Source organism: Blautia liquoris (assembly GCF_015159595.1).
Classification (GTDB): domain Bacteria; phylum Bacillota; class Clostridia; order Lachnospirales; family Lachnospiraceae; genus Novisyntrophococcus; species Novisyntrophococcus liquoris.
Map to the genome: position 1 here is coordinate 2,075,956 of NZ_CP063304.1, position 115,343 is coordinate 2,191,298.

General features: G+C 43.7%; 97 protein-coding genes, 3 tRNA genes and 1 other annotated feature (2 of these 101 only partly in view). Of the genes, 13 read left to right on the forward strand and 87 right to left on the reverse strand.

Annotation, left to right across the window (positions count from 1 at the left end; genetic code table 11):
- From yqeB to INP51_RS09595, 6 genes are all read right to left on the reverse strand, one after another.
- Nucleotides 1-845, reverse strand: partial view of a selenium-dependent molybdenum cofactor biosynthesis protein YqeB gene (gene yqeB / locus INP51_RS09570; RefSeq protein ID WP_230406760.1) — the 5' portion only. Its footprint begins 28 nt before the window's first position; 845 of the gene's 873 nt are visible here — the first part of the coding sequence; the start codon lies at nucleotides 843-845; its stop codon lies beyond the left edge, outside the window.
- A gap of 12 nt (nucleotides 846-857) precedes the next feature.
- Nucleotides 858-1,496 (reverse strand): sulfurtransferase-like selenium metabolism protein YedF, encoded by a 639-nt coding sequence (yedF, locus tag INP51_RS09575; RefSeq protein ID WP_193737325.1) that lies wholly within the window; start codon nucleotides 1,494-1,496, stop codon nucleotides 858-860.
- 49 nt (nucleotides 1,497-1,545) lie between these two features.
- Nucleotides 1,546-2,574 carry a selenide, water dikinase SelD gene (gene selD / locus INP51_RS09580; protein WP_193734637.1) on the reverse strand — a complete coding sequence of 343 codons (1,029 nt, stop codon included), beginning with the start codon at nucleotides 2,572-2,574 and terminating at the stop codon, nucleotides 1,546-1,548.
- Nucleotides 2,575-2,603: 29 nt separating this feature from the next.
- Entirely contained in the window at nucleotides 2,604-3,017 is a 414-nt protein-coding gene (locus INP51_RS09585; protein ID WP_193734638.1) for a winged helix-turn-helix domain-containing protein, read from the reverse strand.
- A gap of 232 nt (nucleotides 3,018-3,249) precedes the next feature.
- Complete coding sequence (gene xdh, locus INP51_RS09590; protein WP_193734639.1) at nucleotides 3,250-5,817, reverse strand: selenium-dependent xanthine dehydrogenase; 2,568 nt, start codon at nucleotides 5,815-5,817, stop codon at nucleotides 3,250-3,252.
- Nucleotides 5,801-6,040: a DUF3343 domain-containing protein gene (locus INP51_RS09595; RefSeq protein ID WP_193734640.1), complete on the reverse strand. Its 240-nt coding sequence runs from the start codon at nucleotides 6,038-6,040 to the stop codon at nucleotides 5,801-5,803. Before INP51_RS09595 ends, xdh begins: the two co-directional genes overlap by 17 nt.
- Nucleotides 6,041-6,323: 283 nt before the next feature.
- Between INP51_RS09595 and INP51_RS09600 the strand changes: the two genes are divergently transcribed.
- Together INP51_RS09600 and INP51_RS09605 are read left to right on the forward strand one after the other, a co-directional pair.
- On the forward strand, nucleotides 6,324-7,205 hold the full coding sequence (locus tag INP51_RS09600) for a metallophosphoesterase (protein WP_193734641.1): 882 nt from the start codon (nucleotides 6,324-6,326) through the stop codon (nucleotides 7,203-7,205).
- Nucleotides 7,206-7,246: 41 nt separating this feature from the next.
- A complete protein-coding gene (locus tag INP51_RS09605) occupies nucleotides 7,247-7,402 on the forward strand; it encodes a hypothetical protein (protein ID WP_193734642.1) in 156 nt (51 codons plus the stop codon).
- Between the two features lie 29 nt (nucleotides 7,403-7,431).
- Here the strand turns inward: INP51_RS09605 and INP51_RS09610 are convergent.
- From INP51_RS09610 to mutY, 12 genes are all read right to left on the reverse strand, one after another.
- Nucleotides 7,432-7,503 (reverse strand) — tRNA-Thr (locus INP51_RS09610).
- Between the two features lie 70 nt (nucleotides 7,504-7,573).
- Complete coding sequence (locus INP51_RS09615; protein WP_193734643.1) at nucleotides 7,574-7,843, reverse strand: acylphosphatase; 270 nt, start codon at nucleotides 7,841-7,843, stop codon at nucleotides 7,574-7,576.
- Between the two features lie 49 nt (nucleotides 7,844-7,892).
- Nucleotides 7,893-8,468 (reverse strand): xanthine phosphoribosyltransferase, encoded by a 576-nt coding sequence (locus tag INP51_RS09620; RefSeq protein WP_193734644.1) that lies wholly within the window; start codon nucleotides 8,466-8,468, stop codon nucleotides 7,893-7,895.
- A gap of 79 nt (nucleotides 8,469-8,547) precedes the next feature.
- A complete protein-coding gene (locus INP51_RS09625; protein ID WP_193734645.1) occupies nucleotides 8,548-9,135 on the reverse strand; it encodes a sigma-70 family RNA polymerase sigma factor in 588 nt (195 codons plus the stop codon).
- 5 nt (nucleotides 9,136-9,140) lie between these two features.
- A complete protein-coding gene (gene rlmB, locus INP51_RS09630) occupies nucleotides 9,141-9,896 on the reverse strand; it encodes a 23S rRNA (guanosine(2251)-2'-O)-methyltransferase RlmB (protein WP_193737326.1) in 756 nt (251 codons plus the stop codon).
- Between the two features lie 35 nt (nucleotides 9,897-9,931).
- Nucleotides 9,932-10,390, reverse strand: a complete 459-nt coding sequence (locus tag INP51_RS09635) for a Mini-ribonuclease 3 (protein WP_193734646.1) — start codon at nucleotides 10,388-10,390, stop codon at nucleotides 9,932-9,934.
- The gene (gene cysS, locus INP51_RS09640) at nucleotides 10,390-11,796 is read right to left on the reverse strand and encodes a cysteine--tRNA ligase (RefSeq protein WP_193734647.1); all 1,407 of its coding nucleotides are present in this window, start codon (nucleotides 11,794-11,796) and stop codon (nucleotides 10,390-10,392) included. Before cysS ends, INP51_RS09635 begins: the two co-directional genes overlap by 1 nt.
- A 72-nt stretch (nucleotides 11,797-11,868) precedes the next feature.
- The gene (gene epsC / locus INP51_RS09645) at nucleotides 11,869-12,576 is read right to left on the reverse strand and encodes a serine O-acetyltransferase EpsC (RefSeq protein WP_193734648.1); all 708 of its coding nucleotides are present in this window, start codon (nucleotides 12,574-12,576) and stop codon (nucleotides 11,869-11,871) included.
- 42 nt (nucleotides 12,577-12,618) lie between these two features.
- Nucleotides 12,619-12,879 (reverse strand) — a binding site (T-box leader).
- Between the two features lie 283 nt (nucleotides 12,880-13,162).
- A complete protein-coding gene (locus INP51_RS09650; protein ID WP_193734649.1) occupies nucleotides 13,163-15,817 on the reverse strand; it encodes a calcium-translocating P-type ATPase, PMCA-type in 2,655 nt (884 codons plus the stop codon).
- 236 nt (nucleotides 15,818-16,053) lie between these two features.
- Entirely contained in the window at nucleotides 16,054-16,602 is a 549-nt protein-coding gene (gene ispF, locus INP51_RS09655; RefSeq protein ID WP_193734650.1) for a 2-C-methyl-D-erythritol 2,4-cyclodiphosphate synthase, read from the reverse strand.
- 17 nt (nucleotides 16,603-16,619) lie between these two features.
- A complete protein-coding gene (locus INP51_RS09660) occupies nucleotides 16,620-17,639 on the reverse strand; it encodes a glycosyltransferase family 2 protein (RefSeq protein WP_193734651.1) in 1,020 nt (339 codons plus the stop codon).
- Nucleotides 17,640-17,666: 27 nt separating this feature from the next.
- Nucleotides 17,667-18,734, reverse strand: a complete 1,068-nt coding sequence (gene mutY / locus INP51_RS09665) for an A/G-specific adenine glycosylase (protein WP_193734652.1) — start codon at nucleotides 18,732-18,734, stop codon at nucleotides 17,667-17,669.
- A 164-nt stretch (nucleotides 18,735-18,898) separates the two neighbouring features.
- On the opposite strand from mutY, the gene INP51_RS09670 reads away from it, so the two are divergent.
- Entirely contained in the window at nucleotides 18,899-19,531 is a 633-nt protein-coding gene (locus INP51_RS09670; protein ID WP_193734653.1) for an HAD family hydrolase, read from the forward strand.
- A gap of 46 nt (nucleotides 19,532-19,577) precedes the next feature.
- Here INP51_RS09670 and INP51_RS09675 read toward each other — a convergent pair whose 3' ends face one another.
- The 24 genes from INP51_RS09675 to INP51_RS09790 all read right to left on the reverse strand — a co-directional run bounded on the left by INP51_RS09675 (nucleotide 19,578) and on the right by INP51_RS09790 (nucleotide 43,725).
- Nucleotides 19,578-20,462, reverse strand: a complete 885-nt coding sequence (locus INP51_RS09675) for a tocopherol cyclase family protein (protein WP_193734654.1) — start codon at nucleotides 20,460-20,462, stop codon at nucleotides 19,578-19,580.
- A gap of 97 nt (nucleotides 20,463-20,559) precedes the next feature.
- On the reverse strand, nucleotides 20,560-21,000 hold the full coding sequence (gene dtd, locus INP51_RS09680; protein WP_193734655.1) for a D-aminoacyl-tRNA deacylase: 441 nt from the start codon (nucleotides 20,998-21,000) through the stop codon (nucleotides 20,560-20,562).
- A complete protein-coding gene (locus tag INP51_RS09685) occupies nucleotides 21,000-21,368 on the reverse strand; it encodes an arsenate reductase family protein (protein WP_193734656.1) in 369 nt (122 codons plus the stop codon). The genes dtd and INP51_RS09685 overlap by 1 nt, the downstream gene beginning before the upstream one ends.
- Before the next feature lie 103 nt (nucleotides 21,369-21,471).
- A complete protein-coding gene (locus INP51_RS09690) occupies nucleotides 21,472-22,362 on the reverse strand; it encodes an AEC family transporter (RefSeq protein WP_193734657.1) in 891 nt (296 codons plus the stop codon).
- Nucleotides 22,363-22,400: 38 nt separating this feature from the next.
- Nucleotides 22,401-23,651, reverse strand: coding sequence for an ABC transporter permease (locus INP51_RS09695; protein ID WP_193734658.1), 1,251 nt, complete (start codon nucleotides 23,649-23,651; stop codon nucleotides 22,401-22,403).
- A gap of 11 nt (nucleotides 23,652-23,662) precedes the next feature.
- Nucleotides 23,663-25,483, reverse strand: a complete 1,821-nt coding sequence (locus INP51_RS09700; protein ID WP_193734659.1) for a biotin/lipoyl-binding protein — start codon at nucleotides 25,481-25,483, stop codon at nucleotides 23,663-23,665.
- Entirely contained in the window at nucleotides 25,480-26,163 is a 684-nt protein-coding gene (locus INP51_RS09705) for an ABC transporter ATP-binding protein (protein WP_329602296.1), read from the reverse strand. The genes INP51_RS09700 and INP51_RS09705 overlap by 4 nt, the downstream gene beginning before the upstream one ends.
- Nucleotides 26,160-27,503, reverse strand: coding sequence for an efflux RND transporter periplasmic adaptor subunit (locus tag INP51_RS09710; RefSeq protein ID WP_193734660.1), 1,344 nt, complete (start codon nucleotides 27,501-27,503; stop codon nucleotides 26,160-26,162). The genes INP51_RS09705 and INP51_RS09710 overlap by 4 nt, the downstream gene beginning before the upstream one ends.
- A 514-nt stretch (nucleotides 27,504-28,017) precedes the next feature.
- Nucleotides 28,018-28,944, reverse strand: a complete 927-nt coding sequence (locus INP51_RS09715; RefSeq protein ID WP_193734661.1) for a bifunctional riboflavin kinase/FAD synthetase — start codon at nucleotides 28,942-28,944, stop codon at nucleotides 28,018-28,020.
- A 7-nt stretch (nucleotides 28,945-28,951) separates the two neighbouring features.
- On the reverse strand, nucleotides 28,952-29,854 hold the full coding sequence (gene truB, locus INP51_RS09720) for a tRNA pseudouridine(55) synthase TruB (RefSeq protein WP_193734662.1): 903 nt from the start codon (nucleotides 29,852-29,854) through the stop codon (nucleotides 28,952-28,954).
- Between the two features lie 3 nt (nucleotides 29,855-29,857).
- Complete coding sequence (locus INP51_RS09725; RefSeq protein WP_193734663.1) at nucleotides 29,858-30,814, reverse strand: DHH family phosphoesterase; 957 nt, start codon at nucleotides 30,812-30,814, stop codon at nucleotides 29,858-29,860.
- Nucleotides 30,807-31,190, reverse strand: a complete 384-nt coding sequence (gene rbfA, locus INP51_RS09730) for a 30S ribosome-binding factor RbfA (RefSeq protein ID WP_193734664.1) — start codon at nucleotides 31,188-31,190, stop codon at nucleotides 30,807-30,809. Before rbfA ends, INP51_RS09725 begins: the two co-directional genes overlap by 8 nt.
- A 37-nt stretch (nucleotides 31,191-31,227) precedes the next feature.
- A complete protein-coding gene (gene infB, locus INP51_RS09735; RefSeq protein WP_193734665.1) occupies nucleotides 31,228-34,038 on the reverse strand; it encodes a translation initiation factor IF-2 in 2,811 nt (936 codons plus the stop codon).
- A gap of 59 nt (nucleotides 34,039-34,097) precedes the next feature.
- Nucleotides 34,098-34,403: a L7Ae/L30e/S12e/Gadd45 family ribosomal protein gene (locus INP51_RS09740; RefSeq protein ID WP_230406761.1), complete on the reverse strand. Its 306-nt coding sequence runs from the start codon at nucleotides 34,401-34,403 to the stop codon at nucleotides 34,098-34,100.
- On the reverse strand, nucleotides 34,396-34,644 hold the full coding sequence (gene rnpM, locus INP51_RS09745; RefSeq protein WP_193737328.1) for an RNase P modulator RnpM: 249 nt from the start codon (nucleotides 34,642-34,644) through the stop codon (nucleotides 34,396-34,398). The genes INP51_RS09740 and rnpM overlap by 8 nt, the downstream gene beginning before the upstream one ends.
- Before the next feature lie 59 nt (nucleotides 34,645-34,703).
- A complete protein-coding gene (gene nusA, locus INP51_RS09750; RefSeq protein ID WP_193734667.1) occupies nucleotides 34,704-35,864 on the reverse strand; it encodes a transcription termination factor NusA in 1,161 nt (386 codons plus the stop codon).
- A 33-nt stretch (nucleotides 35,865-35,897) separates the two neighbouring features.
- Nucleotides 35,898-36,365 carry a ribosome maturation factor RimP gene (locus tag INP51_RS09755; protein ID WP_193734668.1) on the reverse strand — a complete coding sequence of 156 codons (468 nt, stop codon included), beginning with the start codon at nucleotides 36,363-36,365 and terminating at the stop codon, nucleotides 35,898-35,900.
- Between the two features lie 152 nt (nucleotides 36,366-36,517).
- A complete protein-coding gene (locus INP51_RS09760; RefSeq protein ID WP_193734669.1) occupies nucleotides 36,518-37,345 on the reverse strand; it encodes a mechanosensitive ion channel family protein in 828 nt (275 codons plus the stop codon).
- A 32-nt stretch (nucleotides 37,346-37,377) separates the two neighbouring features.
- The gene (locus INP51_RS09765; RefSeq protein ID WP_193734670.1) at nucleotides 37,378-38,640 is read right to left on the reverse strand and encodes a DUF1015 domain-containing protein; all 1,263 of its coding nucleotides are present in this window, start codon (nucleotides 38,638-38,640) and stop codon (nucleotides 37,378-37,380) included.
- On the reverse strand, nucleotides 38,637-39,800 hold the full coding sequence (locus tag INP51_RS09770) for a phosphoglycerate dehydrogenase (RefSeq protein WP_193734671.1): 1,164 nt from the start codon (nucleotides 39,798-39,800) through the stop codon (nucleotides 38,637-38,639). Before INP51_RS09770 ends, INP51_RS09765 begins: the two co-directional genes overlap by 4 nt.
- A complete protein-coding gene (gene serC / locus INP51_RS09775; RefSeq protein WP_193734672.1) occupies nucleotides 39,793-40,878 on the reverse strand; it encodes a 3-phosphoserine/phosphohydroxythreonine transaminase in 1,086 nt (361 codons plus the stop codon). Before serC ends, INP51_RS09770 begins: the two co-directional genes overlap by 8 nt.
- 164 nt (nucleotides 40,879-41,042) lie before the next feature.
- The gene (yajC, locus tag INP51_RS09780; RefSeq protein WP_230406939.1) at nucleotides 41,043-41,384 is read right to left on the reverse strand and encodes a preprotein translocase subunit YajC; all 342 of its coding nucleotides are present in this window, start codon (nucleotides 41,382-41,384) and stop codon (nucleotides 41,043-41,045) included.
- Nucleotides 41,385-41,518: 134 nt separating this feature from the next.
- Entirely contained in the window at nucleotides 41,519-42,649 is a 1,131-nt protein-coding gene (gene tgt / locus INP51_RS09785) for a tRNA guanosine(34) transglycosylase Tgt (protein ID WP_193734674.1), read from the reverse strand.
- A 104-nt stretch (nucleotides 42,650-42,753) separates the two neighbouring features.
- Complete coding sequence (locus INP51_RS09790; RefSeq protein ID WP_193734675.1) at nucleotides 42,754-43,725, reverse strand: Na/Pi cotransporter family protein; 972 nt, start codon at nucleotides 43,723-43,725, stop codon at nucleotides 42,754-42,756.
- A 249-nt stretch (nucleotides 43,726-43,974) separates the two neighbouring features.
- Between INP51_RS09790 and INP51_RS09795 the strand changes: the two genes are divergently transcribed.
- Nucleotides 43,975-48,219: a 2-hydroxyacyl-CoA dehydratase gene (locus INP51_RS09795; protein WP_193734676.1), complete on the forward strand. Its 4,245-nt coding sequence runs from the start codon at nucleotides 43,975-43,977 to the stop codon at nucleotides 48,217-48,219.
- Nucleotides 48,220-48,323: 104 nt separating this feature from the next.
- Here INP51_RS09795 and INP51_RS09800 read toward each other — a convergent pair whose 3' ends face one another.
- The 4 genes from INP51_RS09800 to INP51_RS09815 all read right to left on the reverse strand — a co-directional run bounded on the left by INP51_RS09800 (nucleotide 48,324) and on the right by INP51_RS09815 (nucleotide 54,821).
- Entirely contained in the window at nucleotides 48,324-49,403 is a 1,080-nt protein-coding gene (locus INP51_RS09800; RefSeq protein ID WP_193734677.1) for a glycosyltransferase, read from the reverse strand.
- A 131-nt stretch (nucleotides 49,404-49,534) separates the two neighbouring features.
- Entirely contained in the window at nucleotides 49,535-50,713 is a 1,179-nt protein-coding gene (locus INP51_RS09805) for an iron-containing alcohol dehydrogenase (RefSeq protein ID WP_193734678.1), read from the reverse strand.
- Nucleotides 50,714-50,730: 17 nt separating this feature from the next.
- Entirely contained in the window at nucleotides 50,731-51,561 is an 831-nt protein-coding gene (locus INP51_RS09810) for a hypothetical protein (protein WP_193734679.1), read from the reverse strand.
- A 185-nt stretch (nucleotides 51,562-51,746) separates the two neighbouring features.
- Nucleotides 51,747-54,821, reverse strand: a complete 3,075-nt coding sequence (locus tag INP51_RS09815; RefSeq protein WP_193734680.1) for a glycoside hydrolase family 2 TIM barrel-domain containing protein — start codon at nucleotides 54,819-54,821, stop codon at nucleotides 51,747-51,749.
- Between the two features lie 276 nt (nucleotides 54,822-55,097).
- On the opposite strand from INP51_RS09815, the gene INP51_RS09820 reads away from it, so the two are divergent.
- The 5 genes from INP51_RS09820 to pflA all read left to right on the forward strand — a co-directional run bounded on the left by INP51_RS09820 (nucleotide 55,098) and on the right by pflA (nucleotide 59,476).
- Nucleotides 55,098-55,940, forward strand: coding sequence for an AraC family transcriptional regulator (locus tag INP51_RS09820; protein ID WP_193734681.1), 843 nt, complete (start codon nucleotides 55,098-55,100; stop codon nucleotides 55,938-55,940).
- Nucleotides 55,941-56,046: 106 nt separating this feature from the next.
- Nucleotides 56,047-56,117: transfer RNA gene (locus INP51_RS09825), tRNA-Gly, on the forward strand.
- A 5-nt stretch (nucleotides 56,118-56,122) separates the two neighbouring features.
- Nucleotides 56,123-56,194, forward strand: a tRNA-Gly gene (locus INP51_RS09830).
- A 192-nt stretch (nucleotides 56,195-56,386) separates the two neighbouring features.
- Complete coding sequence (gene pflB / locus INP51_RS09835; protein ID WP_193734682.1) at nucleotides 56,387-58,639, forward strand: formate C-acetyltransferase; 2,253 nt, start codon at nucleotides 56,387-56,389, stop codon at nucleotides 58,637-58,639.
- 60 nt (nucleotides 58,640-58,699) lie between these two features.
- On the forward strand, nucleotides 58,700-59,476 hold the full coding sequence (gene pflA, locus INP51_RS09840) for a pyruvate formate-lyase-activating protein (RefSeq protein WP_193734683.1): 777 nt from the start codon (nucleotides 58,700-58,702) through the stop codon (nucleotides 59,474-59,476).
- Between the two features lie 433 nt (nucleotides 59,477-59,909).
- Here pflA and INP51_RS09845 read toward each other — a convergent pair whose 3' ends face one another.
- From INP51_RS09845 to rhaB, 19 genes are all read right to left on the reverse strand, one after another.
- Nucleotides 59,910-60,344, reverse strand: a complete 435-nt coding sequence (locus INP51_RS09845) for an RrF2 family transcriptional regulator (RefSeq protein ID WP_193734684.1) — start codon at nucleotides 60,342-60,344, stop codon at nucleotides 59,910-59,912.
- 91 nt (nucleotides 60,345-60,435) lie between these two features.
- A complete protein-coding gene (locus INP51_RS09850) occupies nucleotides 60,436-61,746 on the reverse strand; it encodes an O-acetylhomoserine aminocarboxypropyltransferase/cysteine synthase family protein (RefSeq protein ID WP_193734685.1) in 1,311 nt (436 codons plus the stop codon).
- 84 nt (nucleotides 61,747-61,830) lie between these two features.
- Nucleotides 61,831-62,766 (reverse strand): cysteine synthase A, encoded by a 936-nt coding sequence (gene cysK, locus INP51_RS09855; RefSeq protein ID WP_193734686.1) that lies wholly within the window; start codon nucleotides 62,764-62,766, stop codon nucleotides 61,831-61,833.
- Between the two features lie 147 nt (nucleotides 62,767-62,913).
- The gene (gene dnaK, locus INP51_RS09860; protein WP_193734687.1) at nucleotides 62,914-64,653 is read right to left on the reverse strand and encodes a molecular chaperone DnaK; all 1,740 of its coding nucleotides are present in this window, start codon (nucleotides 64,651-64,653) and stop codon (nucleotides 62,914-62,916) included.
- A gap of 2 nt (nucleotides 64,654-64,655) precedes the next feature.
- Nucleotides 64,656-65,630, reverse strand: coding sequence for a carbohydrate kinase family protein (locus tag INP51_RS09865; RefSeq protein ID WP_193734688.1), 975 nt, complete (start codon nucleotides 65,628-65,630; stop codon nucleotides 64,656-64,658).
- Between the two features lie 40 nt (nucleotides 65,631-65,670).
- Nucleotides 65,671-67,119, reverse strand: a complete 1,449-nt coding sequence (locus tag INP51_RS09870; protein WP_193734689.1) for a response regulator transcription factor — start codon at nucleotides 67,117-67,119, stop codon at nucleotides 65,671-65,673.
- 38 nt (nucleotides 67,120-67,157) lie between these two features.
- Complete coding sequence (locus INP51_RS09875) at nucleotides 67,158-68,969, reverse strand: sensor histidine kinase (protein WP_193734690.1); 1,812 nt, start codon at nucleotides 68,967-68,969, stop codon at nucleotides 67,158-67,160.
- Nucleotides 68,970-68,972: 3 nt separating this feature from the next.
- Nucleotides 68,973-70,559 carry an extracellular solute-binding protein gene (locus INP51_RS09880; RefSeq protein ID WP_193734691.1) on the reverse strand — a complete coding sequence of 529 codons (1,587 nt, stop codon included), beginning with the start codon at nucleotides 70,557-70,559 and terminating at the stop codon, nucleotides 68,973-68,975.
- A gap of 118 nt (nucleotides 70,560-70,677) precedes the next feature.
- Nucleotides 70,678-71,505, reverse strand: a complete 828-nt coding sequence (locus INP51_RS09885) for a carbohydrate ABC transporter permease (protein ID WP_193734692.1) — start codon at nucleotides 71,503-71,505, stop codon at nucleotides 70,678-70,680.
- Nucleotide 71,506: 1 nt separating this feature from the next.
- On the reverse strand, nucleotides 71,507-72,436 hold the full coding sequence (locus INP51_RS09890) for a carbohydrate ABC transporter permease (protein WP_193734693.1): 930 nt from the start codon (nucleotides 72,434-72,436) through the stop codon (nucleotides 71,507-71,509).
- 72 nt (nucleotides 72,437-72,508) lie between these two features.
- A complete protein-coding gene (locus tag INP51_RS09895) occupies nucleotides 72,509-73,924 on the reverse strand; it encodes an ABC transporter substrate-binding protein (RefSeq protein WP_193734694.1) in 1,416 nt (471 codons plus the stop codon).
- A gap of 77 nt (nucleotides 73,925-74,001) precedes the next feature.
- Nucleotides 74,002-77,127 carry a hypothetical protein gene (locus INP51_RS09900; RefSeq protein ID WP_193734695.1) on the reverse strand — a complete coding sequence of 1,042 codons (3,126 nt, stop codon included), beginning with the start codon at nucleotides 77,125-77,127 and terminating at the stop codon, nucleotides 74,002-74,004.
- A 27-nt stretch (nucleotides 77,128-77,154) separates the two neighbouring features.
- A complete protein-coding gene (locus INP51_RS09905) occupies nucleotides 77,155-79,839 on the reverse strand; it encodes a GH36-type glycosyl hydrolase domain-containing protein (protein ID WP_230406763.1) in 2,685 nt (894 codons plus the stop codon).
- Nucleotides 79,840-79,918: 79 nt separating this feature from the next.
- On the reverse strand, nucleotides 79,919-80,047 hold the full coding sequence (locus tag INP51_RS16305; RefSeq protein ID WP_268885786.1) for a hypothetical protein: 129 nt from the start codon (nucleotides 80,045-80,047) through the stop codon (nucleotides 79,919-79,921).
- Nucleotides 80,048-80,066: 19 nt separating this feature from the next.
- The gene (locus INP51_RS09910; RefSeq protein WP_193734697.1) at nucleotides 80,067-81,851 is read right to left on the reverse strand and encodes an ABC transporter ATP-binding protein; all 1,785 of its coding nucleotides are present in this window, start codon (nucleotides 81,849-81,851) and stop codon (nucleotides 80,067-80,069) included.
- Nucleotides 81,842-83,635, reverse strand: coding sequence for an ABC transporter ATP-binding protein (locus INP51_RS09915; protein WP_329602297.1), 1,794 nt, complete (start codon nucleotides 83,633-83,635; stop codon nucleotides 81,842-81,844). The genes INP51_RS09910 and INP51_RS09915 overlap by 10 nt, the downstream gene beginning before the upstream one ends.
- A gap of 323 nt (nucleotides 83,636-83,958) precedes the next feature.
- On the reverse strand, nucleotides 83,959-84,846 hold the full coding sequence (gene rhaD / locus INP51_RS09920) for a rhamnulose-1-phosphate aldolase (protein ID WP_193734698.1): 888 nt from the start codon (nucleotides 84,844-84,846) through the stop codon (nucleotides 83,959-83,961).
- A gap of 45 nt (nucleotides 84,847-84,891) precedes the next feature.
- The gene (locus tag INP51_RS09925) at nucleotides 84,892-86,142 is read right to left on the reverse strand and encodes an L-rhamnose isomerase (protein WP_193734699.1); all 1,251 of its coding nucleotides are present in this window, start codon (nucleotides 86,140-86,142) and stop codon (nucleotides 84,892-84,894) included.
- A gap of 26 nt (nucleotides 86,143-86,168) precedes the next feature.
- Nucleotides 86,169-87,569, reverse strand: a complete 1,401-nt coding sequence (gene rhaB / locus INP51_RS09930; protein ID WP_193734700.1) for a rhamnulokinase — start codon at nucleotides 87,567-87,569, stop codon at nucleotides 86,169-86,171.
- Nucleotides 87,570-87,775: 206 nt separating this feature from the next.
- Between rhaB and INP51_RS09935 the strand changes: the two genes are divergently transcribed.
- Complete coding sequence (locus INP51_RS09935) at nucleotides 87,776-88,732, forward strand: AraC family transcriptional regulator (protein WP_193734701.1); 957 nt, start codon at nucleotides 87,776-87,778, stop codon at nucleotides 88,730-88,732.
- 37 nt (nucleotides 88,733-88,769) lie between these two features.
- Here INP51_RS09935 and INP51_RS09940 read toward each other — a convergent pair whose 3' ends face one another.
- Nucleotides 88,770-89,459 (reverse strand): class II aldolase/adducin family protein, encoded by a 690-nt coding sequence (locus tag INP51_RS09940; RefSeq protein ID WP_193734702.1) that lies wholly within the window; start codon nucleotides 89,457-89,459, stop codon nucleotides 88,770-88,772.
- Nucleotides 89,460-89,743: 284 nt separating this feature from the next.
- On the reverse strand, nucleotides 89,744-91,537 hold the full coding sequence (locus INP51_RS09945; RefSeq protein ID WP_193734703.1) for an L-fucose isomerase: 1,794 nt from the start codon (nucleotides 91,535-91,537) through the stop codon (nucleotides 89,744-89,746).
- Nucleotides 91,538-91,652: 115 nt separating this feature from the next.
- Here INP51_RS09945 and INP51_RS09950 point away from each other — a divergent pair, with 115 nt between their 5' ends.
- A complete protein-coding gene (locus tag INP51_RS09950; protein WP_193734704.1) occupies nucleotides 91,653-92,537 on the forward strand; it encodes a helix-turn-helix transcriptional regulator in 885 nt (294 codons plus the stop codon).
- Here the strand turns inward: INP51_RS09950 and INP51_RS09955 are convergent.
- The 3 genes from INP51_RS09955 to kduI all read right to left on the reverse strand — a co-directional run bounded on the left by INP51_RS09955 (nucleotide 92,500) and on the right by kduI (nucleotide 95,205).
- Complete coding sequence (locus INP51_RS09955; RefSeq protein WP_331463440.1) at nucleotides 92,500-93,228, reverse strand: DUF554 domain-containing protein; 729 nt, start codon at nucleotides 93,226-93,228, stop codon at nucleotides 92,500-92,502. The genes INP51_RS09950 and INP51_RS09955 overlap by 38 nt on opposite strands.
- Complete coding sequence (locus INP51_RS09960; RefSeq protein WP_193737331.1) at nucleotides 93,188-93,985, reverse strand: gluconate 5-dehydrogenase; 798 nt, start codon at nucleotides 93,983-93,985, stop codon at nucleotides 93,188-93,190. The genes INP51_RS09955 and INP51_RS09960 overlap by 41 nt, the downstream gene beginning before the upstream one ends.
- A 356-nt stretch (nucleotides 93,986-94,341) precedes the next feature.
- Nucleotides 94,342-95,205, reverse strand: coding sequence for a 5-dehydro-4-deoxy-D-glucuronate isomerase (gene kduI, locus INP51_RS09965; RefSeq protein ID WP_193734705.1), 864 nt, complete (start codon nucleotides 95,203-95,205; stop codon nucleotides 94,342-94,344).
- Nucleotides 95,206-95,458: 253 nt separating this feature from the next.
- Here kduI and INP51_RS09970 point away from each other — a divergent pair, with 253 nt between their 5' ends.
- Nucleotides 95,459-96,343 carry an AraC family transcriptional regulator gene (locus INP51_RS09970; protein WP_193734706.1) on the forward strand — a complete coding sequence of 295 codons (885 nt, stop codon included), beginning with the start codon at nucleotides 95,459-95,461 and terminating at the stop codon, nucleotides 96,341-96,343.
- Here INP51_RS09970 and INP51_RS09975 read toward each other — a convergent pair.
- The 10 genes from INP51_RS09975 to argC all read right to left on the reverse strand — a co-directional run bounded on the left by INP51_RS09975 (nucleotide 96,334) and on the right by argC (nucleotide 107,485).
- Complete coding sequence (locus tag INP51_RS09975) at nucleotides 96,334-98,697, reverse strand: DNA internalization-related competence protein ComEC/Rec2 (protein WP_329602298.1); 2,364 nt, start codon at nucleotides 98,695-98,697, stop codon at nucleotides 96,334-96,336. The genes INP51_RS09970 and INP51_RS09975 overlap by 10 nt on opposite strands.
- Nucleotides 98,645-99,574: a GerMN domain-containing protein gene (locus tag INP51_RS09980; protein ID WP_193734708.1), complete on the reverse strand. Its 930-nt coding sequence runs from the start codon at nucleotides 99,572-99,574 to the stop codon at nucleotides 98,645-98,647. The genes INP51_RS09975 and INP51_RS09980 overlap by 53 nt, the downstream gene beginning before the upstream one ends.
- Nucleotides 99,575-99,584: 10 nt before the next feature.
- Nucleotides 99,585-101,051: a sensor histidine kinase gene (locus INP51_RS09985; RefSeq protein WP_193734709.1), complete on the reverse strand. Its 1,467-nt coding sequence runs from the start codon at nucleotides 101,049-101,051 to the stop codon at nucleotides 99,585-99,587.
- Nucleotides 101,008-101,697: a response regulator transcription factor gene (locus tag INP51_RS09990; RefSeq protein ID WP_193734710.1), complete on the reverse strand. Its 690-nt coding sequence runs from the start codon at nucleotides 101,695-101,697 to the stop codon at nucleotides 101,008-101,010. Before INP51_RS09990 ends, INP51_RS09985 begins: the two co-directional genes overlap by 44 nt.
- Nucleotides 101,698-101,721: 24 nt before the next feature.
- On the reverse strand, nucleotides 101,722-102,408 hold the full coding sequence (locus tag INP51_RS09995) for a helix-hairpin-helix domain-containing protein (protein WP_193734711.1): 687 nt from the start codon (nucleotides 102,406-102,408) through the stop codon (nucleotides 101,722-101,724).
- Nucleotides 102,409-102,519: 111 nt separating this feature from the next.
- On the reverse strand, nucleotides 102,520-102,951 hold the full coding sequence (locus INP51_RS10000; RefSeq protein WP_193734712.1) for a DMT family transporter: 432 nt from the start codon (nucleotides 102,949-102,951) through the stop codon (nucleotides 102,520-102,522).
- A 68-nt stretch (nucleotides 102,952-103,019) separates the two neighbouring features.
- Nucleotides 103,020-104,246 (reverse strand): aspartate aminotransferase family protein, encoded by a 1,227-nt coding sequence (locus INP51_RS10005; protein WP_193734713.1) that lies wholly within the window; start codon nucleotides 104,244-104,246, stop codon nucleotides 103,020-103,022.
- The gene (argB, locus tag INP51_RS10010; RefSeq protein WP_331463442.1) at nucleotides 104,233-105,168 is read right to left on the reverse strand and encodes an acetylglutamate kinase; all 936 of its coding nucleotides are present in this window, start codon (nucleotides 105,166-105,168) and stop codon (nucleotides 104,233-104,235) included. The genes INP51_RS10005 and argB overlap by 14 nt, the downstream gene beginning before the upstream one ends.
- The gene (gene argJ / locus INP51_RS10015) at nucleotides 105,137-106,360 is read right to left on the reverse strand and encodes a bifunctional glutamate N-acetyltransferase/amino-acid acetyltransferase ArgJ (RefSeq protein WP_193734714.1); all 1,224 of its coding nucleotides are present in this window, start codon (nucleotides 106,358-106,360) and stop codon (nucleotides 105,137-105,139) included. Before argJ ends, argB begins: the two co-directional genes overlap by 32 nt.
- A gap of 51 nt (nucleotides 106,361-106,411) precedes the next feature.
- Entirely contained in the window at nucleotides 106,412-107,485 is a 1,074-nt protein-coding gene (gene argC / locus INP51_RS10020) for an N-acetyl-gamma-glutamyl-phosphate reductase (protein ID WP_331463443.1), read from the reverse strand.
- A 142-nt stretch (nucleotides 107,486-107,627) separates the two neighbouring features.
- Here argC and INP51_RS10025 point away from each other — a divergent pair, with 142 nt between their 5' ends.
- Nucleotides 107,628-108,869 carry an argininosuccinate synthase gene (locus INP51_RS10025; protein WP_193734715.1) on the forward strand — a complete coding sequence of 414 codons (1,242 nt, stop codon included), beginning with the start codon at nucleotides 107,628-107,630 and terminating at the stop codon, nucleotides 108,867-108,869.
- Nucleotides 108,870-108,967: 98 nt separating this feature from the next.
- On the opposite strand, the gene INP51_RS10030 is transcribed toward INP51_RS10025, so the two are convergent.
- From INP51_RS10030 to INP51_RS10060, 7 genes are all read right to left on the reverse strand, one after another.
- Nucleotides 108,968-110,185: an MFS transporter gene (locus INP51_RS10030; protein WP_193734716.1), complete on the reverse strand. Its 1,218-nt coding sequence runs from the start codon at nucleotides 110,183-110,185 to the stop codon at nucleotides 108,968-108,970.
- A 13-nt stretch (nucleotides 110,186-110,198) separates the two neighbouring features.
- The gene (locus tag INP51_RS10035) at nucleotides 110,199-111,035 is read right to left on the reverse strand and encodes an acetyl-CoA hydrolase (RefSeq protein WP_193734717.1); all 837 of its coding nucleotides are present in this window, start codon (nucleotides 111,033-111,035) and stop codon (nucleotides 110,199-110,201) included.
- Between the two features lie 4 nt (nucleotides 111,036-111,039).
- Entirely contained in the window at nucleotides 111,040-111,549 is a 510-nt protein-coding gene (locus tag INP51_RS10040; RefSeq protein ID WP_193734718.1) for a DUF1097 domain-containing protein, read from the reverse strand.
- 3 nt (nucleotides 111,550-111,552) lie between these two features.
- The gene (locus INP51_RS10045) at nucleotides 111,553-112,491 is read right to left on the reverse strand and encodes a flavodoxin family protein (protein ID WP_193734719.1); all 939 of its coding nucleotides are present in this window, start codon (nucleotides 112,489-112,491) and stop codon (nucleotides 111,553-111,555) included.
- Nucleotides 112,492-112,604: 113 nt separating this feature from the next.
- On the reverse strand, nucleotides 112,605-113,999 hold the full coding sequence (locus INP51_RS10050; protein ID WP_193734720.1) for an LVIVD repeat-containing protein: 1,395 nt from the start codon (nucleotides 113,997-113,999) through the stop codon (nucleotides 112,605-112,607).
- A gap of 23 nt (nucleotides 114,000-114,022) precedes the next feature.
- On the reverse strand, nucleotides 114,023-115,093 hold the full coding sequence (gene buk / locus INP51_RS10055; protein WP_193734721.1) for a butyrate kinase: 1,071 nt from the start codon (nucleotides 115,091-115,093) through the stop codon (nucleotides 114,023-114,025).
- 22 nt (nucleotides 115,094-115,115) lie between these two features.
- Nucleotides 115,116-115,343 carry the 3' end of a phosphate acyltransferase gene (locus tag INP51_RS10060; protein WP_193734722.1) on the reverse strand. The gene runs 678 nt beyond the window's last position, so only the last 228 of its 906 coding nucleotides appear in the window; its start codon lies beyond the right edge, outside the window; it ends in the stop codon at nucleotides 115,116-115,118.

Genomic DNA, 115,343 nt, shown 5'->3' on the forward strand with positions numbered 1-115,343 from the left:
ATCACCGCACCGTTTAAACGTCTGCCAAGGTATAAGATGCCTTCCAGAACACCTCCGGCCACGCAGCGGGCTTTATCGGATATTCGAAAACAGTTTTCATACTCACTCTTTCTGGGATCGATATCACAAATCTTAAATCCCTTCGTAACAGGATAATTGTCTCGGATCATCCCGCGTAAAAGACCGCTTAAAGTAGCTTTCACCGGCACGCATTCTCCGTCTGGTGCTGCAATCACAGCAATTTCTTCATCTTTTTTGACGATATCTCCAATTTTATGTGAAGCCAATAATACTCCGGCTGCCGGTGAATGAATCACCCTTTCTTTCCCATATCCTGCAATCACACCAGGTGTATTGGTGTTTGCGAGTGGAGAACCGTGTTCTATCACTCTTCCAAGATCATTCCCTCTCATCGTTTCCACGCAGAGATCGACATCCATACCGGCGGTAAAACCGGGACCGAGCCCAATCGTGATGTCGGACATGTCCCTTGTTGTGCCTAGATTCTTCTTTGCAAGAATCGCATCAACCAGAGCGTAAGGGCGGACTTCATTCAATATCTTGCAATCAGGATCCACCATGACTGGGACATCCCCTTCTTGAATTACCTCCCATGCCTGATCCAGAGATCTTACCCGTCTGGCAGTCAGATCCTCAACTTTGGCCGCACCGTCATAGACAGCCTCTGACAAAGAGACAAATCTGCGAATGGACGACGGAGTCAAAGTCTCGAGAACAAGGACAGAAAATCCACATTTCCACAGCTTATAAATCGTTCCGGTTGCGATATCCCCACCGCCTCTTACTATAATCAGTTTATCGCAGGATTTAATTTTACTTTTCAATTCATCTGCTCCTCAGGGTCGAATAATAATTGATGCCGCTGTTTCCTTTTCCGCGATCTCGTATAGGTTCGTCACGGTTCCCACTTCCAGTTTCTCACTAAGATCATAGTAGTTTAAGCAAGTTCCACAGGTCAGGATCTTTACACCTTTTTCTTCAAGAGTCTTCAGATCCTGTACAGAATCCGAGCCCTGACAAGATAAAAATGCACCCCCGTTATACAGCAGTACTGTCTCAGGCATGATGTCCTGCTGTGTAAGTGCATAAATAAAACCCTTCATCAGAGTTTTTCCAAGTTTTTCATCGCCCGTGCCCATCGTCCCCGAAGAAATGACAGCAATCATTCCCTTTCTTATTCCATCCTCTGTCATAGATACTTTACAGTCCGCATAGCTGACCGCATCCTCAGAATCCACCTGTACTGTCTGTGTTCCCTCACCGGAGACTGAAATCCTTACAATCATCTCCTGAGCACTTTTTCTTTGAACCCCAAAGCTATAGCCCTTATGCTCTGCCATCTTCTTGAGATTCTGAACCGCAATTTCATTGTCAACAATGACCTCACAGATTTCTCCAACCGGAGCATTTTCCAAGGCTTTCTTTGCCTCAATTATTGGTATGGGACACTCTTTTCCTCTTTCATCTAAACGAATCATATATCATATCTCCTTTCTTTCGCTGAATGATCTCAATTCTTTTCTCTCAGCGCACAATAACCTTTTTTTCCTGTCCTTTTTCCACAGTTCCCACTATATTGCAGGACAGGCCCAGAGTTTTCAGTTCCTCGAAAGCCTTCCCTGCATCCTCCGCATCCATACTGACCAAAAGTCCTCCCGACGTCTGGGGATCAAAAAGAATCTCTTCCATGGCAAACGAAGTATCTACAAACTGAACTTTACCCCCGACATGATTCCTGTTTCGCTGGGCAGCCGCTGTGAGATAAAACTCTTCGGCATAGTCCTTACATTCCTGTATATACGGAATCTTGTCTTTGTCAATCACTGCGGTAAAACGCTCATCCATCATCTCACACAGATGAACCAGAAATCCGAATCCCGTCACATCGGTGCAAGCATGTGTACGATACTTTCTCACAATTTCGGATGCATACTTGTTTATCATACTCATCGATTGGATCGCAGAATCTACGGCTTGTGCGGAAGCTCCTCCTACATGCTGTGCGGTACATACAATTCCCACTCCAAGGGGCTTTGTCAACAAAAGAGCATCTCCCACATGACAGGTATTATTCGCCAGAATATGATCTGGGTGTATCGTGCCAAAAACTGATAACCCGTACTTAATACTTTCATCATTGATTGAATGGCCGCCTGCCAGTGTACCGCCTGCTTCCTGTACCTTCTCATTTCCTCCCTGCAGGATAGCCCCGAGAATGTTCATATCCATACTCTCGGGGAAACAGACGATATTCAGTGCTGTCTTCACATCGCCTCCCATCGCATAGATATCGCTCAACGCATTCGCAGCCGCAATTTGTCCAAAGGTATAAGGATCTTCTACCATCGGCGGAAAAAAATCAAGTGTCTGTACTACAGCCAGATCCCTGGTCAGCCGATAAACAGCTGCATCATCAGAACTGTCATAACCGATCAGCAGATTTGGATCTCTTTTTTTTTGCAGCTTGTCCAGAACTCTGGCAAGAACTGAAGGCCCCAGCTTTGCTGTACACCCTCCTCCCTTGCAAAACACAACAGGTTCTTGTTTTATCATGTGAACGCTTCCTTTCATTCTTATTTGTCTTAGAGATTGCGGTCAGAAGATTCTGGTTTCTCATCTGATTTTTCTTCCATCTGCCTTAACTGTTCCAGCCAGTCTTTGGAAAAATAATAATCAAACAGTTCATCGACATTACTTCTTGCAGCTTTCATGAATTCATCGTATTGCCCAAGAAGTATCTTGCCTCTGGCTGTAAGAGAGGATCCTCCGCCATGTCGTCCCCCCGTTTCACGGGTAGTGAGTGCAAACCCCCACTGTTTTTCCATGGCTGCGATCATCTTCCATGCTTTGCTGTAAGCCATATCCATAGACAGAGCCGCCTTCTGAAGAGACCCCAGTTCATCAACTTTATGAAGCAGAACTGCGATACCTGGCCCAAATGCTTTGTTTTCTTCAAATAATCTGATACTCATCTTATAAGATAACCTTTTATCCATGTAGTATTCCCCTTTTTCTAATCTGCAATAACCGCTGTCTTTTGTCTCCGACAATTGCCTGACACTTTGAAGCTCATTGGTATCATTGTATCACAGATTGTGGGGTATCACCAGTATCTCAAGGTGCGAATTCGATATTCTTACCAAAGATATCGGTGTCAAAATAAAAAGAAATAAACAGCAGATCTCTGCCGATCTCATGAACATGGGATCGGCAGAGGGATCTTATTATCTATTTCTTCTTTTTTGCATAAGGAGTATCCGTAAGCGGCAGTTTAGTCTGGAAATTACCTGTCAGTTTATAATAAGCCCCCTGTATAGCAGGCGCAGTCGGTATTGAAGTTATTTCACCGATTCCAATCGCTCCGCGGCTCGTCTTGATTCCGCTTTTTTCAATCAGTATACTCTTGATCGGCGGGGTTTTATCTGCGCGGAACAACCCGAGCGTTCCAAATTTTGCAGTAGGTCTGCAGTGATCCAGCGGATAGTTTTCCGTCAAAGCATAACCCAGACTCATCACCATACCGCCCTCGATCTGTCCTTCCGCTCCTTTGGGATTGACAATTTTTCCGACTTCGTGGGATCCAACCAGTTCTTTTATTGTACCATCCTCATTCAAAATGCACAGCTGTGTTGCATATCCATAAGCGACGTGAGAAACAGGATTGGGAACAGGCGTACCCATGGCATCTGTCTTCGCCAGATATTCCCCGTAAAACTCCTGACCATCCAGCTCCTCGAGTGTCTGATCTTTCATAGCTTCCTTTAACTTATCTGAGGCACGTAAAACAGCCTCTCCGGTAATAGTCGTCTGACGGGAACCGGAGGATGTACCGGAATCGGGAGCTGTTGATGTATTCGGTGCGACCCAGCGAATCTTCGTGACAGGCAGATTCAGATTATCCGCGGCCATCTGAACCATCACCGTGTCCGAACCCTGGCCCATATCTGTCGCGGCAGAATGAATTTCGATAATTCCATCGTTTACCACGAGACGGGCCCTGCCATAGTCAGGTATCCCGACACCGACACCGGCATTTTTAAGTGAACAGCCAATTCCAACATATTTGTTGGAATAGTAAATATCCCGAACAGCATCAAGTGTCTCGATCAGCCCGGTGCTGTCATCGGCAATCTGACCATTTGGAAGAACATCTCCCGGCTTGATGGCATTCCTGTATCTCATCTCGAAGGGATCAATTCCCACCATCTCAGCGAGAAGATTCAGGTTGCATTCTGTTGCGAAGCACGTCTGTGTCACACCGAAACCGCGGTATGCTCCTGCCGGGGGATTGTCCGTATATACGGCGATTCCGTCGATGTCGATAATCTGATAGTTGTACGGTCCGGCAGCGTGGGTACAGGCTCTTTGCAGCACCGGCCCTCCAAGGGAAGCATACGCTCCCGTATCTGACACTACTTTCGCCTTCATCGCAGTCAGATGACCGTCGTCATCACACGCCGTCGTCAGATCAATAGAGAAAGAATGGCGTTTCGGATGAATCAGTATACTCTCCGGTCTGGTAAGCTTTACCTTGACAACACGGCCCGTGAGATAAGCAATCAAAGCTGCGTGGTGCTGGACAGAGACATCTTCTTTGCCGCCAAATCCGCCGCCTACAAATTTATTTTCGACGATTACTTTTTCTGGAGGAAGCCCCAACATAATACAGCACTCGCGCTGAATATCATAGGCACTTTGATCCGTGGAATAGATGAAAACACCATCATCGAAAGGCATAGCAATCGAACACTCAGGTTCCAGAAACGCATGTTCTGTCCACGGTGTGTCGTAATGACGGGTAACCTTGTATTTTGAATCTGCAATCACCTGATCGGCGTCACCCCTTGTCAGATGTTCGTGAGCAAGAATATTCCCACCCTCATGAAGCTGCGGCGCGCCGGGTTTGAGTGCATCCTCAGGACATGTAAGCGGCTCCAGTTCTTCGTATTCAATTTCTACCAGCTTTTTTGCCTCTTCAAGGATCTCTGGTGTTTCTGCCGCCACCAGTGCAACGGCATCTCCCAGATAGCGGGTACAGTCACCAACAGCAATCATCGTATCCCAGTCATGCTTTAGATGACCCACTTTGTTCTCTCCGGGAATATCAGCGGCAGTCAGTACACAGACCACCCCGTCAAGAGCTTTTGCTTTCTCGGTATTGATTGACAACACTCTGGCTCTGGGGTATTTTGATCTTATGGCACTTCCGCAAATCATACCGTCGATTTCAATATCGTCAACGTATTGTGCTGTTCCGAGTACCTTTTCCTCTACTTCAATCTTGGCAAATTCCGATCCGACTTTGATCATCTTTTCCTGCTCTTCGATTGGAATCTCTTCCCGAAGCATTTTACCGGCAAGTTCAATTCCGTCGATAATCTTCTGATATCCGGTACAGCGACAGATGTTGTTGCGGATTGCAGCTGCAATCTCGACTCTTTTGGGATTCGGATTTTTATCAAGCAATGACTTTCCGCACAAAACCATCCCTGGAATACAAAATCCGCACTGAACGGCGCCGCATTTTCCAAAGGCATAGACAAACACATCCTTTTCCCTCTGACTCAAGCCTTCTACCGTCAGTATATGTTTTCCCTCGAACCTCTTTATCTTTGCAACGCAGGCTTTTAACGGGCGTCCGTCTGCCAGCACGGTACAGGCACCGCAGGCTCCTTCACTGCAGCCATCTTTGACTGATTTCAGATGGCAGTCATTCCTCAGGACGTCCATAAGTGTCCGGTCTGCCTCAAATTCTTTTTCTTCACCATTTATCCATAATTTACAATAAGAGTTCATAAACTCCCTCCAATTCTAGGTTTTCCTGATCTATTATGTTCTCTATATTTTTCCGTTCTTCTATATCCGCCATCCATGCCATGCCGCATCCGGCCGAAATTTGCCTTGGAACAGGTATGATTCTCCCTGCTGTCTCTGTCTTCTTACAGACTTCTTCCATCTTCATTGCCTGGGTCGTGCTGTGAAAAGTGAAAACAACTTTCATCTTTTTCTCTCTCGCCATATATCTCCCTGCATTGTTGTAATAATATTTTATTGTGAATCTGATAAATATTTATCATTATGATATCATTACTTTTTTCTATTGTAAAGGAGTTTTCGACAAAAACAGCGACAAAAAGGAAGGTGTCTAATTGTCTATTTCGCATATCTTTCCAAAGTATAGCGCTTTGTATTTTATAGAAACACAGGATATAAAGAAGTATGACCCCTATGGCAGGTATTTATGTCCTTCATCTTTGCTTCAGCATAGAATACTAATAACAAACTTAGAAGTAAGTGAAAGAATGAATTATAAGCATCTGGATCATGCATTTGCAGACGCACCGGTCCTTGAGTTATCTATGAGTTCTAAAATCGTTCTGATCAGTGACTGTCACAGAGGTACGGGAACCTCAAATGACAACTTTCTGAAGAATCAGAATCTTTACTTTGCCGCCCTCAAGTATTACTACCGGGAAGAATTCACTTACATTGAATTAGGAGATGGTGACGAATTATGGGAAAACCGGTCCCTGCGACAGATTGTGGACATTCACAGTGACGTATTCTGGCTTCTATCAAGATTTTACGAAAAGAGCCGATTATATCTGCTTTACGGAAACCATGACATGATAAAACGTTCTTCGAGTTTTGTAAGAAAGAATCTCTCCTCTTACTATTACAGCAGCGGTGCACAGGACACACCTCTCTTCCCTGCAATACAGATCTATGAGGGGATGATCTTAAAAGACCATGCCAGAGATATTTACCTCACGCATGGACATCAGGTTGACCGTCTCAACAGTACTTGGTGGAGAGTGGCGCGATTTCTGGTACGTTATATCTGGAAGCCGGCAGAACAGTTTGGTGTTCTGGATCCGACCAGTGCCGCCAAAAATTATACGCATAAAAGGAAAACAGAGGAAAGTCTGACAAGATGGGCGTGTGATCACAAACATATTCTGGTCACCGGCCATACTCACCGACCTATGATCGGCGATCCTTCCTCTCCCTTCTTTAACACAGGAAGCTGTGTTCATCCCAGGTGCATCACATGCATTGAAATTGAGAAAAGATGTCTGACTCTGGTGAAATGGACTACAGCAACGAGAGATGACATGACTTTATATGTAGCCCGTGAAGTACTGGCCGGTCCTGTATGCATTGATGATTATAATAATGAATAATATCTTCAAAAAATGCACATGATATCTCCGAGGTGATGATTATGGCATCCTATATAGGTCCGGGAGTACGGGACAAATTTGAAACGCTGTCTGTTAATTTAAAAAATGTAATTCTGGAACGAGACGTTCACATCGAGACAATATACGATTTAATGCATGTTCTGGAAGATATTGTAAGAGAAGGGGAATCGGAATAGTCCGTTTCCCTTTTTGGATAAAAAAATAAAGCTGATGACGAGAATTGAACTCGTGACCCCTTCCTTACCAAGGAAGTGCTCTACCTCTGAGCCACATCAGCATAGCAGCAATTTTTGCTCGCTACAAGAAGAAATTCTACCAAACATCAGATGGATTGTCAAGTGCTTTTTTTATCTGATGTGAAAGCCGCTGTCATTTTCCAGAGGAACCTGTTTCGAGATGACATCCTCGATTTGAATATAGCTTGAAGTCTGTATGGCCGAAATCATACTTTGAATATCCTCTTTTAGCCCTTGAACCTCCATCTCGACAGAACCATCCCACAGGTTTTGTACCCATCCTCGCAGGCTAAGTGCATCAGCAGCATACTTCGACCGACAGCGGAATCCGACGGACTGGACTCTCCCGGTAAATATGATATGCCACCGTTCTTCATTCATAAACAGGCTCCCTTTCTGACAATGTTTTCACTTAAAACTGCAGCACCGGTTATCTGAATATAATCTCTCCAGTCTGATCATCCATACTGTCAATAATCGCAAGTGATTCCACGCGAATTCCCTGATTGCGCAGTAGCTTTCCTCCCGGCTGCTGTCCCTTCTCTACAGCAATCCCCACACCTTCTACTGTTGCACCGGCGCTTTGTATTAGTTCAATGAGCCCATTCACTGCACAGCCATTGGCAAGGAAATCATCGATGATCAGGATATGGTCGTCTTTATTGATATATTTTTTCGATACAATCACGTCATAGGTGCGTTTATGTGTATATGATTCAATTTTACATGTATAGACGTCTCCATCAATATTGATACTCTGTGTCTTCTTCGCAAATACTACAGGAACATTAAAATGCTGAGCGACAATACAGGCGATCCCTATTCCTGATGCCTCTATTGTAAGAATCTTGTTCACAGGACAGTCTGCAAATAATCTTTTAAATTCTTTGCCCATCTCGTTAAACAGTCCCACATCCATCTGATGATTCAAAAAGCCATCTACTTTTAAAACATTACCAGGTTTTACAACGCCCTCTTTACGTATGCGATCTTCCAATAATTTCATCTACATTAACCAGCCTTCTTGTGTTTTATAAATTAGTATCTATTATAGAAGATAACCGAAAAAAAGTCCACCCATATTATTATCTTCCCATCGTATCCCGCACTTTTCTTCGTATTCTCTGAAGTGCATTGTCGATGGATTTTGATGGCTTGTCCAGCTTTTCTCCTATTTCAATATAATCATCCCCATCCAGATACATCTTCAAAACATGCTTTTCAAACGGGCTTAAAGAGGCATCGATCTTACTGGCGATATGCGCGCTGCGCTCCTGATCGAAAAAGATCTTCTCCGGACTTTCCTCTGTAATCAGATTCCACGTTGTACCATCTTCCAACTCATTGAGAGAAAGAGAATCATTGAGCGGCTGGTGTTTCTGCCGAAGTGATGAAGTGACAGCCTTATACATCTGATTGGAAACGCAGGTACTCGCAAAAGTGTAGAAGGAAGCTCCCTTATCCGGCCGATACTCTTTGACAGCCTTATATAGCCCCAGCATTCCCTCCTGAAGTAAATCTTCCTGGTCAGCTCCGGCAAGATACAGAGCACGGGCTTTCTTGCGGACAAGATTCTCGTACTTATCCACCAGATAATCCGCAATCTCCCTTTCTCCTTCACGAAGTCTCTCAATCAGCTGTTCATCTGTATATTCATCACTATATCTTTTCATGATTATTATCCTCGCTGCCTTACAATTTCAAAAGCAAGTATCCCGGCTGCAACGGATGCATTGAGAGAATCGATGTCTCCCTTCATCGGAATTGATGCAATAAAATCACATTTTTCCCTGACCAGGCGGCTGACTCCAGTTCCCTCATTGCCAATTACCAGACCAATCGGTCCCTTCATATCCAGATTATACATCTTTGTTCCGCTCATGTCAGCACATACGAACCACAATCCTTCCTTTTTTAATTTATCAATTGCAGCTCCCAGATTTGTAACTTTAGCAACCGGTGTATAATTAATGGCACCGGCCGATGTTTTCGCCACTGCTGGTGTGAGTCTGCACGCTCTGTGTTTCGGAATAATTATGCCATGTGCTCCTGCCAGGTTTGCTGTTCGAAGAATTGCACCCAGATTGTGGGGATCCTCAATTCCATCCAACAAGATGATGAACGGAGACTCTCTTTTCTTTCTTGCACATTCGAGAATATCATCTACTGAGCTGTATTCATAGGGAACGGCCACAGCGGCAACACCCTGATTGTTCTCTGTCCCAGAAAGCTTGGTAAGTCTTTCCTTTGACACATAACTGATAACTGTATCTTGTTTTTTTGCTTCTTGGACAATCTTCTGGACAGGACCGTCATGACTGCCAACCTGAATATACACTTTATCTACATTTCTTCCAGCGCGGAGTGCTTCCAATACTGCGTTTCTGCCTTCTATGATATTCTCCGCAAACTTATCTTTTTCGCCGTTATCCATCTCTTTTCTCTTCCTTTGCATAGATTTTATACCACTCATGATCTCAGCCCAAGTTTTATCAGATCTATCATTCTGTGATACTCACCCCCAAGATAAAGGTATCCCATCACCGCCTCAAAACCTGTTGCCCTCCGATAATCCGTAATGCTGGCATTCTTTGCACTGGTAAATGATTTTGCATTACGTCCTCTCTTGTAGATCTGCATTTCATCTTCTGTAAAATGTGGCTTTAATATTTCAATCATCTGTGATTGTTTTTCGGCCTTTACCAGTCCCGTTGCCTTTCTGTGCAGTTTATTCACCTGCATGTTACCTTCATCAACCAGAAGCGTACGAATGATCAGCTCATAGATTGCATCGCCAATATAAGCCAGCGTAAGAGGTGAATACGTCCGTAGGTCTACATTCTCCTGATGAAACTGATTTTTCAGGTAGCTTACTAAACTTTGTTCCTTTTCGATTTGTTCACTATTCAATTCTTTTTTGTCTTCCATCAAATTCTCTTCCACTTCACCCCTTCTCGAGTATCTTCCAGCACAATTCCCATTCTGGTCAGCTGATCACGGATTCCATCGGCTTTTGCGAAGTCTTTTGACTTTCTTGCCTGCTGGCGCTTTGCTATCAACTCCTCGATATCATCATCCAGAGTCTCTTTTTTTCGGTCCACAATCAGGCCAAGAATCTCACACAATGAAACAATCTCTGCTTTTACTGTCTTGGCAAATTCACTTGAGCTTTCTTCTTTTACCTCAGTGTTTGCAAACTTCACCAATTCGAAAATCGCTGAAATTGCATCAGCGGTATTGATATCGTCATCCATATATGATTCAAACTTCACACGATAGTTTCCCATTTCACGGATACTTTGTTGTTCTTCTGCTGTCAGTTTCTCAGCCTTTGCAGCGCAAATAATATCTTTGCAGTGATCTACCGCGGTTACGATCCGTCCATAGGCATTCTTAGATGCATCCATGATCTGATCGCTGAAATTCAGAGGACTCCTGTAGTGAGCGGAAAGCATAAAAAATCTTAAAATCTGAAGATCATACTTTTCTTTGATATCACGTACTGTGAAAAAGTTGCCAAGAGACTTGCTCATCTTTTTATTATCAATATTTAAAAATGCATTATGCAGCCAATATCTTGCAAATGGCTTTTCATTGCAGCATTCACTCTGGGCGATTTCATTTTCATGATGTGGAAAGATCAGATCCTCTCCGCCCGCGTGAATATCAATCTCATCACCAAGATATCTCTTGGACATCTCCGAACACTCAATGTGCCAGCCCGGACGTCCGTCACTCCATGGAGACTTCCATGCCGGTTCCCCTTCTTTCTTAGGTTTCCAGAGCACAAAGTCAAGCGGATCCTCTTTCTGTTCCTCACCAGTCACCTGCAAAGAACGGTTTCCGGAACGAAGATCATCCAGATTTTTGTGTGACAATTTTCCATATTCATCAAATTTTCTCGTTCTGAAGTAAACCGTTCCATTCACATCGTAGGCATAACCTCTGTCAATCAGCGTCTGAATCATATTGATCATTCCAGGGATCTCCTGTGTTGCAAGCGGATGAACCGTGGCAGGCCTCACATTCATTGCTGCCATATCTTTCTTGCACTCAGCAATATATCTTCGGGAAATCTCCTCGGCCGTTACACCTTCTTCCATCGCCTTCGCAATAATCTTATCATCTACATCAGTGAAATTCGAGACATAATTTACCTTATATCCTTTATATTCCATATAGCGTCTGGCTGTATCAAATACGATCATCGGACGTGCATTTCCAATATGGATCAGATTATACACGGTGGGTCCGCAAACATACATGCTGATCTCACCTTTTTTCAGGGGAATGAATTCCTCTTTCTTTCTGGTCAAAGTATTATACAATTTCATACTGTTTTCCTCTCTGTTTTGATGGCGGCTGATATTTTCATCAGATTTTCGCAAATCAATTTCCGGCTGATTTTATTCAACGATCCTGTCTATTTTCTTACCATCACTTTTCTCTCTATCATTTATAACATATTTCAGCTCTTTTTCCAACTCTAAAACACGATTTGTCAGTTCTGTATTCTCCTGCTGCAATACTTTAATGTCGTCCAGAACCGGATCCGGCAAATGTACCTGATCCATCGTATCTCTTGGAACCTTGACATTTTTAATCTTTGCTATTCTTCCCGGCACACCTACAACCGTACAGTTTGGCGGCACCTCACTGAGAACAACGCTTCCGGCTCCAATTTTTGAATTCTCACCAACGGTAAATGATCCCAGCAGCTTTGCACCGGCACTGACCATGACATTATCCTTCAGTGTAGGATGTCGTTTTCCTGATTCTTTTCCGGTTCCACCTAGTGTTACACCCTGATAGAGAGTGACATTATCCCCTATAATCGTCGTCTCACCTATTACAACCCCCGTACCATGGTCAATAAACAGACCCTTTCCTATCGTCGCACCCGGATGAATCTCAATTCCGGTCTTCCTCACTGCTCGCTGCGAGATCAAACGTGCTCTGAAATAATGTCCCTTTAGATATTGTTTATGGGCTCTTCTATACTTCAGCATAACACGAAAACTCGGATACAAAAGCACCTCCCACGGTGATTTGATTGCCGGATCCCGCTCCTTAATAACCGAAAATTCTTCTTTTACATAGGCAATGAATCCCATATGCATGTTCCTCCCTGTTCAAAATCAAAAAGAATTTCGTCTGATAAAGACGAAATTCTTCGTGGTCCCACTTTATTTTCAGAATTCTGGCACTGTCATGGATTTTCATCCGGAAGTGACTAGAATTCCGCTTCATCGGCCTGTAACGTCAGCCATACGAATCAGACTATAAAGAGATCCCTGTTCATCTGATCAACTCCCGGAGGCACTTCACAGGTCACGTAATCAGACCGCTTACAGCTGATAACGGTCATTCTCTGCAGATTCGGATGTCCTGATACTTTCTCCGTTCAACGCCTTTGATAATATATGATACCAGTGTCAAAAGGTCATGCTTTTCATGCTTGCATGAAAAAGCATGACTTTGGGACCCGCACAAACATGAGAAAGCAACCCGATTAGGGTGTATTTCGAATGTTTGTAGGATTACGTGAGCACAAAGTGCGGAGTAATCCGTGTATATAGGGGTCAAATTACTTTTGACCCCTACATCAATATATAGTACTAGTGTATTCATTCGAATAGATTTTGTCAACCCCGATTATGCAAAAAGCAGTGCCCTTATAGTCAAGAGCACCGCAGATTTTTATGAGACCGTCTTTTTGAATTTTCTCTGGATTAGCTTTACAACTTCCACAATTGGGATGATCGATATAGCAAGACCCATAGCAATCAGGTACTCATTCCATTCGATTGTCTGAAACGAGAAGGCTTTGGCAAATACTGGAATCTCAATCACTCCTGTCGACAACACGAAAGAGAGTATCATAGCACCCCACAGCCATTTGTTCTGACCAGGCATCTTAAAGATGGATCCTCTTCTTGATCTCATATTAAAGGAATGGAAGATCTCAATCATTGCAAGTGTAAGGAACGCCATCGTCATACCATCCGCACTTTCTGTGATTTCCCATACTCCTGCTTCCAGACGATGCCCGATAAAATAAGATAGTAAAGTGAGTACGGTTACAATCGCACCTTGAAGTACAATATCGAATCCCATGCCTCCGGCGAATATTCCATCTCTGGAATTTCTTGGTTCACGCTGCATGATATCGTTCTCGGCCTTTTCCATCCCCAGAGCAAGAGCCGGGAAACAGTCTGTAATCAGGTTAATCCACAATAAGTGAGCAGGTCTTAAGATTGTAAATCCCATCAGCGTTGCAATAAACACAGCAAGAACTTCCGCGATATTGGAAGCCAGAAGGAACTGGATTGCCTTTCTGATATTGTCATAGATTCTCCGGCCTTCCTCTACAGCCGATACGATCGTTGCAAAGTTATCATCTGCCAGTACCATATCTGCGACATTCTTTGTAACATCGGTTCCTGTGATTCCCATACCGACACCAATATCGGCAGTCTTAATGGAAGGAGCATCATTAACACCGTCGCCAGTCATGGCTACGATCATTCCCTTGCTCTTCCATCCCTTAACAATTCGAACCTTATGTTCCGGCTGAACACGTGCATAAACCGAGTACTGTTCAATCTTTTCCGGAAGATCTGAATCGCTGATGTCATCAAGCTGTGCACCGGTAATCGCTTCATCGGCACTTTTGATAATTCCAAGCTGTTTTGCTATTGCAACAGCAGTATCTATATGATCTCCTGTAATCATAATAGGGCGGATACCAGCTTCACGGCACTCACTTACTGCATCTTTTACCTCCGGACGAATCGGATCGATCATACCTGAAAGTCCGACATAGCACAGATCTTGTTCAAGATTTTCAGGACTTTGATCTTCAGGAACCTGATCCCAGCTGCGCTGTGCTCCGCAAAGTACGCGGAGTGCCTGATCGGCCATCTCTTTGTTCTGGTGTGCAATTTCTTTTCTTGTGTCATCGTCAAGGGCAACTTCTTTGCCATTTCTCAGAATTTTTGTGCATTTCTTTAAAACAACATCCGGGGCACCTTTTGTAAACTGAATGACGTTACCGTCATCTGTCTTATGAATCGTAGACATCATCTTACGTCCGGAATCAAAGGGAGCCTCGCCGATACGAGGGTATTTTTTTTCAAGTTCATATTTTGGCATTCCCAGTTTCCCGGCATCATTTACAAGAGCACACTCTGTGGGTTCACCGATGGCATCGCAGTCACCTTCCACTTTTGCGTCCGAGCAAAGTGCCATAGCCATGGCCAGTCTATCCTCATCATCTCCTGCATGATCAACTACTGTCATCTTATTCTGTGTCAGTGTTCCGGTCTTATCAGAACAGATAATCTGGGTACATCCCAGTGTCTCCACTGCAGTAAGTCTGCGGATCACTGCATTCTTCGCTGACATTTTGGTAACACCCATTGACAAGACAATAGTCACAACAGCCGCCAGTCCCTCCGGAATAGCTGCCACAGCGAGAGATACTGCTACCATAAATACATTTAAGATAACTTCCGCATTGATTCCGGTTCCGTAAGCGGCAGCTCTGATAAGACTGACAGCAAAGATTACGACGCAGATTACGAGTACCAAAATACTAAGAGTTTTACTGAGCTGATTCAATTTACGCTGAAGTGGTGTCTCATCATCTTTAGCCTTAGAAAGGGCATCTGCAATCTTACCCATCTCCGTGTTCATACCGGTACCAGTCACGACAGCCTCTCCACGACCATAGACAATAGTACTGCCCATATAACACATATTCTTTCTGTCACCCAGCGGAACATCCTTCTGACCGTCCAGATTCAGCAGCTTACAGACTTTATTGACTGGAACAGATTCCCCTGTCAGTGCAGCCTCCTCAATCTTCATGCTTGCGCTTTCCATAATTCTGGCATCCGCAGGTACTGCATCTCCGGCTTCCAAGACAATGATATCCCCAGGAACCAGATCCTCACTTTTAATAGTGATTTGTTTTCCATCTCTAATCACATTCGATGTGGCAGCGGCAATCCGCTGAAGCGCTTCAATTGCTTTCTCTGCTTTACTCTCCTGTACCACACCTAGTACTGCATTGATGATCACCACGATCATAATGATGATCACATCTGCAAAAGAGTCTCCATGTACCACAGCCATAACTCCGGAAATGACAGCGGCTGCAATCAAAATAATGATCATCGGATCCGCAAGTTCTGCCAGAAAACGCTTGATGAGAGAGTCTTTCTTACCCTCCTTCAGCTTATTCTTCCCGAATTGCTCAAGTCTTTTTTCGGCTTCTTGTGAACTCAATCCGTCTTTTGTGGATTTTTGATCCTGCAGTACTTGTTCCACATCAGCTAAATACTCTTTCATAGCTATCTCCTTTAAGTATTATTAGTCTTTCATCTTCCGATTATCTTTCCACAGGTATCCTGTATCCGTGATGATTAAAAAAAGAGACTTATCTGAAAACACAGATAAGTCTCGTCATTTCATCAAAAGCCAGGAATCTAATTCCGAGTGTTGACTTTTTCACGGCTAACCGTCGACTACTCCCTTACCCGCTGATTATAACATAGCTTTGTCTGATAAGTCAAACTATTTCAATATCATTTCGCATCAAGTCTCGGGCATCCGCCACAACCGGCACAGGATGAAGAGACACGATCATCTTGCATGTAGTCAAGTGCCGGAACGATTGAGCACACAGCATGTGCCGATATTCCCTCGAGATGACCGGTAAATCCCAGCCCTTCTTCCGTGGTGGCCTTAACATTCACCTGTTTATCTTCAACTTTTAACGCCTCTGCTATGTTTCTTGTCATCTGATCAATATAGGGCCGCAATTTTGGTTTCTGTGCGACAATCACTGCATCAATATTCTCAATCAGATACATGTGTTCCTCAAGCATCTCTCTTACTTTGCCCAGAAGCTTGATACTGGATACATCCTTATAAACAGGATCTGTATCCGGAAAATGATATCCAACATCCTTAAGAGCGGCGGCTCCCAAGAGGGCATCCATCACTGCATGTATCAGAACATCCGCATCAGAATGACCGTAAAGACCCATCTCACAGGGGATTTCAACTCCACCAAGAATCAGCTTTCTGTCTCTGGTAAGCCTGTGTACATCATATCCTATTCCAGTTCTCATATTGTGAACTCCTATCTCTAATTGAATCCGTATAGCTTCTGTACAATCTTATATCCGGTTATGGATACCTTTCTTCCACCTTTCCCAGGCAGATTCATGGCTCCGCCTGTCAGACCCCAGCGAATGCTAAAGTATGCAAGCGGATCGTGTTTCTTTAGATAATCCCAGAGTTGTCTCTTCTTCTCAAGGCTTTCCGGCGTGTCAGCACGGATCAGCATAATGGAGGACACGGTCATGATAATTCCCAGTGAATGAAGCATAAATTTTCTCTGAGGTCTGCTAAGAGATTTCTGTCTCCCCATATATTCAATCATCTCATAATTGACATTGAGCTGTTGATCAACCCTGCCAATCATAACATCTTCATTGACTGACTGGTCTGCTCTTCCGATAAAATACCGATAAAAATTCACATCCAGATAATATAGGGTCTTCACATATGGAAATGGGATAAAAGCAAATAGATTATCCACATAGAATGTATGCTCCGGCAGTTTGAGTCCGCATTCCCTTAAAAGAGAAGTCCGAAAAATCAGAGAATGCATCAGCACATAATGCGTCATACGCAGGTTTTTGATATCACTCCACTCAAACATCTCCCCTTCCGGGAATTCATGTGGATAACGCATCACTCTTTTTTTCTTTGCACCTTCCTTTTCGTATACATAGTTAGATATGAGTACATCCAGCGTTCTCGGGCCTCTGGTTACTTCATCCAAAAGCTCCAGTATCTTCTTATATGCATCAATATTTACCCAGTCATCACTGTCAACAACCTTAAAATATAGTCCGTCTGCCTTTGAAATTCCGGTATTTACCGCTCCCCCGTGGCCCTTGTTTTCCTGATGAATCGTACGGACAATATCTGGATATTTTGCCGCATACTCGTCTGCTATTTTGGCAGTATCATCTTTTGTCGATCCATCATCAATGATCAAGATCTCAACCTCATCGCCTCCGACAAGCAGGGAATCAATACACTTTCGCATATATGCCGACGAATTGTAACACGGCACTGCTATACTTAATAGTTTCATCTTTCCTTTATCCTCAATCTGTTATACTTATATTTTATCTCGTCCAAGATTTAGATTAACATATCTGGCGTAAGCAGAATAGGCTCTTGGGACAGGATAATTCTTTTCTGTCTGCTCTGTTTCAACAAATAACATCTTTTCATCTTTTGGATGATCAAGCTCTGAAACCTGAACTGCATATCCCATCATATCCCATTCCACATGGGAAAAAATATGCTTTGCTTTCGGAAGAGACTGAATCCTGAGCGGAGATAGTCCGTAGTCTTTCACCTGTTCCAAAACCTCATCCCTGCTCTTATAACCATCCAGGTTCGGGAATTCATAAAGTCCCGCCAGGAGTCCCCGGGAGGGTCTCTTATGAAGTGCGATACGGCTGCCGTCCTGTATGAGAAGAATCGTGTGTTTCTCCAGCCTTCGGGCTTTCGCTTTGCCTTTTACCGGGTATTTATCAATTCTTCCGCCTTTTCTCGCCTTGCAGCTCTCTGCGATCGGACATACCATACAGTGTGGACTTCCATTCGGAATGCAGACGACAGCACCAAGTTCCATCAGTGCCTGATTGAATGCTCCCGGATCGCTTTTTGGCATCACTTTCATGAGATCAGCCTGCACTCGGTTTTTCATCGATTGTTTCATAATATCGTCATCATTCTCAGAAATTCTGGCAATTACGCGAAGAACATTCCCGTCCACAGCCGGAACCGGGATTTTATAAGCAATCGAAGCAATCGCCCCGGCAGTGTAATTTCCTATGCCTGGAAGGGTTTTCAGGAGTTCGTAGTCAGCGGGAAGTTTCCCGTTATATTTCTCCACAACCTGTATGGCAGCTTTTTGCATATTGCGCACGCGGTTATAGTACCCAAGGCCTTCCCACAATTTCAAAAGTCTGTCTTCAGGACACGATGCCAGATCTTCCATCTTTGGCAGCGCTGTTTTGAATCTGAGAAAATAAGGTTTTACTGCCTCTACTCGTGTCTGCTGCAGCATAATTTCCGATATCCAGATATCATATGCATCAAAAGTCTCCCGCCAGGGAAGAATTCTTTTGTTTTTATCATACCACATCAATAGTGGTTCTACAATTTTTTCTAACATTTCCTTTCACAAATCCTCTTCTTTTCGCATACTACTATCTTGCCACAAAACAGTAAAAAATGCAAAATAAATGTTGAAATTTGTACAGATTCTTATTACAATGGAGGAGATTGGCCACAGGTCAACGTAACTGTCAACTGCAGATATATTTTAAGGAGTTTATATTGACTGATAGCATAATATTTGATTTGGACGGAACACTCTGGGATTCAACTGATTCAGTGGCCGGTGCATGGAACTGCGTCATAGCGGAAGAAACCGACTTGAATAAGCGCGTAACTGCAGACGGCTTAAAAAAGCTTTTCGGTAAAATGATGGACGATATCGCTGCCGATGTCTTCACTGGAGAGACTAAGAGCAGACAAAATGAACTTATGAATCTCTGCTGTCAGGAAGAGAAACGGGTTCTGCTTCGTCATCCGGGAACACTCTATAATGGTCTTGAAGATACACTGAAGATTCTTTCAAAAAATTACCGGCTCTTTATTGTAAGCAACTGTCCGGCCGGTTACATAGAAACTTTTCTTAAAGTAACTGACTTTTCAGACTACTTTGCCGGTCATCTCTGTCCGGGCGATACCGGAAAGGCTAAAGCAGCCAATATCCGTGCAGTCATGGATTCCTACGGTCTGTCATCCCCTGTCTATGTGGGTGATACAGATGGCGATGAGAATGCGTCCAGAGAAGCAGGCATTCCCTTTATCTATGCATCCTATGGTTTTGGATCCGCAAAAGATCCGGACGGAATAATCAATTCTCCCAAAGACCTGTTTGACGTTCTGGAACAGAAAAACTAATGTTGTATCTTGCTTGACACTCTGTGTTATGATGAGCTGAGATGAATCAGCCCCTCTCCCACCCGGCTCTCTCTCCCAGAATTCGCAGGACACTCTTTTTACCCCTAAAAAGCTCATACCGCACAGGACATGAAGCACTTTCCTGTATGGCGCGGCCCAACTTCCCGTCCGAGGGTGCAAGGAGAATCTTGGGGTTTTCCTGCAAGGCAGTCATGCGAAGAGTCCAGATACCCTGACGAATCACCACAATACTTTTTTGATTGAGTACAACCCTTGCACCTAGGTAAGTTGCAAATCTGTATTGTTTCCCGCGATATAGGATAATGCAAATGCAGCCGGAAAAACTACCGAATAAAAAGGGAACATCTGCCACTGCTGCCATAATACACCCCCCGCCCTGATCTTCAAATCCACACTGCGTCCACATATACTCTTTCGGAAAGGATCTTCCTCTGTCCTTTTCCAGATACCCTCTTCCGCCATCCAGACTGATTTTATTCCCATTTAAGTATAGATCTCCCTTTAACTCATGATAAAGGCTTTCCACCTCATGAGTGCACTGCATACCAGGAAAGTAAAAGAACAGCCCCATAATCTCTTTTTTCATTGGTGTAAAGTTTCCAAATCTCACACTCCCTTCCAGATTAATGCCTTCCTCATGTATGCTTAAACGGATTCCCTTTTCTGTGAATATATTTTCGCCGATTTTGACTCCCAGTCTGTCCGAACTTGCCCGAAACATACTTACAGGAAAATATAAATACCAGGAAGATTGTCCCGTGATAACCTGCATACTGACACTTTTCTCTCCATTTTCATCCACATGAAAAGCCGGAATTACAGCCAGTGTTTCCGTATTATTTTCCTGTTTAAAATACCATCCTTCAAAATAAGAACTTTGTTTATTTTGTCCGTGAAAATGTTTTTTCAAGTTTAAAGCCTCCTGCAATGGAATATTTCTTATCCATAGCATGTACAGCTGATATGAAAAATACACACAAAAAAGACAGGATTATATGATCACCTGCTTACAAGTCTTCCAGTATCACCGTAAATGGACCATCATTTACCAGAGACACTTTCATATCGGCGCCAAATTCTCCGGTCTGAACAACAGGTACTTGCTTCTTTGCCTCCTGTATCATATATTCATACAATTCGTCAGCCATATGGGGTCCTCCGGCCTCGATAAAGCTGGGGCGATTTCCTTTGCGACAGTTCGCATAAAGCGTAAACTGCGAGATCAGAAGCAATTCCCCCTTCACATCAGCCAAAGACAGGTTCGTCTTTCCCTGTTCATCTTCAAAGATTCGAAGTGCCAGCATTTTCTTCAAATATTTGTCTGCTGTCTCCATCGTATCATCCTGCCCAATTCCGACCAAAACCATCAATCCCTGATTGATGTGTCCAATCATGTTTCCATCTGCCCTGACAGAAGCTTCTGTCACCCTTTGAATTACAAGTTTCATTATGATTGTGCCTTTCTGTAAATTTTTCCCCATTCCGCTTCTTTAAATCCTGTTAGAACATAATCATCTCCGACAACAAGCGGACGTTTTACCAGCATACCGTCCGCAGCAAGCAGCTGAAGCTGCTCTTCTTCGGTCATGCCGGGAAGTTTATCCTTTAATTTCATCTCTTTATAAAGATTTCCGCTGGTATTGAAAAAACGTTTTAAAGGAAGACCGCTTTTTTCATACCATTTCTTTAATTCATCCACAGTCGGATGCTCCTCCCGGATCGGGCGGGTATCATATACAACATTTTGATCATCCAACCACTTCAAAGCCTTCTTACAGGTACTGCATCTGTCATAACACAAAATTAATGGCTTCATTATTCCTCCCGTTTTTTGTTTGTTTTTTTGTTTCATATTGAAAATTTTATCATAAAAAGACCACCCGGACAAGCACATGAGCCTTCCCAGGGTAAATGGTATTTCACAGCAGCAATGAGATGATAGGAACTGTCAGAAGAGAGAACACAGTTGTAAATGCAATAAGATGGTTACCTTCTGTCCCTCTGCCCCCATATTCCTGTGCAAGCATACCTGCTATACTCGCACAGGGCATGGATACACATAACAGAAAGATTCCCAATATCTCATCAGCAACCGGAAGTTGTTTTACTATCAATACACAGATAGACGGAATCAGCAGCATCTTTACAAACATAAACTCATAAAGTTGTCTCTGTAAGAAAAGTTCCCTGAGACTCATCCTTGCCACCGATGCCCCTATGATGAGCATAGACAGAGGGATGGATGCATCCCCGAGATACTTACAGGCGTCTTTTATCGGTGCGGCCACTGGTATCCGAAAGATAAAGATTAAAAGGCTGAGCAGACAGGCAAGAAATCCCATATTGATAATATTTTTCCACGAATAATCCGCCTCCTTATCTGACGATTTGGATGCCAGATAAATTCCCAATGTATACGCAAGGAGATTGAAAACCAGGATATAAAACACCAGATAAATGATATACTTTTCACCATAAAGCCCTCTCACAAGAGGAATCCCTATGAATCCTACATTGTTAAAAATCATCATAAGCTGATAAAATCTGGCCTGTTTTATCTCAAAACGTCGCAGCTTAACATACAAGTAACTTAAGGTAATCAGAAGTGCATACATCATTACAACGAGAAGTAGGTTATCCATGATATGGATATCTTTTTCAATATTTGTATCAAGTACTCCTGAAATGATGATCATCGGATTTAATACATTTACAATCAGTGTTGTAATCTTAGCACATGATATGTCATCCAGGACCCCTTTCCTGTAACTGATAACACCGACCAAGATCATAAGAAACAAAACTGTCATACGCTGCAGTAAAATAATGCTGTTCACTTATCCTCCCCCTATTCACGTCTCAGTGCCTCAATCGGATTCAGATTCGAAGCCTTAATGGAGGGAAGCAGCCCGAACAGGATTCCGATCACAACGGAGAATCCCACAGATCCGAAAATCGCCGGTACAGAAATTGCCACCGGAGTCTGCGAGACTTTTGATATCACTTTGGCCAGAATGATTCCAGCCACAACTCCCAACACCCCTCCGATACTGGTGAGTACAGCTGCCTCTGTGAGAAACTGCGCAAGTATCCGTCGCTTTCTGGCACCGATGGCCTTTTTCAGACCAATTTCACTGGTCCGCTCAGTGACAGATACCAGCATGATGTTCATAACTCCGATACCACCAACCAACAGAGAGATACCCGCCACACATAGTAACAGGTTATTCGTGCTGGCACTTAACTCCTGCAGTTCCCTGGCTTTTTTTAGAAGGTCTTCTGCTTTGTATTTAACATCTCCTTCTTTATCTAATACTGCCTCGTTCATAATCTTAGCAGCTTCTTTTCCGACAGTGCTCATAGACTCCGTGCTTTCTGCCCGCAGAACCACATTTTGAGGCTCATCAAACTGAAAGACTATCGGCCAGCAGACATCCGGCATCAGTACGGTTCCCGATGCATCCTGGTAATATGTATAATAGTCCTCCATAGAATGAATCACGGGTTGAAAAGATTCCGCCTTCTTGATCAGACCTACAACTGTAAAAGGTTCTCCTCTGATCTCAATCGTATTGCCCAGAGCAGATCCTGCATCAAAAAGAGTGACAGCTGCCGTTTCATCGAGAAGTACCACTTTGTGGATATCTGAGTAATCACTTTTGACAAATCCTCTTCCATCACTGATTACATATCCGGAAGTATTCAGATAGTCCGTGTCAATTCCGCAGGCCTTTCCAGAGTCAAGGCGGATGGAACCGCGTTTGATGCCATCTACATAAGGCCTATTGTAATAAAAGGATGCATTCACTACATGATCCAGATGATGCAGGCGTTCTTTCATATCATCCTTAAGAACTGTGACTTGCTGTGGCAGCCCTTGATCCATATAGTAGTCATCCTCGCCTTGCCTTAATGTGACGGACACATTATTATTCCCGGCGCCAATCAGATTCTGTTTGATCTGTTCGTTCGTTCCCTTAATCGTTGAAACGATAGCTATAATTGATGCTATTCCTATGATAACTCCCAACATTGTGAGGAAGGAGCGCATCTTATGTGACCAGATTCCCTGAAAGGATAGTCTTATATTTTCCAACATTTTTCTTCCCCCTATCGATACAGCTGTTCGCTGCTTCCTTCCTTTGTCTTAGCGCCTTCCCTTACATTCTTCGCATAGGGGAATGCAATCCAATCCTCCTCGCCGACACCGTCTTTTATCTCGTAGCAATCACCCCAGATCAGGCGGCCAGTGTTGATCTTTTTGCGTTTCAGTCTCTTATCTTTTCCGCGTACGTAGACATATTTTGCACCATTCTCTTCCTTGATAAATGCTCTGCTTAAGGAGAGTCCGCCGCCCATATTGCCATCTGACTGCGAATCCAGAGAAATTCCCACACCCTCATTGTTCCTGAACTGTTCTCCACCCTCTTTGATCAGCAATGTAAGCGGATACCCGGATGCATTCGAATCGGAATAGTTGTTATATTGTTCCGAAGGATACGGGGAGACCTCTTTGACTGTCGCCTCGCATGTAGTACCGCTTTCGTAAGATGTCACACTTACCACATTGCCCTCTTTGATTTTATCAAGCATCAGTTCACTGACCAATCCGCGCACATACAGTCCCTCTGTCCCGGATACCACCAGAAACGGAGAGCCATCTCTGGGTGGATTTTTCGGGTCACCGACATTTTTCACAACACCGCCAAACTTTGCAGTGACCTGTCCTTCATCTAAAGTCTTCTGTGCCGTATTTAATTTCATATTCTGCTCTTGCAGATCCAGCCTCAGTGCAGATAACTCCTTTTCCTTGTCCTTAATTGCAGATGCCAGTTCATCCTTCGTGTACACGGTATCCGAAGAAACCACTGAAGGCGTCATAGACGGTTTCGGACTTTCTTTCCTCTTTTGAGAATTCGGGCTGGCACTCGCACCTCTTGTATCCGTAAATATAAATTTTTTTTTGCCTCTCATCGCAAGATTAAGGGGCTTTATCTTCATATTTCCCGCCGATGTCTCAATGAAGGAGTCCGAATTACTCTTTAATTCCAGTTCTCCTCTCCAGTCTTCATCGAAAGGTTTTTCAATACTCGCACCATTCTGTTTCCATCCTTTGATCAGGTTTCCTTCTTTTTTATCTCCCTCTCTGACTTCCAAAACGAAAAAGAAAGTTTTTCCAGCTTTCTCTCCCCGCACACCATTTTCATCATAGACATATCCCATCATTGCATTCATAAAAGAAGCTTCGATTACCGTCCCGTTCTCACAAAGGAAACGATAAGGTTTATCCTTATCCCCTTCACCGTCATAGTACTGCTGCCTATTACTATAGCTCAGCGGGTTGTCCTTACTGAACACTGTAGGCGCAGACGGAGTCGGCGTCTCAGTCGGTATCTCAGTCGGTGTCTCAGTCGGACTAGGCGTTTGTTCCGTTTCCGGATCTGAGTCATTATCTCCCTCATCGTCGCCGCCGACATCTATGCTGTCACTGCCGACAGGTACAGACGCAGCAGGATTGTTTGAGGCTGACTTTATCTTTTTTAATTTTTTCAGATCATTTTCAGCGATTTTTACATGAATCTCTGCCTGATCTCTCGAGAGTTTCTGCATTTCAAGATTAAGGCTTGACAATTCCATGTCATATGTGAGAAGGACATCTCCTTCTTTCACGATATCGCCTTCCTTTACCTTTACCTCTTCAACGGTCTGGGTATCCGTCAGATAGACGTTTTGAGTCGTGTCCGATGTCACCATCCCATCCATATTCTGGGCGGCATCATCCCAGTATCCGCCATTGTTCACTTCGCTTACAGGTACAACCAGTACTTCCGATTTTTGCGTACTCTTTACCGCATATACAACACCAGATCCGGCAGCACATATGCCCGCTGCAGATAGTAAAATTGTCACAATTCTTTTTCTCTTTGTCATAAAACCGTCCCCTCCTTTCGGCTTAAGACTCCATCTTTAATCTCAATCTTTCGGTCTGCATAAGAGGCAATCTGTTGATCATGTGTAATCATCAAAATGCTGATCCCCTCTTCATTTAGTTTCTGAAATAATTCCATGATCTGACTCCCGGAAGTAGAATCTAAGGCTCCTGTAGGTTCATCTGCAAGCAAAATCTTAGGATGATTGACCATGGCTCTTGCGATTGCAACTCGTTGTTTCTGCCCGCCGGAAAGTTGTGTCGGTTTAAAATTCACACGATCAGATAGTCCTACTCGTTCCAGTGCCGAAGACGCCAGATCTTTTCGATCGTTTTTTGGCATCCCCTTATATATCAGAGGCAGGGATACATTGTCGATAGCAGACTGCCGCGGCAGCAGCTCAAAATTTTGAAAGATAAATCCAATTTTGGAAAGACGGATATCTGACATTCGATTCTCTGTGCAGCTTCCCATATCTTCCCCATCGAACAGATAAGTCCCGCTTGTGGCCTGATCGAGACAACCGATAATATTCATAAGTGTCGTTTTTCCGGAACCGGAAGGTCCCATAACTGCCACATACTCCCCCTCTTCCATCTCGAAGCTGATATTTTTCAGGACCGGAATTACAAGTTTATCCTGTCTGTAGTCTTTACAGATATCTTTTAATTCAAGAATCACCTGACTACCTCCACTTCTGTTCCCATTTCTTCCTTGGATTCGGATCCCTCACCTGTTTCGGTTTCCCCACTTGTTTCCGGTTCCCCACTTAATTCTGGATCCCCACCTGTTTCTGGTTCCTGACCGGAAAGATTGCTCTGTCCGATCATACCGTCTTCACCTTCAGCGGTTTTCATCCCTTCTTTTAAGTCTGGCTCCGGGAATGTAACAGAGTCGCTCTTCGTAAGCCCATCTGCAATTTCGTACTGCATCATGTTTTCATCATGCTGGCCAAGTGTGACAATTCGTTTTTCAAGTTTACCCTTACCGTTATCGGCCCATACGTATGGTTTTTTCTCTGGATCGACAATAAATGCTTCGTCCAGCCAGACACCGGCTGTATGATCTTTTCCCTGACCCATATCCGGTTCTATATAGACATGCTGGCCGAGCATCAGGTCTTCATTTTTTTCGAGCGTCACATAAAATGGATAAGAGCTGCTCTGGTTCATCCCATCCGTAGAATTCATATAACTGCCGCCATTTTCGTCTTCTGACCCGGCATTTTCACGGTCGATTTTCGTGATGGTACCCTTCCATGCAATATCCGAGTCCATACGGGAATGCACAAGAACGGGCATGTCCTCGCTCACCGATCCCATATTCATCTCGTTGGCACTACCCCTGATTCGAAAGTCGCCGGTGGAAAGTATTGTCATAAAAGAATTGTCCTGATCACCATACGGATCCATCATCCCATTATCCGTTCCTTTTCTGATTGATTTCACCACACCTGCAATCTTACTGGTGACAGTCGCATTGCCAATGTTTTCTTTTAATTTGTCAATCTCGAGCTGCTTACTTTTCCCCTCGTATTCTTTTTGCTTTAGTTCCAGCTGAGCCTCCTGAATCTGAAGCTGTAAAGTCGCCTGTTCCTCTTTTGGCGCCGCCTTCTTATCCTTTGTAAGCTGACTGATATTCACCTGCATGCCGGAGAGCTCATTATTCAGACGATCAAGATCAAGAGTTGCCTGATCAAGATCTTGCTGATACTTTTCCGTATCATATGTAAATAACATGGTCCCGGCCTGGACCTCCTGTCCTTCTTCCACCAGAATATCCTTCACCGTCTTTTCGGGATCGACCTGCACTTTCCAGGTCTCCTGCGATTCCACAACTCCTGAAAATCGGTTCACCATACCATTTCCACTGCCCAGATTCATCAGTTTTTCTATCTTATTGACATAGACAACATTTTCATCTTTTTTTCCTGCCTTTTGCGAGATAAAAACCCCAACACAGCCGATCACAAGAACCACTGCAGCACATATACTGATTATGATAGTTTTCTTTTTCCTCATATCTTCCTCCCATGGACTATTCAATGTTTCGGACTGCAAAAGCTTATAACAATCCGCAGATATCATCATAGTATCACAAAAAACAAAGAAAGTCTTTAAAAAAATCTTAATATGATGATACCAGGGTCAAAAGGTTCTGCGTTTCATGCTTGCATGAAAAAGCATGACCTTGGGACCCGAACAAACATAAGAATGCAACCCGATTAGGGTGGAATTCGAATGTTTGTAGAGGATTACGGGAGCACAAAGTGCGGAGTAATCCGTGTATCATCAGGGTCAAAAGGTTCTGCGTTTCATGCTTGCATGAAAAAGCATGAACTTGGGACCCGAACAAACATGAGAATGCAACCCGATTAGGGTGGAATTCGAATGTTTGTAGCGGATTACGGGAGCACAAAGTGCGGAGTAATCCGTGTATCATCAGGGTCAAAAGGTTCTGCGTTTCATGCTTGCATGAAAAAGCCTGTGCAATCCTGATAAATCAGGCTGCACAGGCTTTTTACAATCGTAAACTTTATTGTGACATACCAAAATACTTTTTTCCAATTTCTTTGTCTTTATTCATCTGAATTCTCAGTTCTTCTATAGAATCAAATTTTACTTCCGGGCGCTGGTAATGAAGAAGACAAACGCAGGCTTCCTTCCCATACAGATCCAGATCACAGTCAAATAGATAGGTTTCTACTCCGACAAACTTCTCCTGTACGGTGGGCTTTATGCCTATGTTGCTGACCCCATAGAATTCTTGTCCATCGATCCTGGCAACAGAGGCATAGACACCTCTGGGTGGAAGAAGTTTCTCAGGCTTTGGAACTTGATTAATCGTCGGCATACCGATCTGACGTCCTAGTTTGTGCCCATGGATGATATCTCCAATAATCATATAAGGATATCCCAAAAGCATATGAACTTTTTCCATATGGCCTTCCAGTAATTCCTCACGGATATAGGTACTACTCACTTCACGACCGCCGTCTTTTACTTTATTCAGCACCTCAACTGCAAATCCGTACTTTTTCCCCATCTGACTTAGCATAAATGGATTACCACGTCGATTCTTTCCAAAATGGAAATCGGAGCCTACGACAACAGCTTTCACCTGCAGTTTCTTCACCAGGATCTGAGTGATGAATTCTTCCGGTTCCATGTTTCGAATCTGTGGAACAAATGGACACTCAATTAACGTATCAACCCCAAAACTTTCAATTCTCTGTCTTCTCTCTTCATTGCTCAGAAGTGTCTGAGGCTTTCGGTAGCCTAAGGTAACCTGAGGTGAGGCATCAAAAGTAAAGATGACTGTCAAAAGGCCATCTCTCTTTCCGATTTCAAGTATGCGGTTTATCAGCTTTCTGTGTCCTAAGTGAACCCCATCAAATTTGCCCAGGGTGATCACGGAAGGGCTTCTTGTCTCAAAATTCAGTGTATTTTTGATATATTCCATTGTTCCCTCAACTTATAAACATTTTTTCCGGTTTAAATATGCTGCATCTGTTATCATACTTATAGATCCCCATGAATTGACCTGTACTGTCATACAGGCGGATTCTATCTGGAAATCTCACATCAATTCCAGACAAAATGATCCGTTCGGGCAAAAGTGCATTTCCATTGTGCACAAGGATATCAAATTCCGGCTTTACATGTGCTTTTTCAAGGTGTTCAAACATCGCATCCACAGGCAATATATATTCACCGATTCTCTGCTCGTCTTGTAATTTTTTCACACTAGTCAGTGTCAGGGCCTCATCTTTTGTAAATCTTCCGACTCTCCGCCGGATCAGATGTTCCATCGCACCGCCACATCCCAATTGTTCACCGATATCATGGCAAAGAGTGCGGATATAGGTCCCCTTCGAACAGGTGACTTCGAACGTCACTTTCGGCTTATTGATCTCAAGAATTTTAATTTCATAGAAAGTGACAGGACGTGGCTTTCTTTCAACGGTTTTCCCTTCTCTGGCGAGTTCATAGAGCCTTTTCCCATTTACTTTCAAAGCGGAATACATGGGAGGTGTCTGAAGTCGGTCACCGCAAAAACTTTTCACACAAGTGACAATCTCTTCTTCTGTACAGTCTACCGGATGACGATCTTGCACCTCTCCGCTTAAATCCTGGGTATCTGTGCTAATCCCAAGCTGCATAACTGCCTCATAAGTCTTCGTCCCATCAGTGAGCATATCACAAAGTTTTGTGGCGTTTCCCAGACAGACTGGCAGTACTCCTACTGCATCGGGGTCGAGTGTTCCCGTATGCCCGATCTTTTTCTGCTTTAGGATCCCGCGAAGCTTTGCAACTACATCATGGGAGGTAAATCCTGCTTCTTTATAGATATTTAAGACGCCGTTATACATGTGTTACACTTCTTTCAATTGTATTTCGATCTGACTGGAAAGATTGCAGATAACATCGTAGGGCGTACCATGCATAATGCATCCTGCAGCTTTTGCATGACCACCGCCGCCAAACAGAGACGCAATCTTACTCACATCCACATAACTTTTTGATCTCAGGCTTACTTTGAACTGGCAAGAATCCTTCTCATAGAGAAAGATGGCAACTTCCACTCCTATAGTATTGCGCAGCTGACTGACAATGCCGTCCATATCCCTGGAAGTGAGTCCATAAAATTCCATCTCTTTTTGCCGGACAACACCGGCAATACAGCTGCCGTCAAGCAGGAGAATGCTCTCCATCAAAGTTCGCCCTAACAGTTGATTCTGCGCATACGATTTCTGGTAGAAACTTCTGTCGACAATATCAGAAAAGGGGATCCCCTTCTCCATCAGATTTGCAGCGGCACGCATCGTTGCCGGGGAGGTATTCGTATACTGAAAGACTCCGGTATCGTGTACAATTCCAGTGTATAGGGCCTCGGCACAGGCTTTGGATATCTTTTTGTCATCCAAAATTTCATATAAAACCTCGCAGGTAGAACTGGCTTTCGGAAGAATGCGGTTCATCCGTCCAAGTCCCTTGTTTGTAACATGATGATCGAGACACACAGTGTTATCCATGCACTCATACAAAGAGGCTGCAACCCCGATTCGATCACTGCTGCTGACATCGAGAAGGAACATCAAATCGTAGTCACTCCCGGAATCATATTCTGTCTCGACACAATCAATGTCCCTGATAAATAAAAACTCATCCCCCGGTTTCTCCAGATAGACATCCACATGGACTGCCGGAAAATTATCTTTCATATACAGATACAAGCCCATACAGGATCCGATGCAGTCGCCATCGGGGTTCACGTGTCCCGCAATTGCTGCCGACTTTACCCCGTCTAAAACCTCATCGAGACTATTCATCTTTCTCAGTCTTCCTTTCGGTCTGATCTTTGTTTATATCATCAATTAATTTCGACATATTGACACCATACTCGATGGACTCATCCAGAACAAATATGATCTCCGGCGTATTTCTAAGATTTACATTTTTGGCCAGGAGTCTGCGGATATAGCCTTCTGCATTTCGAAGCCCCAAAATTGTATCAGATTTTGCCTGATCATCTCCAAGTACACTGATATAGGCCTTACAAGTCTTAAGATCCGGTGCAACCTCAACTTTCGTGACTGATGTCATCATAGCAATTCTGGGATCTTTGATCTCCTTTCGGATAATCTGACTTAATTCCTTTTGCACTTCCTGATTAATCCTGATATTTTTTATACTGTTTTTTCTCAATTTAATCCCTCTTAATTCCTGAAGTACCAATGAGATCTCACCTTGGTACTTCTACCATGGTATAAGCTTCTACAATGTCTAGTTCCTGAATATCATTAAAGTTATCGAACACAAGTCCACACTCATATCCGGCTTTCACTTCTTTTACATCATCCTTGAATCGTTTCAGTGATGCAAGTGGTCCCTCGAAGATTTGTTTTCCTTCACGCGTAATTCTAACGCTGCATCCTCTTTTGAATATACCGTCTAATACATAACTTCCTGCAATTGTCCCGATCCCAGATGCCTTAAACAGCTGACGGATCTCGGCATGACCGATCACCTTTTCTTCATAGACAGGATCCAGCATTCCCTTCATGGCCGCTTCGACATCTTCGATAGCCTGGTAGATGACGCGATACAGGCGCATGTCTACGCCTTCCTGATCCGACAGGTTCTTGGCCTGAGTATCCGGTCTGACATTGAATCCGATTATGATAGCATTAGACGCCGCCGCAAGCGTTACATCAGACTCTGTAATAGCTCCGACACCGCCATGTACAATCTTGACAACCACCTCTTCATTGGACAGGCGAACCAAAGATTGTTTCATCGCTTCAACAGACCCCTGAACATCCGCTTTCAATACAATGTTCAGCTCTTTTAAACTGCCCTCCTGAATCTGGCTGAACAGATCATCCAAAGACATCTTAGTTCTTGTATCTTCGAGCAGTTTATTCTTACCTTCCGATACAAAAGTATCCGCAAAATTCTTGGCATCCTTGTCTGTATCTGTGGCCACAATAATTTCACCGGCATTAGGCACATCATTAAGTCCCAGCACTTCAACAGGAGTAGACGGACCTGCCTCTTTCACACGACGTCCTTTATCATCTGTCATGGCACGTACTTTTCCCGAGCATGACCCCGCCGCTATATAATCTCCCTGGTGCAGGGTGCCCTTCTGAACGAGGATATTTGCAACAGGGCCTTTCCCTTTATCCAGCTGTGCCTCGATTACCAGGCCTCTTGCCCTTCTCTTCGGATCTGCTTTCAGTTCCATCACATCCGCAGTGAGCAAAACCATCTCAAGTAATTCTTTGATTCCCTCATGAGTGTGCGCTGACACTGGTACAAAAATTGTGCTGCCTCCCCAATCTTCCGGAATCAGTTCCTGCTCGGAGAGTTCCTGCTTAACGCGTTCTACATTTGCGCCTGGCTTATCTATCTTATTAACGGCAACAATAATCTCAACACCGGCCGCTTTCGCATGATTAATTGCCTCTATCGTCTGTGGCATCACACCATCATCAGCAGCAACAACCAGAACCGCAATATCCGTGGAATTCGCACCACGCATACGCATAGCCGTGAAAGCCTCATGTCCCGGTGTATCCAAGAATGTGATTCTTTTGCCATCAACGGAAACGACAGTCGCACCAATATGCTGTGTAATGCCACCGGCCTCGCGATCCGTCACATGAGTATTGCGGATTGCATCCAAAAGCGAGGTTTTTCCGTGATCAACATGCCCCATGACACATACTACCGGAGGACGTGACACCATATTTTTTTCATCCTCTTCATCTTCTTTTAACAGCTCTTCAATTACATCAACTTTGACCTCCGGCTCTGCTATAATATCATAACCCAGAGCAATCTCCTCTGCCTGTTCATAGGTCAGTTCGTTGTTCACTGTAACCATTGTCCCTTCCAGAAACAACTTTTTGACGACCGCAGCCGGCTGCATCTTCATCTTTTCAGCCAGTTCTTTAACCGTGAGTTTCTCCGGCAGTATAATCTCCTTAACTACTTCCTTTTTCTCCTCTTTTGGCTTAGGTGCAGGTTTTTGAAGAGCTTTTGGAATATTGCTGTTTCTTCTGCGGTTCTGGTTTGGCCTGTGGGAATTTGGACGATTTCCCTGATTTGGTCTGCGATCCTCACCAAAACTTTTCTCTCTTCTGCTTTCTCTCGCTTTGTCTTTCTCCTTATGGTTGGTATCTCTGGATGGTTTCTTTAATCCAAGATCCATCGATTCAACCTGATGTTTCTTTTCGCGATTTGGTCCAACCGGAGGACGGCCGTTTTTATCTCCCGACTGATATGGTTTTGAACCATAGGGACGCTGCGAATTATTGCTTCTGTTCCCCTGAAAGCGATTATTTCTGTCTCCCTGAGAACGATTACCGCCGCGATCGTTACGTTCTCCATAAGGCCGGTTATTTCTATCGCTTTGTGGACGATTATTTCTGTCACCTTGTGGACGATTAGTGCTGCGAGCCCCCTGAAATTGATTATTTCTTTCGCCTTGCGGACGATTAGTGCGATTATTCCTGTCTGTCTGGGTCTGAGTACGATTATTATTACGATCGCCCTGATTACGGCTGGTTCTCTCACTCTGCGGGCGGTTACTTCTCTCCTGTCGATTTGCATTCCCCTGATGTCCACGTGAAGGCCGATCATTCATACGTGAGCCTGCATGTTCCCTCTTATTGGGCTGGCTCTTTGTATTAATCTGATTTTTTGTATCTTCCTCAGCCGCCTTATGCTCATTTTGCATTTTCGCTGCTTTTTCATTCTGAGCACGCTGCTGTAATTTTTTTCTTGCCTCTTGACTTGTCGCGTTCTGTGGACGCACTACCTGGATAATATTAGATTTCTTCTTTGGTTTTTCCACTGACTTCTCCTCTGCTTTTCCTGACTGATTTTTTTTAGAAGCAAACTCTTTACGGACTATTGTCTCCTGATGTTCATCCAGGACGCTCATATGGCTTTTGACGTCTATCTGCTTACTTTTCAAAAAATCCATGATCTCTTTGTTGCTGTGATCCAACTCTTTTGCCAGCTCATGTATTCTAAGTTTTGACATATTACCACCGACCTTTCCAAAATGTCCCCTAAAACTTTCGTTCTAAAGTTCATTTCATACTACTGATTTATCTGTTTCTCTACTAATTTCGCCATATTCGTATCTGTAATTGCAAGCGTTGCCCGATATGTCTTTCCTATTGCTGATCCGAGTTCCTCCATTTTTCCGAAATAGCAGATAGGTACACGGTAGTATTCACACATATTGCCAAACTTCTTCTTGGTATTCTCTGAAGCGTCTTTTGCAACAATCACCAGTGACGCTGTCCCTGATTTCACCGCATGTTCCACCTGAAACTCGCCGCTTGCAGCCTTTTTGGCTTTCATCGAAAGTCCCAGGAAAGAGTATATTCTTCTTTCATCCAAGGGCATTCATCTCCTTTGCCAGACTGTCATAAACCTCTTCGGGAACAGGCACCTTAAACGCACGCTCCAGTCCTTTATTTCTGACAGCCTTTTTGAGGCATTCACCACACCGGCACACGTAAGCACCTCTCCCGTTCTTCTTTCCAGTAGGGTCAAGCAGAATCTCGTCTTCCGAGGTTTTAATAATTCGTATCAACTCCTTCTTATTTTTCATCTCATTACATCCTACGCATTTTCGCATCGGAATTTTTTTTATTTTTCCCAAACAATCACATCCATTCTTGTCCAGAGTAATTTTGGTTACTCCTGAGGATCTTCATCCTCCGGAATTATGTCACCCAGATCATCAAAGTTCTCATCTTCCAAAACGTTATATTCGAGATCTTCTCCATTCTCTTCTTCCTGATCGTATTCAAAATCCCCGGCTTCCCTCGCCTGAGTTTCGCTTTTAATATCTATCTTAAAGCCTGTCAGACGTGCAGCCAGTCTCGCATTCTGTCCTTCCTTGCCGATGGCAAGAGACAGCTGATAATCAGGCACGATGACCTTTGCAGTTTTCTCATCGGGATCTGCCATCACCGAGATCACCTTTGCCGGTGAGAGTGCATTCTCAATCAGAAGGGCGGGATTTTCATCCCAGTTGATGATATCAATTTTCTCACCTTTTAACTCATCCACGACATTATTCACACGGGCCCCATTCATACCAACACAGGCTCCGACAGCATCGACATCCGGATCATTGCTCGATACGGCGATCTTGCTTCTCGATCCTGCTTCACGGGCTATACTCTTGATTTCAACAGTACCGTCTCTCACCTCAGTAACTTCCTCTTCAAAAAGACGTTTCACAAGTTCTGGATGAGTTCTGGATACCAGAACTTTTGGTCCTTTCGGGGTATCCTTCACCTCGAGGATATAAAGTTTGATACGTTCTGTCGGGCGATAAGTCTCTCCTTTTACCTGCTCGTTCTCTGTCAGAAGAGCATCCACCTTTCCAAGGTTTATACTCACATTATTGCCTGCATAACGCTGGACAATACCGGTAACAACATCATGTTCTTTCTCATAGTACTGATTATACAGTACTTTTCTTTCCTCTTCACGTATCTTCTGTAATATGACATTTTTCGCATTCTGTGTAGCAATTCGCCCAAACTGTTTAGACTGAATATCCACATTCACGATATCGCCGATCTCATACTTGTTGTCGATTCGCTTTGCATCTTCCAGAGAAATCTGTAAAACAGAATTCTCCACATTCTCGACAACTTCTTTCCTGGCCGTTACAGAATAATCACATGTTTTCGGATCTATCTTTACTACAACATTATCAGCTGTTCCAAAATTATTCTTACATGCCTGTAAAAGAGACTGTTCAATTGCGTCGAGCAGCACATCCTTACCGATGTTTTTCTCCTTCTCCAGAATATTAAGGGCTTCTAATAACTCTGTATTCATCTTTTTCCTCTTTTCCTCCTGTGAGACTTTTTATCAAAAATCTAAAGCCAGTCGTATCAATGCGATATCTTTTTTGTCAAATGTTCTTGTGTTTCCCTCTCCTGTAAGAATAGTCACACTGTTCTCATCATATGCATTCAACAGTCCATAAAATTCCTTTTGTCTTTCAATGGCACGGTAGGTGCGGATCTCTACTTCTTTTCCCACACTTCTCTTAAAGTCTTTCTCTTTCTTCAGCGGACGTCCCAGTCCCGGAGAACTGACCTCCATAATATAAGAATCTTCTATAAAGTCCTCTTCATCCAGTTTTTTCCCAAATGCTCTGCTTACTACTTCACAGTCATCTATTGTGATTCCGCCTTCTTTGTCAACATAAGCCCTCAGATACCATGTTGCGCCTTCTTTTACGTACTCTACATCTACCAACTCAAATTTATGCTCATCCATGATGGGCTGCAGTAATCTTTCTGATTTTAGCTCATATTCTTCTTTTTTGCTCATTGCTCTCACCACCTTTGCGGTATAACTAACTTCTTGACCCTGAGTATCAAAACAATAAAGAAGAGTGGACACGCGTCCACTCTTCAGCCAGTAACTTAATAACATGACAAGTATAACACTTCTTTTGATATAAATCAAGGGTAATTTTGGCACTATTCACGAAGATGAACGCCTAATTCATTATCGGCCATGCGAATACCCTCTTCATCCATCCTGATCTTTATCCTCTCCAGCATATCCCATCGTAGTTTTGAATAATCACTGCTTTTCGTCCATGCATGAAATCCTGCGATCACAGCCCTTCCATCCAGTTCATCCACGAAGAATTCTCTTTGATCTTTCAAGAATCTGGGCTCCTCATCTACGAGTTCAAGAAACAGCTTTTTCACTTTCAAAAGATCTGACTCACCAGAAACGGCTATCTTGATCTCAAGTCTTCTCTTGTCCATCGCAGTCACATTCGTGATGGTGTGATTCGTAAGATTTGAATTGGGAATTTTGATCACCTGATTATCTCCAGTTACAATTGTAGTGTAATACATCTCAATTTTCTTTACCGTACCTTCCACCTGGTCTGAGGAAGAGATAATGTAGTCTCCAGCTTTAAAAGGTTTCAAAAATAAGATCAGCATACCACCCGCCAGATTTGACAATCCTCCCTGCAATGCCAAAGAGACGGCGACCCCCGCCGAAGCCAAAAGTGCAGTGATAGAAGATTCTTTTACGAGATCCAGTTTCAAAATTATCGTGATAATCGTAAAAGCCAGCACAAAATAGCGAACGAGAGAGACTAAGAAACCAGCAGCAGACGGCTCCACATGAAACCGCTGCATGTTCTTTCTTAAGTTATCACAAACTTTGCCTGTAATCTTGCTTATGACAAAATAAACGATCACGGCAAGCAGTATCTTTGCCAAGAACTCGAGAGCACTCATTCCTGTCTTGCTCATCCAGTCTTGTATCGTATCCCATATGGTCATGACTTATACCCCTCTTTGGTGATTTCTCATGTTCAGAAACGTTCTATCTTATGTATGAACAAACCGCTTCGAAGCTTTGGTTCAAACCATGTTGATTTTGGAGGCATCAGCATATCTGCATCTGCTGCTGCAAGTAGTTCTTCCATAGATGTCGGATACAGGGCAAAAGCACATATGCAGTCATTGTGGCATCTTTTTTCCAGTTCGTCAAGGCCGCGAATCCCTCCGACAAAATCAATTCTGTCATCACTTCTTGGATCTTCAATGCCAAAAACCGGCTTTAGTATCTCCCGCTGCAGATATTCTACATCGAGAATACCAACCGGATCTTTCTTTGTATATTCCTTCTTAACCTGCAGGCGATACCATGTTCCATGTACTCGATCCGAATCCGAAAGGAAAAATCCCATCTGGCCTTTCTCTTTCGGACGAACAGGCCGTTCAGCAGAAGACTGCACCGTAAATCTTTCACCAATCAGCTCTAATATTTCATCCCGGCTGTGTCCGTTCATGTCTTTGATCACTCTGTTATAGTCTTCAATGCCTAAATCACTGTCTGCAAACAGAACCGAAAGAAAATAGTTGTATTCTTCATTTCCCATATGATGTGGGTTGTTTTCTGCCCGTTCTTTTGCTACCCGGACGGCTGATGCCGCTCTGTGATGTCCATCTGCAATATATGTATGATCGACCGTTTCAAACATTTTTGTCAGTTTCCTGACGCAAAGGGGATTATTGATGCTCCACACCCTGTGCACCACACCATCATCCGCAGTGAAATCATATATCGGAGACTTCTTCTTTTCCAATTCCAGTATTTTTTGGATGGCAGGATTCGCCCGATAGATCAAAAGCACAGGTCCTGTCTGAGCACTCAACACATCAATATGTTTCGTCCTGTCTTCTTCTTTTTTTGCCCTGGTTTTCTCATGCTTTTTTATGACACCTGCCAGATAATCTTCCACAGAAGAGCAGGCACAAAGTCCTGTCTGTCTATGGCATCCTTTTGTCAATTCATATATATAATAACATGGGTTCGCGTCTTCTATCAAGGTCCCTTCCTGCTGCATAATTTCAAAAGTCTCATTTGCCTTCTGATATACAATAGATGCATACATATCTGTTTTTTCGTCAAACTGGGTCTCGGGGCGATCAATACGAAGAAATGAATACGGGTGTTCTTTTACATATTTTCTTGCTTCCGTTTTACTATAAACGTCATAGGGAAGTGCAGCAACGAAAGCTGCTGACTCCTGTGAGGGCCTTAATGCCCGAAATGGTCTGATATTCGTCATTTTACAATTCTCACACGCAGAACGCCTTCTATGGATTCCAGTTTCTTTATAATATCACTGGTAATCGGACTTTCAATGTCAATCAGTGTATAGGCATAGCCATCTTTCCCTTTGTTGGTGAGATCAGCAATATTGATTCCCGCCTCGCCAAGCACACTGGTAAACTGTCCAAGCATATTCGCAATATTTCTGTGATTAATCGCAATCCGTCCTTGTGCCAAGCAGCGTCCCATATCACATGACGGATAGTTCACAGAGTTTTTGATATTCCCGTTTTCCATATAGTCTCGCATTTCTTTGACAGCCATCACAGCACAGTTATCCTCAGATTCCTCTGTAGAAGCACCCAGATGTGGTGTCACAAGTATGCCTGGTTCTCCGGCAACCGTCGGATTTGCGAAATCTGTAACATATTTTTTTACTTTATGTGAGCGAAGCGCCTGGACCAGCGCTTTCTCATCGACAAGGAGGTCGCGCGAAAAGTTCAGGATAACAACTTCATCTTTCATCAGTTCAAGGGCTCTTGAATCTATCATATTTCTTGTACTGTCTGTCAGCGGAACATGCACCGTTATATAATCACATTCTCGATAAATTTCATCCAAGTCCTGAATATGATGAATTGAACGTGAAAGATTCCAGGCGGCGTCCACAGATAGATATGGATCGTAACCATAGACGTCCATGCCAAGATGTGTCGCTGCATTCGCAACCAACTGGCCAATTGCTCCAAGGCCGATAATTCCAAGCTTTTTACCATTGATCTCACATCCGGCAAATTTCTTCTTCTGCTTCTCTGCCTGTGCATTCACATCTGGATTGCCTTTTTGGCTCTTCACCCATTCGATTCCTCCCATGATATCTCTGGATGCCAACAGCATTCCGGCGAGTACTAACTCTTTGACACCATTGGCATTGGCCCCGGGAGTATTAAAAACCACGATTCCGTGTTCTGCACACAGCTCAAGGGGTATATTGTTCACCCCTGCGCCCGCCCGCGCTATGCAGGCGAGGTTTTCCGGCAGCGAAACATCATGCAGATTGGCACTTCTTATCAACAGTACTTCAGCATCCTCCATCTGATCCGTTGCTTCATAATCGGGCCCGAGTTTCGAAATCCCTACTTTCGAAATTGGATTTTGACAATTATACTTAAACATGATTAACCTCCTCAAACTGTCTCATAAATTCAACCAGCTTTATCACGCCTTCCTTTGGCATGGCATTATAGATGCTCGCTCTCATTCCGCCTACTGTCCGATGTCCTTTCAGGTTTACGAGTCCGTACTCGGCTGCCTCTTTAACAAACTTCGCATCCAGAGATGAGTCTCCTGTTATAAAGGGAACATTCATCAAAGAACGTGACTCCTTTTGTACAGTGCCCTTAAACAGATCGCTGGAATCAAGATAGTCATACAAAATTGCGGCTTTTTCCTCATTTTGTTTTTTCATGACCTCAAGTCCGCCCCTCTTTTTCAGCCATTTGAATACCTTGCCGCACATATAGATGCAGTAGCAGTTTGGTGTATTGTACATAGAATTGTGATCCATGTAGGTTTTATAACGCATCATCGTTGGCGTCCCTATAAGTACGTCTTCCGTAATTAAATCTTCCCGGACAATTGCAATTGCCATGCCGGCGGGCCCTATGTTCTTTTGTACTCCTCCAAATATAATTCCATATTTTGAGACGTCTACAGGCTCTGACAGGAAACAGGAAGAGACATCTGCAACAAGTGGTCTGCCCTTGGTGTTTGGAAGAGTTTTGAATTTCGTTCCATAAATCGTATTGTTTTCACAGATATATACGTAATCTGCATCCGGACTAATCATAAGATCTGAGCAGTCGGGTATATAAGAATAGTTTTTATCCTCAGAACTTGCAATCTTTACGGCATTTCCATACATAGACGCTTCCTGCCAGGCCTTTTTTGCCCATTGCCCCGTAACAACGTAATCGGCAGTTTTGTTCTTCATCAGGTTCATCGGGATCATCGCAAACTGAAGAGAAGCTCCCCCCTGGATAAAAAGTACTTTATAATTTGATGGAATTTCCATCAGTTCCCTTAAAGTTTCCTCAGCCTCATTGATGATTCTTTCAAAATCCTTTGAACGATGGCTCATCTCCATCACGGACATTCCGCTTCCTGGATAATCAAGCATCTCATCAGCGGCTTCTTTTAATACCTCTTCGGGCAGTGTCGCCGGCCCTGCAGAAAAATTATATACTCTGCTCATGAAATCATCCTCCTGTTTTTATGTGCTTTATCACGCTACAATGATAATAATATACTCCATATACCATTCTATTGTCAATGAGCATTAGCCGCAAACGTATGGATTCTCTGTACTGAATCTGCCAGAATACGAAAAAACAGGCTCCAAGGAGCCTGTCTGTGTTATTATTTTGATGATTTTTTCTGTTTCTTTTCTTTTTTATTATCTTTTGTCTCTACAGGTTTTGTCTCCGGCTCTTTTGTCTCTACAGCATCGGACTGTTTCTCAACTTCTGCAATAGCCGACTTTCTCATCGGTATACGGCAGTTTTTGTTATTGCCGAACTCCACAATTACATCTTCATCAGTGATATCAATAATGATACCGTAGAATCCGCCGTTTGTGACAACAGCGTCACCCACACTCATGTCGCTTAACATGGCCTGTACTCTCTTTTGTTCCTTTTTCTGAGGCCGTATCATCATAAAATACATAAGTCCGATAAGTACAACCAGCCAGATAATCATAAATCCGCCGCCAGCAGCACCGGCCGCCTGACCTCCTGCCCCTGCGTTTGCTAAAATCATGTTATTTCCTCCTACTTTCATTCCAGAATACTACAAATCATAATACAGTAAATTGCTCGATTGTACAAGTCTTTTTAAGAATTCTGTGAAAATCCATCCAGTTTTTTTCTTTTATAAGATGCAAAGCATCCCTCATCAAGAGCATCGCGGATTTCTTCCATCATAGTATTATAATAATACAGGTTATGCAGTACGCAAAGTCTCATGCCCAGCATTTCTTTCGCCTTCAAAAGATGATGAATATAAGCTCTGCTGTAATGGCGGCAGGCCGGACACTGGCATCCATCTTCGATTGGTGCAGCATCCATCTTATACTGTGCATTGAACAGATTCAGATGCCCCTGATCGGTATAGACATGGCCATGACGTCCGTTACGGCTGGGATAGACACAGTCAAAGAAATCCACGCCTCGCTCCACACCTTCCAGAATATTCGCCGGTGTTCCGACTCCCATCAGATAAACCGGTTTATTCCTCGGCAGATATGGCACTACCTCATCCAAAATCTCATACATCTGTTCGTGAGTTTCACCGACAGCAAGACCACCTACTGCATATCCGTCGAGATCCATCTCACTGATCTTTTTTGCATGTTCAATTCGAATATCGCTGTAAATCGCTCCCTGATTGATTCCAAAAAGGAGCTGATGTCTGTTAATTGTATCCTCCCGACTATTAAGCTCTGTCATCTTTTTCTTACAGCGGAGAAGCCATCTAGCTGTCCGATCCACGGATGCCTGAACATAAGCTCTGTCGGCGACGCTTGACGGGCATTCATCGAATCCCATCGTAATGGTCGATGCCAAGTTGGATTGAATCTGCATGCTTTCCTCAGGTCCCATGAAGATTCTTCTGCCATCAATATGTGAATTAAAATAGACACCTTCTTCTTTGATCTTTCTTAATTTTGCGAGTGAAAAGACCTGAAATCCGCCCGAATCAGTCAGAATCGGCTTATCCCAGACCATAAATTTGTGGAGACCTCCCATTCTTTTGATCAATTCGTCTCCTGGCCGAAGATGAAGGTGATATGTGTTTGACAATTCTACCTGTGTCTTTATCTGCTGCAGATCCATGGTTGAGACAGCCCCTTTTATCGCTGCTGCAGTGCCGACATTCATAAATACAGGGGTCTGAATCGTACCGTGAACTGTGGCTAGTTCGGCACGCTTTGCCCTGCCCTCTTCTTTTAATATTTTATACATGTTTTCCTCTTGTCTGTAACTGTGATAATCCGTATATTAAAGGGGTCAAAAGCCCCTTGACGCTTTCAATATTATAACGAATCCCTGCAGACAATGCAAGCCAATTATTCACGCTCATCGGGAACCATGATTTTTACAGCCTTTACCATAACTTTAGTAAATGGCAGCCACAGGAAGGTACATGCAAGGTTAAACACTGTATGTGCATTCGCAATCTGTCTGGCAATCACATCCACTTCCGGTCCCTTGGGAGATATCCATATGATAAATCTGGTAAACCACGGAAGAAGAATCAGAAACAGTATACTGCCGCTGATATTCAAAAAACTGTGGCAGACGGCTGCCCGTCTGGCATTGACCGGCTGACCAACACTTGCCAGAAGTGAAAGGAATGTTGTCCCGATGTTATCTCCCATCATAACGCAGGCTGCGCCTGAAAGTCCTATGATACTGCTCACACCATCCTTTGCCGGCTGTAAAGCCAGGCTTTGCAGGACAGCAATTGTGGCATTGCTGCTTTGTACGATCATCGTCATCAAAGTCCCGGTTAATACCCCAAGGACTGGAATGTCCGCCACCTTTCTCATCATATTGACAAATATCGTACTTGCCGCCAGAGGTCCCATTGCTGTCTTCATCGTGTCAATTCCGACAAAGAGTATCCCGCATCCCAACAGAACCAGACCCGTTAGTTTTGTATTCTTTTGTTCTCCGATAAAATATATTAGAAATCCAACAAAAACCACAATCCATATGTAATCATTTATTTGAAATGCAATCAGTTGTGCCGTCACCGTTGTTCCGATATTCGCCCCCATAATGACTGTAACAGCCTGCGGTAATGTCATAAACCCGGCACTTACGAACCCAATCACCATAACCGTGACAACACCGCTGCTCTGGAGTACTGCTGAGGCAGCCGTTCCGGCAAGAACACCTGCAAGCGGATTTTTTGTCATAGCTGTCAGGACACGCTTAATTCCTTCACCGGCCGCACATTTTAGATTTTCTGTCATCAGATTCATACCGAATCCGAACAGTGCCAGCCCTCCCAGAAATTTCAAAATCATCTTCATAAAACATTTATCACTCTCCTTTCCATTCGAATGGCCGATAATCTTTACTAAATTACGTCATATTATAAAATTTCAAGAAAAATCGCTGTTTTTAAAGCTTAAAATCATTTTTTTGTCAATTGATAATTTTTCATTTTTGTCGTATTATAGATAATAGGCTCAAATAGTCAAGTATTCCATGAATTTATATACTAGTTAACCTGCAGTTATTCATTGATTTTTAACTGTGTAAAAAAGGAGTTCTTTTTTATGATTACATATACACTTGGTATTGACATTGGTTCAACTACCGTTAAGATCGCTATTCTTGATGAACAGCATACTCTGATGTTCTCAGATTACGAAAGACACTATGCCGACATCCAGGGAGCCCTTGAGAAACTTCTGGTAAAAGCCCATCAGCAGCTTGGAGAGATGACCTTAAGTCCAGTAATTACCGGTTCGGGCGGGCTGACTCTCTCAAAGCATCTGAAAGTTCCCTTTGTCCAGGAGGTAATCGCGGTGTCCACTGCCTTAAAGGCACATGAACCTAAAACGGATGTCGCCATCGAACTGGGCGGAGAGGACGCGAAAATCATTTACTTTGAAAACGGCAATGTAGAGCAGCGGATGAACGGAATCTGTGCCGGCGGCACTGGATCCTTTATTGATCAGATGGCTTCTCTTTTGCAGACGGATGCGGCCGGGCTAAACGAATATACAAAACACTATCACTCTATCTATCCTATTGCAGCCCGCTGCGGTGTATTCGCCAAAACAGATATTCAGCCTCTGATCAACGAAGGAGCAACCAAGGAAGATCTCTCCGTCTCTATCTTTCAGGCCGTTGTAAACCAGACGATCTCAGGCCTTGCCTGCGGAAAGCCAATTCGCGGACATGTTGCATTCCTGGGCGGCCCGCTTCATTTTCTTCCGGAGCTTAAAAAATGTTTCATAAGGACCTTAAGTCTTGACGATGAACATACCATAGCTCCTGAGAATTCGCATCTGTTCGCGGCCATCGGAAGTGCATTAAATGCGGATGAGAAGGTTCAGATCTCTCTGGAAAACCTGATTGGTCAGCTCCACCAAAGAGTAAAAATTGATTTTGAAGTTGAGCGAATGAACCCATTGTTCTCTTCGAAGAAAGAATATGATAAATTTCTCGACCGTCAGAACAAAAATAAAGTTACCACAGGAGATCTGTCTGCTTACGAGGGAAACTGTTATCTCGGAATTGATGCCGGCTCCACGACAACGAAGACCGCTCTGATCGGTGAAGATGGAGCCCTCCTGTACAGTTTTTACAGTAACAATCACGGAAGTCCGCTGGACACTTCGATTAAGGCCATACAGGAGATCTATGATCATCTGCCCGAAAAGGCACATATTGTCTATTCCTGCTCCACCGGTTACGGAGAAGCACTGATTAAGAATGCTCTTTTGTTGGATGAAGGAGAGGTTGAAACGATCTCCCACTATTACGCCGCTGCTTTCTTCGATCCGCTTGTCGACTGCATCCTCGATATCGGCGGTCAGGACATGAAATGTATCAAGATCAAGAATCATGCGGTGGACAGCGTGCAGTTAAACGAGGCATGTTCTTCCGGATGTGGTTCTTTTATTGAAACTTTTGCCCAATCATTAAATTACAGTGTACAGGACTTTGCCAAAGCCGCTTTGTTTGCCGAGAACCCGATTGATCTTGGAACCCGCTGTACAGTATTTATGAACTCAAAAGTAAAACAGGCACAAAAAGAGGGTGCCACCGTTGCGGATATTTCCGCCGGACTCGCCTATTCGGTGATCAAGAATGCCCTTTATAAAGTAATCAAGGTGTCCGATGCCTCTGAACTTGGAAAACATATCGTTGTCCAGGGTGGAACTTTTTATAATGATGCTGTATTAAAAAGCTTCGAACAAATCGCCGACTGCCAGGCCATTCGTCCCGACATTGCCGGAATCATGGGGGCTTTCGGTGCTGCTCTGATCGCACGGGAACGTTACAGCGAAGATAGGCAGACAACGATGCTTTCTATCGAGGACATCAACAACTTAAAGTATTCCACAAAGATGGTCAACTGCGGCGGATGTACGAATAACTGTCGTCTGACTGTCAACAATTTTTCCGGAGGCCGTCACTATATCAGCGGCAACCGCTGCGAGCGCGGTCTGGGCAGAGAAAAGAAGAAAAACGACATTCCAAACCTCTTTGACTACAAGTACAAAAGACTGTTTCGATATAAACCCTTAGATGAGAAAGAAGCGTCAAGAGGACAGGTCGGAATCCCCCGTGTGCTGAACATGTTTGAAGATTATCCATTCTGGTATACCTTCTTTACAGCCCTAAAATACCAGGTAGTGCTCTCTCCATCCTCCTCTCATAAGATATACGAACTGGGCATAGAGTCTATCCCAAGTGAATCGGAATGTTATCCTGCAAAGCTTGCTCATGGCCATGTCACCTGGCTGATTAAACATGGGATAAAGTATATCTTCTATCCTTGTATTCCCTATGAGCGTGATGAATTCCCAGAGGCAGTCAACCACTATAACTGTCCTATTGTCACCTCCTATGCGGAGAACATAAAAAATAATGTGGATGAGCTGAAAGATCCGTCAATTAAGTTTCGGAATCCTTTCCTGGCATTTACGAATGAACAGGTTCTGGCTGACGGCCTTGTAAAGGAGTTTTCTCAGATTCCGGAAAAAGAAGTTCGTCACGCTGTCAATAAAGGCTGGACAGAACTTGCACATATGAGAAAAGATATAGAAAAGAAAGGCGAGGAAACTCTTGCCTGGATGGAGAAAAATCACAAAAGAGGCATCGTTCTGGCCGGGCGCCCTTATCATGTCGATCCTGAGATTCACCATGGAATTCCGGATATGATTAATTCCTATGGCATCGCCGTGCTTACAGAGGATTCTGTCTCTCATCTGGCTCCTCTGGAACGTCCGCTTCGTGTAAACGATCAGTGGATGTATCATACCAGACTATATGCAGCTGCCAATTATCTGAAGACAAGAGATGATCTCGATATGATACAGCTGAACTCCTTTGGGTGTGGTCTGGACGCTGTCACCACGGACCAGGTGTATGAGATCCTGACAAACAGTGATAAGATCTATACCTGCTTAAAGATTGATGAAGTCAATAATCTCGGAGCCGCACGAATTCGTGTCCGTTCCCTTCTGGCTGCCATTCGCGCCAGAGACGAGGCAAAAGCGAAGCGCAGCATCCGGCCAGCCTCTGTCAAAAAAGTAGCATTTACAAAGGAGATGCGCAAGGACTACACAATCCTCTGCCCGCAGATGTCTCCGATCCACTTTTCTATCATGGAGGCAGCCTTTCGTGCCAGTGGCTACAATCTGGTAGTTCTGCCAAATGACAACAAAGAGGCTGTTGATACAGGACTTAAGTATGTCAACAACGACGCCTGCTATCCTTCTTTGATGGTTGTAGGTCAGATTATGGAGGCTTTGCAGTCCGGGAAATATGACCTGGATAAGGTTGCAATTATCATGTCGCAGACCGGCGGCGGCTGCCGTGCGTCAAACTATATCGCCTTTATACGCCGTGCCCTTGAAAAAGCAGGCATGACCCAGATTCCGGTAATCTCTCTGAATCTGAGTGGTCTTGAGAGCAACCCCGGTTTCAAAATCACGCCTGGTCTGGGGCTTCGGGTTTCCTATGCAGCTGCATTCGGAGATATACTTATGAAATGCCTGTACCGCATGCGCCCCTATGAGATTGAAAAGGGTTCTGCAGACAGGCTGCACCGCAAATGGGAGCGTTACTGCATCGACTTTATCCGTGGAAAACATATTAGCCACACGAAATATCAACAGATCTGCCGTACAATCATCCGCGATTTTGACAATCTGCCAATCACCGATGAAGTTAAACCAAAGGTCGGAATCGTGGGAGAGATCCTCGTCAAATTCCTTCCTGCCGCCAACAACCATCTGGCTGAACTCCTGGAAAAGGAGGGCGCCGAGGCCGTATGCCCGGATTTGATCGACTTTATGTGCTACTGTTTCTACAACTCCAACTTCAAAGTTGAGCATTACGGGTTCAAAAAATCCGGAGCAGCGCTTGCAAATCTGGGAATTAAATACGTCAACTGGCTTCGTTCGGCCAGCACAAAGGAGTTTGAAAAGAGTAAACATTTTACACCTCCGGCTAAAATTGATGATCTGGCAAAGATGGCATCGCCTATCGTCTCCATCGGCAATCAGACCGGTGAGGGATGGTTTCTGACCGGTGAAATGCTGGAACTGATTCATAACGATGTGCCAAATATCGTATGTATCCAGCCGTTTGCCTGCCTGCCAAACCACATCGTCGGCAAGGGTGTTATAAAATCCATCCGGAAGAAATACCCTCAGGCCAACATCGTAGCGATTGATTATGATCCAGGTGCTTCCGAGGTCAATCAGTTAAACAGAATTAAATTGATGCTCTCGACAGCCGGCAGGAACCTGGAAAACCAAAAAATCAGCCTATCTGAATGACCTTTCCGTACAATTTCAAAAAGACTGCTGCAGCATCTGATTTTAACCGGCTGCTGCAGCAGGTCAATCTGATTTGTTCTCCGCCTTTGCCGGAATCGCCTCCGTCAATGCACTCCCAATCTTCTTAAAAAGTATTCCCGATTCGCAAGATACGTCTTAGAATCGGGTCTTACTTTTCCCGCCATCTCGTTGTACATCTGGGCCGTTTTGTAATCGCCAAGTCTATCATAACACACACACAACTGGAGATACGGAATATAGTCATAACAATCCAGTAAAACAAATCCACCTCTCTCATCCCGTCTTTTTGTATTTGCAGCTTGTTTATACCAGAAAACTGCAATTGGATACTTTTTCTTATCAAAAAAACATCTTCCAATATCACAGCAAATCTCTGCCCTTGGGATATCCAGACTTAAACTATAGAACAAGGCCTGAAGTTCTTGCTTCTCCTGCCCCATATGATGATAACAATCAGCCAAATGTCTGCATGCCTCAATCTGGTTTTCCAGCCATCCATCCTCTGACTCTAAGAAAACCTCATAATTTTCTTTTGCCTCCTCGTATCTTCGATGGTAATACAGCTCCCCGGCATAGTAAAACTGCTGACGTGGATCCAACGGGATGCCTTCATGGATCATCTTTTCAAAGATTCGTAAATTTCTGTCAGGATCAGAAGCTTTTATTTTCCTGTGCTCGATCCCTGTCTCAGAATAGATGATATTCCCGCTCGGTGTTATAGCCTCGTGGATTGGGCTTACCCACAGATATCCTTTATGATTTTTAATTAGTCTCTCGCGGTAATAGGAAAAGTTTGGATTCCCCATATCATCAAATCCCGTGTGATACTTCATCATCACAATATCAACGGCGGGGTCCAAATCTCTCTTGAGATCTAAGAAATCTCTCCTGTCTTTTTCACTGATCACATCATCGGCATCCAGCCACATCAGATAATCCTTTGTTCCCCTGGAAAATGCAAAATTCCTTGCAGCAGCAAAATCATCAATCCAGACAAAATCATAGACCAAATCAGTATATCTGGATGCAATCTCCCGTGTTCGGTCTGCAGATCCTGTATCGACAATCACAATCTCATCCGCGATATCCTGTACACTGTCAAGACATCGTGCGAGAACTTCTTCTTCATCTTTTACAATCATACATAAGCTGATTGAAACCATAGAAACCAGTCCTTTCAATTTTCGGATACTCTCTATCTAGCCTATGTTGTAAAAGCAAAATAAGGTACCGGAAACGAAAGAAGTTCTCGTTTTCGGTACCTTATAGAAGTTTATGGTTTCTTGAGAAAAGCTTATGCCATCTTGTATATCGTTTCTACCTCAGCGGCAGACAATGGTTTCAGTCTGGAGAGCTTCAGGGTATCCTGCTGTGTGGCGTTCATCGCAAGATCGTGGATTTCCTCATCAGATGGGTGAATCCCCAATTCTGACAATGAAATCGGCATACCCAGGGATTGAAAATATTCTTCTGTCTTCTCAATTCCCTCTTTGGCTATTTCCATCTGGCTCTTCCCCTGAGAAGAAATTCCCATGACATTTACCGCATATCGGGCAAATCTGTCTGGTGCAGTATCGTACTGAAATCTTGCCCATGATCCCCACAGAACAGATAAGGTTTCTCCATGGGTGATATCATACTTTGCACCGAGTGCCTGACCCATCTTATGAACGGAAAAATCTTTTCCTCTTCCACAACTGGTCAGATCGTTGTGGGAAAGACTGCTGCACCACATAATCTCAGCCATCACATCATAATCTTCTTGATTTTCCAGAGCTTTTGTGCCATTTCTCATGACAGTTCGAAGGAGACCTTCCGCAATCTCATCTGTCATCTCGCAGGTGAAACCGGGGATAAAATAGCGCTCCATGGTATGCATCATGATATCCGTAACACCACATGCGATCTGTTTTTTGGGAACTGTGAAAGCAAGTTCCGGATTCATCACTGCAAATTTCACTCTGTTAAACGGTGTACTGATTCCAACTTTTCTGCCCACTTCTTCATTAGTAAGAACTGCGGAATCACTCATCTCACTTCCGGCCGCTGCAATCGTCAGCACCACACCCACAGGTATTGATTTTGTAAGCGGAATCTTTCCGGTCCAGATCTCCCACAGGTCAAGTGTTGGATTCGCAGTGCCATGTGCGATCCCTTTTGCGGTATCAATCACACTTCCGCCGCCTACACCGAGTATAAAATCGGCCTGAAATTCAATTGCCTTCTTCACACCTTCCTCTGCCAGTGCAAGACGCGGATTGGGCTTTACTCCTCCGATCTCATCATAGACAATATCTTCTTCATCCAGAGATCTTTTCACTCGGTCAAGCACGCCGCTTTTGATAACGCTTCCGCCGCCGTAGACGATTAAAACGCGGGATCCTCCCCACTTCTTCACTTCAGAACCTGCCTGTTTCTCTGTTCCCTTGCCAAAAACAACTTCTGTCGGTGCATACTGTACAAAATTATCCATCTCTTCCTCCTATATGATCATGTCAAAAATCCATAGTTTACATAGCTGTCCTTCCCCCAGTGACCTGTCACCTGATAGATAGAACCGGGTTTTACATCTTTTAATACATATTGGTTCTCTTCCGATTCAGGTTTCATCTTTTCACCATCAGGTACATCCGAAGTATCCGAAAAGTCTGTTCTCATATCCGAAGTCCAACATATCACCTCTATGCTGTCCGGTTGGCTGGAGAAATTCAGGGTAATATCCGAAGCCTGACTCAGATTAAGATTGTTGATCTCCTTCCATGCAAGAATATGGGCTGTATCTGCAATAGATGACTGGAGGTCTCCATTCTTGTCATAATAGCTCCAGCGAAAACCGCCTTCTGTGGACGCAGCTGAGACCACGCCCAGTCCATCTTGATATTCAAGACTTAAGTAGGGACGAACTGCCGACTTGATTCCTGAAGAAATTTGCTCAACAACATCCTGGTATTGGTCCGCATCCGAAGGTTTCCCTTCTTCTTTTACTTTGATCTTCGTCACCCCTGGATACTGTCCTGGATAAGTCTGCAGCATGATTCCATCACCATAAATAATGAGAATATTTCCCTTCTTCAGGTCATCCTTTGTTATTTTCCTGTCCTTGGAATCAAGAATATTTTCAGGCATTGTAACGGTGAATACGCTTCCATTATGCTGATCGATCATAACATAATGCTCCGCATCTTTTCCATAAGGAACATACATGACTGTATTTTTGACTTTATCGTCTCCAACCGTATGACATGCAGCTGCTAATAAAACTACTGCGACAACTGTAATCGTGATCCATATCCTCTTATTGTTTCTACATTTCGGTTTCATATCGGCCTCCATATCCGGACTTTCGCGCCAAATAATGGGTGGTATCATACAACAATACCCGGGTCAAAAGGTCCTGCGTTTCATGCCCTATGATGTTAAGTAAAGTATAGCAGTATTGACAGCTGCATGCAAGATTATGATTAAAAAACAGTGTCTCAAGTTGATGAGGCACTGTTTTTAATTCATTAAATTTTATATGGCTGTAATTGGAAACTAAAGGTAACTGTCTCTTCATCTAGTTTGTATTTTTCCAGAAGACTCGGTCCGCAGCTGTTCGTTCCAATTCCATTCTGCCGATAGTCGACACATAAAACCGTATATCCGCTTGGCACCAGCTCATAGTTGTGAGCTTTGCTCGTCAGCTCTTCCTGTGTATAGACTGACGTGTTAAAGGAAAACGTCTTATCGCTGACCACCGTCAGACCGTATCTTTCACTTTGAACTTTGACATATTCGCAGTCATCGTGACTGCCGTTCTCCTGCGGTCTGATATAATCCTCATGCATTTTTGCGACTTCATCTTTGAAAAGTCCATGGAAACTGGCTCTGCGCTTATCCGGATAGCTCTCCACCGGTCCAAGTCCGTAATAGACAACTTGATCCATCTTCTCCGGCAAAAACATACGAATACCGAATCTTGGGAGTTCAGGAAATTCCATATCTCTCTTCATGTGTATCTCGGCTTTCACCTTTCCGCACGAATCTATGCTCCACACAAGCTGAATATTCAAAATTCTCTGAATGGTAAGTGCCGATAAAGAAACCGTACTTTTTATCGTAACCTGATTCTCGGACTGTTCCATCGTTGTCTCATATGCCCTGGAAAATGCATGATCATAGTGAGCACGCATCCATTCATGTTTAAGATTTCGATCATTGTCGGTAGGCGCACGCCAGATGTTCAGTTCCATTGGCTGTTCCAGTAACTGCTGCTGTTCATAAACCATTTCTTTGAAAAGACCAGTCAATTTGTTGTACGTATAGGAGAATGCCTCATTCTCCACATACAGATATCGATCATCTTCTTCTACATGAATTTCATCGTGACAATACTTTTCATCTTTCAAAAGCTGCAGTGTCATCTGATTTTGGCAATCCTCTGTCTCCACCATAATTTCATCAAATCCGAGCGGAAAACCAGCCTTTAAAAGGCCCTCGTCCAAAGCCAAAGTGTAATTCACCTTAAGCCAACATTTTCCTTTTGACGGAACATGAAAGTTCAGCTTCAAAGCTGCTTCTTCATGTGCGGGAATATCTGGTATCTCATCCGTCCCCACTGTGCCTGTTCCCACAATCTGTCCATCGCAGTTCAGCTCATAATCCAGATTAAGGTATCCTTTTAGATTTTTGAAGTCCATATAATTGTGAAGTGTGATTTCTTTTGTCTCCTGATCGAAAGATACTACTCTTGCCGGCCGATGTACATTCTTAAACTCCAGAAGTCCTGTATGTGGTCTGCGGTCCGGATATACCAGTCCGTCCATGCAGAAATTGCCGTCATTTGGGTCTTCCTGGTGATCGCCGCCATAGGCGTATATCTTCTTTCCATCTATGGTCTCACCCTTATAGATCGCATGGTCACACCACTCCCACACAAACCCGCCACAGAAACCATCATATTTTTGGAACTTTTCAAAGTATTCTTCCAGATCCCCAGGGCCATTGCCCATCGCATGGCTGTACTCACACATGATAAAAGGTTTATCCGGGTTGTCGCCGAAGTAATCCTCAATCTCGAAAAGTCCGGGATACATCCGGCTGTACAAGTCAATATTGGAATAATCATATTTTCTGTCATTGGATGTGTACCGCGCAGATTCAAAATGTGTCAGCCGGCCAGGATCGAATTTCTTCGTCCATGCAAGAGCAGTTTCAAACGTACACCCATATCCGCATTCATTTCCCATCGACCAGATTACCACACATGGCCGATTCTTATCTCTTTGCACGAGCCGCTTTGTCCGGTCGACGACAGACTCAGTGAAAGCCGGGTTGTCTGCAATTGGTCTGCTCCATGCTGCAACCCTTTTCTGCCAGTCATCGCCCTTCAGATACACATCGTTTGCCCCATGAATTTCATCATCGGCTTCATCAATAAGGTAAAAACCATATCTGTCACACAACTGGTAAAACTGCGGTGCATTTGGATAATGACTTGTGCGGATTGCATTGACATTATGCTGTTTCATCACAAGTAGGTCTCTCTTCATCTGATCTAAAGAGATCGTAAATCCAGTCACAGGATCACTGTCATGTCGGTTTACACCATGGAACTTCACTTTTGATTCATTGATATACAAGACTGCATCTCGAGTCTTGATTTCTCTGATTCCAATCTGGTCGGCGATCACTTCACCGCCACAGACAATCTCAATACGATAGAGATAAGGGTCCTCTGCACTCCACAGATGGGGAGCTGAAACTTGCAGAGAGACCAAAGACTGCCATCCCTCTTCATCCTCTTTGATCTGTTCCGCCTCCGACTTTGAAACAAGATTTTTGGCCTGGTCATATAAACATACAGAAACCGGCATGAATTTGTCCATATATTTAAATCGAACATCAACTGTGGCTTTCTGCCCCGTGATACTTGTCGTTGTGAAGTAATCACAGACGCACTGTTTCGGTCTTTTCAGAAGATAGACATCACGGAAGATACCACTCATACGAAATTTATCCTGGTCTTCTAGATAACTTCCGTCGCACCACTTCAATACCAACACCGCCAGTGTGTTCATCCCATCTTTTAAAAACTTAGTCACATCGAATTCACTGGTAGAATGCGACACCTGACTGTATCCTACGTAAGATCCATTCATCCAGACGTAAAAACAGGAATCTACCCCTTCAAAGTTCAGATAAGCATTCAAAGCCTTTTCATCTGTTTGATAACTGAATGTATGCACATAAGTTCCACATGGATTTTCCAGCGGTACATATGGAGGATCCATAGGAAACGGATATCTCGTATTCGTATACTGATGATGATCATATCCATGCATCTGCCATACACTCGGAACAGGGATCTCATCAAAAGATTCCGTATCAAAATTCTCCTCATAAAACTTCTCTTTTACATCATAGATACTTGCATAATAGCGAAACTTCCAGTTTCCATCCAGCAGCTGAAAGCGATCGGAATCCTCCCTATGTTCCACCAGGTTCTCAATTGCTCTCGAAGCCGGTATATAATACGCCCGGCTTGGCATCGTATTCTCATGCAAAATATCAAGATTTTCGTAATTTGCTGGTACAATCATTATAAATTATCCCTCCTAATACAAATTTTTCTCAATTAGCCGCCCTGTCAGGCCGTCATCTTTATTGTAGCCTGAACGAAAGAAAAATGCTATAATAAGTTTTATACAAAACATGCACGAAATGATACCCCAGGATCCCAAAGTCTTGCTTTCATGCTTGCATGAAAAAGCAAGACCTTGGGATCCGCAAAAACATGAGAATGTAACCCGTTAGGGTGGAATTCGAATGTTTTTAAGATTGTGTGAGCACGTAGTGCGGAATAAGGAGAACGTAAAATGTACGCAAATACAGGATATTTAAATCAAGTGGATGTAGATCTCTGTGACCTGAATCAGCCATTAACTGTTGAAAGCTGTGGTGTCTACCGATTAATCAGTGTGCCATCCATGATCGTAAACCGAATTAATGGGAGGCAAGACTATCAGCTGCTCTATATCGCTTCCGGGAAGGCCTGGTTTGTTTTTAACGGAGAAAAACAAGAAATTCAGAAAGGTCATATGGTATTATACCGGCCTGGTGTAACTCAACAATATGGCTACTATCTTGAAGATCATCCAGAAGTGTACTGGATTCATTTTACCGGATCGGATGCTGAAAACCTCATACAAGAGAACGGCTTCACCGAACCTATCCTTTATACAGGAACAGATGCAGAATATCAGCAGCTGTTTCTCAAAATCATATGGGAGCTGCAGATCAAAAGACCATATTTCAGAGATCTTCTCCCACTACTCTTTCATCAGCTGCTTCTTGCAGTAAAAAGTCGATGCAGCAGAGGAAGCAGCAATCTGTCCAATATGGATCATGCTATTAACCAAGCGGTTTTATTCTTCCATGAGAATTTTTCCTCCCAGATCAATATAGAAAACTATGCCAAATCTCAGAACATGAGCACCTGCTGGTTTATTCGCACTTTCAAGAAACATACAGGCATGGCTCCCATGCAGTATATCACATCAATTCGGATATCAAAGGCAAAAGATCTTCTGGAGAATACAGACTATAATATTACTGAAATCGCAGCAATCATTGGGTATGAAAACCCTCTGTACTTCAGCCGGATCTTCAAAAACCATACTGGTGAGTCCCCGTCGAAATATAGAAGACAGTCAGATTAGGTTAGCGACAGCAAAAATTACAGGGGAAAATTTTTAAAATAGTATTGACAAATATCCTTGCATCGTGTAACATATATCTTTGTCAGCACCAATCAATTAAATACTTGCGGGTGTAGTTCAATGGTAGAACACCAGCCTTCCAAGCTGGATACGTGAGTTCGATTCTCATCACCCGCTCTTATGCGCGAGTGGCTCAGGGGTGGAGTACAACCTTGCCAAGGTTGGGGTCGCGGGTTCGAATCCCGTCTCGCGCTGGTCTAATTCTCTGATTTCCAGAGATTTTTTTTATTGCAAAATTCTATTCGATTTTTCTCCTTTCCATGTATTAAAAGAAATGCAAAAAACATGTACTAAATTAGTTGACTTTTAACCCGCTTATCCGTTATCATATATGTATACAAAATAATTGTATACAGTAAACAGAATAAATAATGGAGGATTGACTAATGACTAACATGGAACAATGGAACGATTTTAAAGGTCGAATCTGGAAAGAGGAGATCAATACTCGTGATTTTATACAGCAAAATTATACAACTTATGATGGAGATTCTTCATTTCTTGAAGGACCCACAGAAGCGACAGATAAACTCTGGGATGCTCTGCAGAAACTGCAGGCAAAAGAGCGTGAAAAGGGTGGTGTTCTCGATATGGACACAGATGTTGTCTCCACTCTCACATCTCATGGACCGGGTTATATAGATGAAAACTTAAATTCTCTGGAACAAATTGTAGGTCTTCAGACCGACAAACCTCTAAAAAGAGCTTTTATGCCTTTCGGTGGTATCAAGATGGCTGAGGATTCCTGTAAAACCAATGGCTATACACCGTCACCGGAACTTCACAAGATTTTTACCGAATATGCTAAGCCACACAATCAGGGAGTGTTCGATGTCTATACACCTGAGATGAAAAAGGCCCGTCATAATAAGATCATAACTGGACTTCCGGATACCTACGGCCGTGGACGTATCGTCGGCGATTACCGCCGTGTAGCATTATATGGAATTGATCGTCTGATGGAACAAAAGCAAGAGGACTTTGACAACTGTGGCTGCGGAACAATGACCGATGATGTGATCCGTCAAAGAGAAGAAATCTCCATGCAGTATCGTGCATTGAATGATATGAAGAAGATGGCAGCATCCTATGGCTTTGATATCTCAAAACCTGCAGCAAATGCAAAGGAGGCAGTTCAGTGGCTGTACTTTGGATATCTTGCAGCCATTAAAACTCAAAACGGTGCTGCCATGAGTGTCGGACGTATCTCGACTTTCCTTGACATTTATATCCAAAGAGATCTCGACAAAGGAATCTTGACGGAATCTGAGGCTCAGGAATTGATCGACCATCTGATTATGAAATTCAGAATGGTTAAATTCGCCCGCATTCCTTCCTATAACGAATTGTTCTCCGGAGATCCGGTATGGGCAACCCTGGAAGTCGCAGGTATCGGTCAGGACGGTCGTTCTATGGTCACCAAAAATGATTATCGTATCCTGCATACGCTCATCAACATGGGACCAGCACCAGAACCAAATCTGACGGTACTCTACTCCTCGAAGCTTCCTGAAAACTTTAAAAAATTCGCAGCCTATATATCTGTGAAGACAAGTTCCATTCAGTATGAAAATGATGATGTGATGCGTCCGGTATGGGGAGATGACTATTCCATCTGCTGCTGTGTATCTGCAACCGAGACCGGAAAAGAGATGCAGTTCTTCGGAGCACGTGCGAACCTGGCAAAATGCCTGCTCTATGCGATCAACGGTGGAATTGATGAAAAGACAAAGGTTCAGGTTGGGCCTGAGTATCGTCCGATCACCTCCGAATACCTCGATTATGATGAAGTCATCCATAAATATGATATTATGATGGACTGGCTGGCAAGCCTTTACGTAAACACACTAAATGCCATCCAGTATATGCATGATAAGTATAACTATGAAGCGGCGGAAATGGCTCTGATAGATACCGATGTGAGACGTACTTTTGCCACAGGCATTGCGGGCTTCTCCCATGTTGTGGATTCACTGTCCGCAATCAAATATGCTAAGGTAAAAGCCGTTCGTGATGAAGATGGACTTGCCACAGACTTTGAAATAGAAGGAGACTTTCCACGCTATGGAAATGATGATGACAAGGCAGACGATATAGCGGTATGGCTGCTGCACACCTTCCTCGAAAAACTGAAGAAAAACCACACTTACCGTGATTCCGAACCGACAACGTCCATACTGACCATTACCTCGAACGTTGTTTATGGAAAAGCAACCGGTACACTTCCCGATGGCAGAAAAGCCGGAGAACCACTCTCACCGGGTGCAAACCCAAGCTATGGAGCGGAGAAAAACGGGCTTTTGGCTTCACTGAACTCCGTCGCAAAACTGCCATACGAATGGGCACTTGATGGAATCTCCAATACACAGACCATAAGTCCCGGGGCACTCGGACACGAAGATGACGAAAGAGCCGTACATCTGGTCAATGTCCTCGATGGATACTTCAAGCAGGGTGCTCATCACCTTAACGTAAATGTATTCGGAATTGAGAAGTTAAAAGATGCAATGGAACATCCTGAAAAAGAAGAATATCAAAACTTCACCATTCGAGTATCTGGCTACGCGGTCAAATTCATAGATCTGACCCGCGAACAACAGTTAGATGTAATAGCACGACATGCACATGAAACCATGTGATGATACCAGAATAAAAAGACCCGATTAGAGATAAGGGCCAAAAAGAAAGGTTGTGATTCGATGAATACAAACAATCAGATCAAGGGAGCAGTACACTCTATCGAGAGTTTTGGTTCGGTTGATGGCCCGGGTGTCCGTTTCGTCGTATTTTTGCAGGGCTGCCGCATGCGCTGTCAGTTCTGCCACAACCCGGATACCTGGTCCATGGATTCTGAGAATATGGTATCGGCCGATGCACTCTTAGAACGTGCTCTCCGCTATCGTACCTACTGGGGAAACGACGGCGGTATCACAGTCAGCGGCGGAGAACCTTTGCTCCAGATTGATTTCCTGATTGAATTCTTTCAAAGGGCTAAAAAAGCAGGCGTCCATACAGTCATTGATACTGCCGGAAGCGTTTTCAGCCGAAATGAAACCTTCCTGAAAAAGTTCCGTACACTTATGGACGTCACAGATTTGATTCTTCTTGATATCAAGGAAATTGATGATAAAAGGCATAAAGTACTGACCGGATGCAGCAACCGAAGCATTCTCGATATGGCCGGATACCTTTCCGAAATTGATAAACCTGTCTGGATTCGTCATGTTCTCGTACCTGAGCGTAACGACTATGATGAGGATCTGGTACGGCTGGACCAATTCGTATCATCACTTGGAAATGTAAAAAGATTTGAGGTACTGCCTTACCACACAATGGGAATCTATAAATGGAAAGAACTGGGTATTCCTTATCAGTTAAAGACAATACAACCGCCGACACAAGAACGTGTGGAAAATGCAAATAAGCTGCTTCACACAGCATCCTATATAGGATACCTCAATAAATCCGATCAATAAGTTATTCTTATCATATGTCAAACATTTGTTGAGAGTTCTTTAGCAATTCTTAATCTTTTGGTCATACTTTCAACACATATTTTTACTATACTAGATCTTGGATAGTTGATAACCACTCACTATCTCCCCCCTCATTTTAAGAAAGCGGTCTGCATCCATGCAGGCCGCTTTTTATGATATCCAGTAGAAACATATCATGATGTTGGGGTCAAAAGTAATTTGACCCCTTATGATACACGGATTGTTACGCTCTTCGAGCTCTCACAAGTCTCCGCTCCGCTTCGGTCCGTGCTAAACGAACATCCACTGGATGTTCAGCACCCTACAAACATTCGAATTCCACCCTAATCGGGTTGTTTTCTCATGTTTGTTCGGGTCCCAAAGTCATGCTTTTTCATGCGAGCATGAAACGCAGGACCTTTTGACCCTGGTATCATATCACATAGTTGTCTCCGGACTGCATCTGCCAGTCCATCAGATCTTCTAACGTATACTTATCAACAATACCCTTAATTGCCTGATCTAATTTTTCCCAGAACAGCAATGTAGCACAATTCTCCGATCTAGGGCATTGATTCTCATCATCTTCCAGGCATTCCACCGGTGCAAGGCTTCCTTCGGTAAGTCTCAAGATAGAACCACAGGTATAATCCTTCGGGGACATGGCAAGACGGTACCCGCCTTGAGGTCCCCGGATACTTTTCAGATATCCCGCGCGGACTAGTATAGATACAATCTGTTCCAGATATTTGATGGAAATCTCCTGTCTGGATGCAATATCCTTAATGCGCACAGGTTCCCCGTTATCATGAAGCGCCAGATCAAGCATCATTCGAAGTGCATATCTGCCTTTTGTAGAAATTTTCATAAAGCAAATCACCTCCTTTATCCAAGATAAAGAGCCAAAAAGGTCTCATATCCGATAACGCAAGATATATACCTTTTGGCTCCCCTGATATTTACTGTACTGCTTTAAAGGCCTCATCGAGATCTTGGATAATATCATCAATATTTTCGGTACCAATTGACAGACGAATCGTATTCGGTTTGATTCCCTGCTCCAAAAGCTCAGTTTCATTCAACTGGGCGTGTGTCGTCGAGGCAGGGTGAATGACAAGAGATTTCACATCAGCTACATTTGCCAACAATGAAAACAGCTCAAGATTGTCAATAAAATCTTTTGCTTTTTGTGCATCACCTTTAATCTCAAAAGTAAAGATAGAGCCTCCGCCATTTGGGAAATACTTTTGATACAGGTCCTGCTGCTCAGGATCCGTGCTCACCGCCGGATGATGAACTTTCTCAACTTGCGGATGATTGTTCAGATATTCAACCACTTTCCGTGCATTTGATACGTGTCGCTCTACACGAAGAGAAAGTGTCTCAAGTCCCTGAAGGAAGAGGAATGAATGAAATGGTGACAGTGTCGCTCCGGTATCTCGAAGCAAGATTGCACGAATCTTCGTGACGAATGCCGCGGAACCCGCCGCTTCGGTAAAGCTTACTCCGTGATAGCTGGGATTAGGGTCTACCATTGACGGAAACTTGCCGGATGCTTTCCAGTCGAAGGTCCCGCCATCAACGATCACACCGCCAAGGGAGGTTCCATGTCCACCGATAAACTTCGTAGCTGAGTGAACAACGATGTCTGCCCCGTATTCGATCGGACGAACGAGGTATGGAGTGGCGAATGTATTGTCAACCACAAGGGGAATCTTATGGGTATGAGCAATCCTTGCAATTTTCTCAATATCTACCACCTCTGAATTCGGGTTTCCAAGTGTCTCAATAAAAATAGCTTTTGTGTTTTCCAGGATAGCATCTTCTATTTCTTTTTCATTGAAAATATCAACAAAAGTGGTCTTTACACCAAAATCCGGAAAAGTGTGTTCCAGAAAATTATAAGTTCCTCCGTAGATATTACCGGCAGATACAATATGATCCCCTTCATGAGCAAGGTTTTGGAATGTATAAGTAATAGCCGCTGCACCGGAGGCAACTGCAAGTGCCGCAACGCCGCCCTCAAGTGCTGCCATTCTCTGTTCAAATACATCCTCTGTCGGATTCGTCAGTCTTCCGTAGATATTTCCGGAATCACTCAGACCAAAACGTGCCGCCGCATGATCGCAGTTGTCAAATACGTAAGAAGAGGTCGCATAAATTGGCACCGCTCTGGCACCCGTTACAGGATCTGCATTTTCCTGACCCACATGAAGCTGTAAAGTCTCGAATTTTAATTTTCTGTCTTTTCTCTCGATTTTTTTGCTCATAGACATTCTCCCTTGTTAGTTATTTATCGTAAACTGATAGTCTCTCATTCATAAGACATGTCAATTACCATACGTTCAAACGATTCAGTTCTCAAAGAGTGGCGTAGAATAATAGCGGTCTCCGCTATCCGGAAGAATCACAACGATATTCTTTCCTTCATTTTCAGGCCGTTTTGCAAGTTGGATTCCAGCTTTTAATGCCGCTCCGGAAGATATTCCGACCAGTATTCCCTCTGCATGGGCAAACTCTTTTGAAGTCTCGAATGCCTCTTCATTCTCAATTGTAATGATCTCATCACAAATCTTTGTGTTAAGTACTTTTGGAACAAATCCTGCCCCGATTCCCTGTATCTTATGTGGACCGCTTTCTCCTTTTGTAAGAACCGGAGAGGATGCAGGCTCAACACCTACAATCTGGATCTCTGGCTTTCTTATCTTTAAAAACTCTCCGGCACCTGTGAGTGTTCCGCCGGTACCAATCCCGGCTACCAGAAAGTCAACGGCTCCGTCACTGTCATTCCAGATCTCAGGACCGGTCGTCTCCCTGTGAGACTTCGGATTCGCCGGGTTGTCAAACTGCCCGGGAATATAGCTGTCTGCAACTTCATTTGCAAGCTCTTTTGCTTTTGCTATGGCACCTTTCATTCCCTTTGTCCCGTCAGTGAGCACAATTTCAGCACCGTAAGCTTTTAATATATTTCTTCTTTCAACACTCATAGTCTCAGGCATCGTCAAAATCAGTTTATAACCTTTTGCAGCAGCAATTGATGCCAGCCCGATTCCCGTATTCCCAGAAGTAGGTTCAATAATTGTATAACCCGGTTTCAGTTTCCCGTTCTTTTGGGCCTCTTCAATCATGCTTTTCGCAATACGATCTTTTACAGAACCAGCCGGATTCAGATACTCCAGTTTTACAAGCAGCTTCGCTTTCAGATCAAGTTTTTTTCCAAAGTTCTCCGCATACATAAGGGGAGTTTTCCCTATTAGTTCCACAGCATTATTATAAATTTTACCAGACATACTCTTACCTTCTTTCCTATCACTTAAAAATAAGTTCCTTTTGAATGGTACATAGATTGCTTTGCCAGACAAACATCCAATGGATGTTTTGTATCATATATGTCATATAGGAATTATATGCTATAACTTGGGAATTGTCAAATACTTTTAGATTGAATTTTTCAATTCTTCTGTTTTTTCTTTGATATCCAAGGCTTCTTCATCTTCCAGTTTCTCAGGTTTTTTGAAGCGAACAGCCTTTTCCAGGGAAGAAATCCGACTCTTGATCTCTTTCTTTTTATCTTTGTCAATTGTCTTTTTGTTATCAGAGAGGAATGTTCTTGCCTCCATAATTTCTTTCTGAGCCTCACCTAAGACATCCATCTGTTCCATCTTATGGGTATCTTCACTTTCATAGGCATCTGCATCGTGGATTGCTCTCTCGATATCGTGATCCGACAGGTTAGAACTTGAAGTGATCGTGATACTCTGTTCTTTTCCGGTTCCCAGATCCTTTGCAGATACATTCACGATCCCATTCGCATCGATATCAAAAGTAACTTCAATTTGAGGCACACCTGCAGGTGCGCGTTTAATTCCGTTTAGTTTAAAATTGCCGAGAAGTGTATTGTCTTTCGCAAACTTACGCTCTCCTTGCAGCACTTTGATCTCCACAGAAGTCTGAAAGTTGGCTGCCGTGGAAAAGACCTGACTGTGGCGGTTTGGAATTGTTGTATTTCGGTCGATAATTTTCGTCGCAACACCGCCCATCGTTTCGATAGAAAGAGAAAGTGGCGTGACATCCATAAGAACGAGATCTGTGGCCTTGCCGATATCAATTTCGCCGCTTAATTTTGCCCCTTGAATTGCCGCTCCCATTGCCACACATTCATCGGGGTTCAGATTTTTGGAGGGCGTTTTTCCCGTTATCTTTGACACCATTTCCGCAACTGCAGGAATTCTGGTAGATCCTCCCACCAAAAGCACCATTCCAAGCTCGGATGCACTGATCCCCGCATCCGATAATACTTTTTGAACCGGTTCTTTTGTCCGTTCAATCAGATCGCCGGTCAGAGACTCGAATCTGGAACGTGTAATTTCCATCTCAAGATGTTTTGGATCGCCCTTCACAGTTGTGATAAATGGCAGATTAATGGTCGCTGTACTCTGGACAGAGAGATTTTTCTTCGCCTCCTCACATGCCTCACGGACACGCTGCATGGCGGTGCTATCCTTCGTCAGGTTTACCTTTTCCGTCTTCTTATATTGCTCTACAATATAGTCTGTCAGTCTAGTATCGAAATCATCACCGCCGAGATGATTGTCACCTGCAGTTGCCAGAACCTCGATCAGATTATCTCCAATCTCGATCAGAGAAACATCAAAGGTACCACCGCCCAGATCATAAACCATAATCTTTTGTGCCTGTCCGTGATCAAGACCATACGCGAGTGCCGCAGCTGTAGGTTCATTGATGATTCGCAAAACATTAAGGCCCGCGATCTTTCCGGCATCTTTCGTCGCCTGACGCTGTGCGTCATTGAAATATGCCGGAACCGTGATGACTGCTTCACTGACACCCTCACCCAGATAGTTCTCGGCATCTTTCTTGAGCTTTCGCAGAATAAATGCAGAGATCTCCTGAGGAGTATAATTCTTACCGTCAATTTTAACCCGGTAATTTGTACCCATTTCCCTCTTAATTGAAGAAATCGTCCGGTCAACATTTGTCGCTGCCTGACGTCGCGCCACAGATCCGACGAGACGTTCTCTATTTTTAGTAAATGCAACAACTGAGGGGGTGGTTCGTTCTCCTTCAGCATTTGGCACAATTACAGACTCTCCGCCCTCCATGACCGCCAGACAACTGTTTGTAGTTCCCAAATCAATTCCTATTACTTTACCCATTACTATTTGTAATTCCTCCTGTATTCTATCAGTGCTGATATTTCTTCTTTTGTCGGCATTACGCGAAGTGCACCTTTTTTTGTCGTGATAAGAGAAGCCGCTGCATTTGCAAATGTGAGCATCTCTGTCAAATTCTCCCTTGTCAGATGATCCAATCCGTGTTCCAATACATATGCCAGAATACATCCGCCGAATGTATCTCCGGCCCCTGTCGTCTCAATGGTCTTTTTCTGTAAAAAAGGCAATACTTCTACCATCGTTTCACCACAATACGCTCTGCTGCCTTCCTTTCCCATGGATACAAGAATCAGTTTGATGTCGAATCTGTCACGGATCCAGTTTACTCCGGCAGTGAAATCATCCTCTCCCGTCAGCCACTGAATCTCGTTGTCAGAAATTTTAAGAATGTGACAATGAGCCAATCCGTAAAGGATCTGCTCTTTTGCGTCATCAAGCGTCTCCCACAGCGGTGGACGTAAATTGGGATCAAAGGAAAGGATCGCTTTTGAGTCCTCAGCAATCCGAATGGCCTTTTTTGTGGCTTTTCGCACACCCTCATGCGTCATAGAAAGACTTCCATAGTGGAAGATTCTGCTGTCGCTGATTCGATTCTTTGGAACTTCATCTTCAGTCAGCATCATGTCCGCACCCGGATTACGGTAGAATGAAAAATCCCGGTCTCCATCGGGATCGGTATGCACTAAAGCCAGAGTCGTATGGATCTTCTCGTCCCGATACAGATAGCCGGCATCAATATTTAATTCATCCAAAGAGCTCTTAAGCTGATTTCCAAAAAAATCATCTCCAACTTTCCCTATAAATGATGTTTTATATCCCAGTTTTGCCAGCATGGCAAGAACATTGCACGGCGCTCCGCCCGGATTTGCCTCAAACATACAATTTCCCTGTTCACTTTTTCCGTTCTCTGTGAAGTCAATCAATAATTCACCTAGAGATGTAACGTCATAACTCTTCATAACTATCCTCCATGTTTACTTTGTGTCAAGTGTAGCATCTCTAGTCATGTTTATCAATCTTTTTGAACTCAAAATTTTTTCTGTATTCTGTCGGCGAGACACCGCAGATACTCTTAAATGTCTTTAAAAAATGTTTATCGTTCTCATATCCTACTTGATAGCCAATATCCAGTACCTTTTCCTCCGTCGTCTCAAGCAGGTGCTTTGCCTCGTTGATACGCAGATTTTTGAGATAATTCACAAAATTTATGCCCGTATATTCTTTAAATGTAATTGAAAACAAAGAGTAATTCATAGAAACATAGTTAGATACCATAGCCATGTTCAGATTTTCCCGGAAATGTGTCTTCATATAATCCGTGGCTTCTAAAATCTTTCCCCGGTTCTGGTCAGCACCACGCTGCTCCAAAAGACAACGTTTCAGTTGTTCCATCCATATAGTAAAATCTGTAAGATATTCTGACGCATCTTTATAGTAAAATGGCGATCTGCGTTCAAACAGATTCTGCTGTTGACCTGTCAGAATATTTTTATAAGCTTTTTCAAGTTCATTTTCTATCTCATAGACCAGATCTATAATATCTTTTTCCCTGATCTTCCCATGTTCCGCCTGAAAGAATAAATTTTCTATATTTGCCACAGCCTTATCCATCCTCTCTGTGGGAAACTGCTGAACAAACTGACTTGCCAGGCCATCTTTCGTTTTTTCGCCTTGATCATAATCCGTCTCCTCTGACCATACATGGGAGGAAAGATGGTAAAGAAATGCATGTCTTCTGGCTGCGAAAGCCTCTGATACAGCTGATATGCATCCTTCAAGTCCTGTGAATGGCTGGCTTATCCCCACAAAGGAGTTATGAAAATCCAGCGATTTTATCCTGTCCACGGGCAAAATAGATAAATATTGCCCACCTGTTTCAAAACATACTGGTTCTGTGGGTTCTATGAGCTCTTTCATACTTCCCGCAAAGAACAGCGCAGTTAACCTTTGATCTGCAAATACCTTGTCAAACTGACTCTTCAGTGCCTGATTATTGCGCCCATCGGGATTCTGAATATAGTTTTTCAGCTGGCTGATAAAACCTGATACTTCTACCTTTCTCTGCTCTTTTTCATCCGTAATCAATCTGTCCATATCCTTAAGAACCCGCTCAAGCTGATCCCTCTTGATCGGTTTTAAAAGATAATCTTTGACATTGTGTTTCATCATCTCCACCGCGTAATTAAAGTCATCATAACCGCTGATTACCACGATGAGAGGAGGATGTTTTAGTTCATCTGTCTCCTTCACAAGTTCTATTCCATCCATCTTCGGCATCCGAATATCCGTGAACATAAGGTCAATATCACGTCTATTCAGAATCTCAAAAGCCTCCTGACCATTTTTACACTCTATAATCTCATCTATCTCAACACTGCTGCGGTCCGCCATAACTGCAATTCCATGGCGAATCATCTTCTCATCTTCTACAATCAGTAAAGTCTTCATATATGCCCTCATTTCTCCAATCAGTTTTCAGCCACCGTTTATTGCGTGCTTTTCAGACTCCCGTCAGAGTGCACATTCGTCAGTGGCAGCAAAAGCGTGACTTTTGTAAACAGTCCTTCTTTTGAGGCAAGTTTCAGTCCATATTCTTTTCCAAATCTCATGTGAATTCTGTCCTGGACATTTTTAAGTCCTATTCCGTTTCCCGATCCTCCATGTACCTGTACTTCTCCGCTGATCTTTTTTCTCAGCAGTTCTACCTGATCTTTAGTCATTCCTTTCCCGGAGTCTGTGATCTCTATTTCATAGTCATCACCCTTTAAAAAGGCCTTGATATATACAGTTGAGTCCTCCTGTATCTCCTCGATCCCATGAATAATTGCATTTTCTACGATTGGCTGCAGGGACATCTTGGGAACCTGCTGTTCATAGATGATATCTGGTACATTAATCGACAAAATAATTGTAAAATCATACCTCAGATTCATAAGCTGGATATAATTTTTAATGTAATCCAGTTCCTGCATGATAGTAACATCACTGGAAACCCATTTCATAGAATAACGAAGCAAGCCGCCCAAAGCAGTGACGGCATCAGAAATCTCATATTCTTCATCGATCTCCGCCATCATCTTCACGGATTCCAGTACATTGTAGATAAAGTGTGTATTGATCTGGTTTTGGAGAGCTTTAATCTCGGTATTCTTAATCAGAACTTCACGGTCCACATTCTCTTTCATGAGTGTCTGTATTCGATCCAGCATCTTATTAATCTGAACTCCAAGTTCTCCCATCTCATCCTGACCTAAATCACAAACACGGACATCCATATTCCCATCCTGCACTTTACGCACAACAGAAAGTGTACTGTAAAACTTACTAAGAAGACCCTTGATGACCAGGTTAACTACCATGGCAAGCATGAAAAAAATCAGAAACAGAATTGTAATCAGTAAATTCCTCTGCAGCGTTATATCATTCATAGCTGTCTCAATACTCGTCAGCTGAATGTAGGTTCCCTGGAGCTCCTTAATCGGCTGACTTAGAAGTATCACCTTTCTCCCGTCAATTTCCGTCTGGAAGGCATGAATTCCTTTTTTTCTCTTTGGGGCTGCATTCAGAATCTCTTTTTGATACTTCTGCCAGGGATTTTCCTTTGAATCGAAAGTATAGATGCCCCCCTCATCGCTTTGAAAACATCCCCAATTCTTTATATCCGAAGAGTACAGCCCGGGGAACACCTCATCCATCTCTACTGCCACTTCAACAACTCCCAGAACTTCTCCATAATCATCTGTAATATTGCTTACCAGAGCCATCAGATGATCTGATCTGATTCCGGATGAATCCCCCTCGATCATATCCGGATAGTCAAACTGCCATTCCCGGGAATGATAATTCCCGCTCCAGGACAGTTCTTTCATACGGTCCCCATGATAAAGAATCGGCATCATCTCCGGAAATGAATTATTATCCGCATAGACCCGAATCTGGTACAAATAGGGATTACTGTTTACCTGGCGCTCCAGCATAGCAATATTATTTCTGTAAAATCTCAGGTACTCATCCACAGAAATATCTTCATGATCCTTCAATCTTCTTAAAAACCCCTTTAATTCTTGATTATTAAGAAAGGACTGCGCAGACATGTTACTAAATTCTACAATTTTTTTCAGCTGATTATAATCCTCCGACACCTGATTGGTCGTCTTGGTACGGACTTCACGCACTGTATTGTTTTTGTAGTTGCTATAAAAGCCAACTGAGAAAAGCAATATAGGAATGATGACAATCAGCATAATCGTGCTCGTGATTTTCTGATTTAGCTTTAACTTTTCAAACCATAATTTCATCTTTTACTCCATGCCGAACAGCTCTTTGTTTTTCTGAAATCTCTCATTCGCCTCTTGTACAAACGTTTCGTATCCGTTAGCTTCTCTCTTTTCTTTATAATCAGCAAGTATCCGGTCAAATTCCTCATCATTTTCTGCAAGAAGAAGTCGTGGAAGTGTATCTCCCCATAATTTCTGTTGATTTTTGTATATGACTGCAGCTTTGATATTTTCATCAAAATTCATATCATACTGCGCCGTATACGTGGCATATGGATATGTCCATCTTTTCATGGCAGAGATGGGATCGTCTTCTTCGTAACTCCACTTCAGCTGCATGACATTGTCCTGCAGCATCCAGAATGTATTATCAGCCCCATACTTTGCATCATATGCCTTGCGGTCCGTCTCCAGAAGCTTCTTAACCTCCGGATTGATCACAGGCCTATTATCTTTCATCTGATACATCGATCCCTCAACACCCAGATATGTCATCTTCTGTCCTTCTTCGCTGATCAGATACTTTATCAGCTCAAGTGCCTTCTTTGGGTCCTTACAGTTTTTTGTAATATACGTGACTGTCCACCCATGCACTCCTGGAACCGGGAGGACGGGGTCATCACCTTTTGAGTTTCTCGGACCTTCCACGGGAATATAAATACTGTCCGGATCCTTCTCGTTGAGAGTTCTCACCTGATCCTTGATATCGGTATTCTGATAAAAAAGGCAAAAATACTGTCCATTGGCAAGTTTGCTCTCAAGCTGAGATCTCTTATCAATGAATATCTCGTCCTTCAGATACCCTTCCTTGCCCAGCTGTCGGAACATCTTAAGCCATCTTAAGTACTCGGGATCTGTGTTTCTGTCGTAATACTTTCCGTCCTCTTCATAAGGAACCGCCAAAAAAGCCTGTAGATACTGATCAAAGGAGTTCGCCCCATTCTCATTGAATTCATCAGATCCGATGGGAATCAGAGGATTTTCGTCCACCTTTGGAAATGTTTTGTATGCCTTACGGACAGCGTCAGAGAATCCTTCCGGCGTCGTCATATCCGGACTTCCGATCGTCTCATAGATATCTTTTCGGACCAGAAAATTTTGATTCGATGGAATCTGATTATTCTTAAAATCCTCCGGTGAATAAGAAGAATTTGGATATCCGTAGATCTTCCCGTCACTCTTCGTATACCATTTTACTGCACTTTCATCCAAAACATCAAAAAAACCCGGATCATACTTCCGGGCCAGATCATTTAAAGAATAGACCTGGCCTTTATCAATAATTTCCTGATTTTGCGTCTCCCACCATCCGATCGTCACCAGATCCGGGAGCGTGTCTGATGCAATCATGGCATTGAGCTTATCTGTCTCATTTCCTTTTGGAATCTGGTAGTCTATATCCACATCTGTATGATCGGTGATTGCTTTCGACACCTCATTCTTTCCCCAGACTGTCTTGAACCAGGAATAGTTCACATACCAGTCCAGCTTCACAGGGTTAGAATTTTTATCAGTCTTTTCATCTTTCTCTGTGACTGAATTCTGACAGCCTGCAGCCGACAACAATAAAATCAAGATAAAAAGAGCGTATTTTATTTTTCTTATCTTCATAATAATCTTCCTCTCAGGCTGATTTTTCACCAGGCAGATATGTGAAACCCGATATTATTACAACAACCGATGATTCTATCATAACACAGAACCACCGGTTGTTGAAATCAGTTTTTATTTATTCTTTTACTCCGCCTGCCGAGATACTTCCAATGATATATTTCGAAAGGAATGCAAATGCAATCAGTATCGGAATGACAGATATTGCAACTGCCAGATAGATGGCTCCCTGATTCCTCGTAATATCCTGAGAAGAATTCAAAGAAGCAATCATTACCGGCAAAGTAAACTTATCCGGTGAATTCAAAAGAATTAACGGAATCAAATAGTTATTCCAGCTTCCCACGAATGCACCGATTGCCATAGTTGCAATTCCCGGTGACATTAATGGAAGAATAATCTTATGAAATATATGGATCTCCGTTGCACCATCAATTCTTGCCGCCTCTACAAGAGCCGGCTGCAGGGATCCTTCCAGATACTGCCGAAGGAAGAATACGACCCCTGGAGACGCAACTGCCGGCAAAATCAGTGGCCAGTAAGTATCAATCATGCCCAGATTCGTTATCAGATCATAAAAACCGATCAGACTTAACTGACCCGGAATCATCATGAAGATGACAATTGTCGTGCTGATCACTTTGTTGCCTTTAAAGGCATACATCACAAGCGCATAAGCCGCAAGCGCGGAAAAATATGAGGTAAGTAAAGTTGACGGCAGTGCCACCGAAACGCTGTTCAACATACCCCGAAACAGGTCGAAATATCCAGATACTGTTTCCCAGTTGTCCCTTAAAGCCACACCCGGTACAAGGGTAAAAGATTTTACAATTTCCGGACCTGTTCTCGTGGCATTGATCATCATAAGAGCGAAGGGCAGCAGACATATAACAGCAAGTAAAATAAGGGCAATATATATAAGGCTACGCTTTACTTTCGTTGCCATATCAAGCCACCTCCCCTTTTTTCTTTCCATACATCGCTTTAAACTGAATAACCGAGAAAACCAGAATAATCGCAAACAGAACATAGGCAATCGCCGATGCAAATCCTACCTGATTCGTCTCAAATCCAAATTTGTACAGATACATTACCACAGTTTGTGTACTACCACTTGGTTTTCCACCTGTTCCACCGGAGATCAGGAACGGAAGGTCGAACATCTGAAGTCCGCCAATCAGAGAGGTAATACCGACATAGAGCATAATTGGTCTCAAAAGCGGCATCGTGATCTTTGTAAATACTTTAAATCTTCCTGCACCGTCTATCGCCGCCGCTTCAAAGTAGTCTCTCGAGATTCCCTGTACACCAGCCATAAGCATGATGAATGAATTGCCGAACCACATCCAGGCACTGATTACGGAGATCACATAGGGTGCCGTTCCCGGAGAGCCCAGCCAATCGACTGGATTTTTCATCATTCCAATACCCATCAGCATCTGATTGATTGTACCGTATCTCCAATCCAGCAAAGTCTTAAACAGAAATGCCACAGACGTTGCAGCAATCAAATTCGGAAGATAGTATAACGCCCGGAAAATACCAAGTCCGCGAATTTTGTACTTAATGTCGCTGAACACAATTGTCAGAAGAAGAGCCAGACCCAGCTGTAAAACAATATTGACACCCCAAATCTTAGCGGTGTTCCCAAGTGCCCTCCAAAAGAACTTATCGTGCAGAACTCTCGAATAATTGGCACCTCCGGAAAAAATTGCATCTCCAAAACCCTTGTAATCTGTAAAGCTTAAGTATAAGGTTCTGAGAACCGGATAAACGTTAAAGATCAAAAAAGCGATCACAAATGGAGCCACAAACAGATAACCAGTGTTGTTGAGATTTTTCTTTTTTTTCTTTTTCACTTTTGTCTCAGATGCCATTGTCTTAGACGCCTCCTTTCTATTTTAAGACGGCACCGTGGTATGACCCGCGGTGCCGCAACAAGTGTTTGATCAGCGGTCAACTTTTATATCCGGATAGGTTGACTCTACGACATCATAAAATTCACTCATAGCATCTTCTTTTGATTTTTCACCTTTTTTCACTTTTCCAATTGCTTCTCCCCAGGCATCGCCGATTACCTTATCATATTTCGTTACTTTCGAGTAATCGATTCCTTTCGCCTGATCAAGGAAGAACTGGTAAAGTTTTTCATTTCCATAAATTGGATTCTCATCATCTTTATGCTTTTCAAGTACTTCAAGGTTTGAAACAACGTCACCTTGAGATGCATCAATCCACCAGTCCAGTGTATCCGGATCTAAGGTACAGAACTTCAGGAAATCCCATGCAAGATCTTTCTTTTCACTGAGTGCGCTGATGCCGATAAAGGTTCCGCCGCTGAATCCATAGCTCGGTCCTTTGCATACGCCCCATTTTCCGGACAGATCACCAACATTATCTCTCATTGTAAGAACGCCCCAGGAGGGAAGTCCGAATGCAAAGACTTCGGTTGTCTTTCCGTTTTTCTCCGCTTCTTTCATCTGTTTCTCATCCCATACACTTGTGTCAGAATCAATAACCGGAACTGAGCCGCTCATCGCCTGATACCATGTGGTTGACCAGGAATCAACGTAAGCTGTCATATCTTTCTGATAAAGATTTACACACAGATCCATATAATCTTTTCTGGCCTGATCTACGTTCAGTTTACCGTCAACAACCCATGCACTGTCACCGGAGAAGAAGTTCATCTCCCCGTCAGATGCGAAGATCTTATAACCTTTTTCCTTCAGCGTCTCTCCTGTCTGAAGAATTGTCGCATAGTCTTTGAAATGCTCTCCGACTGCATCCGGATCATCTGTTCCAAAAACCTCCTGTGCAATATCACGTCTGTAGAAAATTCCGGCAGGTGTAATCTGATAAGAAATCGTTCTCTGAACACCGTCCTGATCTTTTCCTACATCCCATACATAATCAACAATATCATCTTTATACTGCTGAGCATTGTACGGATCCTGATCCAGATCTTCGAAATAACCCGCCTCATACATCTCATCAAGCATCTGGGGCTCACCTACGATGATATCCGGAGTCTTCTGCTTTCCACGCATGGCAGTCTGCACCTTTGTGGGATAATCAGCGGGTGCAATAGTAACTGTTTCAATCTGTACATCTGGGTGAGATTCGGTATAATGCTCTGCAAACTGATTTAGATCCGCAGCCAGAGTCCATACAACTAATTTTTCCTTGGCATCTTTATTTCCGGCAACAGCTGTTTTCTCTGTGCTCTTACTTTCTGCACTGTCACTCGACTCGGAAGTACTTGTAGATTTGTCTGAAGCCTTTCCTCCGCCGGAGCCACAAGCCGCAAGTGACACCGCCATAACCCCTGCTGCAGCAAGAGCCGTAATTTTCTTGAAATTCATATATAACCCTCCTTTTTGAAACTTTTGTTATATCTAAAGTATAGAGAAATCAGGATCCAATTTAAATGACACAAATTTTAAAAAGGTGTCTTTTTTTGTAGCGCTACTCTTATTCTCTCTGCTTTCCCGTCTCGGATTTTATTCGCCATCTCTCCTCTTATGTTGTCTGAAAAAGAATAGGCACTGCCGTCTGATATGACTTCAATGGACATGACCTGATATTCTCCCGGAATATAATTCTCCTTGCTTTCCAATTCATATTCTACGGGTATTGTCCCCATAAACGTAGCCTCTATTCTTCTTGCTTCATCGATCAGATAATCAGGAATACAGGGTGCAAATTTAAGTATCAGTTCATCCCCTACTACCTCAAAAGGCTGTCTTCCAAACATCATGATCCTCCAGATTTCAAGAAATTCCGCGGTCGATCCGCTTAGTCTTGCCACAAAGCCTTTCCCGTGATATCTCGGATTCGGATTCGCACTGCTCGCAAGAAAGGATGAATTTTCCAGCAGACTTCTCCCGTACTGTTCCTCATCCATAAAAGGTACCAACGCGTGATGTGAATCCTCCAAAAACTCACTGTAAAGTCCCGATTTTAAGATTTCCAGAAGATATTTATACTCCATGTGAAGCCAAATGGATTCATTTTCCAACCATCCCGGTGTGAATGCACATGCTCTGCCAAGTTCAAAACTTGCCTCAGAAAGCGATGCATTCACCTTATACATCTGCAGCTGTTTGTCATAAAGACGGCTGTTTCTCACGAGATCATATATCTTTTTCCGATCCTGATGACTAGAAGTGATTTTCAGCAAATGTACGGATCCTTCTAGAAAATCCGGCGTGTTATTCACTTCAAATTCAAGCGGGATAATACTCCCCGGCATTTTCTCCCATTTTGTAACCTGATAGTAAAAATAGGTAGGGGACACTTCTCTTCCGAGACGTTTGGCTTTGGCTATTCCCAGTTTTAGTATACTGGCATATTTTTCAATTCGCTTTTTCAGTTCATCTGCATCCCAGATGATTGTCTTTCCTGTCACAGTATGCGATGTCACTTCCCAGAAATGTTCTTTTTCGTCATTGATCATATTCCAGAAATTCACTGCCTGACCATCATGCTCAAGCTCTATCTGATATTTCTCACCGGCAGTATAGACCATATCCCCAAGATGTGCCAGTTCCTGGGGTAATTCAACTGTCTGATCAAATTTTTGCGTCACTTTACACAAAAAGTCAACCACACGTTTCAGCTCATACGTCTCAGCCATAGAGGAACCCAAAAGACCCGGAAGACCATTCAAAGCATCATACCAGCCTGGTTTTCCTCCTTCCATTTCGATTCCCATCCCAAATGGATCAAGCGCAGCCATCTTCACGATAACAAGTGCCCACATTTTGGAAATCAAATTTGTCATAAAGACCGTTCCGTCTTCGGATTTTAGGTATCTGTTCTTTGGATCACTGGTGTCCACATTGTCCTTTAAATAGTGATACTGACGAATACCTTTTTCGGTCTCTACATACCTCTGATACCTGGGCAGCAGTTCTTTATCTGCCTGACGGAAATGATAAGTTCTGTCCTCAAACAGCAGCTGCCTTTCGCATTCCGGATACACAGACAAATATGCCTCAATCAGATCCTGATTGTATGTCCAGTGATCGCACCAGTACCCCTCGCCATATACCGTATTATCCTCGCTGTAGGATAGGTCCAGAGTTCTTTCAAACACCGTCTGTATCGTATTTTCGTCTGTCAGTATATCTCTGAGAAACATGTCAAGTTCACCAGGGGTGAATTCATTGCTCAGAAAATCGCCAAGCTGCTCCTTCTGCTCGTTGCTTAATTTCTTTTCCTCTTTACTCAAATTGGTGATATCATTCTTCCTCAGACTGTAAGTTACCTTCTCAATGGAAAGCGGATTATATCCATTAATCTGAAGGGCATTGTAAAATGTCTTAATACTGCCATCTCCCACAAAGGGTGAAAAATAGATATCACATCTCCGATTCTGACTGACATCCCGGAAATTCCCATTTCCTTGCGAGTACATCTCCGGAAGCATAGAGAAATAATTGTAATCTCGCTCCATGTCGCCATGTTTTCTGGAATACAGATAAAAGGTTTTTTTCGGAGAAATACGAATCGGATACCCGCCCCTCAGCAGATTGTCGAGATAATCCTGACGACAGTAAGCATCAAAGACGGGATTACCTGTTTTCACGGCGATTCTCTCAGTAATCTGACTGGTGAGCTTTTTTGCCATATCCTGTTTTGACTTAAACCATCCAGCCTTTTCACCGACAGCCACCAATGTATCAATCAGCTCTTGATTCTCTGCTGTGCCATACAGCTCACGGATTACAAGGGTCTCCATCGGTTTCAGAACTCTTTTAACAAGGAAAAAACAGCAGGGGACATCGTTGCAGGTAATTTGTTCTTTCTTTTTCAACTCCTCGACATCTGTCTCTTCAAATCCCCATGCTCTTAGAAACGCAGTATCATGTTGAAAGAGGATCTCCTTATCCACAATCACCGAGAGAAGATTGCCAAGATCATCTCTTGCAAATCCATAATTTGCACCTTCGACTTTCCTCACCTGTGCACTGTCCTCCATGCTGGCGCGCACTTTAAATCGTGGAACATTTCTTTCGACATCCAGAGTCTGCATCCAAGCTTTGTTCGTCTGTCCCATCTCTTTCATGGAGCTTCCGCTGACGCCAAAAGGGAGAACCTCGGCCATCCCGTCTGCGACTTCAAGCTTCATCTCCACCCCTGTAATATTCGTGATCCTGACCTCACGCATCAGCCCTGCCGCCGGCTCCTGTGGAAGAGTCTCATATTCCACCTCAATCCTATAATCGTTCGCTCTTTCTTCAAGCATCAGGCTGTTCATTCCAATATGCATCCGTTTATCCTTTTTTTGATCTGCGAATGCCTCCTCGTAGACACCGTTCACCTTCATAAAAGTGCGAAATCCCAGAAGCGGCGTGCGCTCATATGCCTGATGTGCAGGGTAGAATTCCATCATGGCATGATCCTTATCTTGAATGCCAAAACAAGAGATAGCCTGTCCCCGGTTCACATAATAGCACCAGAGAGGAATCCCATGTTCTCCGCTGATTCCGGGAAGGAAGCTGGAAAACAGAGATTTTTTATGATAATTATCAATGATATAGTTTTGTTTTTCATCAAGCATTGCTGAAAATCTCCTTTTTAATTTGATTTATTGCAGAATTACCCTTATCTTATGAATCTCATCCTTTGAAAGATCTTTTATCAGTTCCCTTTTAATCTCCGGTTTTTTGAAATCAAAAGAGAGCTTTGTCTTGTCAAGAAGGATCTCCTCGACTTCATAGTCGCCGACTTCCAGATGATTCCTGTTGATATACACCACATTCAATTTTCGTCCTGCAAAGTGAAAGGTGACCGAAGCACATCCATCTCTGTCAAACTGCTCTGCCAGGAGCTGTGGAAGAAGCTGTAGATTTCCTTTGTATCCGCGAACACCATACATCTGGGACATCACAGTCAGCACCATCCAGCTTGCAGCACCCGTCAGATAGGTATACATTCCTCTCCCATCGGGATCGAAATATTCTGGTATTCCTGGGTAGATTCTGCTGGAGTCAAAATCTGCAGACTGCTCATATAGGCTTTTCATCACTTTGAAGCCTTCCTTTGCAAACCTTCTCTCATATAACGCATAGGCATACATCACCGCCATATGGCAGAAAACAGCTCCATTTTCTTTATTTCCATAGGCGAATCCGAACATTCTTCCCAGATCCATCTTCGTCTCGTGAAAATCTGTATTCAGACGGTATCCACCGACTTTTTGATCATACAGATAGCGATCGGCTGCACGCGCGATTCTTGCCACCTGCTCATCCGTTGCCGTGCCGGACAGAATTGCAAAGACCTGGCCTGTGAGCATCATTCGAACACCGTCTTGAGACTTCTCCACTGGGTCTCCATGATTGTCATAGTATCCGTTAAACCACAGACTACCCTCGCCATCTTCCACCGTTTCCGTCATCCGGATATGATTTTGAATCCATGCACTCATCCAATCAAGTTGGCTTGCAAGCTTTTCTACCGGATAAGCTTTTCTTTTTCCACTGACGCCACTGCCGGTTTTCTCGCAATACTCCTTTAGTATCTGCTGCTTTTCATCAGAAGACTCATACTGCTTTGCTTTTACCTCAAGTAAAAGCAGAATCTCCTCGGCCAGCCATACTTTGTCTGTCTTCTTATGCTCCTTCATATGTCTTAAGAGCTTTGCCATGTCTCCTATATTTGCGGCATAAGCAGCTGTAAATGCAACACTTTCGCCTTTATCGGCTGCCATGTCGAGCGCATCATTCCAGTCAGCTCCACGAAGGCGCATATGATTATGATCACCTACATCATAAAACTGAGTCAGCTGCTGAACCAGTAAATGTTCCAGAACTGTACCTTCGTAAGGTTTCCCATTCTTTGTCATAAGCTGATGATCCGGTGTGAGATTTTGCTTTTTAGATATAAGCTCCCCACGCTGCAGCTGAGAATCGCTAAAATACGTATTCTTTTCAAAGAGAAAATCATAGTCCCCTGATGCATCCAAATACAGCTGTATGGTCGCATACGGCCAATATCCGTGATCCATCCAGACTCTTACAATCTCATTTCTGTCTGCCTTGAACTCTCCGGGCCTTGAACCGATAATCGTCGCATTGCTTCCATCTATTCGGACACCTGCAAAAAAGCTTAGCAGATCTCCTCTTACTTGTTCCGGATCATTCAAAATCAGTGCCAGACAGTCCTGCCAGAGATCTCTCCAGCCTCTTCCGCCTCGGCCATAATCATGATATGGTAAAAATGAGCATCCATAGATTCTACGAAGCTGCGGCTGCATCGTCACCCACTGCATCCAGAAATCAAAGTTTGAATCTCCTGTCTTGAACAGGATTGATTTTTGCATGCTCCAGTACTCTTTCATCTGCAAGAATGCCTCATCCATGCGCTCACGATTTAGATATTCTTTTCCGTCGTCATTGTAGCTCATCACAATCTGAAAACTCGTACTCTTATGGGGCTGCAGCGTAATCTCAGCAAAGCGAAGTGCTGCAATTCCCTCTTTTCCCTCGGCGTGATCGCCTGCACTCTTCCAGAGATCATTCTGTTTCATATGAACGACTGCCTGGGGCCATAACAAACTTCCTCCCTCTCCGATAAAATCATCCACCAGCGGTATGGCGGCATCTGGATGTCTGTTGGCATCTTGTCTGGCAAATACACCGTAGGACTCCCTGTTGACCTGATGGCCACGCTCATCAAAAGTCATCGATGGCGTCAGCACTATTCCATCTTCTGTGATTCTAAACCTCTGTAAAAGCGAGGTCACATGCCGGTGGTCTCGAATATGGTCTGCACCTCTTCCAAAAAGTAAAATTGCTGTCAAAGGCACAAGACTGATCGGTTTATCTCCTTCGTTAATAAGCGTAATCTTCATAAGTTCCGCTTTCGTATCCGTCACCGGACAAAAAGAAAGAACTTCTGCTTTGAGTCCCGTCTCGGGACAGGTTCGCATTATTTTCTGCCAGAAAGGACCGGCCGTCATAGACACCGGTTCAGCGTGATCCGTGTATCGCCTGCTCTCCTGGGCAGCTGACTGTCCATAAACCGACCAGGGGCCATATCCCCTGATGTAACACCAAAAATTCCGGGAAGGTGCCTGACCATGAAGATCACACGCACTGACAGGCGGAAGAAGGAACTCATCCTGCGACAGTTTGTTATCACCATGCCCATCCGGAGTAATGCTGCTCATAACACCTGCGGGATTCACAAGCGGCAGATAAAGGTAACTACTATTATCCGGCTCCTCAAGTACAAAGGAACCATCCTCATCAATAAAATGATAGCCCAAAAAAACACCTCCTCTAGACATTCAACATATAATGCCATTATAGAGGAAGTGTTATTCTCATAAAAGTACATAGATTTAATTATGGTGTGGTTTTTTTTGCTATTTGACTGCTCATCATCTTTGAACCTGACACCTCTGACTGAATCACCGTTTTTCGTCGGCAGAATTTCTTTTCGATTTCAGGCACGTAGGTAATACTTTCTATCATGAACCTCCAAAGCCCTGTGTCATGCGATGTTTTTGAATTGTGCCTCGTACAGCTGATAGTAAGCGCCTTTCTTCTCCATCAGTTCCCCGTGATTGCCTGCCTCGACGATTCTTCCGTCATCAATCACAAAGATTCGGTCTGCATTTTTTATCGTAGACAAACGGTGTGCGATCACGAATGATGTCCGTCCCGCGAGCAGTGATTCAATTCCCTGCTGCACCAAAATCTCCGTATGAGTATCGATGCTTGAAGTCGCCTCATCAAGGATCAGGATTCGTGGATCGGAAACCATCGTCCTTGCAAATGCGAGCAGCTGGCGTTGTCCGATCGAAAGCCTGACCCCGCGTTCACTGATCTGCGTGTCATAGCCGTCTTCCATCTCCATGATAAACGCATGTGCGTTTACAGCCCTTGCCGCTGCGACAATCTCTTCATCTGTGGCATCCAGCCGCCCATAGCGGATATTCTCTTTAATTGTTCCTGAGAACAGATAGTTGTCCTGGGTCATAACTCCCATCTGTTTTCGCAGCGAGTTTATCGATACATCTTCCACACTCATATCGTCCACAAGAACCCTTCCTTTTGTGATATTATAAAATCGGCTGATCAGGTTTACTATTGTTGTCTTTCCGGCTCCCGTAGGTCCTACCAGTGCAATCGTCTCCCCCGGCGCTATATCGAAACTCACATCGTTTAACACCATTGTATCCGGCTCATCGGAATAGGAAAAGGACACATGATCAAAGCGTACTCTCCCCTCAATCGGCGGAAGACTCTTCACAGGTTCCCTGTCAGCGACTTCCGGTTCGGTATCGAGAATATCGAAAATTCTCTCCGCCGCCGAAAGGTTTGTCACCAATTTATTATAAAAATTCGACAGGTTTCGAATCGGTCCCCAGAACATGGACAGATACGAAGAAAACGCGACGAATGTGCCAACCCCCACATTTCCCACTCCGAGGATACGAATTCCGATAAAATACAGCAGAAAGCTTCCGATTCCCCAAGTCAGTTCAATCAGTGCACCGTATCCGTCCGCCAGACGCACCGCATCACAGAACGACTTTCTGTGCTGTTCTAACAGGGAGTCAAATTCTCCAAGTGACTCCTCCTCCGCCGTAAAACTTTGCACCACGCGGATTCCCTGAAAGTTTTCGTGAATGAATGCCGTGATGTTCGAATTTTTCTTTCTGAATATCTGCCATCTCCTGTGGGATAGGTTCTGCACCAGACACATTCCTGCAATCAAGAACGGCAGAAGAATTAAGGCAGCCATTGCCAATTTCCAGTTTTTTACAACCATGATCGCAATTACAGCGATCACAGTGAGAAAGTCCGGAATTAATTTTGTCACGCTGTCAGAGAGTACATCTTTCAGTGAATTTACATCACCGATGATTCTGGCCAATATTTTTCCAGTCGGCCTGCTGTCAAAAAAGCTGAAGCTTAAGGTCTGAATATGTTCGTAGAGCTCATTTCTAATATCCAGCAACACGTGATTCGAGATACGTGCCATCATAAACATACGGATCTTGATTCCAATCACACATAGAATATTCAAGACAATCGCCAGAATGCTCAAAGTTAAAAGTCCCTTTACATCTTTATTGGGAATCTCTATATTAATTGCCCTCTCAATCAGCAGCGGGTTTACAATTGAAACTGCAATTGTTACCAACATGACTGCCAGCACAATGATAATCTGCTTTTTATAAACCAGCAAATACTTTAATAAGCGCAACAACGTATTCTTTTTCAGTACTTCTCTTTGATACTCGTCTTCCATGGATGAATTTACTGCCATACTGCCTGTTTCGCCCCCTTCTTATTCTGTGGAATCTGATGATTCTCTATATAATTAATTGCCTTGTGATAATCCCCATACTGCGCCTCATAGGTGGAGTAATAGAACCCTTTTTCCTGCATCAGCTGCTCATGCGTCCCTCGCTCGGCAATCCTTCCGTGGTCTAACACAAGGATCTCATCAGCATTCTTTACGGCTGATATTCGATGTGCAATAATAATTTTACTTCTTCCCTCCTGTGCGGACAGTTCCTGCTGAATCTGGTATTCTGTCTCCATGTCGAGTGCTGACGTAGAATCATCAAAGATCAGAAGCAGCGAGGGTTTCGCCAGTGCCCTTGCAATACTGAGTCTCTGCTTTTGTCCTCCGGACAGTCCCACACCGCGTTCTCCCACGACAGTATCATACTGATCTGTCATTCGCTCGATGAACTCACTGGCATCCGCTTCCCTGGCGGCTTCCCGTACAGTCTCAAAATCCATAATTCCACGACTTCCCAGTCTCACATTTTCCTCAATGGAATCCGAAAACAAAAAAACATCCTGCATCACCACCGAGCTGCTTTTTCGAACCGTTTCCAGTGGCAGCTTGCGGATATCTACCCCGTCTATGAGAATTTTCCCCTCATCTACATCGTAAAAACGTTCGATCAGATTGACGATGGTGCTCTTTCCTGATCCGGTCATCCCCATGATTCCCAAAGTCTTTCCTTTGTCAAGAGCAAAACTGATGTCAGCTAGAATCTCGGCTCCGTGCATGGAAAAGCAGACATTTTGAAATTCGATCCTGCCCTGAATCTTATCAATTGTCACAGGGTTCTCCGGCCCCGAAATCTTCGGAACTTCCTGCAGAATTCTATTGATTTTCCTGTTGGATGCAATCGCTGAGGCTAGAGCGTTGCTCAGCCAGCCGATGTTTTCAATCGGCCAGAGAATGTTATTCGCATACTCCATAAATGCCCCCAGTGCACCGATTGTCATAGAGCCGGAAATCACAAGAAACCCACCGCATAAAAGCACCAACACCAACATGACTCTTGTGAGCAGTGTGATGTTCGGATCATATTTGATCAGTGTCCGGGCCTGTTCCATATTTAAGTCATAGAATCGTTTGTTGTGATTCTCAAATTTCTGAATCTCAAAGTCCTCCCGTGCAAATGCCTTCACCGTGCGTACTCCTGACAGATTCTCCTGTGCCACTGTATTCAGCGTTGCGTTCTGCTCACTGATTTCGTCGTAGACTTTGCCGAGTTTATTCTCCAACTTGATAGCCACATAGCCCACAAAAGGCATAATTGCCAGAGGCACCAGAGTCAGATAAGGACTCAGGCGAATCATACATACCAGGATGCTCACCACATTGACAACGCCTTCTATAATCAGCATCCCAACAAATCCCAGTGCATCCCATACCCTGTCTACGTCGTCTTTCATGCGGGCCAGTATCTCGCCGGTATTTGTCTTGTCAAAATATCCCATGGAAAGTTTCTGTACATGGGTAAACAGATTTCTTCTCATCTTTGAGGCAATGCCGACACTGCTGACGTCAAAAAGATATTCTTTTGTATACTGAAACACAGCCTTTCCGGCTCCGATTCCCAAAAACGCCAGTAGATACCGCATCAATAGTTCTGTTCTGCCATTCACAATCACATCATCGATGATATGTTTTGTCACAATAGGTGCACATAGATCCAGTGCAATCGCCCCAAACAGGGCAAGCATGGCGATCAGATAATGACGCCAGTACTGTCTTATGTATGTTCCGATTGGATTTTTATTCACTAAAAACTCCCTCCTTTTGCTTACAGCCTCATTCATCAATATTAGACAAAAAAATGCCGTAAAATCCACAGTATCATCCTCAAACCCATACGTATCTCCAGTTGAATATTGCACAACCATATTGCCGTCACGTATAAGCCAAGACTACTGCAAATCTTACAGCATCGTTTTATTCTGACTATATTTCCAGTCAGATCGTCTTCAATCTATAAATGGGGCAGGAAAATTGAACTTCTTGTATCTCTGTGATTTTAAAACTAATTGCTGGTTATTCATCGTTCCTACCTCCTTTTTTATTTTTGACCTTATTTTAGATTATCCTACTACCTGTTATTTGTCAACAAGTTTTTTCTTTTTTTGTAAAAATCTTGAACAAATTTACTTTTTTGTTCATATAGAAACTTTTCCGGAAGTTTTACTTTAAAGTCTTTTGCGAGATCTCTGAAGTTTTGTGGTGTGATTGTCTGTCTCTTTGTCTGGGCCATAGACAGGGTTTTCACCAATATTTCCGCAGACTTCTCCACGGTATGCATCAGTCCGAAGGTGAGATCAAAATCTTCTCCGGAGCAGAACATTCCATGATGTGCCCACACTGCAACGTCGTAATCTTCCATCAGCTTGCTGGTGGCCACCGCAATATCTCTCCCACCTGGAACCATCCAAGGAACAACACCGATACCGTCTGGAAATACAACCGGGCATTCCGTAGCCATCTCCCAAAGTTCTCTGGTAAACACCTCATCCTTCAGAGGAAGGACAAAGGTAAGTGCGATTACATTAGGGGTGTGTGCATGATAGATCACCCTGTACTTTCCAGATGTAATTCTCTTTTTCACCTCGTGATTCATCAGGTGTGACGGAAGTTCACTCGTCGGTCTCCCTCCATGGATTAAACCCCACTGTACCTGATAGTTCTCTCCTGTCTCATCTACCCGGATAATGCAGCAGCTATCCTCCGGATCCAGGATGACGTTGCGGAAATATTTCCCGCTTCCGGTCACCATAAAATATTCTCCCAAAAGGCCGGGCACGGAAGTTCCGATCTCTTTCCATTCTCCGGATTCGTCGAGTTCTTCTTTGACAGATTCAATTTCATCCGGTTTTATACGGTAGCTTAAATTACCGCCGTTTCTCTCATGCCAGCCCTGCTCCCAGCCATCATTGGCCATTCGGATAAAACTCTTTACAAAATTTGCATCTAATACTTTCATCTTTCATCCTTTCGATATCCTGTCCATGTGTCAGACAGGATATGTTTATCGTCTGCTCAAAACATCTTTTTCGTATTTTTGTACTTCGTTAAACCAGTCTTCTCGAACCGGAACGCCTTCCTGCTCGCAGTAATAATCCCAGACTGCCCCCAGCGGATAAGTCTTCATCTCTTCCTGCTGCATCATCAGTTCCGTCATGTTTCCTGAATCCTGAAGCCCTTTCAGATGCTCATTCGGACTTAAGAGTGCATACATCAAAGCTTTCTGCATGTTTCTCATGCCAACTGTCCAAGCAGCGATACGGTTGATACTCGCATCAAAGAAATCAAGGCCGATAAACACACGGTCAATGGCATTATTTCTGACAATTTCTTTTGCAATCTCCTTTGTCTCATCGTCAAACAAAACTACATGGTCACTATCCCAGCGAACTGGTCTTGTCACATGAAGTGCAATCTTGTCATGGAACAGCAGCATAGATGAAATCTTGTCGGATACCACCTCTGTCGGATGATAGTGTCCGTTGTCCATCAGCGGAAGAATTCCGTTCTTTGCCGCATAATTCATAGTAAATTCAGCAGATCCGGCTGTGTAGGATTCCATTCCAATACCAAACACCTTGGATTCCAATGTCACATATACTTTAGTCGTATCATAAGGAATTGATAAAATCTGATCCAAGGAATCTTTAAATCTAGCTCTGGGACCCATCCGATCCGCCGGCACGTCTTTCAAGCCATCGGGAATCCAGATATTCATCACGCAGGGCTGTCCTGTCTCTTCTGCAAAATACTGGGAAATACGAATGCAAGCCTGACCATGACGGATCCAGAATTGTCTGATATCCTCATCCGTGCTGGTCAATGTAAACTGCTCGGCCTTCGGATGTGAAAAAAAAGTAGGGTTGAAATCAATTCCAAGGTTTCTTTCCTTTGCATACTCTACCCATTTTTTAAAATGTTTCGGTTCTATGACATCGCGGTCACAGAATTCACCTTCGTCAAAGATTGCATAGCTGGCATGAAGATTTAGTTTCTTACTGCCCGGTACGAGTTTTAATGTCTGATCAATATCAGCCATAAGTTCTTCGGGTGTTCTTGCTCTTCCCGGATAATTCCCGGTTGTCTGAATTCCGCCGCTTAAAGGTCCGTCCTGATCGAATCCCATCACATCATCACCTTGCCAGCAGTGCATAGAGACTCTGATGTTTTTCAAAGTCCGAATCGCCTGATCGGTATCCACGCCAATCGCCTTGTACTGCTCTTTTGCCGCCTGATAGTTTTCTTTTACTGTCATTTTGCATCCTCCTGATCTTTATGTAATTACGGTTGATAAATTTTAATTGGAAATGATTTGTGCACGCAGTTTCTGGCCTCACTGATACTGTCAAATTCTTTTCCCTGCATCATCTGTGCGAGTAAATTTCCTGTCGCTGTTGCTTCCGACGGACCGGCATATACGGGCAGTCCCGTGTATTTTGCAGTCAGTTCGTTTAAATATTCGGCATTGGACCCGCCTCCCATCACATGGATCCGGGAAAACTTTAAGTTCGTAGACTCTTCAAGTTCCTTCACTGTATCCTTGTAGCAGACCGCCAGGCTGTTATAGATGACGCAGGCAATCTGGGAATCGGTTTCCGGAACCTGCTGACCGGTCTTACGGCAATACTCTTTTACTTCTTTTGTCATGCTCTGCGGTGAGAGGAAACAGTTATCATTGCAGTCTACCAGAGACTTTATGTCTTCATGTGATGCTGCCTCACAGATCTTTGCATAGCTGTATTTTTTTTCAAATTCCTTCATCACGGACTGAATCATCCAAAGTCCCATGATATTCTTCAGATACCGGAAACGATAATTATAACCACCTTCATTTGTAAAATTATGGCGGCGGCTTTTTTCGGAGCAGTCTGCTTCGTCTCTCTCCACACCCATCAGTGACCATGTTCCCGAACTGATATAAAGAACCCCCTCGTCGTTCGAAGGCACTGCCAGAACTGCAGATCCCGTATCATGTGTGGCCGGAAGAACGACTTTACACGGATATCCGACTTGCTCCCTGATTTCATCGCTCAGGTCTCCGAGATCCGTTCCTGGCTTTACAATATTTTGGAAAATTTTTCCTGGATAACCCAGACTTTTGATCAATTCATAGTCCCAGTCCTTCGTCTCAGGGCTGACCAGCCCAGTGGTGGTAGCCTCCGTATATTCCGTTGCATACACCCCACACAGCAGACTGTGAAGAAAGTCCGGTACAAGCAGCATTCTGCATGCATGTTTCAGATCTTCAGGCTGTTGTCTCTTGATCGCCATCAGCTGATAAATTGTGTTATAGATCTGCTTTTGAATTCCCGTCCGTCTATATAGTACTTTCTCTGAGATAATCTTATAGACTTCTTCATCCATTCCATCGGTGCGGTGATCTCTGTAACCCACGGTATTTCCCAGAATCTGATTATTTTTATCGAGCAGTACAAAGTCCACACCCCAGGTATCTATGCCGACACTCACCGGTATCTTTCCCTGCTCCTTGCATTTGCGCATTCCTGCAAGGATTTCTTCAAACAGATGATTGAAATCCCAGCAGAGAGTTCCATCTTTATCTGTCAGTCCATTCTCAAATCGATGAACTTCCTCGATTACCATCTTTTCCTGTTCCATATGACCCAGAATGTGGCGTCCACTGGAAGCACCTATATCAATAGCTAAATAATAACGTGCCATAAAATCCCTCCTGTCAAAGCTTATTATAGTTAATGACAAGCAAAAAAGAAAGAACATCTTTTGTCATCCTATATGACCTGATTTGCTTGTTTTTTATATGACGATGAATTACAATAATAGTATCATAGGGTCAAAAGGTCACGCATTTCATGCCCGCATGAAAAATCATGAATTTAGGACCCGCAAAACATGAGAAAGGGGAACGCATGGATCAGAAACTTTTAGATCATTTAAAACAAATTACCGATGAAGAACAGGCAATCTTAGATGGCAAACACACCATCGATCCTACACTTTATAATCTGGAGAATTCCATGACAATTGACAGCAAAAAACTTCTGGAACACGGAAAACTGATTCAGATACGTCCTCACACACGATTTGTGCATTTTCCAAAGCATAATCATAACTATGTAGAAGTGATCTACATGTGTTCTGGTCACACAGTACATATCATCAACGATGTTAGGATCAACCTGAGGGCCGGAGAATTGCTCTTTCTCAACCAAAATGCCATCCAGGAAATATATCCGGCCGGGTATGATGATGTTGCCGTCAATTTCATCATCCTGCCGGAATTCTTCGACACTCCGCTCATGATGCTTGGATCTGAAGACAGTATGCTTAGAACATTTCTGATTGATTGCCTGAAAAAAGGAAATCAGAACATCAGCTACCTTCATTTTAAGGTCGCCGACATTCTGCCTATTCAAAATCTCGTAGAAAATCTGATCTGGACGCTGCAGTATGGACTCCCAAATAAACGTAGTGTCAATCAGACAACAATGGGACTGCTTTTTCTCCATCTAACCAACCATATTGACAAGATAGAGCTTGGCAGAGATCATCTGGAGCAGGGGTTGATGTTCTCAGTATTTCAGTACATCGAAGAAAATTACAGGGATGGGAGTCTTTCTGCACTTTCTGAAAAACTGGGATATGATCTCAGTTGGATGAGCCGAATGATCAAAAAGCAGACCAAAAAAAACTATAAAGAACTGTTACAAGAAAAACGCTTAAAACAGGCTGCATATCTTCTGTCCGAGACATCCCTCTCCATCACAGACATCAGTCTGCATGTGGGATACAACAATTTCAGTTATTTCTACCGGATTTTTAAAAATAAATTTGGTGTTTCTCCAAATCAATATCGAAACAGTTGAACCACCGGATCGCTGCGCCGTGCTGATATCACAGTTTTTATTTTCCTGAGTACTTCTTATATCCCGGATGTTTTCCGGTGATTTTGTATTGCTCTCTCATAGAGATCAGACGGTCTATATTCTCTTTCGATATTTCCTGAGCCCCTCCAAGCAGATGTGCATTCAGACTAATCTGTGCGAAGAGCTCCAGTGTCTCCATCCTGTAATATGCTGTATATACATCAGCTCCGACGCTCAGAGCACCATGGTTTTGAAGAAGGAGTGCATCGTGTTCCCCAAGATATGGAGCGATTGCCTCGGGAACTTCATAGGTCGAAGGGGTTCCATAGGGAGTCACAGGAACAGATCCAAGCGTCAGAACTGTCTCAATCATAGAATAGTCATCCAGTGGTTGATTGGCCACAGCATAGCCCGTTGCCACTGGGGGATGTGCATGCAGAACTGCTCCTACATCCTCTCTTTCCTGATAGCATCTAAAATGCATCTTAATCTCGGAAGAGGGACGCAGTCCCTGTGCCCCTTCAAGGATATTTCCCTCTTTATCAATGTGCAGAAGTTTGTCCGGAGTAACAAAACTTTTGCTTATGCCCGTTGGTGTTGCCAGAAACGTTCCATCCTCGAGTTTTGCAGTGACATTTCCGTCATTTGCTGCCACCCAGCCTTTTTGCCATACTTTATGGCATACATCACAAATCTGTTCTCTGAGTTCCATATAACTGAAATCCATATTTTCTAATCCTTTCTTTTAATCAGCTTTTCTACATCATTATACATTCCGTGCATAGAAGAATCGCGAAAAACGCCAATTTTCGACTTTATTACTAAACGAATTTACTCCAATTTCAAAATGCACAAATCCGTTTTTTAAATTTATAAATCTTTGTTGACACTTTTTCCGCTAAATGAGGTATAAATAAAGTACCCCCAATACATTATATAGTTTTTGCTACACCCCATAAGAAGAAATACCTTCTCCAAGAAGACCAGCCAACCCGGCTGGTCTTCTTATTTTTATTTATACAGCGGCCCGTAGTTTTTACATGCACGATAATCCTGTCCCTCTTTATCCATGCCAAAGGCATTCCATGCGGATGGACGGAAGATCTTTTCTTCAGAAACATTATGCATGGCAACGGGGATGCGAAGTATCGAACAAAGGGTGATGAGATCTGCTCCGATATGTCCATAACTGATCGCTCCATGATTTGCTCCCCAGTTATTCATCACATCATAGGCTGTCTTGAACGCTCCCTTCCCGGTTACTCTCGGTGCGAACCAGGTACACGGCCATGTATAGTCTGTTCTCTTCCAGATAGCATCAGATACGTCATCGGGAAGTCCTACTGTCCACCCTTCCGCAATCTGCAGACACGGTCCCAGTCCTTTTACAAGATTCAGGCGAATCATAGTGACCGGCATCTCTGTCTTTGTCAGAAATCTCGATGAATAGCCCCCTCCGCGGAAATATCCCAGATCAGCTGCATTCCATGTAGTTGCCTTAAGCATCGCTTCCTGATCAGCTTCATTTACCTCATACCACGGTTTCATCACAGGATTACCGGATTCATCTTTTGATTCACCGTTGAAATCAAGGCATGCAGCACCGGAATTGATTAAATGTATAAACCCTCCTGCCTCGGCAGCTTTTCCGGTAAGTGTATAACCCGTGGCTTCTTTCACTGCCTCAGGACTCCAGTATGTGCGAACATCAGCAAATGCCTGTGCACGATTCGTCAGCAACTTCATAAAAAGCATACCCAGACCATTTAACACATCGTTCTCCGTTGCCAGTATATAGGGCTCACGTGCGCCGCACCAGTCGAACGAAGAATTCAGCATCGACTCTGAGAAATCTGCATTCGGATAGAAGTCCGTCCACTGACGCTGTCCCTGAAAACCGGCAGCTATGGCATTATGTCCTACCATCTCTTCCTCACAGCCCTCAGACAGGTTTTGGTTCCCATTCATCAAATCTTTGATGATGCACATCATCTTCACAACGAATTCCCAGTCCTGATCCTTCTCTTTGCGGCTCTTTTGCACCTCTTTTGGATTTTTGTCGAATCCCTCGATACAGTGTTCCTTTGTCCATGCAAGCGCCTTCTGAAATTCCGCTTCATCATAGATATTCTCACTCATCCTGCGGATTAGTTCCACTTCATCGACAGACTCCACACGCATTCCAAGATACGATTCAATAAAATCAGGATCAATGATAGATCCGCCGATCCCCATTGTCACAGATCCAATCTGAAGATAAGATTTTCCTCTCATGCTAGAGGCAGCAACTGCCGCACGTCCAAACCGAAGGAGTTTTTCTCTGACATCTTCCGGGATCTCTGTGGCATCTGCTGCCTGAACGTCACGCCCATAGATTCCAAACGCCGGAAGTCCTTTCTGAGCATGGGTTGCCAGCACGCTTGCAAGATATACCGCCCCGGGACGTTCTGTGCCATTGAATCCCCACACTGCCTTAATCGTCGACGGATCCATATCCATCGTCTCAGCACCATAGCACCAGCAAGGTGTTACTGTCAAAGTGATATCAACGCCTGCGTGTTTAAACTTATCTTCACAGGCGGCTGCCTCCGCCACACGTCCAATCGTCGTGTCTGCGATAATCACTTTTACCGGCTCACCGTTCGAATATCTCAGATTTTTCTCAAAAAGATCAGCAGCCATTTTCGCCATATTCATCGTCTGATCTTCCAGAGATTCACGTACCTTCAGATATCCTCTTCGTCCGTCAATCGTCGGACGAATACCGATAACCGGGTATTCCCCAATCAATCTGCTTTTCGCCATATCCTTTTAAACCTCCTAAACTTTTCTATCGTATATAATAACTCTGTTCGAGACGAATTTCTTGTGATATAATAGCAAAAAGTAGTATAATTTTCACATTGGAGATTTAATTATTATGCATTATCTTGATTACAATGAAAAGAAACAACATGGAACGAATGAATTCCCACTTGAATACTATTTTATTGACGAAAATCACTCTCGCTACCGGATGCCTTTTCACTGGCACAGGGAGATGGAATTCGTACATATTCTAAGGGGCAAGCTCCATCTGTATCTGGATGACAGGGAGTATCTGGCATCTGAAGGGGATCTCTTTCATATCGCAGGCGGCGTCATACACGGAGGTGAACCAAAAAACTGTGTCTATGAATGTGTTGTCTTTGATCCTTCCCCACTGCTCATGAATACACATGCTGCTCGTTCCTATATCAGGAAGATCGAACTGCGTCAATTTCTCGTGCAGGAATATTATACCGGTGAACATGATCCGGGAATTTTCACCTATGCAAATACGCTGTTTTCTTCTGCACGTGAAAAAGCCCCCGGATGGGAGTTAGCCACCATGGGAGCTCTATTTTCAATATATGGAACTATTTTTGATCAGTCTTATTATGAACCGGTCACATCCGACTATGTGGATCACGGCAGGATGAGCACACTCAAACCTGTGCTTGAATATATCGATGCCCACTATAAGGATGAAGTCACTCTGGAGATGCTCGCGCATGTCTGCGGAATGTCCTCCAAGTATTTTTGCCGTGTCTTTAAGGCAGTCATCCATCGAACACCCATCGATTACCTGAACTATTACCGAATCGAAAGAGCCAGTTTTCTGATGGAGACAGAGGATATCTCAGTCAGCGAAGCCGCTTACCAGTGTGGATTCAACGACAGCAGCTATTTTGTCCATGTGTTTAAGAGGTACAAAAATACCACCCCCAGCGAATACCTAAAGCGAATCAACGGAAAAGAAATCCCCGGACTGCAAACCAAATAATTGGAACCAGAAGTGACGGGAGCATATTCAGTGTCCTGCAGTCCTTAATCTTTAAGATCGACAACCCGGAACTTCCGATCAAAACTCCCCCTACAATTGATACCTCCCGCATCAGTTCCGGGGAGATGAAGTGCGATAAGGCTCCGGCACACAGATATATGCTTCCCTGCCAGAGAAACAGGACAACTGCAGCCAGTGCCATACCAATCCCGTAGGTGGAAGACAACACAATTGAGGTCACAAAATCAAGTGTTGCATTTGTAAAGAGATAGGTATTATCGGAATTCAGTGCACTTTGTATCGGTCCCAGGATAGACAGGCTTCCGATACAGTACAAGAGTATCCCTGTAGACAATCCTTGTCCCAGATTAGACTTTGAGAATTTCCCGACGAGGTTTTGAAATCTGCCTTCCAGATTCAGTATCGTACCAATCAGCCCGCCGATGGCAAGGCTTAAGATAAAGAGGACCGGGTACTTACTGTCGGGCAGATTATTAACTACGTTATTAATACCAAGCACCGTTGCTGCAAGACCCATGGCAGTGTAAAGAGCATCCTGATATTCCTCTTTGATCCCCTTCTTTACGACACTTCCGATCACGCTTCCGGCCAATATCGCGCTGGCATTTACAATCGTCCCTATCATAGGATTACTCAGGCTGTTTTCCGATATAAGCCAGAATTCCGCCATCTACATAAAGAATATGCCCGTTTACAAAGTCAGAAGCTTCTGAAGCCAAAAATATTGCCGGCCCTTTCAAATCATCTGCAGTGCCCCAGCGTTCTGCCGGTGTTTTAGCTACGATAAAGGAATCAAACGGATGTCTGCTTCCGTCAGGCTGTCTCTCACGGAGAGGAGCTGTCTGAGGTGTGGCAATGTAGCCAGGCCCGATACCATTACATTGAATATTATAAGCACCATATTCAGATGCAATGTTCTTAGTCAGCATCTTCAATCCGCCTTTTGCTGCAGCATATGCAGAAACAGTTTCCCGTCCCAGTTCGCTCATCATGGAGCAGATGTTGATAATCTTGCCATGTTTCTGTTTGATCATTCCCGGAATTACTGCCTTGGATACAATAAATGGTCCGTTCAGATCAACATCAACTACCTGACGGAATTCCTCTGCTTTCATCTCAAGCATTGGAATGCGCTTAATCATTCCGGCATTGTTGACCAGAATATCGATTCCGCCAAATTCTTTTTCGATGTCAGCAACCATCTCCTGAACTTTTTCTTCATTGGTCACATCACAGATATAACCTTTTGCGTCAATCCCTTTTTCCTTGTAATTGGCATACCCTTTTTCCAGATCTTTCTCATTGAGGCAGTTAAATATGATTTTCGCCCCTTGTGCTGCATAAGCTTCCGCAATTGCAAAGCCAATTCCATAAATTGCACCTGTTATCAGTGCTGTTTTTCCCTTTAATGAAAACATATTACTCATCTTCGTGTACCTTCCTTTCTTTTTACTGCCTTCTGGCAGTGATCTCACTTCTCCGCTTTGTTCGGGTCTGACCCCTCGCACCTCCATGATACCACGGATTGCTCTGCGCTTTGCGCTCCCGCAATCCTACAAACATTCAAATTCCGCCCTGTCGGGCTTCATTCTCATGTTTGTTCGGGTCCGACCTCCCGCACCTCCATGATACCACGGATTGCTCTGCGCTTTGCGCTCCCGCAATCCTACAAACATTCAAATTCCGCCCTGTCGGGCTTCATTCTCATGTTTGTTCGGGTCTCAAGGTTATGTTTTTTCATGCGAGCATGAAAAAGCATAACTTTTCGACCCTGTATCATTCATTATAACAGATCTTTGTTCAAAACAAAATCCTGATCGTCAAAATCCTGATTTTCACCGACCATTCCCCAGATAAAGGAATAGTTCTTTGAACCGCTGCCGCAGTGAATCGACCAGCTTGGATTGATTACAGCCTCTTCATTTCTCATCACGATATGTCTTGTTTCCTGTGGTTCTCCCATATAGTGCATAACGAATCCGTCTTCTGGAAGTTCAAAATACATGTAGACTTCCATCCTTCTGTCATGTGTATGGCAGGGCATGGAATTCCATACACTCCCCGGTTCGAGGGATGTCATTCCCATCTCCAGCTGACAGCTTTCAACCTGTCCCGGAAGAATATATTTACAAAGAGTTCTGTGATTGGACTCTTCAAGGCTGCCCATCTCTACCTTATTCTCGTCCTTGATTATCACAACATCTTTGGAAGGCTGTCCTTCTTTTTTGATCAGCACTGTCGGATATACGGCATGTGCCGGTGCACTGTTAAGATAAAACTTAGCCGGATTTTCGGGATCATCACTTGTAAATGTGATATCCTTGCTTCCCATTCCGATATACATACCATCTTTGTGGGCAACATCATAAATTTTTCCGTCAATGCAGATATGTCCTGCACCTCCGATATTGATGACACCCAGTTCTCTTCTTTGAAGGAAATAATCCGCGCGGAGTTCTTCTTTTGCCGTCAAAGTTAATTCTTTCTTCGCCGGAGTAGCAGAACCCACGATGATGCGGTCTATATGACTGTAAACCAGTTTCACTTCATCCGGAATAAACGTGTTCTGAATTAGATATTCTTCTCTTAGCCGCTCAGTCGTATAATGTTTCATGTCTTTTGGTGACGAAGCTGTTCTTACTTCCATAATATACCTGCCTTTCTTATTAATCTGCCTAATTTGGGTTATAAATTTTATATCTATGATTAGTTTAACATATCCATAAATCTATTTCCCGTTATATAATGCCCAAAATCTTGCAAATCTTATCACTTTCCATTATACTTATCCTATGATGTTGGGGTCAAAAGGTATTTGACCCCTATGATACACGGATTACTCCGCACTTTGTGCTCACGTAATCCTACATCACCATTATACTTCAGGAAGGAGTCAATGTATGCAGCTTTATCATTCTTGCAGAGAAGCCATGAAATATTGTATAGACAGTAAGACTTTCGCCGCCGCATGGCTCTATAACGACGAAAAGCCCATGGATATCCATATTCATGACTGTTACGAGATCTATTATTCAATCTCTGGTGGAAAGCAGTTTTTAATTGATAACCGTTTTTACAATTTCAATCCAGGTGATATATTTTTTATTAACCAATATGAAAGTCATCATCTGTATCAAGTCGATGACGGCAGCCATGAACGAATTATCTTATCCATTTACCCGGATTACCTAAAAAGCTTCTGTACGAAAAACACAGATCTGAACTACTGTTTCACGTGCCGGAACACAAACTTCGGACATAAGCTTTCGCTTACCGATGAGGAGCAGAAAAGATTTCTCTATTTTGTCCACAATCTGACCGGAACGGAGGGATATGGACAGGATCTTATGGACAAGGCTGCTTTTCTGGAAATGATGATATTCCTGAATAAAATATTTTTAAAACGATGTGATCATGATCTGTTGGAACATGAAATCACAGGTGTACATCATGAACAGATTGACGGAATCCTCTCATATGTAAACCAGAACCTTGCCCAGAACCTGACAATACAGAATCTTGCGGATCAGTTTTATATCAGTTCCTCATATCTCTGCCGCATCTTCAAAGATGCGACGGGAACAACCATCAACAAATATATTACGGCAAAAAGAATCACTCGTGCAAAAGCCTTGCTGTCAGATGGGTACTCTGTTACCGAGACATGCAGTATGTGCGGATTTCGCGATTACAGTAATTTTCTGAAATCCTTTACAAAGGCTGTAGGAATTTCGCCCAGAAAATATGCACAGTTTTCAACCTCCTATGTCTCAATTCATTCTTGACGCTCCCCACAGCTAAGGCAAGGGGTTGTACGACACATGGGATAAAAAGTATGTACATAATAACAGTCCTTTCTGAGAGAGACGGTAACCGCACCACTTTCAGGTGTCGTATGGATATCAATCTTTCGTTCACTTAACCGATCGATCAATTCGCTATGGGGATGCCCATAGCGATTTTTTCTTCCACAGGAAATGACCGCAACCTCCGGCTGTACCTTGTCGAGAAACTGTTCCGAAGAAGAGTTCTTTGATCCATGGTGTCCAACTTTCAGATAATCAAACCTGTTCAGATCCTCGGATACTTTCTCCTCACCTTTACCCTCCAGATCTCCTGTCAGCAGTGCGTCAAACTCCCGAATGTGAACTCCCAACGTCACACATCCTGCATTTGGCTCTTCTTTGTAATCCCCGGTGTCAGGATGAAGTACATCCATGCAAAGATCCCCATTACATATCTGATCTCCTTTCTGAAGATACGAGACCGCAATCTTTTGCCTCCTGCTAAACTGGATAAAAGGCAGGCTTTCCTTGTCCCCTTTCATCCAAAGCGGCAGAAAAATATGATGAATCTTAAGAGCAGTTTCCTGATTTTCTACTTTTTTTAGCAGCTCCAAAATACCATTCATGTGGTCTTCGTCGGGATGAGTGAGCACAATGCCATCAATATCTCTTATTCCCTGACTTTTTAAAAAAGGAAGAATGCGATATTCACCCACTTTCTGTTCACTGGTACTTCCCCCGTCTATCAAATAGCAATAATCTTTGCCGTGAATAACTATCCCATCTCCTTGTCCCACATCAAGTACAGTGATCTTATCCAACTTGTCATCCCTAAACGTCAAAGTAAACAGGGCAGCTGCAATAATCACAGCACTGGCACTCCATATTTTTATAAAATTCGTTTTTTCCTTTTTTACGTAAAGCATACATGTAACCCCAAAAAAGGCTGCGTAATAGACGATCATCTGCCATAGCTGCGGCTGACCACAGATCCATACCGAACCAGGTATCGATCGAATTGCTTTCATCACAATTTCATAAAGTTCTAGTATCCCCCAGGCCGGGAGCAATATAATTCTGCCCGCAAAAAGACTGAAATGGCCTGCCGCCATCCCCAGTATTCCGGGAATCATCACAAAGTTCATTGTAGGTAAAATCAAAAGATTGGGAATAATTCCAAGCAGTGGGATTTCATAGAAATAGCGGCAGACAAAAGGTAGGGTTGAAAGAGATATGATGCTGCCTGAGAGAATTGCATCGCAGAAAAGTCTGATATATTTCTTTCTGTGATAATTTTTTGCACAGACACTCTTCGGGATCCATGTGTGCCATACCGGATAAATCACACTGACTCCCAAAACCGCCGCATATGACAGCTGAAATCCACTGTAGAATAAATATTGGGGATTTCCAATCAGAAGTAAAATCAGAGAAAGGCTCAAAGATGGCAACGGGTCATAACTTCTTTTAAAAACTTTGGCACCCAGATTGACGATAAACATCACCAGCGCACGCAGTGTTGCGACATGATTGCCCGTTAACCAACTGTAAAAGATCATAACAGATGCGGCGCCCAGTGCAGCTATCCATGTAGGCAGAGCACATCTGCGAAACAGACGATAACACCCCATGCCAAGGAGTGACAGATGCAGCCCTGAAATTGACAGAATATGGAGTACCCCGCCTGCCTGATAATTTATCTTTGTCTCAGCTTCCTCATATCCAGAATCACCCAGAAGCATGGCAATCAGCACGCCGGCATGTCTTTTGGGAAGCATCAAAAGCAAGTCATCTTCCATGGTCTCTTTCAACTGCTGAGCCTTTTCAGGCATTTTATTCTGTATTCTTAATACTTCAGTCTTTTCTGCAAACATCGTATATCCGATTCCCAGCGACTGATAATAGGCAAAACTGTCAAACTGACCCGGATTTGTTGGAGGGGCGGGATGTTTTAAGGTACCGCTTACACGGACGATACTCCCAACCTTATATACCGTATCTTCTTTCTCTTTTGCTATGGTAATCAATAATTTGTGATTTAATGGAATAGGAATGATTTCCTGAATTTTAGAATTTTCCAAACGTAAAAGTTCGGTATTTTTAAGATAATATTGAATTGAATTTTCTTTTCTTACTCTCTGATAAATCTGGCCTGTAACCTGAACACTTTTCTCCAAATCTATCGTTTTCGTTACCTCTTTTTGTTCCGCAGGCTCCCATATGGAAAAACCTGCGGCCTTTAAGAAAACAAGAAACACAACAAGACTCAGAGCAGCCCAGAAAAGAGGTCTGCTTAATCCTTTATTTCTCTTCTTCTGATATATAACTTTGATCCTCCTTGAACAGCTGATCAAGTGGTACTTTATCCCGGAATTTCACCTTACTTTCTCCATTGATTGAAAACTGAACCTCCTGCACTTTACAGTTTTTATGCAGGGAATTGACAATCGAATAGATGGAAACCTCCTCCGTGGCAGTCGGCGGATCTCCCTGAAAACTTTTATCCAAGTTGACATAGCAAATTCCCTCCGATGTTGCGACACTTAACACGCGCGTATCTGAAGGCAGAACAGATAGATGGTTCTCATCTTTCGGACCCTTTACCAGTTGTTCCACGACAACACGTTCCAGCGGGACGTTGCTGTTAAAGTAAACTTTTCTCTCCTCCGGAACAAGTTTTTTCCCTGTTTTATCTGAAAAATACAGCGTAAGCATCACATTTTGATAAGTGTTGATGTTCTTTCCTGAGTTTTCCGAAAAACTGTCTGAATTCATAAGACCTATGTCTCTGCCCTGAATGTCCTTTATCGGATTTCCATTCACGGTGATCTGGACTTTCACCACTCCCGGGATCTGCACAAATGTGCGGACAAGCCCGACTCTTGTGAGAATCTCCCTGGTATTGCTCTGTGTTTGATAAGCACTGCTCATATCGAGAGTCAGAATCCCCTCATCCCAGGTTTCTTTCTCAATTGTTACCTTTTTTGGCAAAAGTTTTCGATACTCTCCAGAATCACTCTTCTCCGATAAGAGATCCTGAAACTCCTTTACCATATCCATCGTCTTCGAAGACTTCGGACTATAGGATTTTTCTACTACCTGATCTTCTTCTTTATTTATATAATATCTATGGTAATGTTGATCTTTATCGTCATTTACTTTCTTATTCTGACACCCCGCCGCGAGACAAAAGATCACTGACAGCAGCAGGATGATTTTGATTCGATTCATAAAAAGCCTCCTATGCTACGTAGTTGATCGGTATTCTCACTGAGAAAGTGGTGCCTTCATTCTCTTTGCTGTAGACTTTAATCGCACCCCGATGCATTACGATGACTCTCCTGGTTATGGCAAGTCCAAGACCTGTTCCGCCAATTTCACGGGAATGTGACTTATCAACTCTGTAAAAACGTTCGAAGATCTGATCCAGTGAATCATTTGGAATTCCAATTCCCGAATCTGCAACCGTAACATAGAAGTACTTGTGGTCGGCATTTAACGATACTCTGACCCATCCTCCGGGATTATTGTATTTGATTGCATTTTCCACAAGATTAGAGAATGCAAGCGTAAGTTTCGTCTTATCAATCTCCGCATTTACCGGACGGAAGCTGTCTACAATTAGTTCGACATCTGCCTTCGCCGCGATTGGTTTTAATCGTTTTACCACCAGTTCCAAAAGCTCATTGATATTGATTACCTCAATATTCAATCCGGAGGCCTTTTTATCAAGCCTGACGAGCGAGAGCAGATCTGTAATGATTTGATTTTCTCTGTCGATTTCTTCTGTAATGTCCTGCATAAATTCCTGATAGATCTCAATCGGTACATCTTCCTGAGAATTCAGGGAATCCGCAAGCACCTTCATGGACGCAAGCGGCGTCTTGAGTTCATGAGAGACATTCGACACGAATTCCTGACGAGATTCATCGACAGAGCGCATCCTCTGAAGCATCTTGTTAAATGCATTCGTGATCAGTTCCGTCTCAAGATAATTCGGTACAGAGATACTCTCCTCCAGATATCCATCTGTGACATCTTCAATTGCATGTGTGATCTTTTGGAACGGCTGCATCAGATATCCTGACAGGACATACCCCAAAATTAGAACAACAAGCATGATAATCACGAGCAGAAATAAGCCTTTCTGTTCCAGATTATCCATGCCAGAACGTATCTCCATCGTTGAAAAGCTGATCAACATCACTCCCTGAAGTTCTTTTGTCTCCGGGTTCTGAATGCCGACTGTCATCTCAATATAATTATTCTTACTGTCATACTGACTTGCATCTTCACCGTTAAAACATCTTATAACCTCAGATGACACCATCATTTTGCCCCATTCAAGATCGTAGGTGTCCTTGATCACTTTAAAATCGTTGTTGATAACAAGAATCCTGCCGCCGTATATATTCGTGAGGAGACTGAGTTCGCCATTGATCACAGTGTTGGAGGGATTCTCCATATACCCCAGTTTCACAAGCTGATTACATATGATATCGGTCTGATTCTTGATTGTGGCAATTCTGGTAGTCACTGCCCGGTCCTCATAACTTTTCACAATACCATTTTCTATGATGACGGCGGGGATAATCCCGATAATAACCAGAATAATCGTAATACGAAATCTGAGGCTCCTTAAAAACTTAAATTTTTTCTTTAACTTATCCCTGGAAATAATAACCCACGCCCCATTTCGTCTGCACATATTTCGGATCGCTCGGATTAGGCTCTATTTTTTCACGAAGACGACGGATATGTACGTCCACAGTCCTGACATCACCCGGATATTCGTAACCCCATACGATATTCAAAAGATTTTCACGACTGTAAACTTTATTAGGGTTGTTGATCAGAAGCTGAAGCACATCAAATTCCTTCGCCGTCAGATTCACCTCTTTCTCACCGATGAATACACGACGGCTGTCACAGTCCAATCTGAGGTCTCTGGCCTTTATAATATTACTCTGTTCTTCCTTCGCCTGCTTTCCGTTGGTCCTTCGCATGATTGCCTTAATTCTAGCCTTTACCTCCAAGATATTAAAAGGTTTTGTAATATAATCATCTGCACCATATTCAAGTCCCAGAATCTTATCCATGTCCTCTCCTTTTGCCGTGAGCATAACAATCGGCACATTGGAAAATTCACGAATCTGCTGACAAACCTCAAGTCCGTTTAATTTAGGCAGCATAATATCAAGTAATATGATATCGTATTCATTTTCACGAGCCATAGTCAGGGCCTCTTCCCCATCATAGGCAGCAGATACTTCCATGCCTTCCTGCTCAAGGCTGAACCGAATCCCCTTCACAATAAGTTTTTCATCATCAACAACCAGTACTCTCTTCGCCATTTCGCTCTCCCTGTTCTATTCCCTTTATACGTCAATCTGGTCTTTTATTTTTTCAAAGAGCTTTTCTTTAATTCCTTCTATCTGCATAATATCTTCAATTCTGTCAAACCCGCCATGTTTCTCCCGATAATCGATGATCGATTTCGCTCTGGCCTCTCCGATTCCAGATAGCGTCATGAGTGCATCCATACCGGCCGTATTCAGATTTACTTTTGTGTCTTTTGTCCCTGGACCACCTGCAGTATCCGGGTCTGAAACAGAAGAAACCGCAGCCGCCGGCATGTCTTTCGTCTCTTCCTGCGTATACACCGTGACCTGCATTCCGTCGGTTAAAGTCTCTGCCTGATTCAGTACCCTCGTGTCTGCATCAGACAGAAGACCGCCTGCAGCTTCAATCAGCTGATATACCCGGCTGCCTGTGGAAAGCTCATAGACTCCTGGATTCTCCACAGCACCGCAGATATAGACATATATAGTCTCAGACTGCTTTGAATCAGACTTTACCTGTCCGTCAGAAGCGGAAGCCGTATTTTGGGAATCCGTGCTGTCGGTTATATTTGCATCCAAGGCAGAAGATACTGTAGCTAAAGCATCATCCTTTACTTTATATTCCTCTCCCGTCTGCGTACACGCGGCAAACAAACAGGTACATATTGTGATGACAGATATCGGCAAAACTGCCGAAAGGAATAACTCTTTCATGTTTTTCATAGATATGCACGCTCCTCACGCATTATTTTGCGGTGGATCCCTTGCCTGCACAACTACTCATATTGTAACGAACTTTTGCGAGAAATACAAGATGTCTGATAAAAAAAGAACTTATTCCCATTTAAAGATGACCACACCAGCGATGGCAACGACCATGCCAATAACTTTTCTCCACTCAAAGGGCTGTTTTTCCACCCCAAATATTCCCAGAAGTTCAATCAGATAAGCAACGATCAGCTGCGATATCACGATCAGCATCACGGCCTTTGAGGGGCCAAGCTTGTCCATGCTCTTCATGACTGTGATTGTAATAAATGCACCGATTACTCCGCCTAGCAGTGCATATTTATGATCCACCTGGATAAGTGCGCCGACATTATCACGTCCGGTAAACAGCCACGCCAGGGCACAGACCAGAAATGCTGAAATCTGCACCCATCCGGTTGAAACCCACAAGCTTGTCTGTTTCATAACATCTGTATTGAATACACCTTGAATACTCATAAGTGCCCCCGAGATCAGGGCAGTCAAAATTCCCATCATACTATAAGACTCCTTTCACGCACAATCTTTTGACATTAATAGCGTCTCCATATGATGGGATTTTATTCTTAAGTAAAGCTGTCCTTGTCTTGGGCTTTCATCACATCCGTCAGGGAAACCTTAAGCTTTTTGGCCATATCATCGATATCCTCTTTTGTGATGACAAGCGGCGGAACCAGACGAAGTACATTACCCGCCGCACTGATCACAAGAAGCCGATTTTTGGCTGCCGCTTCGATCACTTGCTCTACATATATCCCGTCCAGAACCAGCCCCTGCATGAATCCTTTTCCTCTTCTCTTATCCACAAAATCAAACTCATCGACGAGTTCATCTAATCGTTCCTCCAGATACGGGGTAAGCTCCCGTACATGATTTACGAGGTTTTCATTGTTTAGGATATCGACTACACTGCTCACGGCACGGCATGCAAGCGGGCTGCCTCCATAAGTTGTACCGTGATCTCCCGGCACTAGTGAACTTTTTGCCGTCTTTTGATTCAGGAGAAATGCACCCACTGGGAATCCGCCGCCCAGCCCTTTTGCAAGAGTCATGATATCCGGTTTCACCCCATATCCCTGCCATGCAAACATATATCCAGTTCTACCCATTCCGCACTGAATTTCATCCAGAATCAGAAGGATATCATGCTCATCACATAGTTTTCTGACTCCGACCAAAAAATCTTCGCTTGCCGGATAGATCCCTCCCTCTCCTTGAACAGTTTCAAGAATAACCGCACATGTTTTATCTGTCATGGCTGACCTTACGCTGTCAAGATCATTGAAATCAGCAAAGTGAACCCCAGCAATCAAAGGCTTGAAAGGTTCACGATAATAATCGTTTCCAGTCACAGACAGAGACCCCATACTTCTTCCATGAAAAGAATGATTCATGGCAATGATTTCATGGTCGGTATTCTTATCTCTTAGATATGCATACTTTTTTGCGGCCTTTATAGCGCCTTCTATTGCCTCCGTTCCGCTATTGGTAAAAAATGCACAATCCATCCCGGAGATACTTACAAGTTTCTCTGCCGCTTCGCCCATGGCAGTATTGAAATAGAGGTTTGAGGTGTGAATCAATTTGTCCATCTGATCTTTCAGAGCATCTATAAAAACCTGATTTTTATACCCGAGGACAGAGACAGCGATCCCCGCAGCGAAGTCCAGATACTCTTTTCCATCTGTATCATACAGGTGCACCCCCTTGCCTCTTTCAAGGACAATCGGCACCCGGTTGTATGTGTGAAGCACATTGGTTTCTGTCTTGTCCATATATTCACTTGTCTTCATAAAATCGCTTCTCCTCGTCACCTAATATGGCAGTCCCAATTCCTTTATTGGTAAAGATCTCAAGCAGGAGACAGTGCGGAATTCTTCCATCTAGTATGTGAACTCTGGATACATGATGCCTGATCGCATCCTGACAGTCGAGTAACTTGGGAATCATTCCGCCGCCCACATTTCCATTGCTGATTAAGTTATCTATCTCCCTTACATGTAGCTCGCTGATCAGACTTTTTGGGTTTTTGGGATCTTTGTACACCCCCTCCATATCTGTCAGGAAAGCGAGTTTCTCCGCAGACATTGCTTTGGCCAACGCACAGGCCGCATCATCCGCATTGACATTATAAGAGTGATACTCGTCGTCCATTCCGATCGGACATACCACAGGAAGAAAATCATCCTCCAGCAGATTTTGTAGGATCTTCGGGCAGACACTTTTCACTTCTCCCACATATCCGATATCTTTTCCATTCGAATATTTACGCTGCGTTTTTAACAGCTGTCCGTCTTTCCCGCTGATTCCGACTGCTTTGACTCCCAGCGACTCAATCTGGGCCACCAGTTTTTTGTTTACCTTGTTAAGTATCATCTCGGCGACTTCCATCGTAGACTCGTCTGTCACCCGGATTCCGTCTATAAACTGTGGCTTTATACCCAGTTTCTCTGACCACCGACTGATCTCTTTACCGCCTCCGTGTACGATGATTGGTTTGAAACCGACCAGTTTCAGCAAGACGACATCTTGTATCACGCTTCTCGTCAGTTTCTCATCCGTCATGGCACTTCCGCCATATTTTACAACGATGATTTTACGGTTAAATCTTTGAATATAGGGAAGCGCCTCAATCAGCACTTCCGCTTTGTCCAGATATTTCTGATTGACCATATTACTCCCTTCAGCTTCGATAATCCGAATTAATTTTGACATAGTCACAGGTGAGGTCGCATCCCCAGGCTGTGGCTGAAGATTCACCCATCTTCATATCGCACAGAACCGTAACCTCTGGTTCGGAAAGAATCTCTGTGGCTTTCTCTTCATCCACTTCAACAGCCACACCATCCCTCATAATCGTGATCCTTCCGGCTGCACTCTCAAAAAACAAGTCGATCACAGCGGGATTGAAGTTCACCCCGGAATAGCCAAGTGCACATAATATGCGCCCCCAGTTCGCGTCATGCCCACAGATCGCTGCTTTTGTGAGATTCGAGGAGACAACCGATTTTGATAACTTTACGGCATCCTCTTTCGATGCAGCCCCAAAAACTTTCACCTCAAAAAGTGCTGTTGCACCCTCCCCGTCACCGGCGATCTTCTTTGCCAGGATCGTATTCAACTCTAAGAGTGCCTGTAAGAACAGATCATACGCTTCATTCTTCTCTGTAATCTTGTCATTGAAAGCCGCCCCATTTGCGAGAAGCAAAACGGTGTCATTCGTCGAGGTGTCTCCGTCCACCGATATCATGTTATACGTATCTTTCACTACCTCGGAAAGTGCCGACTGAAGCAATTCTTTCGAGATGGCAAGATCCGTTGTGAGAAAAGACAACATCGTACACATATTCGGATGTATCATGCCGGAGCCTTTACACATGCCTGCCAGTGTCACTGTCTTTCCATCCACTTCGAAGGAAACCGCCGCTTCCTTTGACTTCGTATCCGTAGTCAGAACAGCTGCTGCTGCATCTTTTGCTGCTTCTCTTTTGCTGTCAAGCTTTAGTACAAGCATTCCCACGCCCTTCCTGATTTTATCGATAGGAACTTGCTTCCCAATTACCCCGGTCGAGGTTACAAGTACGGCCTCTTTGGGGATGCCAAAAGCTTTCGCTGCTTCCCTCGCCGTCTCTTCGCAGATCGTGGATCCCTCTTCTCCGGTACAGGCATTGGCAATTCCGCTGTTGCAGACAATCAGCTGTGCCAGGGTGCCTTCATTTACAATGTCTCTGTCCCATATGACCGGGGCCGCCTTGACAACGTTTGTGGTAAACGTTCCCGCTACTTGGGCGGGAATTTCACTGAATATCAAAGCCAGATCCTTTCTGCCGTTTTTTCTGATCCCCGCTGCTCCTCCGCAGGCTTTAAATCCCTTCGGTGCGGTTACTCCTCCGTCAAAAAATTCCATATATTCATCCTTTCTGTTTCTGATCATTATCTCGAGCCTATACTCGGCAGTTCAAGGAAACATTGGTGCCATGGTTAACCCTTCCTCTTCGGGGAGACCAAATAAGATATTCATATTCTGTACTGCCTGACCTGCCGCACCCTTTACGAGATTATCAAGTGCTCCCATCATGACAATTCTTCCCGTTCTCTCATCGATTTGAAAATTCAGATCCACATAGTTGCTGCCCCTCACCCACCTTGTCTCGGGACAGATTCCCCGATCCAACAGTCGTATAAAAGGTTCCTTTTGATAGAATCGTTCATAGGCATCTCTCACCTCATCCTCTGTGACATCTTTTGCAAGCGATGCGTAGGCTGTCACCAAAATTCCGCGGTTCATGGGAACCAGATGAGGGGTAAAGGTGACAGAAACCGGGCAGCCTGCCGCAAGGGAGAGCTGCTCTTCTATCTCTGGTGTATGTCTGTGAGTCGCTACGTTATAGGCCTTGATATTTTCGTTTACCTCGCAGTAGAGATTATCAAGCTTTGCACCGCGCCCGGCGCCCGATGTTCCGGATTTTGCATCGATGACAATCGAATCTTTATCTATCATGCACTCCTTTAGAAGTGGGTAGATGGCAAGTTCCGAACAGGTTGGATAACATCCCGGGTTCGCGATCAGCCTCGCACTTTTGATCTTCTCTTGGTTGATTTCACCGAGACCGTAAACCGCCTCATCGAGAAACTGCGGACAGTTATGTTGTACCTGGTACCATTTTTCATAGACAGATACTTCTTTGATTCTGAAATCTGCACTGAGATCAATGACCTTCGTCCTGCTTAAGATCTCCTCACTAAGTCTGGATGCCAGAAACCCCTGCGGTGTCGCTGTAAATATGACATCCGCCTCGTCCGAGAGGCGCTTTAGATCTTCATCGATACATCTGGCATCTACAATCTGAAACATGTTGCGATAAACTTCCTGATATTTCTTTCCTGCATAACTCTGACTGCCATACCATGCGATCTGTACATCCTTATGTCCAAGCAGCAGCCTTACGAGCTCTTCACCCGCATAACCTGTGGATCCTATAATTCCGGCTTTTATCACTTTACTTACCGCTTCCTTTCTGTCGTGCACCATCGTGCTCTCATAATCTTGAAAACTATCATACCGTATAATTGTATATTATGCAATACTTTTGTATAATTTTAATTTTTGCTTGCATAACATTAGATTATGTTGTATATTAATGTATATTAAAAAATCCCGGAGGATACTAGATATGAAAGAAAAAGTAATTTTAGCTTATTCAGGCGGACTCGATACCACAGCAATCATTCCGTGGCTGAAAGAAAATTTTGATTATGAAGTTATTTGCTGCTGTATTAACTGTGGACAGGGAAATGAGTTGGACGGCCTCGACGAGAGAGCGAAGCTTTCCGGGGCATCGAAATTATATATAGAAGATATCATCGACGAGTTCTGCGACGATTACATCATGCCTTGTGTAAAAGCCGGTGCTGTATATGAACATCAATATCTCCTTGGAACCTCTATGGCGCGTCCTGTGATCGCTAAGAAACTTGTTGAAATCGCCAGGAAAGAAAATGCCAGTGCAATCTGCCACGGGGCTACCGGAAAGGGAAATGATCAAATTCGGTTTGAACTTGGAATCAAGGCACTTGCCCCTGATCTTAAAATCATCGCTCCCTGGCGAATGACTGAGATATGGACTATGCAGTCACGTGAAGATGAGATTGAATACTGCCATCAGCATGGAATTCATCTTCCGTTTTCAGCAGATTCCAGCTATAGCCGCGACCGCAATCTGTGGCATATCAGCCATGAAGGTCTCGAACTTGAAGACCCATCCAGCGAACCGAACTATGATCATATGCTCATGCTCGGTGTGACACCCGAGAAGGCGCCGGATGAGGGTGAGTATGTCTCTATGACATTTGAAAAAGGAATTCCGAAGACATTAAATGGAAAATCAATGAAAGTTTCCGAAATTATCACGGAACTTAATAAGCTCGGCGGAAAACATGGAATTGGGATCGCAGATATCGTGGAAAATCGTGTCGTGGGGATGAAATCACGCGGTGTCTATGAGACTCCCGGCGGTACAATCCTGATGGCTGCACAGGAACAGCTGGAGGAATTAATTCTTGACCGTGAGACGATGGAAACGAAGAAAAAGCTAGGAAGCCAGTTTGCACAGATTGTATATGAGGGAAAATGGTTCACCCCTCTTAGAGAGGCAATTCAGGCATTCGTAGATGTGACACAGGAATATGTAACGGGCGAAGTAAAATTCAAACTGTATAAAGGAAATATCATTAAGGCGGGAACTACTTCTCCATATAGCCTGTACGATGAATCACTCGCATCCTTTACAACCGGAGATCTGTATGATCACCATGATGCAGAAGGATTCATCACTTTGTTTGGTCTTCCGCTGAAAGTCCGGGCTATGAAGATGAAAGAAGCAAAAAAAACAGAGAAATCTGACAAATCCAAATAATGAATCCGTAAGGACTAAAATGATAAATCTCCTGCTGCATAAAAAATGGTACATTCCTTCAGATATCACTTCTAAGGAATGTACCATTTTTCATAGTATCAAGGTTTTTTGATTTTTGTTGCAAGGACTGTTCCAAGTACGAGTGCACACAGCAGAACAACCAGAGTGCTCAGGTAAGATCCACTTTTGTCATAGAGAAGACCAGCAATTGTGCTGCCAAAGGAAGCAGCAAACAGATTCATATTCATGATTGGAAAATTCACACTATAATTCTTTTTTCCATAAAAGTCACCCACGAATGCAGAATTAGTGGTGGGTACCCCTCCGTATGCCAGGCCTGTTATAATAAATCCGATGACAAGAACGACAAAACTTCCTGTGACAATCGAACAAATCATGAGAATAACAGCCATAAAATAAAGGATCTCATTCACCACCATCGTCTTGGCACGGCCGATCTTATCATACATTCCACCGAAGATGACACGACCCACACCGTTAAAGACAGAGATCAGTCCAACAGCAGTGGAGATGACACCGGCCGTCTGAGACGGCGATACTTCCGTCACCATTCCACTGGCCTGAGCAATCACTGCCAGACCTGCTGCGGAGAGCAAAACTGACCAGATAAAGTATAACCAGAAAGATGATCTCTTCACCATCTGTCCAAACTTCATATCCCCATAAGATGCTTTACTGTCCTCTTGTTTCTTGTCTGTGTCCAGAAATGTCAGGACATTTGTCTCTTCCTCCGTCGGTTTTCGGATAAATACAGCTCCAATCAAAACAACAATAAAAAGAATCACTCCCATTGTAAGAAGGGAAGCTCGAAAAGCATCTCCAATTCCTGTATAAGCCTGATAGACTTTTCCAATCAGAAAACTTCCAATTCCAAATCCCATCAGTAATATTCCAGAGATCAGACCCGGCTTATCCGGAAAGAATTTTGTGACACTTCCCATGACTGTATTATAGGCAAATCCCGATGCTGTACCGGCCAAAACTCCATATCCGAGATAGAGTGCCGAAAGCGAATTCATCCTCGAGGCGATATAAAATCCGCCCAGGAATAAAAAGGCGGAAATAACCAGATTTATCTTAATATTTATTTTTTCTGACAAGATACCCGATACGAAACCGCCCAGACAAAAAAACATCATACAGATGGTAAATGTCAAAGACAGACCCGCACTGGTCCAGTCTGTAAAGTAAGCAGCAATTGGCCTGGAGAGTACACTCCAGGCATAGATCAGTCCTGCAAACAACAGGACAAACACTCCAATTGCTGCATGAAACCAACGATTCTTTTGTTTCATGTATAAAAACTCCTTATCTTCTCGGGATATATCCTCTGTACTGATGCAGTGCATCGCAGGTAGGATAGTCTGTGACAAAGATACCGCGGATCTCAAATCCAGGGTTCAGATATGGGAAAACATCCCCGTCTTTTGCCCATGACGGTTTTGCAATCTTATCAGCAGTCTCAACAGCCAGATGTTTCCATGCTGTCGGGCCTGTAAACCACATCTCAACAACTCTGCTCATCGGACAATCATTGACATCCTGCATCACCTTGCTTGTCAGGATTCTGGTACAGCAGTTATTATTTTGAAAATGAGGGAACACTTCTTCAAACAGCCACTTGTCTCCCTCTTCCTGAGAAACTCCGTTGGGATAGCGAACAGCAAAGTTCCATCGATAATTGACGCCATCTTCCAGTGTACGTCCGGTTCCTTTAATGTCTTCTTCCCACCACATCGGGCAGAATGCAAAGACAAATGGAGGACATCCATTGTCTCCGCCTGTGGCTCTGGCATCATCCCCGGAGAGATTTGCATCTCCCGCAGTCATCGGAACCGTTCCCTGCCATTTCAAAGCCTCAATTGGCATATATTCCTGGAATGTCTTTACCTTCAATGCAGGGTCCATAATGTTGACAAGCCAGTGGTGCTCTGTCAGCTGCATACGGGCTGTTCCAAATCTCTCTCCACCTTCAGGTGTCGGAAGCGCGTTGTAGAAATCATATTTTGTACAATATGGCTCAAACTGTGAGATACTTTCCGGGATATGATGAAAATACAGCCAATGCTGTAATAAGTGTCTATATTCTTCATCAACTACATCCACGTAGATAAAACTACGCATAGGATTAAATTCAACTGGCATTTCTTTACTCCTCCACTTTTTTCTTTTGAGTTAATATCTTTACAAACATATTTACACCCACCCCTACATACCAGACACCGACAGCCATCGCTGCCGCAATCTGAAGAGGAAGTGTCTTTTCTGCTTTTATAATTTCCGGCGTCATCAACGTCAGCCCGATCGCCCAACCGGATAACCAGGCCGGAAGATAGATGAAACGCTCAAGAATCGATGCTATGACAACTGCAAAAAAGCCTAACACAGCAAGGGTTACATAAAGACTGAGATTCTCATTCCATGGCAGGCTGCTCATCGTCTTAAGTGCCAGAAGAGCCCAGAGATCTCCGCACCAGAATCCGATCATGGTCTTCCATCCATCTTTTACTGTTCCTCGGCCCGCGACGTAAACACCTGCACAGATCAGTGCAACCGCTCCGCACTTTACGCTAAGATATGGTGCTGCAACCGCCCAGAGGGGCGGAAACAGTGCGATACCAAGAGCCAGAACGAATATGTTTCTTGCTTTACTATTCATATATTACTTTTCGTCAGGATATATCGGGCTGATAAAATCCGTATACTGTTTCTTACGAGCCTTGAATTCCTCTGTCTGACGCACTTTCATAAAGTTTCCTTCCATCTTCTGGATATCCGTTCCATGGATGAATTTTCCGGGAAGTGTATCATGAGCATGCTCGAGCTGTTCTTTTGGGAATTCAAATGTGTATTTTCCATCTTCCACTTTTATTTCGCCGACCATACCGCACTGGGCACAGATCGCTTTTGTAGATCCCGGCTCAAGATAGAACAGTTTGTTGTGGCAATGAGGGCAGACGCCTTCCTCTCCTTTATACTCAGCATGTTCAATATCTTTCGCGGCATTTGCAAGATTGACACCGATCTGATGAACTTCAGCCAGTCTCTCATCGTCCATCAGGATCTCTTTCGCCCAGGGATACCATTTGTTGTCAATTACTTTATACATGTCGACCAACGCGTGCATGGCATGCTCACACTGTACTCTGGTTCCCCAATCCGATCCACCGACACCGAGGTAAGAGATCACTTTATCCTCAAGAATTCTCGGATCCGGGATCTTTCCGCCATTTTCTTCGGCAAGTTTTGTTCCGATGATATTGTTTCCGCGATCCATTCTGGGTCCAAAACGATCCATGAATGTATGGAAGAGTCCAGACGCACCCTCTTCGAAGATCGGGTCCGAGATGAGAACGCCATCAGCATCCAGAATCTTATCACGAACCCAGTCAAAATCATCCTTTAAGACGCACATATTTCCTTTTCCGGTTACAAGAGCTCTTGAACAGGCGCAGCATCCGGTGCAGTGTTTGATATCAAGTTCAGACATTCTGATGAACTCAACTTCGGCTCCGGTCTCTTTTGCTCCCATCAGTGCTTCGATACAGAGTGAATCATTGGTGCCATTTTTTGTTCCAAAGGAAATTCCTAAAATTTTCATATCGTTTTTCATCCTTTTCAGTTTTTTCTAATAATGCCATTTTTGCAGCCAAAAATTGGCCGCTATGGCATCCATGCAGGGTGATGTCTGTGTGTTTGCAGACATATGATTCATTACTTGTCTTCTTTCATTTTCAGTATGTAAAAACCGTCATCCAAAGCGTCGATGATGATATAGCCCCTGTCATCGACAATACAATCTTCCGTGCATGCAAGACGCGGACCCGGGAAATCAGGGAAATAGGATTCTTCCGGTTTCTTATTCGGATTTGGTGGAATGAAGTAAGCCAACTCCTTAATATAATAAGGATCGGATACATCATATACACGAAGTCCGGCTGAAAAATAACAACAGTAAACACGGTCCCCTCTTTGCTCTAACCATGGCTTATTGGACATTGGCTCATGAACGTTGTGAGGTCCGAACGGGCCGGCTTTTCCTTTGAGTCCGGCTGTATTGAAGTTCTTGTATGGGAAGTCTTTGGGAACTTCCGGATACGGGAATTCTGCAATCAGAGTCGGATTCTTCGGGTCGCTGACATCAATCATGTGCAGATTGTTTAATGCCTGTGCCTTCGTGATCTTTTCCGGTGTGAAAAACTGGAATCTCTCACCTTCATTCTGGCATACAACCAGATCACGTCCCGGAAGCGGCAGTGCCGTATGCGTTCTTGCTCCGGCAAGTTCACTGGAAAATGCCGGACGAAGAGATAATTCACCAAGGCATTTCGGCCTTGTCACATCGTTGACATCGAGAACTACAAGCCCGGCTCCGCCGTATCCCATGTAGCAGATTCCGTCACGGACAAACGGCGGTCCATGAAGCCATCCTTTGTCCATAAAAGAGGATACATGCGGTGCACCGGGATCAAAAGTTCTGTCAGGATATCCATCTGCATACTGATCTGGTCTCCACCAACGGCCGACCTCTACCGGATGTGTGGGATCAATGATGTCGACAATACGGTAAATCATTCCCTCGAAGCCTCTACAGTCACTGGAGAGATGGACATAACGACCGCCGTTATACATAAAGCGGTGAACGCCCAGAACGTGTTTCAGTCCACAGTCCCAGTATCCTAAAAACTTCGGATTTTCGGGATCCTCCTTTAAACTATAGATACGGATTCCGGCTTCACACTTGATGTCTCCTTGTCCGCTCTGGTCAACAAGTGCCCCTGGACCGCTGCCGCAGCTCATAGCTACGATCATCAGATCATCTGCAATCTGCAGTTTTGGGCATGTTGTCGTGGGATATTCCTTTGAATCCAGCAATTCAAAATGTCTGATAAACTTCGGATCGTATGGATCTGTCACATCACTGATCATCACGCCGTTTTGTGTGCCGCCGAAACAGCAGCCGTACAGATAGTATTTGCCGGCTTTTGTCTTGTAAAGAGCCATCTGGAACATACCACAGTTGCCGTCAAGGTTGTTAAAAGAGCAAACCTCGAGGTTTTTGATATATCCATTATTACCTTTACCTTTTGCATAAAATTTGTCTGCCATAAAAGCTCCTTTCTCTAAGATATCTACCTGAGCCTGTAATCTTCTGCCATTTCCTCACCCTTTAGAATACGAAGAGCACCCATCGACAAAGACTCAAGCTCGTTTTCACCGGCCATAACTTTTACCGGTGCTATAAAGCTCACATACTCTGTAATCCAGTCTGTAAGCATCTTGGAATGAGCCACCCCGCCGGTCAATATGATGGCATCAGTATTCCCTTTCAGTGTTGGAGAAAGTTCACCGATTCCCTTTGCAATCTGGTAAGCCTGGGCCTTGTAGATCTTCTCGGCCTCTTTATTCCCCTCTTCTACCATATGTTCAACTTCGATGCAGTTAGATGTCCCCAGATAGGCCTTAATTCCGCCCATACCTGTTTCTTTTTTTTGCATCTCGCGTTTGGTATATTCTCCACTATAGCACATATCGATGATATAGTTAAGCGGAATACTTCCCGCACGCTCGGGAGAAAACGGACCGCCATCAGACGTGATTACATCGATGATCCTGCCCTTTTCGTGAGCACTAATTGAGATTCCGCCTCCAAGATGAGCCACTAAAAAGTTCATCTCCTGGTAAGTCTTTCCGAATTCTTTCGCCGCTTTCCTGCACATAGCCTTGGAATTCAGGACATGGCAGAAGCTGGCTCTTACCACTTCCGGCATACCTGTGATTTTTGCGATATCCTTCATCTCGTCAGATCCGACTGCATCGTAGATATAAGCCGGAATCCCAAGCGGTGAAGCGATTGCATCCGCAATCAGTGCACCCAGATTGGAAGCATGTTCAACGGTTGCCGGATCAGTAAGCTTTTTCTTCATGTCCTCTGTCACTCGATATCCGCCGGCATGAATCTGTGTCAGCTGTCCGCCTCTTCCGACGACTGCGGAAAGATCTTTGACATCTGCCCCATGTTTTTTCATGGCATTTAAGATATTGTCTTTTCTCATGTCAAACTCATCCACGACACGTGAGTACTGTTTCAGTTCTTCATCCGAATGCATTACATTCTCCGAAAACATCTCTTTTTCGTCTTCGTAATATCCGATTTTCGTAGAAGTTGAGCCGGGGTTAATGGCCAAAATCTTATAACTCATCCAATTTTCTCCTTATCTTGTTTTACTGTGTCGCCGCCGCGGAAACCGCAATGGAGAGAAACTTCTCATCAGCAGAGGAGCCTCTCGAAGTAAGTACAATCGGGCATTTGGCGCCGACAACAAATCCTGCCATCCTTGCCTTGCAGGTAACGGTAAGCATCTTACCCATAATATTGCCCGCATGGATATTCGGTGCGATCAGCACATCGACATCTCCTGCAATCTGACTCTCATAGTTTTTGAGATTTGC

Coding starts and splice junctions, on each gene's coding strand:
- pflA (WP_193734683.1), top strand. CDS start 58,700: ATGAATACAAACAATCAGATCAAGGGAGCAGTACACTCTATCGAGAGT.
- INP51_RS09620 (WP_193734644.1), bottom strand. CDS start 8,468: ATGAAATTATTGGAAGATCGCATACGTAAAGAGGGCGTTGTAAAACCT.
- dnaK (WP_193734687.1), bottom strand. CDS start 64,653: ATGGGTAAAGTAATAGGAATTGATTTGGGAACTACAAACAGTTGTCTG.
- INP51_RS09820 (WP_193734681.1), top strand. CDS start 55,098: ATGTACGCAAATACAGGATATTTAAATCAAGTGGATGTAGATCTCTGT.
- INP51_RS09890 (WP_193734693.1), bottom strand. CDS start 72,436: ATGGCATCTGAGACAAAAGTGAAAAAGAAAAAAAAGAAAAATCTCAAC.
- mutY (WP_193734652.1), bottom strand. CDS start 18,734: ATGTTAGAAAAAATTGTAGAACCACTATTGATGTGGTATGATAAAAAC.
- INP51_RS09725 (WP_193734663.1), bottom strand. CDS start 30,814: ATGAATAGTCTCGATGAGGTTTTAGACGGGGTAAAGTCGGCAGCAATT.
- INP51_RS09980 (WP_193734708.1), bottom strand. CDS start 99,574: ATGAATCGAATCAAAATCATCCTGCTGCTGTCAGTGATCTTTTGTCTC.
- INP51_RS10025 (WP_193734715.1), top strand. CDS start 107,628: ATGAAAGAAAAAGTAATTTTAGCTTATTCAGGCGGACTCGATACCACA.
- INP51_RS09985 (WP_193734709.1), bottom strand. CDS start 101,051: ATGTGCAGACGAAATGGGGCGTGGGTTATTATTTCCAGGGATAAGTTA.
- INP51_RS09845 (WP_193734684.1), bottom strand. CDS start 60,344: ATGAAAATTTCTACAAAAGGCAGATATGCACTTCGAATGATGCTTGAT.
- INP51_RS09895 (WP_193734694.1), bottom strand. CDS start 73,924: ATGAATTTCAAGAAAATTACGGCTCTTGCTGCAGCAGGGGTTATGGCG.
- INP51_RS09945 (WP_193734703.1), bottom strand. CDS start 91,537: ATGGCGAAAAGCAGATTGATTGGGGAATACCCGGTTATCGGTATTCGT.
- cysK (WP_193734686.1), bottom strand. CDS start 62,766: ATGTCTGGTAAAATTTATAATAATGCTGTGGAACTAATAGGGAAAACT.
- INP51_RS09900 (WP_193734695.1), bottom strand. CDS start 77,127: ATGCTTGATGAAAAACAAAACTATATCATTGATAATTATCATAAAAAA.
- INP51_RS09625 (WP_193734645.1), bottom strand. CDS start 9,135: ATGAAAAGATATAGTGATGAATATACAGATGAACAGCTGATTGAGAGA.
- rlmB (WP_193737326.1), bottom strand. CDS start 9,896: ATGGATAACGGCGAAAAAGATAAGTTTGCGGAGAATATCATAGAAGGC.
- selD (WP_193734637.1), bottom strand. CDS start 2,574: ATGATAAAACAAGAACCTGTTGTGTTTTGCAAGGGAGGAGGGTGTACA.
- INP51_RS09770 (WP_193734671.1), bottom strand. CDS start 39,800: ATGTTTAAGTATAATTGTCAAAATCCAATTTCGAAAGTAGGGATTTCG.
- epsC (WP_193734648.1), bottom strand. CDS start 12,576: ATGGGATTCATTGCCTATGTAAAAGAAGAATTTTCGGTTATTAAGGAG.
- INP51_RS10000 (WP_193734712.1), bottom strand. CDS start 102,951: ATGATGGGAATTTTGACTGCCCTGATCTCGGGGGCACTTATGAGTATT.
- INP51_RS10005 (WP_193734713.1), bottom strand. CDS start 104,246: ATGAAGACAAGTGAATATATGGACAAGACAGAAACCAATGTGCTTCAC.
- INP51_RS09850 (WP_193734685.1), bottom strand. CDS start 61,746: ATGAGCAAAAAAATCGAGAGAAAAGACAGAAAATTAAAATTCGAGACT.
- INP51_RS09925 (WP_193734699.1), bottom strand. CDS start 86,142: ATGACAGTAAAAGAAAACTATCAGGCGGCAAAAGAGCAGTACAAGGCG.
- INP51_RS09800 (WP_193734677.1), bottom strand. CDS start 49,403: ATGGTTTCAATCAGCTTATGTATGATTGTAAAAGATGAAGAAGAAGTT.
- INP51_RS09710 (WP_193734660.1), bottom strand. CDS start 27,503: ATGAGGAAAAAGAAAACTATCATAATCAGTATATGTGCTGCAGTGGTT.
- buk (WP_193734721.1), bottom strand. CDS start 115,093: ATGAGTTATAAGATTTTGGCCATTAACCCCGGCTCAACTTCTACGAAA.
- truB (WP_193734662.1), bottom strand. CDS start 29,854: ATGTATAACGGCGTCTTAAATATCTATAAAGAAGCAGGATTTACCTCC.
- INP51_RS09605 (WP_193734642.1), top strand. CDS start 7,247: ATGGCATCCTATATAGGTCCGGGAGTACGGGACAAATTTGAAACGCTG.
- INP51_RS09715 (WP_193734661.1), bottom strand. CDS start 28,944: ATGGAATATATCAAAAATACACTGAATTTTGAGACAAGAAGCCCTTCC.
- INP51_RS09990 (WP_193734710.1), bottom strand. CDS start 101,697: ATGGCGAAGAGAGTACTGGTTGTTGATGATGAAAAACTTATTGTGAAG.
- INP51_RS09810 (WP_193734679.1), bottom strand. CDS start 51,561: ATGAAACCGAAATGTAGAAACAATAAGAGGATATGGATCACGATTACA.
- INP51_RS09940 (WP_193734702.1), bottom strand. CDS start 89,459: ATGGATTTCAGTTATATGGAACTCAGAGAACAGATTTGTGATGTATGC.
- INP51_RS10030 (WP_193734716.1), bottom strand. CDS start 110,185: ATGAAACAAAAGAATCGTTGGTTTCATGCAGCAATTGGAGTGTTTGTC.
- INP51_RS09950 (WP_193734704.1), top strand. CDS start 91,653: ATGCATTATCTTGATTACAATGAAAAGAAACAACATGGAACGAATGAA.
- INP51_RS09970 (WP_193734706.1), top strand. CDS start 95,459: ATGCAGCTTTATCATTCTTGCAGAGAAGCCATGAAATATTGTATAGAC.
- INP51_RS09815 (WP_193734680.1), bottom strand. CDS start 54,821: ATGATTGTACCAGCAAATTACGAAAATCTTGATATTTTGCATGAGAAT.
- INP51_RS10050 (WP_193734720.1), bottom strand. CDS start 113,999: ATGGCAGACAAATTTTATGCAAAAGGTAAAGGTAATAATGGATATATC.
- INP51_RS09615 (WP_193734643.1), bottom strand. CDS start 7,843: ATGAATGAAGAACGGTGGCATATCATATTTACCGGGAGAGTCCAGTCC.
- rhaB (WP_193734700.1), bottom strand. CDS start 87,569: ATGGCACGTTATTATTTAGCTATTGATATAGGTGCTTCCAGTGGACGC.
- yajC (WP_230406939.1), bottom strand. CDS start 41,384: ATGATTATCTGGCTGGTTGTACTTATCGGACTTATGTATTTTATGATG.
- INP51_RS09935 (WP_193734701.1), top strand. CDS start 87,776: ATGGATCAGAAACTTTTAGATCATTTAAAACAAATTACCGATGAAGAA.
- INP51_RS09790 (WP_193734675.1), bottom strand. CDS start 43,725: ATGAAGATGATTTTGAAATTTCTGGGAGGGCTGGCACTGTTCGGATTC.
- INP51_RS09600 (WP_193734641.1), top strand. CDS start 6,324: ATGAATTATAAGCATCTGGATCATGCATTTGCAGACGCACCGGTCCTT.
- INP51_RS10040 (WP_193734718.1), bottom strand. CDS start 111,549: ATGAATAGTAAAGCAAGAAACATATTCGTTCTGGCTCTTGGTATCGCA.
- INP51_RS10045 (WP_193734719.1), bottom strand. CDS start 112,491: ATGAAAATTTTAGGAATTTCCTTTGGAACAAAAAATGGCACCAATGAT.
- INP51_RS09875 (WP_193734690.1), bottom strand. CDS start 68,969: ATGAAATTATGGTTTGAAAAGTTAAAGCTAAATCAGAAAATCACGAGC.
- INP51_RS09765 (WP_193734670.1), bottom strand. CDS start 38,640: ATGACGAATATCAGACCATTTCGGGCATTAAGGCCCTCACAGGAGTCA.
- INP51_RS09910 (WP_193734697.1), bottom strand. CDS start 81,851: ATGGCAGTAAATTCATCCATGGAAGACGAGTATCAAAGAGAAGTACTG.
- INP51_RS09685 (WP_193734656.1), bottom strand. CDS start 21,368: ATGAAGCCATTAATTTTGTGTTATGACAGATGCAGTACCTGTAAGAAG.
- INP51_RS09595 (WP_193734640.1), bottom strand. CDS start 6,040: ATGGCGAGAGAGAAAAAGATGAAAGTTGTTTTCACTTTTCACAGCACG.
- INP51_RS09700 (WP_193734659.1), bottom strand. CDS start 25,483: ATGACAAAGAGAAAAAGAATTGTGACAATTTTACTATCTGCAGCGGGC.
- nusA (WP_193734667.1), bottom strand. CDS start 35,864: ATGAATACAGAGTTATTAGAAGCCCTTAATATTCTGGAGAAGGAGAAA.
- argC (WP_331463443.1), bottom strand. CDS start 107,485: ATGGTGCACGACAGAAAGGAAGCGGTAAGTAAAGTGATAAAAGCCGGA.
- INP51_RS09660 (WP_193734651.1), bottom strand. CDS start 17,639: ATGAAACTATTAAGTATAGCAGTGCCGTGTTACAATTCGTCGGCATAT.
- INP51_RS10035 (WP_193734717.1), bottom strand. CDS start 111,035: ATGCCAGTTGAATTTAATCCTATGCGTAGTTTTATCTACGTGGATGTA.
- INP51_RS09755 (WP_193734668.1), bottom strand. CDS start 36,365: ATGAGCAAAAAAGAAGAATATGAGCTAAAATCAGAAAGATTACTGCAG.
- INP51_RS09760 (WP_193734669.1), bottom strand. CDS start 37,345: ATGACCATATGGGATACGATACAAGACTGGATGAGCAAGACAGGAATG.
- INP51_RS09795 (WP_193734676.1), top strand. CDS start 43,975: ATGATTACATATACACTTGGTATTGACATTGGTTCAACTACCGTTAAG.
- INP51_RS09880 (WP_193734691.1), bottom strand. CDS start 70,559: ATGAAGATAAGAAAAATAAAATACGCTCTTTTTATCTTGATTTTATTG.
- xdh (WP_193734639.1), bottom strand. CDS start 5,817: ATGAACTCTTATTGTAAATTATGGATAAATGGTGAAGAAAAAGAATTT.
- INP51_RS09805 (WP_193734678.1), bottom strand. CDS start 50,713: ATGGATAATTTTGTACAGTATGCACCGACAGAAGTTGTTTTTGGCAAG.
- ispF (WP_193734650.1), bottom strand. CDS start 16,602: ATGAGAACTGGAATAGGATATGATGTACACAGGCTTACCAGAGACAGA.
- INP51_RS09635 (WP_193734646.1), bottom strand. CDS start 10,390: ATGGAAGACAAAAAAGAATTGAATAGTGAACAAATCGAAAAGGAACAA.
- tgt (WP_193734674.1), bottom strand. CDS start 42,649: ATGTATAAAATATTAAAAGAAGAGGGCAGGGCAAAGCGTGCCGAACTA.
- INP51_RS09695 (WP_193734658.1), bottom strand. CDS start 23,651: ATGTTGGAAAATATAAGACTATCCTTTCAGGGAATCTGGTCACATAAG.
- INP51_RS09870 (WP_193734689.1), bottom strand. CDS start 67,119: ATGAAGACTTTACTGATTGTAGAAGATGAGAAGATGATTCGCCATGGA.
- dtd (WP_193734655.1), bottom strand. CDS start 21,000: ATGAAACTTGTAATTCAAAGGGTGACAGAAGCTTCTGTCAGGGCAGAT.
- rhaD (WP_193734698.1), bottom strand. CDS start 84,846: ATGAAAGTATTAGATGCAAATTTTGTAAAGAGTTTTATCCGAATGGCC.
- INP51_RS09995 (WP_193734711.1), bottom strand. CDS start 102,408: ATGAAAAACATGAAAGAGTTATTCCTTTCGGCAGTTTTGCCGATATCT.
- pflB (WP_193734682.1), top strand. CDS start 56,387: ATGACTAACATGGAACAATGGAACGATTTTAAAGGTCGAATCTGGAAA.
- INP51_RS09960 (WP_193737331.1), bottom strand. CDS start 93,985: ATGAGTAATATGTTTTCATTAAAGGGAAAAACAGCACTGATAACAGGT.
- INP51_RS09650 (WP_193734649.1), bottom strand. CDS start 15,817: ATGAAAGAGTATTTAGCTGATGTGGAACAAGTACTGCAGGATCAAAAA.
- INP51_RS16305 (WP_268885786.1), bottom strand. CDS start 80,047: ATGATAGAAAGTATTACCTACGTGCCTGAAATCGAAAAGAAATTCTGC.
- INP51_RS09585 (WP_193734638.1), bottom strand. CDS start 3,017: ATGGATAAAAGGTTATCTTATAAGATGAGTATCAGATTATTTGAAGAA.
- infB (WP_193734665.1), bottom strand. CDS start 34,038: ATGTCAAAACTTAGAATACATGAGCTGGCAAAAGAGTTGGATCACAGC.
- serC (WP_193734672.1), bottom strand. CDS start 40,878: ATGAGCAGAGTATATAATTTTTCTGCAGGGCCGGCGACACTGCCCGAA.
- argJ (WP_193734714.1), bottom strand. CDS start 106,360: ATGGAATTTTTTGACGGAGGAGTAACCGCACCGAAGGGATTTAAAGCC.
- kduI (WP_193734705.1), bottom strand. CDS start 95,205: ATGGAAGTAAGAACAGCTTCGTCACCAAAAGACATGAAACATTATACG.
- cysS (WP_193734647.1), bottom strand. CDS start 11,796: ATGAAATTGTATAATACTTTGACCAGAAAGAAAGAGGAATTCATTCCC.
- INP51_RS09955 (WP_331463440.1), bottom strand. CDS start 93,228: ATGGCGGAATTCTGGCTTATATCGGAAAACAGCCTGAGTAATCCTATG.
- INP51_RS09690 (WP_193734657.1), bottom strand. CDS start 22,362: ATGACAGTTTTGTTTCTTATGATCTTGGTCGGTGTTATCAGTTACAGG.
- INP51_RS09885 (WP_193734692.1), bottom strand. CDS start 71,505: ATGGCAACGAAAGTAAAGCGTAGCCTTATATATATTGCCCTTATTTTA.
- INP51_RS09865 (WP_193734688.1), bottom strand. CDS start 65,630: ATGAAGAGTTATGACGTTACATCTCTAGGTGAATTATTGATTGACTTC.
- rnpM (WP_193737328.1), bottom strand. CDS start 34,644: ATGCGAAAATGCGTAGGATGTAATGAGATGAAAAATAAGAAGGAGTTG.
- argB (WP_331463442.1), bottom strand. CDS start 105,168: ATGTCAAAATTAATTCGGATTATCGAAGCTGAAGGGAGTAATATGGTC.